Annotated in this window: 100 protein-coding genes and 2 pseudogenes (1 of these 102 cut by a window edge); 53 read left to right on the forward strand and 49 right to left on the reverse strand. The window is 65.2% G+C overall.

Annotated features, from left to right (window positions below; all coding sequences use genetic code 11):
- Nucleotides 1–157: 157 nt before the first annotated feature.
- Entirely contained in the window at nt 158–1,315 is a 1,158-nt protein-coding gene (locus CO675_RS29555; RefSeq protein WP_097675311.1) for a cysteine desulfurase family protein, read from the reverse strand.
- A 463-nt stretch (nt 1,316–1,778) separates the two neighbouring features.
- Here CO675_RS29555 and CO675_RS29560 point away from each other — a divergent pair, with 463 nt between their 5' ends.
- Entirely contained in the window at nt 1,779–2,426 is a 648-nt protein-coding gene (locus CO675_RS29560) for an alpha/beta hydrolase (RefSeq protein ID WP_016843213.1), read from the forward strand.
- Nucleotides 2,427–2,528: 102 nt separating this feature from the next.
- On the opposite strand, the gene CO675_RS29565 is transcribed toward CO675_RS29560, so the two are convergent.
- The 3 genes from CO675_RS29565 to CO675_RS29575 form a co-directional block, all read right to left on the reverse strand.
- On the reverse strand, nt 2,529–2,858 hold the full coding sequence (locus tag CO675_RS29565; protein WP_097675312.1) for a DMT family transporter: 330 nt from the start codon (nt 2,856–2,858) through the stop codon (nt 2,529–2,531).
- A gap of 3 nt (nt 2,859–2,861) precedes the next feature.
- Entirely contained in the window at nt 2,862–3,539 is a 678-nt protein-coding gene (locus CO675_RS29570) for a glutathione S-transferase family protein (RefSeq protein ID WP_097675313.1), read from the reverse strand.
- 82 nt (nt 3,540–3,621) lie between these two features.
- Nucleotides 3,622–4,725 carry an anhydro-N-acetylmuramic acid kinase gene (locus tag CO675_RS29575; protein ID WP_097675314.1) on the reverse strand — a complete coding sequence of 368 codons (1,104 nt, stop codon included), beginning with the start codon at nt 4,723–4,725 and terminating at the stop codon, nt 3,622–3,624.
- Nucleotides 4,726–4,877: 152 nt separating this feature from the next.
- Here CO675_RS29575 and tyrS point away from each other — a divergent pair, with 152 nt between their 5' ends.
- Together tyrS and CO675_RS29585 are read left to right on the forward strand one after the other, a co-directional pair.
- Complete coding sequence (tyrS, locus tag CO675_RS29580) at nt 4,878–6,131, forward strand: tyrosine--tRNA ligase (protein WP_097675315.1); 1,254 nt, start codon at nt 4,878–4,880, stop codon at nt 6,129–6,131.
- Between the two features lie 56 nt (nt 6,132–6,187).
- Nucleotides 6,188–7,435, forward strand: a complete 1,248-nt coding sequence (locus tag CO675_RS29585; RefSeq protein WP_097675316.1) for an MFS transporter — start codon at nt 6,188–6,190, stop codon at nt 7,433–7,435.
- 84 nt (nt 7,436–7,519) lie between these two features.
- Here CO675_RS29585 and CO675_RS41150 read toward each other — a convergent pair whose 3' ends face one another.
- Both CO675_RS41150 and CO675_RS29595 read right to left on the reverse strand, forming a co-directional pair.
- Nucleotides 7,520–8,512, reverse strand: a complete 993-nt coding sequence (locus CO675_RS41150; RefSeq protein ID WP_198964791.1) for a hypothetical protein — start codon at nt 8,510–8,512, stop codon at nt 7,520–7,522.
- A 983-nt stretch (nt 8,513–9,495) separates the two neighbouring features.
- Nucleotides 9,496–13,200, reverse strand: a complete 3,705-nt coding sequence (locus CO675_RS29595) for a YhdP family protein (RefSeq protein ID WP_097675317.1) — start codon at nt 13,198–13,200, stop codon at nt 9,496–9,498.
- A 213-nt stretch (nt 13,201–13,413) separates the two neighbouring features.
- On the opposite strand from CO675_RS29595, the gene CO675_RS29600 reads away from it, so the two are divergent.
- On the forward strand, nt 13,414–14,127 hold the full coding sequence (locus tag CO675_RS29600; RefSeq protein ID WP_198964792.1) for a peroxiredoxin: 714 nt from the start codon (nt 13,414–13,416) through the stop codon (nt 14,125–14,127).
- Between the two features lie 99 nt (nt 14,128–14,226).
- On the forward strand, nt 14,227–15,570 hold the full coding sequence (locus CO675_RS29605) for a M23 family metallopeptidase (RefSeq protein WP_097675318.1): 1,344 nt from the start codon (nt 14,227–14,229) through the stop codon (nt 15,568–15,570).
- Between the two features lie 70 nt (nt 15,571–15,640).
- Here the strand turns inward: CO675_RS29605 and CO675_RS29610 are convergent, their stop codons facing one another.
- Together CO675_RS29610 and CO675_RS29615 are read right to left on the reverse strand one after the other, a co-directional pair.
- Nucleotides 15,641–16,894, reverse strand: a complete 1,254-nt coding sequence (locus CO675_RS29610) for a DUF5666 domain-containing protein (RefSeq protein ID WP_097675319.1) — start codon at nt 16,892–16,894, stop codon at nt 15,641–15,643.
- The gene (locus CO675_RS29615; protein ID WP_097675320.1) at nt 16,891–17,766 is read right to left on the reverse strand and encodes a DUF6502 family protein; all 876 of its coding nucleotides are present in this window, start codon (nt 17,764–17,766) and stop codon (nt 16,891–16,893) included. The genes CO675_RS29610 and CO675_RS29615 overlap by 4 nt, the downstream gene beginning before the upstream one ends.
- A gap of 150 nt (nt 17,767–17,916) precedes the next feature.
- On the opposite strand from CO675_RS29615, the gene CO675_RS29620 reads away from it, so the two are divergent.
- From CO675_RS29620 to CO675_RS29645, 6 genes are all read left to right on the forward strand, one after another.
- Nucleotides 17,917–18,351: a hypothetical protein gene (locus tag CO675_RS29620; protein ID WP_097675321.1), complete on the forward strand. Its 435-nt coding sequence runs from the start codon at nt 17,917–17,919 to the stop codon at nt 18,349–18,351.
- A gap of 195 nt (nt 18,352–18,546) precedes the next feature.
- Complete coding sequence (locus tag CO675_RS29625; protein ID WP_097675322.1) at nt 18,547–18,777, forward strand: hypothetical protein; 231 nt, start codon at nt 18,547–18,549, stop codon at nt 18,775–18,777.
- Nucleotides 18,778–18,794: 17 nt separating this feature from the next.
- Nucleotides 18,795–20,735, forward strand: coding sequence for a glycosyltransferase (locus CO675_RS29630; RefSeq protein ID WP_245452976.1), 1,941 nt, complete (start codon nt 18,795–18,797; stop codon nt 20,733–20,735).
- Nucleotides 20,736–20,738: 3 nt separating this feature from the next.
- A complete protein-coding gene (locus CO675_RS29635) occupies nt 20,739–21,479 on the forward strand; it encodes an ABC transporter ATP-binding protein (RefSeq protein WP_097675324.1) in 741 nt (246 codons plus the stop codon).
- Nucleotides 21,476–22,891, forward strand: coding sequence for a glycosyltransferase family 4 protein (locus tag CO675_RS29640; protein WP_198964793.1), 1,416 nt, complete (start codon nt 21,476–21,478; stop codon nt 22,889–22,891). Before CO675_RS29635 ends, CO675_RS29640 begins: the two co-directional genes overlap by 4 nt.
- Before the next feature lie 7 nt (nt 22,892–22,898).
- Nucleotides 22,899–24,209, forward strand: a complete 1,311-nt coding sequence (locus CO675_RS29645; RefSeq protein WP_097675325.1) for an O-antigen ligase family protein — start codon at nt 22,899–22,901, stop codon at nt 24,207–24,209.
- 181 nt (nt 24,210–24,390) lie between these two features.
- On the opposite strand, the pseudogene CO675_RS29650 reads toward CO675_RS29645, so the two are convergent.
- Nucleotides 24,391–25,627 (reverse strand): annotated as a pseudogene (locus CO675_RS29650) (ABC transporter substrate-binding protein).
- Nucleotides 25,628–25,877: 250 nt separating this feature from the next.
- On the opposite strand from CO675_RS29650, the gene CO675_RS29655 reads away from it, so the two are divergent.
- Nucleotides 25,878–27,941 (forward strand): carbamoyltransferase C-terminal domain-containing protein, encoded by a 2,064-nt coding sequence (locus tag CO675_RS29655; RefSeq protein ID WP_245452977.1) that lies wholly within the window; start codon nt 25,878–25,880, stop codon nt 27,939–27,941.
- Here CO675_RS29655 and CO675_RS29660 read toward each other — a convergent pair.
- From CO675_RS29660 to CO675_RS29680, 5 genes are all read right to left on the reverse strand, one after another.
- Complete coding sequence (locus CO675_RS29660) at nt 27,901–28,836, reverse strand: DMT family transporter (RefSeq protein WP_097675327.1); 936 nt, start codon at nt 28,834–28,836, stop codon at nt 27,901–27,903. The genes CO675_RS29655 and CO675_RS29660 overlap by 41 nt on opposite strands.
- An 84-nt stretch (nt 28,837–28,920) precedes the next feature.
- A complete protein-coding gene (locus CO675_RS29665; protein ID WP_097675328.1) occupies nt 28,921–29,790 on the reverse strand; it encodes an NAD(P)-dependent oxidoreductase in 870 nt (289 codons plus the stop codon).
- 3 nt (nt 29,791–29,793) lie between these two features.
- Nucleotides 29,794–30,925 (reverse strand): peptide chain release factor 2 gene (prfB, locus tag CO675_RS29670; protein WP_097675329.1). Its coding sequence is split into 2 segments (ribosomal slippage): nt 29,794–30,855 and nt 30,857–30,925, totalling 1,131 coding nucleotides; the frame shifts between segments, so codons are not numbered across the junction.
- A 106-nt stretch (nt 30,926–31,031) separates the two neighbouring features.
- Entirely contained in the window at nt 31,032–33,533 is a 2,502-nt protein-coding gene (locus tag CO675_RS29675; RefSeq protein WP_097675330.1) for a penicillin-binding protein 1A, read from the reverse strand.
- A 248-nt stretch (nt 33,534–33,781) separates the two neighbouring features.
- Nucleotides 33,782–35,107 carry an N-acetylmuramoyl-L-alanine amidase gene (locus CO675_RS29680; protein WP_097675331.1) on the reverse strand — a complete coding sequence of 442 codons (1,326 nt, stop codon included), beginning with the start codon at nt 35,105–35,107 and terminating at the stop codon, nt 33,782–33,784.
- Nucleotides 35,108–35,825: 718 nt separating this feature from the next.
- On the opposite strand from CO675_RS29680, the gene CO675_RS29685 reads away from it, so the two are divergent.
- Nucleotides 35,826–39,047: an Rne/Rng family ribonuclease gene (locus CO675_RS29685; protein WP_097675332.1), complete on the forward strand. Its 3,222-nt coding sequence runs from the start codon at nt 35,826–35,828 to the stop codon at nt 39,045–39,047.
- 107 nt (nt 39,048–39,154) lie between these two features.
- A complete protein-coding gene (locus CO675_RS29690) occupies nt 39,155–40,387 on the forward strand; it encodes an NAD(P)/FAD-dependent oxidoreductase (protein ID WP_097675333.1) in 1,233 nt (410 codons plus the stop codon).
- A 14-nt stretch (nt 40,388–40,401) separates the two neighbouring features.
- On the opposite strand, the gene CO675_RS29695 is transcribed toward CO675_RS29690, so the two are convergent.
- Entirely contained in the window at nt 40,402–41,736 is a 1,335-nt protein-coding gene (locus tag CO675_RS29695; protein ID WP_097675334.1) for a dicarboxylate/amino acid:cation symporter, read from the reverse strand.
- 191 nt (nt 41,737–41,927) lie between these two features.
- On the reverse strand, nt 41,928–43,115 hold the full coding sequence (locus CO675_RS29700; RefSeq protein ID WP_097675335.1) for a pyridoxal phosphate-dependent aminotransferase: 1,188 nt from the start codon (nt 43,113–43,115) through the stop codon (nt 41,928–41,930).
- Between the two features lie 226 nt (nt 43,116–43,341).
- Here CO675_RS29700 and CO675_RS29705 point away from each other — a divergent pair, with 226 nt between their 5' ends.
- The 11 genes from CO675_RS29705 to CO675_RS29755 all read left to right on the forward strand — a co-directional run bounded on the left by CO675_RS29705 (nt 43,342) and on the right by CO675_RS29755 (nt 54,408).
- Entirely contained in the window at nt 43,342–44,763 is a 1,422-nt protein-coding gene (locus CO675_RS29705; protein ID WP_097675336.1) for a M48 family metalloprotease, read from the forward strand.
- 86 nt (nt 44,764–44,849) lie between these two features.
- Entirely contained in the window at nt 44,850–45,617 is a 768-nt protein-coding gene (locus CO675_RS29710; RefSeq protein WP_097675337.1) for a DsbA family protein, read from the forward strand.
- A gap of 134 nt (nt 45,618–45,751) precedes the next feature.
- Complete coding sequence (locus CO675_RS29715) at nt 45,752–46,699, forward strand: hypothetical protein (RefSeq protein ID WP_143279168.1); 948 nt, start codon at nt 45,752–45,754, stop codon at nt 46,697–46,699.
- Between the two features lie 125 nt (nt 46,700–46,824).
- Nucleotides 46,825–47,670 (forward strand): DUF1236 domain-containing protein, encoded by an 846-nt coding sequence (locus CO675_RS29720; RefSeq protein WP_097675424.1) that lies wholly within the window; start codon nt 46,825–46,827, stop codon nt 47,668–47,670.
- A 316-nt stretch (nt 47,671–47,986) separates the two neighbouring features.
- A complete protein-coding gene (gene aroQ, locus CO675_RS29725; protein WP_097675339.1) occupies nt 47,987–48,460 on the forward strand; it encodes a type II 3-dehydroquinate dehydratase in 474 nt (157 codons plus the stop codon).
- 52 nt (nt 48,461–48,512) lie between these two features.
- A complete protein-coding gene (gene accB, locus CO675_RS29730) occupies nt 48,513–49,022 on the forward strand; it encodes an acetyl-CoA carboxylase biotin carboxyl carrier protein (protein WP_097675340.1) in 510 nt (169 codons plus the stop codon).
- A gap of 24 nt (nt 49,023–49,046) precedes the next feature.
- Nucleotides 49,047–50,405, forward strand: coding sequence for an acetyl-CoA carboxylase biotin carboxylase subunit (gene accC, locus CO675_RS29735; RefSeq protein WP_097675341.1), 1,359 nt, complete (start codon nt 49,047–49,049; stop codon nt 50,403–50,405).
- Nucleotides 50,406–50,513: 108 nt separating this feature from the next.
- On the forward strand, nt 50,514–52,052 hold the full coding sequence (locus CO675_RS29740) for a sensor histidine kinase (protein ID WP_245452978.1): 1,539 nt from the start codon (nt 50,514–50,516) through the stop codon (nt 52,050–52,052).
- Nucleotides 52,049–52,489 carry a response regulator gene (locus CO675_RS29745; protein ID WP_097675343.1) on the forward strand — a complete coding sequence of 147 codons (441 nt, stop codon included), beginning with the start codon at nt 52,049–52,051 and terminating at the stop codon, nt 52,487–52,489. The genes CO675_RS29740 and CO675_RS29745 overlap by 4 nt, the downstream gene beginning before the upstream one ends.
- Complete coding sequence (locus CO675_RS29750; RefSeq protein ID WP_097675344.1) at nt 52,486–53,577, forward strand: sensor histidine kinase; 1,092 nt, start codon at nt 52,486–52,488, stop codon at nt 53,575–53,577. Before CO675_RS29745 ends, CO675_RS29750 begins: the two co-directional genes overlap by 4 nt.
- A gap of 153 nt (nt 53,578–53,730) precedes the next feature.
- Complete coding sequence (locus CO675_RS29755; protein ID WP_143279169.1) at nt 53,731–54,408, forward strand: hypothetical protein; 678 nt, start codon at nt 53,731–53,733, stop codon at nt 54,406–54,408.
- A 123-nt stretch (nt 54,409–54,531) separates the two neighbouring features.
- Here the strand turns inward: CO675_RS29755 and CO675_RS29760 are convergent, their stop codons facing one another.
- The 7 genes from CO675_RS29760 to CO675_RS29790 form a co-directional block, all read right to left on the reverse strand.
- Nucleotides 54,532–54,882, reverse strand: a complete 351-nt coding sequence (locus CO675_RS29760; RefSeq protein WP_245452979.1) for a BA14K family protein — start codon at nt 54,880–54,882, stop codon at nt 54,532–54,534.
- 11 nt (nt 54,883–54,893) lie between these two features.
- Complete coding sequence (locus CO675_RS29765; RefSeq protein ID WP_097675425.1) at nt 54,894–55,205, reverse strand: hypothetical protein; 312 nt, start codon at nt 55,203–55,205, stop codon at nt 54,894–54,896.
- A gap of 8 nt (nt 55,206–55,213) precedes the next feature.
- A complete protein-coding gene (locus CO675_RS29770; RefSeq protein ID WP_245452980.1) occupies nt 55,214–56,638 on the reverse strand; it encodes an efflux transporter outer membrane subunit in 1,425 nt (474 codons plus the stop codon).
- A gap of 63 nt (nt 56,639–56,701) precedes the next feature.
- On the reverse strand, nt 56,702–59,986 hold the full coding sequence (locus CO675_RS29775) for an efflux RND transporter permease subunit (RefSeq protein ID WP_097675347.1): 3,285 nt from the start codon (nt 59,984–59,986) through the stop codon (nt 56,702–56,704).
- Nucleotides 59,987–59,989: 3 nt separating this feature from the next.
- Entirely contained in the window at nt 59,990–63,097 is a 3,108-nt protein-coding gene (locus CO675_RS29780; RefSeq protein WP_097675348.1) for an MdtB/MuxB family multidrug efflux RND transporter permease subunit, read from the reverse strand.
- On the reverse strand, nt 63,094–64,422 hold the full coding sequence (locus CO675_RS29785; RefSeq protein ID WP_210203138.1) for an MdtA/MuxA family multidrug efflux RND transporter periplasmic adaptor subunit: 1,329 nt from the start codon (nt 64,420–64,422) through the stop codon (nt 63,094–63,096). The genes CO675_RS29780 and CO675_RS29785 overlap by 4 nt, the downstream gene beginning before the upstream one ends.
- Nucleotides 64,423–64,601: 179 nt before the next feature.
- On the reverse strand, nt 64,602–66,047 hold the full coding sequence (locus CO675_RS29790; protein ID WP_097675349.1) for a DASS family sodium-coupled anion symporter: 1,446 nt from the start codon (nt 66,045–66,047) through the stop codon (nt 64,602–64,604).
- A 222-nt stretch (nt 66,048–66,269) separates the two neighbouring features.
- On the opposite strand from CO675_RS29790, the gene aat reads away from it, so the two are divergent.
- Entirely contained in the window at nt 66,270–66,950 is a 681-nt protein-coding gene (gene aat, locus CO675_RS29795; protein ID WP_097675350.1) for a leucyl/phenylalanyl-tRNA--protein transferase, read from the forward strand.
- Between the two features lie 110 nt (nt 66,951–67,060).
- Here aat and CO675_RS29800 read toward each other — a convergent pair whose 3' ends face one another.
- Complete coding sequence (locus tag CO675_RS29800; RefSeq protein WP_097675351.1) at nt 67,061–68,074, reverse strand: DUF2155 domain-containing protein; 1,014 nt, start codon at nt 68,072–68,074, stop codon at nt 67,061–67,063.
- A gap of 257 nt (nt 68,075–68,331) precedes the next feature.
- On the opposite strand from CO675_RS29800, the gene CO675_RS29805 reads away from it, so the two are divergent.
- From CO675_RS29805 to CO675_RS29825, 5 genes are all read left to right on the forward strand, one after another.
- Nucleotides 68,332–69,111 carry an SDR family NAD(P)-dependent oxidoreductase gene (locus CO675_RS29805; RefSeq protein WP_097675352.1) on the forward strand — a complete coding sequence of 260 codons (780 nt, stop codon included), beginning with the start codon at nt 68,332–68,334 and terminating at the stop codon, nt 69,109–69,111.
- 124 nt (nt 69,112–69,235) lie between these two features.
- Nucleotides 69,236–70,177 carry a LipP1 family hormone-sensitive lipase gene (gene lipP1, locus CO675_RS29810; protein ID WP_097675353.1) on the forward strand — a complete coding sequence of 314 codons (942 nt, stop codon included), beginning with the start codon at nt 69,236–69,238 and terminating at the stop codon, nt 70,175–70,177.
- A gap of 2 nt (nt 70,178–70,179) precedes the next feature.
- Nucleotides 70,180–71,421, forward strand: coding sequence for a cation:proton antiporter (locus tag CO675_RS29815; RefSeq protein WP_198964794.1), 1,242 nt, complete (start codon nt 70,180–70,182; stop codon nt 71,419–71,421).
- Between the two features lie 434 nt (nt 71,422–71,855).
- On the forward strand, nt 71,856–73,235 hold the full coding sequence (nhaA, locus tag CO675_RS29820; RefSeq protein WP_097675355.1) for a Na+/H+ antiporter NhaA: 1,380 nt from the start codon (nt 71,856–71,858) through the stop codon (nt 73,233–73,235).
- Between the two features lie 206 nt (nt 73,236–73,441).
- Entirely contained in the window at nt 73,442–73,876 is a 435-nt protein-coding gene (locus tag CO675_RS29825; RefSeq protein WP_097675356.1) for a hypothetical protein, read from the forward strand.
- Between the two features lie 258 nt (nt 73,877–74,134).
- Here the strand turns inward: CO675_RS29825 and CO675_RS29830 are convergent, their stop codons facing one another.
- Both CO675_RS29830 and CO675_RS29835 read right to left on the reverse strand, forming a co-directional pair.
- Nucleotides 74,135–74,341, reverse strand: coding sequence for a hypothetical protein (locus tag CO675_RS29830; RefSeq protein ID WP_143279170.1), 207 nt, complete (start codon nt 74,339–74,341; stop codon nt 74,135–74,137).
- Between the two features lie 250 nt (nt 74,342–74,591).
- Nucleotides 74,592–75,530 carry a GlxA family transcriptional regulator gene (locus tag CO675_RS29835; RefSeq protein WP_097675358.1) on the reverse strand — a complete coding sequence of 313 codons (939 nt, stop codon included), beginning with the start codon at nt 75,528–75,530 and terminating at the stop codon, nt 74,592–74,594.
- Nucleotides 75,531–75,675: 145 nt separating this feature from the next.
- On the opposite strand from CO675_RS29835, the gene CO675_RS29840 reads away from it, so the two are divergent.
- Entirely contained in the window at nt 75,676–76,362 is a 687-nt protein-coding gene (locus tag CO675_RS29840; RefSeq protein ID WP_097675359.1) for a DJ-1/PfpI family protein, read from the forward strand.
- A gap of 376 nt (nt 76,363–76,738) precedes the next feature.
- On the opposite strand, the gene CO675_RS29845 is transcribed toward CO675_RS29840, so the two are convergent.
- The gene (locus CO675_RS29845) at nt 76,739–77,149 is read right to left on the reverse strand and encodes an NADH:ubiquinone oxidoreductase subunit NDUFA12 (protein ID WP_097675360.1); all 411 of its coding nucleotides are present in this window, start codon (nt 77,147–77,149) and stop codon (nt 76,739–76,741) included.
- Nucleotides 77,150–77,434: 285 nt separating this feature from the next.
- Here CO675_RS29845 and CO675_RS29850 point away from each other — a divergent pair, with 285 nt between their 5' ends.
- Nucleotides 77,435–77,986, forward strand: coding sequence for a BA14K family protein (locus tag CO675_RS29850; RefSeq protein ID WP_198964795.1), 552 nt, complete (start codon nt 77,435–77,437; stop codon nt 77,984–77,986).
- 52 nt (nt 77,987–78,038) lie between these two features.
- Here the strand turns inward: CO675_RS29850 and CO675_RS29855 are convergent, their stop codons facing one another.
- Entirely contained in the window at nt 78,039–78,935 is an 897-nt protein-coding gene (locus CO675_RS29855) for a DMT family transporter (RefSeq protein WP_097675362.1), read from the reverse strand.
- Between the two features lie 180 nt (nt 78,936–79,115).
- Between CO675_RS29855 and CO675_RS29860 the strand changes: the two genes are divergently transcribed.
- Both CO675_RS29860 and CO675_RS29865 read left to right on the forward strand, forming a co-directional pair.
- Entirely contained in the window at nt 79,116–79,520 is a 405-nt protein-coding gene (locus tag CO675_RS29860) for a response regulator (protein WP_097675363.1), read from the forward strand.
- A 19-nt stretch (nt 79,521–79,539) separates the two neighbouring features.
- On the forward strand, nt 79,540–81,777 hold the full coding sequence (locus CO675_RS29865; protein WP_097675364.1) for a CHASE3 domain-containing protein: 2,238 nt from the start codon (nt 79,540–79,542) through the stop codon (nt 81,775–81,777).
- 6 nt (nt 81,778–81,783) lie between these two features.
- Here CO675_RS29865 and CO675_RS29870 read toward each other — a convergent pair whose 3' ends face one another.
- Nucleotides 81,784–82,677, reverse strand: a complete 894-nt coding sequence (locus CO675_RS29870) for a DMT family transporter (protein ID WP_097675365.1) — start codon at nt 82,675–82,677, stop codon at nt 81,784–81,786.
- 815 nt (nt 82,678–83,492) lie between these two features.
- Here CO675_RS29870 and CO675_RS29875 point away from each other — a divergent pair.
- From CO675_RS29875 to CO675_RS29890, 3 genes are all read left to right on the forward strand, one after another.
- On the forward strand, nt 83,493–87,269 hold the full coding sequence (locus tag CO675_RS29875) for a vitamin B12-dependent ribonucleotide reductase (RefSeq protein WP_097675366.1): 3,777 nt from the start codon (nt 83,493–83,495) through the stop codon (nt 87,267–87,269).
- Between the two features lie 220 nt (nt 87,270–87,489).
- Nucleotides 87,490–88,326, forward strand: a complete 837-nt coding sequence (locus CO675_RS40210) for a phosphoribosyltransferase-like protein (RefSeq protein WP_143279171.1) — start codon at nt 87,490–87,492, stop codon at nt 88,324–88,326.
- Entirely contained in the window at nt 88,323–88,784 is a 462-nt protein-coding gene (locus CO675_RS29890) for a DNA adenine methylase (RefSeq protein WP_097675369.1), read from the forward strand. The genes CO675_RS40210 and CO675_RS29890 overlap by 4 nt, the downstream gene beginning before the upstream one ends.
- Nucleotides 88,785–88,918: 134 nt before the next feature.
- On the opposite strand, the gene panD is transcribed toward CO675_RS29890, so the two are convergent.
- The 6 genes from panD to CO675_RS41155 form a co-directional block, all read right to left on the reverse strand.
- The gene (gene panD / locus CO675_RS29895; RefSeq protein WP_245452981.1) at nt 88,919–89,338 is read right to left on the reverse strand and encodes an aspartate 1-decarboxylase; all 420 of its coding nucleotides are present in this window, start codon (nt 89,336–89,338) and stop codon (nt 88,919–88,921) included.
- 322 nt (nt 89,339–89,660) lie between these two features.
- Nucleotides 89,661–90,056 (reverse strand): lysozyme inhibitor LprI family protein, encoded by a 396-nt coding sequence (locus CO675_RS29900; RefSeq protein WP_097675370.1) that lies wholly within the window; start codon nt 90,054–90,056, stop codon nt 89,661–89,663.
- 81 nt (nt 90,057–90,137) lie between these two features.
- On the reverse strand, nt 90,138–91,037 hold the full coding sequence (locus CO675_RS29905; protein ID WP_097675371.1) for a DapH/DapD/GlmU-related protein: 900 nt from the start codon (nt 91,035–91,037) through the stop codon (nt 90,138–90,140).
- A 134-nt stretch (nt 91,038–91,171) separates the two neighbouring features.
- Complete coding sequence (locus CO675_RS29910) at nt 91,172–91,441, reverse strand: DUF2312 domain-containing protein (protein ID WP_097675372.1); 270 nt, start codon at nt 91,439–91,441, stop codon at nt 91,172–91,174.
- Between the two features lie 247 nt (nt 91,442–91,688).
- Nucleotides 91,689–92,813 carry a metallophosphoesterase gene (locus CO675_RS29915; RefSeq protein WP_097675428.1) on the reverse strand — a complete coding sequence of 375 codons (1,125 nt, stop codon included), beginning with the start codon at nt 92,811–92,813 and terminating at the stop codon, nt 91,689–91,691.
- Nucleotides 92,814–93,053: 240 nt separating this feature from the next.
- The gene (locus CO675_RS41155) at nt 93,054–93,695 is read right to left on the reverse strand and encodes a hypothetical protein (RefSeq protein ID WP_198964796.1); all 642 of its coding nucleotides are present in this window, start codon (nt 93,693–93,695) and stop codon (nt 93,054–93,056) included.
- A 239-nt stretch (nt 93,696–93,934) separates the two neighbouring features.
- Here CO675_RS41155 and CO675_RS29925 point away from each other — a divergent pair, with 239 nt between their 5' ends.
- Both CO675_RS29925 and CO675_RS29930 read left to right on the forward strand, forming a co-directional pair.
- The gene (locus CO675_RS29925; protein WP_097675373.1) at nt 93,935–94,777 is read left to right on the forward strand and encodes a hypothetical protein; all 843 of its coding nucleotides are present in this window, start codon (nt 93,935–93,937) and stop codon (nt 94,775–94,777) included.
- 414 nt (nt 94,778–95,191) lie between these two features.
- Nucleotides 95,192–96,187 carry an LLM class flavin-dependent oxidoreductase gene (locus tag CO675_RS29930; protein ID WP_097675374.1) on the forward strand — a complete coding sequence of 332 codons (996 nt, stop codon included), beginning with the start codon at nt 95,192–95,194 and terminating at the stop codon, nt 96,185–96,187.
- 60 nt (nt 96,188–96,247) lie between these two features.
- On the opposite strand, the pseudogene CO675_RS29935 reads toward CO675_RS29930, so the two are convergent.
- Nucleotides 96,248–96,490 (reverse strand): annotated as a pseudogene (locus CO675_RS29935) (DoxX family protein); the annotation flags it as partial.
- A gap of 131 nt (nt 96,491–96,621) precedes the next feature.
- On the opposite strand from CO675_RS29935, the gene CO675_RS29940 reads away from it, so the two are divergent.
- Complete coding sequence (locus tag CO675_RS29940) at nt 96,622–96,966, forward strand: zinc ribbon domain-containing protein YjdM (protein WP_097675375.1); 345 nt, start codon at nt 96,622–96,624, stop codon at nt 96,964–96,966.
- Nucleotides 96,967–96,988: 22 nt separating this feature from the next.
- Here the strand turns inward: CO675_RS29940 and CO675_RS29945 are convergent, their stop codons facing one another.
- The 5 genes from CO675_RS29945 to CO675_RS29965 all read right to left on the reverse strand — a co-directional run bounded on the left by CO675_RS29945 (nt 96,989) and on the right by CO675_RS29965 (nt 101,426).
- The gene (locus tag CO675_RS29945) at nt 96,989–97,300 is read right to left on the reverse strand and encodes a putative quinol monooxygenase (RefSeq protein WP_097675376.1); all 312 of its coding nucleotides are present in this window, start codon (nt 97,298–97,300) and stop codon (nt 96,989–96,991) included.
- A gap of 139 nt (nt 97,301–97,439) precedes the next feature.
- Nucleotides 97,440–98,723: a cystathionine gamma-synthase family protein gene (locus tag CO675_RS29950; RefSeq protein WP_097675377.1), complete on the reverse strand. Its 1,284-nt coding sequence runs from the start codon at nt 98,721–98,723 to the stop codon at nt 97,440–97,442.
- Between the two features lie 251 nt (nt 98,724–98,974).
- Nucleotides 98,975–99,235, reverse strand: coding sequence for a PepSY domain-containing protein (locus CO675_RS29955; protein ID WP_097675378.1), 261 nt, complete (start codon nt 99,233–99,235; stop codon nt 98,975–98,977).
- 130 nt (nt 99,236–99,365) lie between these two features.
- Complete coding sequence (locus CO675_RS29960; RefSeq protein ID WP_097675379.1) at nt 99,366–100,103, reverse strand: ROK family protein; 738 nt, start codon at nt 100,101–100,103, stop codon at nt 99,366–99,368.
- 393 nt (nt 100,104–100,496) lie between these two features.
- Nucleotides 100,497–101,426 (reverse strand): LysR family transcriptional regulator, encoded by a 930-nt coding sequence (locus tag CO675_RS29965; protein WP_097675380.1) that lies wholly within the window; start codon nt 101,424–101,426, stop codon nt 100,497–100,499.
- 115 nt (nt 101,427–101,541) lie between these two features.
- Here CO675_RS29965 and CO675_RS29970 point away from each other — a divergent pair, with 115 nt between their 5' ends.
- Nucleotides 101,542–102,342 carry an alpha/beta fold hydrolase gene (locus CO675_RS29970; protein WP_097675381.1) on the forward strand — a complete coding sequence of 267 codons (801 nt, stop codon included), beginning with the start codon at nt 101,542–101,544 and terminating at the stop codon, nt 102,340–102,342.
- A 164-nt stretch (nt 102,343–102,506) separates the two neighbouring features.
- On the opposite strand, the gene CO675_RS29975 is transcribed toward CO675_RS29970, so the two are convergent.
- Nucleotides 102,507–103,172: an FMN-binding negative transcriptional regulator gene (locus tag CO675_RS29975; RefSeq protein WP_097675382.1), complete on the reverse strand. Its 666-nt coding sequence runs from the start codon at nt 103,170–103,172 to the stop codon at nt 102,507–102,509.
- 85 nt (nt 103,173–103,257) lie between these two features.
- Complete coding sequence (locus tag CO675_RS29980; protein ID WP_097675383.1) at nt 103,258–103,500, reverse strand: hypothetical protein; 243 nt, start codon at nt 103,498–103,500, stop codon at nt 103,258–103,260.
- 342 nt (nt 103,501–103,842) lie between these two features.
- On the opposite strand from CO675_RS29980, the gene CO675_RS41160 reads away from it, so the two are divergent.
- The 8 genes from CO675_RS41160 (at nt 103,843) to CO675_RS30010 (ending at nt 108,001) form a co-directional block, all read left to right on the forward strand.
- On the forward strand, nt 103,843–104,016 hold the full coding sequence (locus CO675_RS41160; protein WP_016840760.1) for a hypothetical protein: 174 nt from the start codon (nt 103,843–103,845) through the stop codon (nt 104,014–104,016).
- Between the two features lie 10 nt (nt 104,017–104,026).
- Entirely contained in the window at nt 104,027–104,884 is an 858-nt protein-coding gene (gene pdxY / locus CO675_RS29985; protein ID WP_097675384.1) for a pyridoxal kinase PdxY, read from the forward strand.
- A gap of 17 nt (nt 104,885–104,901) precedes the next feature.
- Nucleotides 104,902–105,528, forward strand: a complete 627-nt coding sequence (locus tag CO675_RS29990; RefSeq protein WP_097675385.1) for a LysE family translocator — start codon at nt 104,902–104,904, stop codon at nt 105,526–105,528.
- Nucleotides 105,529–105,556: 28 nt separating this feature from the next.
- Nucleotides 105,557–106,540 carry a M23 family metallopeptidase gene (locus CO675_RS29995; RefSeq protein WP_097675386.1) on the forward strand — a complete coding sequence of 328 codons (984 nt, stop codon included), beginning with the start codon at nt 105,557–105,559 and terminating at the stop codon, nt 106,538–106,540.
- A 6-nt stretch (nt 106,541–106,546) separates the two neighbouring features.
- Nucleotides 106,547–106,891 (forward strand): tRNA-binding protein, encoded by a 345-nt coding sequence (locus CO675_RS30000; protein ID WP_097675387.1) that lies wholly within the window; start codon nt 106,547–106,549, stop codon nt 106,889–106,891.
- A 140-nt stretch (nt 106,892–107,031) separates the two neighbouring features.
- Nucleotides 107,032–107,262, forward strand: a complete 231-nt coding sequence (locus CO675_RS30005; RefSeq protein ID WP_097675388.1) for a DUF6894 family protein — start codon at nt 107,032–107,034, stop codon at nt 107,260–107,262.
- A gap of 9 nt (nt 107,263–107,271) precedes the next feature.
- Nucleotides 107,272–107,442 (forward strand): hypothetical protein, encoded by a 171-nt coding sequence (locus CO675_RS41165; RefSeq protein WP_198964797.1) that lies wholly within the window; start codon nt 107,272–107,274, stop codon nt 107,440–107,442.
- Nucleotides 107,443–107,764: 322 nt separating this feature from the next.
- On the forward strand, nt 107,765–108,001 hold the full coding sequence (locus CO675_RS30010; RefSeq protein ID WP_097675389.1) for a hypothetical protein: 237 nt from the start codon (nt 107,765–107,767) through the stop codon (nt 107,999–108,001).
- A 113-nt stretch (nt 108,002–108,114) separates the two neighbouring features.
- On the opposite strand, the gene CO675_RS30015 is transcribed toward CO675_RS30010, so the two are convergent.
- Together CO675_RS30015 and CO675_RS30020 are read right to left on the reverse strand one after the other, a co-directional pair.
- Nucleotides 108,115–108,636 (reverse strand): DUF1993 domain-containing protein, encoded by a 522-nt coding sequence (locus tag CO675_RS30015; protein ID WP_097675390.1) that lies wholly within the window; start codon nt 108,634–108,636, stop codon nt 108,115–108,117.
- Nucleotides 108,637–108,790: 154 nt separating this feature from the next.
- The gene (locus CO675_RS30020) at nt 108,791–108,976 is read right to left on the reverse strand and encodes a hypothetical protein (RefSeq protein ID WP_092125583.1); all 186 of its coding nucleotides are present in this window, start codon (nt 108,974–108,976) and stop codon (nt 108,791–108,793) included.
- Between the two features lie 191 nt (nt 108,977–109,167).
- Between CO675_RS30020 and CO675_RS30025 the strand changes: the two genes are divergently transcribed.
- Nucleotides 109,168–109,896 carry a class I SAM-dependent methyltransferase gene (locus CO675_RS30025; RefSeq protein ID WP_097675391.1) on the forward strand — a complete coding sequence of 243 codons (729 nt, stop codon included), beginning with the start codon at nt 109,168–109,170 and terminating at the stop codon, nt 109,894–109,896.
- Between the two features lie 2 nt (nt 109,897–109,898).
- Here the strand turns inward: CO675_RS30025 and CO675_RS30030 are convergent, their stop codons facing one another.
- Together CO675_RS30030 and CO675_RS30035 are read right to left on the reverse strand one after the other, a co-directional pair.
- The gene (locus CO675_RS30030) at nt 109,899–110,105 is read right to left on the reverse strand and encodes a hypothetical protein (protein WP_050401388.1); all 207 of its coding nucleotides are present in this window, start codon (nt 110,103–110,105) and stop codon (nt 109,899–109,901) included.
- A 399-nt stretch (nt 110,106–110,504) separates the two neighbouring features.
- Nucleotides 110,505–111,080, reverse strand: a complete 576-nt coding sequence (locus tag CO675_RS30035) for a septal ring lytic transglycosylase RlpA family protein (protein ID WP_097675392.1) — start codon at nt 111,078–111,080, stop codon at nt 110,505–110,507.
- 377 nt (nt 111,081–111,457) lie between these two features.
- Between CO675_RS30035 and CO675_RS40725 the strand changes: the two genes are divergently transcribed.
- On the forward strand, nt 111,458–112,522 hold the full coding sequence (locus CO675_RS40725; RefSeq protein ID WP_097675393.1) for a hypothetical protein: 1,065 nt from the start codon (nt 111,458–111,460) through the stop codon (nt 112,520–112,522).
- 77 nt (nt 112,523–112,599) lie between these two features.
- Here CO675_RS40725 and CO675_RS30045 read toward each other — a convergent pair whose 3' ends face one another.
- A complete protein-coding gene (locus tag CO675_RS30045) occupies nt 112,600–113,229 on the reverse strand; it encodes a L,D-transpeptidase (RefSeq protein WP_245452982.1) in 630 nt (209 codons plus the stop codon).
- A 176-nt stretch (nt 113,230–113,405) separates the two neighbouring features.
- On the opposite strand from CO675_RS30045, the gene CO675_RS30050 reads away from it, so the two are divergent.
- The gene (locus CO675_RS30050) at nt 113,406–113,786 is read left to right on the forward strand and encodes a hypothetical protein (RefSeq protein WP_097675394.1); all 381 of its coding nucleotides are present in this window, start codon (nt 113,406–113,408) and stop codon (nt 113,784–113,786) included.
- Nucleotides 113,787–113,798: 12 nt separating this feature from the next.
- Here the strand turns inward: CO675_RS30050 and CO675_RS30055 are convergent, their stop codons facing one another.
- A protein-coding gene (locus tag CO675_RS30055; RefSeq protein ID WP_097675395.1) for an SDR family NAD(P)-dependent oxidoreductase crosses the window boundary here: on the reverse strand, nt 113,799–114,484 show its 3' portion. It continues 97 nt past the right edge of the window; 686 of the gene's 783 nt are visible here — the last part of the coding sequence; its start codon lies beyond the right edge, outside the window; the stop codon is at nt 113,799–113,801.

A 114,484-nucleotide genomic window follows, 5' to 3' on the forward strand; every position in this document is an offset into this window, starting at 1 on the left:
CGATACTGGTCGACGTCGATGCGCCGGACGCGCTCGACCGTCTCTTGTACAGCAGGCATTCAATCCTCCGCTCGCGGTTTCAAGGACCGCGGTGGATCTCAAGTTCAGAAAAATCGCTTACGATGCTTTGAACACGAAATCACTGGCTTAGAACAGTTCAAGCTGTGTTTCGTCGTTCCCCCTTAACTAGGGTATCGGCGAGCTTTCGCCAAGCCTTGAGGGTGAAATCCACGTCTGTCTCCGTGGTAGACCAGCCAAGACTGAGCCGCACCGCTCCCTGGGACACCTCCGAACGGTATCCCATTGCCTCCAACACGTGAGACGGCTGGACCTTGCCCGACGAGCAGGCGGAACCCGAGGACACCGCGACCCCGGCCAGGTCGAATCCGATGACCGCCGTCTCGGCCTTCATGCCGGGTGCCGTGAACAGAACGGTATTGGGCAACCGCTTCACCTCATCGGAGAAGATCACCATGTCCGGCGTCTGGCGGAGCCCATGCTCAAGCCGGTCGCGCAGCCCCCTGACGCGGGCAGCGTCGGCCTTCAGCGCCGCCATCGCGGCCTTCGCGGCCGCACCAAAGCCTGCAATCCCCGCGACGTTCTCGGTCCCTGCCCTCCGCCCGAGCTCCTGTCCGCCGCCGCGCAGGAACGCCTCCAATCCTTCAATGCCTTCGGCAAGCACCAGTGCCCCGGCGCCCTTCGGTCCGCCGATCTTGTGCGCCGACAGCGTCACGAGGTCGGCTCCCGTCGAGGCGAGATCGAACGGGATCTTCCCGAACGCCTGGATCGCATCGACATGCAGCAGACCACCCGCCGCGTGAACGATCTCGGCGACGTCGGCCACCGGCTGGATGGCGCCGGTCTCGTTGTTCGCCAGCATCACCGAGACCAGAGCAGGCGTACCGTCAGCCAGCAGCGCACGCAGATGATCGAGATCGATCACCCCGGTGCGCGTGACATTGATCGCGGAGATCGCCTCACGCGCGAACCGCCCGCCCGCGAGCACGGACGCATGCTCGATCGCGGACACCAGGAGCCGCCCGACCGGCGCACCCGCAGCGCGGCGCAATCCCGGCGTCAATGCGAGCGCATTGGCTTCGGTTCCGCCGGAGAGAAACACGGCGTCCTGCGGCCGGCCGCCGACCGCCTTGGCCACCACATTGCGGGCATCCTCGACCAGCCGGCGCGCGCGGCGTCCCTCGCTGTGCACCGAGGACGGGTTGCCGCTCAATTCCCACGCCGCATCCATCGCCGCCTTCGCCTCCTGGCGAAGCGGCGTGGTGGCATTCCAGTCGAGATAGACGCGATCGGCCATCGAGCTTGTCCGCGGCAACCACCGTGGTTGCGGCCCTCCATTGCGACATAACGACAGTCGGGCAGCGAGACCAGATCAGAGTCACCGATGCCCGAGATTTTTCATGCTCGCCGGACGTCCCGCCGTGTTGCCAGGCAAGACATTCGCCTGCGTGCCAAGCGCGATAGCAATATGACAAAGCAAAACTTCAGGTAGCCAACGAGCAATTCGACGTACTGATCCGGATCGCCGCCGACGCGCCGGCGGCGCGCGCGTCACGGAGCGGATTGGCCTCTGCCAAGCGGCACAATTTCCTTGATTTTTGCCCCTTGCGTCATGCTAGAAGGCCCTCCAGCGTGCCGCCCGGCGGCGCCTGCGCCCGATTTCATCATGAGCCGCTCTGCTCGCGCCCGTCGCCGAAGATGGCTCCAACCGGTTGATTGATCGACGTCAATCAAGGGAACGCGTCAATCAAGGGAACACAATGCCTGAAGTCATTTTCACCGGCCCTGCTGGCCGTCTCGAAGGCCGCTACCACCCGGCCAAGCAGAAGAACGCGCCGATTGCGATGATCCTGCATCCGCATCCGCAGTTCCACGGCACGATGAACCACCAGATCGTCTATCAGTGCTACTACGCGTTCGCGCATCGCGGCTTCTCGGTGCTGCGCTTCAACTTCCGTGGCGTCGGCCGCAGCCAGGGCTCGTTCGATCACGGCACCGGCGAGTTGTCGGATGCGGCGAGCGCGCTCGACTGGGCGCAGGCGATCAATCCGGAGGCGCGCGCCTGCTGGGTCGCGGGCTTCTCGTTCGGCGCATGGATCGGCATGCAGCTCCTGATGCGCCGGCCGGAGGTCGAGGGCTTCATCTCGATCGCGCCGCCCGCCAATCTCTACGACTTCTCGTTCCTCGCGCCCTGCCCGTCGTCGGGCCTGATCGTGCACGGCGACAAGGATGCCGTGGTACCGCCCAAGGACGTCAACACGCTGGTCGAGAAGCTGAAGACGCAGAAGGGCATCGTGATCGACCAGCAGGTCATTCCCGGCGCCAACCATTTCTTCGACGGCAAGCTCGAGCCGCTGATGGAGACGGTGACCGGCTATCTCGACATGCGCCTCGCCAACGTGCGGTGAGGCTGCGGACCTTGTAGCCCGCGTGAGCGAAGCAACATGCGGGTCGCAACGGCGTAGATCCCGGATATCGCTTCGCTCATCCGGGCTACGGTCTCGACGGATTTATTCCGGCGCGAATTTCAGCGCGGCGATGCCGACCAGCACCAGCGCGATCCCGGCGACCTTCATCGGATTCAAGGCTTCGTTGAACAGCAGCACGCCCATGGTCAGCGTGCCGACCGCGCCGATGCCGGTCCATACCGTGTAGGCGACGCCGACGCCGAGCACCTGCAACGCGCGCCCGAGCAGGAACACGAACGCGGCGAGCAGCGCCAGCGAGACCAGCGTCCAGCCGAGGCGCGTATAACCTTCGGCATATTTCATCGAGATCGCCCAGCCGACGTCGAGCAGACCGGCGACGACCAGCGCGAACCAGGCAATGGAGTGCGACATGGCTTACGCGGCAAGCTTCAGCATATGCGCGCGGTGGCCGACCAGGAACGCGTGCAGCAGCGCGGGATATTCAGGCGAAACGGCGCTGCGCGCGCTCGGCCGCTGCGCCAGCGCACTGCGCCAGGCGCGAAGTTTTGGCGTGTGGGTGAAAACTGCCAGATCGGTCAGTTGGTCGAACAGATCGAAGTAGCGGAAGACCGGCGCGAACACCGCATCCACCAGGCTGAACTTCTCTCCCGCGAAGAACGGACCTGCGCCGAGCGCGGCCTCGACGCGCGCGAACTTTGCGGTGACAGCCTGCCGCTTGTTCTCGAAGATCGCGGCATCGGTCGCGGTCTCAAGCCCCCAGAGATCGCCGAGAATGGCCGAGCCGAACTCCATCCAGGCGCGATGCTCGGCGCGGGTGAGCGCATCCTGCGGATGCAACTTCGCGCCGCCCTGCGTCTCCTCGATGTATTCGCAGATCACGTTGCTCTCGAACAGCGCGACCTCCTTGCCGTCGTCGCCGGTCACCACCAGCACCGGCACCTTGCCGAGCGGCGAGATCTTCAGGAACCAGTCCGGCTTGTTGGCGAGATCGATGTCGATCCGCTCGAACGGCACGCCCTTCTCATGCAGCGCGATCACCGCGCGTTGCACATAGGGACAGAGCTTGTGGCTGATCAGCTTCAGGGCGGCCATGACGAACCTCGCGTTCAATGCAACTGCATCGAATTAAATACAGCGGCATGGAACTGTCAAGGTAGATGCATTTGCATCTAAATCACGGTCGCGCGATGATGCCCCCGGTCATCGGGATCGGCACCCCCGTGGTGGCGGGGTAGCTCAGCGGCAGCCCCTTCATGCCGCGCGCGGCAAGGAAGCCGAAGGCTTGCGCCTCGATCGCGTCCGCCGCCCAGCCGAGCGCCTCGGCGGGCTCGACGGTCGCCGGCGCCAGGCGCTCGCGCAGCATCCGCAGCATGGTGAGGTTGGAGGCGCCGCCGCCGCAGATGATCCAGCCTTTCGGCAGCTTCGGCAGCAGCGGCACCACGCGGGCGATCGCCGCCGCCGTGAATGCGGTCAATGTCGCGGCGCCATCGGCCGGCGCGACGGCACCGAGCTTGAGGCCGGCAAAGTCGTTGCGGTCGAGCGATTTCGGCGGCGGAGCTGAGAAGAACGGCAGTCTCAGGGCCTGCGCGATCCAGGCCTCGTCGGGTTTGCCCAGCGCGGCGAACTTGCCGCCGGTGTCGAACGGCTGATGCATCTGGCGGAACATGAAGTCGTCGAGCAGCGCGTTGCCGGGCCCGGTGTCGCAGGCGATCAGCGTGTCGGTTCCATCGATATAGGTGATGTTGGAGACGCCGCCGATATTGACCACGACGGTCGGCCCCTCGCGGTTCAGCGATTGCACCAGCGCGCGATGGTAGACCGGCACGAGCGGCGCACCCTGCCCGCCGGCCTCGACGTCGGCGGAACGGAAATCATGCATCACCGGAATGTGGATCGCCCTAGCGAGCGCCAGGGCATCGCCGATCTGCACCGTTAGCTTCCGCTCGGGGCGATGCAGCACGGTCTGGCCATGGAACCCGACGATGTCGATGTCCTGGGCGGAGATCCGGGTCTGCGCCGTGAAGCTGGCGACCGCCTGGGCATGAGCTGACGTGACGGCCTGCTCGGCCTGCCGCAAGATCCCCGGCCGGGCATCGCGCCGCGTCAGATGAACGGCCTCGGTCAGCGCATGGCGCAGCAAGTTCCGCTCGCTGTCGGTATAGGGGCGATAGCCCGTCGGCCCGAAGGCCTTGATCTGGCGGCCGTCGGTCTCGATCAGTGCCACGTCGACCCCGTCGAGCGAGGTGCCGCTCATCAGACCGAGTGCCGTTAACATCATTGTAGAAGCGCCCCAGCCGGGAACCCCCGGCTTGTCTCAAACAAGTACATCCTATAATGCCACTGCGCGTCCGCCTGCGGCAGCCTCAAGCGTCAAGGTTCCGCAAATAGATGCAAAAACCGTAAAACAAGAATGATCTGGCTCGCCGACAAATGACTGCATTTAAATCGGATTTCCTGAACACTTTACAGGAACGCGGCTTCGTCCACCAGTGCTCCGATTTCGAGGGCCTCGACGCGCTTGCCGCGAAGGGCGAAGCGACCGCCTATGTCGGCTACGACTGCACCGCGCCGTCGCTGCACATCGGCAACTTCCTCACTATGATGATGCTGTACTGGCTGCAACAGAGCGGCAACAAGCCGATAACGTTGATGGGCGGCGGTACCACGATGGTCGGCGACCCCTCCGGCAAGGATGAGACGCGCGCGATGCGCACCGTCGCGGAGATTGAATCCAACAAGGCGAGCATCCGCGGCGTGTTCGCCAAGGTGCTGCGCTACGGCGATGGGCCTTCCGACGCCATCATGCTCGACAACGCCGAATGGCTGACGAAGCTGAATTGGATCGAGATGCTGCGCGATATCGGCCGGCACTTCTCGGTCAACCGCATGCTCACGATGGACTCGGTGCGGCTCCGCCTCGAGCGCGAGCAGGAGATGAGCTTCATCGAATTCAACTACATGGTCTGCCAGGCCTACGACTTCGTCGAATTGTCGCGCCGCGCCGGCTGCCGGCTGCAGATGGGTGGCTCCGACCAGTGGGGCAACATCGTCAACGGCGTCGATCTCGGCCGCCGCATGGGCTCGCCGCAGCTGTTCGCGCTGACCACGCCGCTGCTGACCACCGCCTCCGGCGACAAGATGGGCAAGACCGCCAAGGGCGCGGTGTGGCTCAACGCCGACCAGTTCTCGCCGTATGACTTCTGGCAGTACTGGCGCAACGTCGAGGATGCCGACGTCGTCAAATTCCTCAAGCTGTTCACGATCCTGCCGATGAGCGAGATCAACAAGCTGGCAGCGCTTGGTGGCAGCGAGATCAACGAAGCCAAGAAGGTGCTGGCGACCGAGGCAACCGCCCTGCTCCACGGTCGCGACGCGGCCAATGAGGCCGCCGAAACCGCCCGCCGCACCTTCGAGGAAGGTGCGCTGGCCGAAACCCTGCCGACAGTGGAAATTCCGCGCGGCGAATTGGAAGCCGGCGTCGGCGTGCTCGCCGCCTTCGTCAAGGCCGAGCTCGTCGCGTCCAACGGCGAAGCGCGCCGGCAGATCAAGGGCGGCGGCCTGCGCGTCAACGACGCTGCCGTCACCGACGAGAAGATGCTGCTGACGCCAGCCAATCTGACGCCGGAAGGCGTGGTCAAACTATCGCTCGGCAAGAAGCGCCACGTCCTGCTGAAGCCTGCATAGGCGCATTCGTATTTGTCGGTTGTGGGGAGCGCCCAAAGCGCGCTCCCTCCTCTCCGATGGATCAGACCACGCCTCCGAACGACACGCTTGCAACGCCGGCGAAACAGTCGCGCGTCGCCCTGAACGTGCTCGCGCTCTGCTTCGTGCTGTCGGTGCTCGGGCGCGGTCTCAGCGACAGCTTCACAGTGTTCCTCAAACCGATCTCGGAAAATTTCGGCTGGGATCGCGCCTCCGTCGTGTCGGTCTATTCGCTGACCTGGCTCGCCAGCGGCCTCACCGCGCCCCTGGTCGGACGCCTGTTCGATCGCTCGGGTCCGCGCGTGGTCTATGCGCTCGGACTGTCGCTGCTCGGTTGCGCCTTCCTGGTCGCCTCACGCGCGCAAGCGCTCTGGCAATTCCAGCTCAGCGTCGGCCTCTGCGTCGGCTTCGGCACCGCGCTGATCGGCAACGTCTCGAACTCGATCCTGCTCGGGCGCTGGTTCGGGCCGCGACTGCCGACGGCGATGGCCGTGATGTATTCGGCGACCGGCGCCGGCCTGCTGCTGCTGCTGCCGCTGTCGCAGGTGCTGATCGACCGGATCGGTTGGCGCGAGGCCTATCAGGTGTTCGGCATCGGTGCGCTTGGCCTGCTCGTTCCGCTGGTCTTCCTGCCGTGGCGGCTGCTCGCCGGCGGATCGCCGCACATCGTCAGGAAGGCGCAAGCCGGCCTCGCCGAAGAAGGCTGGACGCTGCTCCGCGCGATGCGCCACCATGCCTTCTGGGCACTATTCTCGACCTTCTTCTTCACTGCGATTGCGATGTATGCGTTGACGGCGCAGATCGTCGCCTACCTGATCGATGTCGGCTTCCCGCCGCTGCAGGCGGCGACCGCCTGGGGGTTCTCCGGTGTCGCGTTGTTCGTCGGCATGCTCGGCGTATCCACGCTGGACGGCATCATCGGCCGCCGCCCCTCGGTGCTGTTCAGCTACGGCGTCTCGATCCTCGGCATCATCCTGCTCTGGCTGTTGCAGTGGTATCCGAACTACTGGCTGCTGACTGGTTTCGTCGTCTGCTTCGGCAGCATGATCGGCTCGCGCGGCCCGCTGATCACCGCGACCGCGCTGAAAATCTTCCGCGGCGAGCGCGTCGGCACGATCTACGGCACGATCATGATCGGCAGCGGTCTCGGCTCGGCGCTCGGCTCCTGGGGCGGCGGCCTGATCCATGACTGGACCCATAGCTACAATCCGCTGATCGCCTTCGCGCTCGTCAACGTGGTGCTCGGCCTGATCCCGTTCCTGGTGGTGCCGGCGCTGCGGCGCTGAACCGAATGCTCATGAACTCGGCTGGTCGACAGCCCCTCCCCGCAGGCACATGGGGGAGAGGCCGAAGGCTACGACGTCTTTCGCTCAGTCGATATCGCGGCAATCGTCGCCGCGGTGGTCGCGGCCGCAGGAGCCGCGGTCATGGGCTTCTTCCCGGCCATCGCCGGTGCCCGGCGTGAACGACACGCCGCGCAGCGCTTCGCCGGAGTTCGCGGTCCGCAGCGTGACGAAGCGCTCGCCGGCCGGCAGCGTGGTTGCGGAAAGCTTGTCCGTGATCATCACGAGCTTGTTCGGGTCGGCGCCCTGGTCGCCACTGCCGCTCACCGTGGAGGTGATCGCCCAGATCGACACGCTGCCGTCGCGATTGACCCGGCCGGTGATGTTGCGCAGGCCGTCGGTGGCCGGCGACCACGGCTTGCCGGTTGCGGCGTTGTTGCCGGTCGGATAGCCCTGCACCGTGTAGGGCACGCCGAGGCCAAGTCCCGCCTGCATGGTGTAGACCTGCTTCCACGCGCCGGCGGTGCTATCGAACACCCACTTCTGCAATCCGGCTGATGTCTGTGCCTTGGCAGCAGTATAGCTGTTCGATGCCGGATCGAATGTCGCGGTGCCGTTGCCTTCGTCGGCGACATAAAGTGTGTTCGCGTCGGCGAACCAAATGCCGAACGGGAACGAGGTCGTGCCCTTGAGCGCCGTCGGGAAGCCGCTCAGCACGCACATGTTGTACGGCGCGACGCCCTGCGTCGCCAATTTCGAACCATCGTAGAAGATTTGCGTCGTCGGCAGCGTCGCAGACGGAGCCGGCAGGCCGACGCCGTTCGGGCACGCCTTCGGGCTGCCGTTGGCGGCGTTGCCGGTGGTGTCGATGAAGTACACGGTGTTGATGCCGTTACCGCCGCTGCCTTTGGTCGTGTAGATCACGTTGTTGAACACGGTAAGGCCGCGGAAATTGGTGTCCTTGCCGATCTTGTCGGCCTTCTGGCCGAGTTCGGTGATGTTGAAGCTGCCGAGCGGGAAAGGTCCGCCCGGATCCGCCTGGCGAGCGAGCGGCGTGTCGGCCTCTCTCGCGATCTGCATGCCGGCACCCGTGATGACCCCGCAGGCTGCGGGTTGCCGCCATTGCCCGCGTTGCCCGCAGTGTAGAACACACCGGCGCCGTGCCGATCGTTGAACACCGCAGCGCGGCCGTTGTTGCCGCTATAGCCATTCACCTTGGTGAAGTGGAAGCGACCGTTCTCGTCGACCTTAGCGACCAGACGATAATAGGTGCCGGGCACCGGATTGGTCGGATCGATGACGTCGGGCGTATTGGAGTTCGACACGTCGATGGTGCCGATCGGAGCGAGATAACCCATGAAGGTCACGCTGCGATGATCCAGCGACAGATTGAGCGCCAGCTCGGATTTCGACGAGAAGCTGGTGACCAACTGGTCCTTGTTCTGGGAGATGCCGCGCTGGGTGCTGTTCGGCACCTCGAGCGACTGCACATGCCTGCCGTCGAGACGCAGTTCGTCGAGCAGGATCTTCGCAGTCAGGCCGAACGAGCCGTCGACGCCATCGTTGTTGAACACCGTCGGATAGGTGCCGTCAGCCGTGGCGGTCACGCAATTGGGCGACACGCAGTTCGGCGGCAATTGTGTCACGCCGGGCGTGATGGTGACGGCGTTGTTGACGAACACCGCGCGGCTCAACAACAGATGACCCGGCCGGAAATGAACGTCGTCGCCGTCGGCGTGCGCAAGACTGCTGGCGAGCGCCGTGGAGGCGAGCAGCGTCAACGCAAAAACCGGCCGAGACAGCGGAAGCCCCACAGGCGGGCGCAATCCTTTGGCGATCATTGCTTTTCTCCCAATGTAAGATTTTCTCAGAAAACGAGGGGCAGGAAGCCGCGCGCCATGTCGACGGCCGGCGCGCGCAATCTGCGGGCGGACTGTTACGGGCGTGCGACAATCGACCGCATGTCCACTGCGGCGTCACGCTCGTCACGATGCATGATTCAGTCGTCGTGCCCGGCAATCTCGTCCGGGCTTCGGCGGCCGCAGAGTGAATCGGCCGACGGGCTAATTGTTCGTGGTCGGCAGATCGTTCGGGCCGTACTGCTTGAACTCGAAGATCTTGCGCGTCAGGCCGGGCGCCAGCGCCGAGATCGGGTTGACGCGCAGCACCGGCTGGCTGGGCGTGCCGACCACTTCATAGGTCACGCCGATCAGACCTTCATTGCTGCCGGCGCCGAGGAAAATCCCGAAGAACGGGATCTGGCCGAACATGTTGTTCAAGCCGTACATCGGAATGAAGGTACCGTTCATCCGCACCTGGTTGCCGACATAGTCGATGCTGCCTTCGATGGTGGCGCCGATGCTCGGTCCCTTGACCACGCCGTTGCGGATCGACAGCTGGCCGCTCTGGCGCGTGAACTCGGCGCGCAACGCGTCGAACCCGATGCCGTTCTGGGTGCTGACCGGTCCGCCGGCGACCGCGCGGTCGAGCTGGGTTTCGCCCTTCACCGAGAAGCCGGTGATGTTGATGAGTCCTTCCCTCGGGCTCGGCTCGGGGATCGGCGGCTCCATCGCCAGCGTGAGTTGGCCGCCGACGACCTTCGAATAGGTGTCGATGAAGCGCAGGAACGCGCCGGCGTCGCCGGTCTGCAGATAGATCACCTCGCGGCCCTGCTGGCGGCCGCGCATGTCGACGCTGACGGGGGTGTCGCGGCCGACCCTGCCGCTCAGCGTGAACGCCTTGAAGAACCCGTTGCGGCGCGAGATCTTGGCATCGACGCCGCGCAGCGCCTCGCCGTTGAACCCGGCCACCGCGCCGAGCTTCAGATCGACGTCGAAATCGGTGGTCTTGGTCTTGCTCTTGGGATCGCTGTCGCGGCCGGAGATCGCCGATTTCAGGAAGCCGCGGCCATCGAACACGTCGCCGCGCATCGTCACCTTGATCACGCCGTCGGGACCGCGATCGGCTCGCAGCGAGGTCTTGTCGCCGTCCGACGGCGCATAGGTCGGGAAGTTCGCATTCATCAGGTCGCCGTTCTGGTCGACCTCGAGCGCGCCCTTGATCGAGACGCCGCTGCCTTCGATCGAGATATCCTCAAACCGCGTCGACTGCCCCTTCGGCACCACGTTGAAGGTCGCCTTGCCGCCCCTGCCCTGCGCCTTGACCCATCCGGGCAGGATGTTGTCGAGCTTGAGCTGAGTCAGATCGGCCTCGACGCCCATCTTGGTGGTGGGATTGTCGCCGCTGCCGATCTTGCCGCTCAGCTTGATCGGGATCGCGCCGGACACCGCGGGGCCGAGATCAAGCCCGAGCCGTGCGCGGCTCGCGTCGTCGAGCGTTGCCTGCAGCTTGACGTCGGCATCGCCGTCGGCCGGCTTGCGGTAGTCGAGCGAGGCCGCCTGCCCGTTGATCTTGACGTCGCCCTTGACCTGGAAGCCGGCGTTGCTCGCGATCACCTTCAGCGTGTTGGCCTCGAGCTTCTGGTTCATCACCAGCTTGTCGACGGCGACGCCGGAGATATCGGCCGTAACGGAATATTGCGTGTCGGCCTTGGTCAGCCCGCCTGTCACCGGCATGCCGAGATTGATCGTGGCCGTGACGTTGCCCTTGCTGGCGTTGGGATCGATCGGCGGACCGGAGAGATCGCTGAGCCGGTCGGATGCGAGGATCTCGGCGGCGGCCGGCACCGGACAGTCGACCCGGAACTTGACCTTCGACGGCGACGGCTTCGGCGCCATGTCCGGCACCTCGAAGCTGAAATCCGACAGCGTGATCTTGCGGCCGGCCGGCGTATCGGCAATGCCCTGGTTGATGGTCACGGTCGCGGTGCGGCCGGTCACCCTGGCCTTCAGATCCGCATCATGCACCGCGGGCATCTTGTCCACCGGACGCACCGTGACGCCCGAAGCGACGATGTTGACCGAGAGGCCGTCATCCGGGATCGGCGGTCCCTTGCGCGACAGATTATGCACCGGCGAGTTGACGCCGACATCGATGCGCTGGAGCGTGCCGCGGTCGATCCGCTCGAGCACCCATTCGCGCACCTCGGGAACGATGATGATCGGCCACATCCGCTTCAGGGCGGAGGCCGACATCGGCGTGCCGGCGAAGCCGAGCTGCAACCGCGGCTCGCCCGAATAGTCGATGCTGCCGGTGCCGGCGACGCCGATCTCGCCATTGCTGATATCGGCCTGGGTCAGCAGCACCCGCTTCTTCTCGGTGTCGAACCGGAAGCCGATGTTGATGCGATTGAAGATCAGCGGCGGTTCGTCCTTGTCGGCGCCGGCGAGCACGATGGTGCCGCCGGACAGGCCCGCCTGCCAGTCGGTGACATTGTCGTTCGGCGGCTCGAGATGGCCGAGCAGCGTGATGCGGTTGGCGCCCGAGACGATCTTGATCGGTGCCAGCAGCACCCGCCGCCCTGAATCCCACTCGACGCTCATCTCGGCCGAATCGACCGGCATCGGATAATCGGGCGTGTCGGTGTCGATGATGTTGCCGGCGCCGACATTGAGCTTGCCGCGGAAATAGGTCGGCAGGCCGTCGCGGCCGAGCTCGCCCTTCATCTCGCCCGACAGCGGCAGGTCGGCGGTGTAGGTGAGATCCTTGGTCCGCATCGCGAGCAGGATGTTGCGGGTGGAGACCTTGTCGGCCTTGATGTCGACCGAGCGCACGCCGTTCTGCTGCGGTCCAACCAGGACGCGGACCGACCAGGGCTTTGCCCCGTCCTCGCCGAAGCTGAGCGCAACGCCGCCGCCGCTCGGGCGCCGCAGGCTCAGGCTGATATTCTCAAAACTCCATTTGTTGCCGCGCTGCTGGTCGTCGACGACGAGATTGCCGTTCTTCAGGCCGATCTCGTTGAGGTTCTGGCCGTCGAGGCCGGTCATGCTGAGGCTGTCGAGCCAGTCGAGGCCGGCGAGCAGCCCGCTCTGGGCCGAATCGGGTGCGGCCGCCGCAGGCCCGGAGGCCACCGGAGGCAAGGCAACCGGCGGCGGCGGTGCAGCGGTTGGCGGCCGCGGGAATGTCGGCGGCAGCCCCGCGTCCCGCTTGGATGCAACGCCGGTGGCGAGCGGTTTTGCGGTATCGCCGGCCGACACGGTGACATTGCCGTCGGGCGTGATGCGCACCGACAGTTCCGCATCGACCAGATTGAGGCTCTCCGCCCGCAACTGGCCCATCAGCAATGCCGTTCCGGACAAGCGCACTTCGGCTTTCGGCGCGCTCGCAACGACCGCATGGTCGCGGTCGCGGACGATGATGTCACGGATGCGCACCGCGATCCTGACGCGGCCGGCGCGCTCGATCTGCGTTCCCCCGACCTCGACGGTGTTGCCGTGGCCGATGTTCTCCTCGATCGCCGCGGCAAGCCATGGCGTCGCCAAATCGAGATTGATTGGACCGGCGCCGAGCCGCCACCACAATGCGCCGAAGCAGGTCGCGAACAGCACGACCAGCACCACGAGGACCAGTCCGATGCGACGGATCCAGCGTTCGCCGTTCAGCCAGCGCTGCATGCCGGAGCAGAAGTCGGTGAAACGATGCAAGTTGGTGTTGGAACGCGCCAGCAATTGCCGCGCACGGTTGCCCGCCGCCTCATCCTGCTCGTCCCACGCGCCATCGTCTTCCCATTGCGAGAAGTCAGTCCCGGCGCGCGAATTTGGACCTTGCGGCGACGTGTTCCTTGCCATTGCCTCTCGGTGCTGACGGCGAAGCTGATTACCGCCATCGGGGCGCCCGTCGACTGTTATCGAGCGCTCCCTTGCCGGCATCGCCGCCTATCCTCGCCTAATCATGTTACTCGCCGATGGCCCCCGGAACGGACCAAACCAACCAATCGAAAGCCAATTCAGCAAGCGGACGGGTAACGCGTCGAATTCCTTGTCACCATACTCCGTGGCCATCAAACTTGCCCAGCGGCCGCTGCGAATAAGACCCGCAATACCGCAATGGTTGATCTTCGGAAAGCGACGAAAGGAAGGCGTATGTCCAAGAAAACGCGCAAGAAATCCTCCAACACAACCGGAAAGCGGGTCGCAACAAAGGTTGCGCGCGCCGCAAGCGCAAGCACTGGGAAGTCCGCGATGAAAACCCGCACGACGGTTGCGAAGAAGGCCGCTGCCAAAACCGCAAAGACCAAGAGCGCAGCGGGTGTTCAAGGCAAAGCCTCGCACAAGGCCGCATCGAAACCGTTAAAGCCGAAGGCGGCCGCGAGCGTGACCAAGCCGTCCGCCGTCACACTCACGGAGGGCGCCGCGGCGCCTGACTTCGACCTGCCGCGCGACGGCGGAGGCAGCGTTTCGCTGAGGGATTTTGCCGGCAAGAAGCTGGTGCTGTTCTTCTATCCCCGCGCCGACACCCCCGGCTGCACGCGCGAGGCGATCGACTTCACCCGGCTCAAGAACGCGTTCGCGGCTTCAGGGGCCGAAGTGGTCGGCATTTCCGCCGATACGGTTAAGGCGCAGGAGTCATTTCGAAACAAACACCAGCTGTCCGTGCCGCTGGCCTCGGACCCTGCCCATCAGATGCTGGAGGCGTATGGCGCCTGGGGCGAAAAATCCATGTATGGCAGGACCTTCATGGGAATTATTCGCACCACGGTTCTGGTCGATTCCAGTGGAAAAGTCGCCCGCATCTGGCGCCATGTGAAGGTCGACGGCCACGCCGAAGCGGTATTGGAGGCCGCCCGATCGCTCTGATGGAGAGGTTCCGTTTCCTGAAAATTAACCATGGCGAGCTCAAATCGCCCCCGCAAATTAGCCGTACGGAGCTTGGTCCGACCGGCCGCGGGAGTACCGATGTCGAGCCGGTCCGGTCATCACCAGAAACACCATCATCCTCAGGACCATGGCCGGACGCCGGCGCGCCGTCCGGTCGCTCAACAGGCAGCGGTGGCGGCCTCCGGCGAAGGCTATACGCTGGTCCATGCCGGCAAGCAGGTCCGGTTCGGGCCTGTGGTGTTCTGGATCGCGGTCGGCACCGTGGTCCTGCTCGGGATGTGGTCGGCGGCGACTGCGACCTATTTCGCGTTCCGTGACGACGTCCTGACCCGGCTGATCGCGCGCCAGGCCGAGATGCAATACGCCTATGAGGACCGCATCTCGGAGCTGCGCGCCAAGGTCGACCGCACCACCAGCCGCCAGCTGCTCGATCAGGAGCAGTTCGACCAGAAGCTCGACCAGATCATGAAGCGGCAGTCGGCGCTGGAATCACGCGCCACCGCGCTCGGCGCGATGCCTGATGTTGCGACCACCGGATCGATGAAGCCGCAGGGCCGCGCCGACGCCGCGCCGTCATCCGGCACGCCCAAGCCCTCCCCGATCAGCGACACCGTGATCTTCGTTGCACCGCCGGATCGCGAGGCGCGGCTGGAATCGCGCGCGCCGCTGATCGCCAAGGCGCAACCGAACCAGTTCGCCAAGGCCCAGGGCGTCGACAACGTCCTGGTCCGCCTGCAGACCTCGCTCGATCAGGTCGAGCGGCGCCAGGTCGCCGCGCTCTCCTCGGTCGAGGACGGCATCGAATCGCGGGTGCGTCGGATGCGCGGCGTGATCTCCGATCTCGGCCTCAACATGGCGCAGCTCGAAGCTGCGACGCCGCGCTCCGGCATGGGCGGCCCCTATGTTCCGGTGAAGCTCGCGCCCGACGCCGGCGCGTTCGAGCGCCAGCTCTACCGCATCAACATCAACCGCGCGCAGATGCAGCGCTTGAATCAGACGCTGGCGCTGGTGCCATACCGCAAGCCTGTCGTCGGCGAGGTCGAGTTCACCAGTGGCTTCGGCGTGCGCTCCGATCCGTTCCTCGGTCGTCCGGCGATGCACACCGGGCTCGACTTCCGCGCTGCGCAGGGCGATCCCGTACGGGTCACCGCCAACGGCAAGGTGGTGTCGGCGGGCTGGGCCGGCGGCTACGGCCGCATGGTCGAGGTCGATCACGGCAATGGCCTCTCGACCCGCTACGGCCATCTGTCCGAGATCGGCGTCAAGGTCGGTGAGTACGTCAAGATCGGCCAGGTGATCGGCGCCGTCGGCTCGACCGGCCGCTCCACCGGTCCGCATCTGCACTATGAGACCCGCATCGACGGCGAAGCGGTCGATCCGCAGAAATTCCTCCGCGCCGGCGTCCGGCTCAGCGCGGGCTAAAGCTTTCGAATCGCACCGCATGTTCTGAAACCGGCGCTGGCCAAGCCTGCGCCGGTTTTGTTTTGCCGGATCAGCGGCGGCCACCGCCGCCCATGCCGCCGGGCGGCCCGCCACCACCGAATCCGCCGCCGGGCCCGAATGGGCCACCGCCGCCACCACCAGGGCCGAATGGTCCGCCGGGCGAGCCGAAGCCGCCCGGACCCGGGCCGGTGGTTCCGCCATTCAGGGGATCTGGCGCAGGACCGCCACCACCTGGCGGCCCGCCGCCGGGCGGCCCGCCAGGGCTGCCACCCGGGCCGCTACCACCGGGGCCGCCACCACCAGGGGCGCCGCGCCCGCCCGGTCCGGAACCATGTCCCGGTCCGGAGCCACCGCCGCCGGAGCCGCGGCCCGGCGTGCCGGGGCTCTTCACCGACGAGCCCGGGAATCTCGTGACCGATTGCACCGACTCGACGCGCAGTTCGCGCGTCCCCGACAGTTGCGCATTGACGACCACGCGCGTATCGGCGGCCGGCGAAAAGCGCGAGTGATCGCGCGCGACGAAGCCGGAGCCGAGCTGCAGGTCATTGCCGACCCGCCGCACATAGGCCTCGATCAACAGCCGCTTCGCGCCGGTGAGATCGGAGAAGTCGTCGGCGCGGCTGCGCGAGACCTGCATCACGTCCTGCGCGACATGGCCTTCGGCCTGCACGCGCTGACCGACCAGCGCCGCATCGACGCCGCTGAGCTTGAGCTCGCCGATCCGCAAGCTACCTGCGCGGTCGCGCTCGAGCGGTCCCGCGACGCGCATCGCGGCGTCATGACGCTCCTGCACCAGACTTGCGACGACGACACCGTCGGTGCGGCGCAGCCCGAACACGGCGACATGCGCGCCGACCTTCAACCAGCTGTCGCGGCCGCTCCAGGCGACCTTCTGGCCGAGCACCGTCAGCTCGCCCGATTTCATCTGCTCGACCGGCCCGGTCACTTCGCTCGCCACATCGATCCGCTTTGTCGACAGTGTGCCGCCGGCATCGCGCTCCGCCACCACGCGCGCGAGCTGGCCGATCCGCAGCGCTTTCGCGTTCGCCGCCTCGCCGTCAATCCGGACCGGTACGTCGGCCGCATAAGCGACGCGCTCGCCGTTGACATAGATCGAGCCGAACCGCTGGATCACGCCGACGATGCCGGTGCCGCCGATGCCCTGGTCGGAGCCAGTGATCCCGGTGCCGCCGATGCCCTGATCGTTGCCGCGCTTCTTGACCTGCGCGCCCGCGAGCGAGGTTCCGGCGAACCAGAAGCCGATCAGCAGCGCGCGGCGGGAAATGACAGTCGGGCCTTTCATGCCGCACCGCCTTCATCGGCATCGTCATCGACCGGGCCGTCGGGGCCCTCGCGATAGATGTAGATGCCGAAATTCCAGCGGTAGTCGCCGCCCTTGTCCTTCGCCAAGGCGCGGTTGGCCTCGCGGTTGGCGACCTTCAGCGCCTCCATCGCCAGCTCGCGCGAACGGCCCTCGAGCCGTTTCGCCAGCTTGGCCGACAGCCCGTCGTAATGCACCGCGCGTTCGAGGAAGCGCGGTGTCGCCGACGACACGTTCATCTCGGCGGCCGCGACATGGTCGTGCAGGTTACGGCCGAGATAATGCCATTTGCGATCGTCGTCGCCATGCGGGACGAAGGCCTCCTCGACCAGCATGATCTCGTCGTCGTCATTGACGGTGACGAGCTTGCGGTCGAGCCATTCGTCGAGCACCGCACGCGGCCGCACGTCCTTGGTGATCGATTCGACCAAGGTCTCGAACGACGGCGCGCCGCCATCGGCAGTGCGCGGCAACGGCAGCGGATCGCCCTTGGCATCGGTGAATTCGGGCGCAGCCAGCCAGCGCGCGATGATCGCACTGGTGCGCGACAATGTCGCCGGCACCGCATTGACCGGCGCGCCCGCGCCGCGCAGCCGCGCAACCTCCTTGCGGTGAATGCCGGTCAGCAGGCTGACGCGGCTGTCGGTCTGCTCCTTGCCCTCGAGTGCGAAGTCGTGCTCGGCGACGTTGACATAGAGCTCGCGCAGCAGCTGGGTCAGCGCTGGAAATGTCATGCCGCCGCGGACGCAAAGCCGCACCAGCGGGCGCAGCATCCGCGCCAGCGGCGCGTGCAGCTTCGCGGCGGCGATCGGCGCAGGCGATCCCAGCTTCGACTTCGGGGACTTGGCATTCATGCCTAACTTTTAGCCGTCCGCCGCGTGGGACACAATCCCACCGTTTTGCCCACCTTACTTGACGTGTGATATTTTCCCACTTATGGGAAACAAAAGTAACCTCCGGACACGGCGCGGCCTGCGGGCGCCGATATCCCTACGGATCGCTCCATGACGCCTGCCCGATTCGACCTTGCGATCGCGGAAGCCTGCCGGATCGCCCAGGTTCCCTACGAGGAGTTCGTGTCGACGGTGATGGCGGGCGGCTATCCCTGCCTGCCGGGCGTGGCGCCCGGCTCACCGCGCCGCTTCAATGAAACCGATCTGCTCGCGCTGTACATCTATGGCCGCCTGCTCGCGTTCGGCTTCGGCGGCTTGCGCGCCGGCGAATATGCCAGCCGCGCGCATGCTGGTCTCACCGCCGAGCCGCGCGCGAACTCGATCTCGATCGCGCTGACATCGGATGGCGGCAAGCGCGTCGTCATCGAGCAGGATCTGCAGCGGCCCGCGGCCGCGATGCTGCCCGAGCGGATCCACTTCGACATCCCCGCCATCCGACGCCAGTTGCAGCCATCCGCAGCCGGCAGCACCGCCGCGCCGGCCTGACACCTCGCTAGCACGCCAGACCTGTTCGCCTCGCGCCGTCACGGCGCGATCGCGCCGGCATGCCCCCGATGCCTCCTGTCAAAAAAAGTTATCCACCGCCATACGTGGGACATAATCCCACATTTTAGTCCGGCTCCATTGACGTGTGAAATTTTCCCACGTATCCAGAATCCATTCAGCAGGGAATCCGACGCAATGTCTCTTCGTTCGGCCCACGAACCCGGTTCGTCTTCCGAACCCGGTTCGTCTCGCGAACCCGGTCGGTTCGCCGCCACCACACTCCGATTCACGCCGCAGGCGGCCTTCTGTTTCGCCCCGCAGGCGCCATGCGGCCCGATCGAGCCGGTATTTCCGGCGCTGCTGCGCTCGCTGGTGTTCGCCGCAGCGCTGGCGCTGCCGTTCGTCGTCGCCCTGTTCGTCGCATGATCCGGATCGAGCCGCCCATGATTGGTCTGAACGCGCCGGCCCGGCGTCCGTCGGTGCTGCACATCTTCAAGGTCTACTATCCCGACCTGTTCGGCGGCACGCTGACCGTGATCCGCGACATCTGCGCCTCCCTGAAGGACACGTTCGACGCCGCCGTGCTGGTCTGTTCGCGCGCAGGCGGCGAGCGGCAGATCGTGGTCAATGACGTTGCGGTCGAGCGCGTGCACTCGTTCGGCGACGTGCTGTCGCTGCCGGCGGCGCCGACCTATCCGTGGCGGCTGTGGCGCCGCATCGCCGAGCACGATCTGCTGGCGCTGCATGCACCCTTCCCGCTCGCCGACCTGGTGTTCGCATTCGGGCTCGGCCGCGCGCGTCCGCTGGTGGTGCACTGGCACGCCGACATCGTCTCGCACGCGGCCTTGCGCTTCCTGGTCGAGCCGATGATGCGGCGGACCTTGCGGCACGCCGCCGCGATCATCGTCTCCGATCCGGTGCTGATCGAAACCACGCCGCTGCTGCAGGAGTTCTCCGACAAGTGCCACGCCGTTCCGTTCGGCGTCGATGTCGAGAAATATGACCGGCCCGCCGCGCAGGCCGACGACATCAACGCCCGCGGCCGCCTCGTCCTCGCCTGCGGCCGGCTGGTGCCCTACAAGGGTTTTGACGTGCTGGTGCGCGCCGCCCACGCACGCAATTTCGAGGTCTGGATCGTCGGCGAGGGCCGCGAGCGCGACCATCTCGAGCAGCTGATCCGCGACTACGGCTTGCAGGACCGCGTCCGCCTGCTCGGCTCGGTGTCCGAGAGCGAGCGCGTCAAGCTGATGCGCATCGCCGACGTCTTCGTGATGCCGTCGGTGACCAATGCGGAGACCTTCGGGCTGGTCCAGCTCGAGGCGATGGCGGCGAGCCGTCCGATCGTCAACACCGCGCTCGACACCGGCGTTCCGCACGTCGCTCGCGACGGCCTCGAGGCCATCACGGTGCCGCCCGGCGATCCAACCGCCCTCGCCGACGCCATCGAGACGCTGATCAACGATCCCGAGCGGCGGCGCCGCATGGGCCAGGCCGCGCGGCATCGCGCGATCACGAGATACTCGACATCAGCCTTCAAGGAGGGAGTGGAGACGGTGTACCGCAAGGTTGTGACCGAAGAGGCCGCCGCAAAGGACGCAGGGTCACTAGCCCCAGCCCCGCGCCCCCGAACGGCCGGTCTCGTCGGCGCGATCCAGATCGCGGCAGCGCTGGCCTGGTCAGACGTCCGCCATCGCTACGTCCGCTCCCTCCTTGGACCCTTCTGGATGTCGATCCAGATGGCGATCATGGTGGCCGTGCTCGGCTCGGTCATCGGCCATCTCTCCAACGCCAGCGCGGTGGCGCGGCTGCCGATGCTGGCGGCGAGCCTCACCGCCTGGACCTTCCTCAACAGCGTCGTGCTCGACGCCACCACCGCGCTGCAAGGCTCGGCCAGCCTGATCAAGGATCGCGCATTGCCGCCGGTGATCTTCCTGCTGCAATGTACCTTCCGCCAGGCGCTGTTCGCGGCCCACAATGCGGTCGTGCCGCTGATCCTGTGGCTCGTGCTGACGCCACGGGATGTCGGCGGTGTGATCGCCGCCCTGCCCGGCCTCGTCCTGTTCGTCATCTCAGCGCTCGGCATCAGTCTCGTGCTCGGCGCGCTGGCGACGCGCTACCGCGACATCAAGCCGATCATCGAGTCCTCGCTGACGCTGGCCTTCCTGGCCTCGCCGATCATCTGGACGCCTGAGATGATCGATCGCGGCTCCACGGTGATGCGGCTCAATCCGCTGACGCACCTGTTCGCGGTCTGGCGCGACCCGCTGGCATCGGGCCATGTCGCGACGACGAGCGTGATCTATGTGCTGGCCTGCCTTGCCGCGCTCGCGGTCGCCGCGACCGTGACGGTCGCCCAATTGCGCAAAGCGGCGTTCTGGATCTAGCACATGGCAAGCATCGACCTCCGCGACGTCTGCCTCGATTATCCGCTGTACGGCGCCTACGACTTTTCGCTGAAGCGCCGCCTGCTCGGCCGCCTGTTCCGCCAGACCAGCGAGATGCGCACCATCCGCGCGGTCGACAACATCTCGATCGAAGCGAAGGCCGGCGCCCGCATCGGCCTCGCCGGGCCGAACGGTTCCGGCAAGTCCACTTTGCTGCGGCTGATCGCCGGCGTGTTTCCGGCAACCAGCGGCGAGGTCCGGATTTCCGGCAACATCGTGCCGCTGCTCGGCCTCGGCGCCGGCGTCAATCTCGATTTCGTCGCCGCCGACAATATCAACCTGTTGCTGCGGATCTCCGGTCGCAAGCCGACGCCGGCGATCCTGGACGAGATCTGGGCGTTCACGGAACTGGAGGAACGCATGCAGCGGCTGCCGCTGCGCATGTTCTCGTCGGGCATGCTGATGCGCGTGCTGTTCGCGACCGCGACCGCCTTTCCCGCCGACATCCTGCTGCTCGACGAATGGCTCAGCGTGGTCGACGAGAATTTCTCGGCCAAGGCCGAGCAACGGCTGCGCAAGATGGTCGAGGCCGCGGCGATCGTGATCATCGCCTCGCACGACCAGGGGCTGCTGCGCCGGACCTGCAACCGCATCATCAATCTCGATCACGGCCGCATCACCAGCACCGTTGCGCTGGATCCGCCCGTCCCGCATCACCTCGAGCTCAGAGAAATCAGCGCATGACAAAGATCCTGGTCGTCAGCGAGGCGCTCGGCGAACCCAACCACAAGCGCGGAATCTTCCATTTCACGCGCGAACTGATCCGCTCGCTGGCCGGCGACGGCCACGAGCTGACCTTGCTGGTCGAGACCACGCGCCGCTACCGCAAGCTGCGCCAGCGACAGCAGCGCACCAGGCTGCTGCCCGACGGGTCGCGCCTGATCGAGCTGCTCGCGCTCTATCGTTTCCTCGACGAGGCCGACATGAATGCGCCTGTGATGCGCAGCAGCGGCGGTCTGCGCCGCACCGTCGACTGGTTCCGCGGCAAGCTGCGCGCCGCGACCTCGCTGGAATTCGCGGTCAGCTTCCTGCGCGCAGTCCATTTGCTGCCGGCCGGCGTCAGCCTGATCGAGAACCATGCCGACGGCCTCGAATACATCCCGACCGATTTGCGCCATCTCAAGCTGTTCGGCGACTTCCTGCTCGAGCCCGGATTCTACAGCTACCAGGACACCTCGGCGCTGCTGCGGTTGCCGCCGCCGCGGATCGACGCACGCGACTACGACGTCATCCTCGTCGACACGCCGACGCGGGTCGCGATTCAGCGCCAGCGCGGCGCCAAGGTGATCTGCGTCGTGCATGACCTGCTTCCGCTGACCGACCTCAAGCTCAGCGATGTCGCGACCCGGCTGTTCCTGTCGCGGCTGTTCACCAGCCTGCAGCAGGCCGACGAGCTCGCCTTCGTCTCGAATTACAGCCTGGGCCGGTTCCGTGCCCTGCTGCCGCAGTTCGCGCATCTGCCGGCGCGGGTGGTTTATCCCCGCACCAGGTTCGATGCACAGGCGCTGCCGGCAGCTTGTGCTCCGAGCGGACGGCCGTACTTCGTCGTGATCGTCTCCGCCGAGCCGCGCAAGAACCTCGCCGCAGTCATCCGCGCCTTCCGCAAATTGCCGCAGGCCGATCTCGTCGTGATCGGCTACACCGGGGACCCCAGCCTGACCCGCAACGCACCGCCCAACGTCCGCTTCTCCGGCTATGTCGAGGAGCACGAGAAGGCGGCCCTGATCGCCGAGTCCCACGGCCTGATCATGCCGAGCCTCGCCGAGGGCTTCGGCGTCCCGATCATCGAGGCGCTGGCCGTCAACACGCCGGTGCTGTGCTCCGACATCGCCGTGTTCCGTGAGGTCGCGGGCGAGCTCGCCGATTATTTCGACCCGTTCTCGATCGACGCGATCGGCGCCTCGGTCAATCGGGTCCTGGCTGAGCAGGAGCAATGGCGGAGCAAGATCCGCGCGCAGCGGGCCGAGCTCGCCGAGCGCTTCGGCCACCACACCCAGGCGCGCGACCTGCTGTCCCATCCGGTCGTTGCGGACGCCGTGGCCGCCGTGCCGGCGCTGCCTGCCGCGATCGCCGCATTCGACGGCGCCACCGTGTAGGCTCATCATGACCACCGAATCCCACGCGTTCGGCGACGTCGCCGAGCCCGTAATGCGCTGGCGCGACCGCGTCAGTACCTGGTCCAGCTCGATCGCCTATGTCCACACGACCGACATCCTGATCGTGCTGGCAGCCGCCTCGCTGCCATGGTCGACGACGGCGCTCGCCGTCTTCATGCTGTTGTGGCTCGTCGCCCTGATCCCGGCCATCGACTGGGAGCAGTTCATTCTCGACCTCGCGCAGCCGGCCTTTGCATTGCCGGTCGCGCTGGTCGTGCTCGCCGTGATCGGCGTGGCATGGTCGGAGACCGACTGGGCCGAGCGGCTGCAGGGCATCAAGCCGCTCGGCAAGCTGCTGCTGCTGCCGTTCCTGCTCGGCTACTTCCAGCGCTCGCAGCGCGGGCTCTGGGTGTTCTCAGCTTTCCTGACGTCCTGCACGTTGCTGATGATCCTGTCCTGGATCGTGCTGGCGCTGCCGCAGCTCAAGCTCGCGCACACCGCCTCCGACGGCGTACCGGTCAAAAACTACCTCGACCAGAGCCAGGAATTCGTGCTGTGCGCCTTCGCGCTGATGCTGCCGGCGTTGACGGCGCTGCGGGCCCGGCAATGGCGCATCGCAGCCGGCGCCCTCGCGCTGATCCTGCTGTTCGTCGCCAACATGTTCTACGTCGTCTCGGCGCGGACCGCGCTGGTCACCATGCCGGTGTTGCTGGTCCTGTTCGCCTCGCTGCATCTGTCCCGCCGCGCCACGCGCCTGCTGTTCGCCGTGGTCGCGCTGGCCAGCCTGCTGGTGTGGACGACGTCCCCCTACCTGCGTCAACGCATCGCCGACGTCCGCATCGAGTATCGCGCGCACGATACCTCAGGCATCGCCTCTACCGCGCAGCGCCTGACCTATTGGCGGAAGTCGGTGAAATTCATCACCGAGGCGCCGCTCATCGGGCACGGCACCGGCGCGATCAGACACATGTTCACGCTGGATGCAGTCGGGAAAACCGGCCTGGAAGCCGAGGTGATCAACAACCCGCACAACCAGACCTTCAATGTCGCGATCCAGTGGGGACTCATCGGCATCCTGCTGCTGTATGCGATGTGGATCAGCCACATCGGCCTGTTCGCCGGCCGCGATCTCGTGAGCTGGATCGGGCTCGCGATCGTCGCGCAGAACATCACGAGCTCACTGCTCAATTCGCATCTGTCCGATTTTCACGAGGGCTGGATGTACGTCATCGGCGTCGGCGTCGCCGGCGGCATGGCGCTGCGCGCCCGCCGGCCGGAGAAGATCCTGACGGACGCTTGCGGTGGGCCGTCGCGTTAGTACGGCGCAACAGATTCAGCGTCGTCCCGGCGAAGGCCGGGACCCATAACCACCGATGCTGCTCGTCGCGCAACGCTGGAATGACGAGTCCCGTTCACAACACCCGCCGCGGCGTATGGGTCCCGGCCTTCGCCGGGACGACGATGGTGTTGCGGCGCGAGCAGCGCCTCCCAGCAACCGCCTACCTTGTCGCGTCGTGCCCGACCTCACCCGTGATGACGTCGCCGAACAGCTCCCACGCTTCGCCGTTGAATCGCATCAACTGCATCTGCTCGATCGGGTAGTAGTCGTCAGGCGAGGTGTTGACCATGATGCCCGGCAGCATCAGGTCGGAGTGGAAGTTCTTCAAATTGGCGGCCTGCTTCATGACGTTCTCGCGCGTGAGATTATCGCCGCATTGCTTCAGCACCTGCACCATGGCCTCGGCCTGCACATAGCCGTAGAGGTTGTTGGCGTTGCCCTTGTCGCCGTCGGGATAATACTTGTCCATGAAGGCGCGCCAGTTGATGACGGGCGGATCCTTGTCCCAGGTCGGATCGGTCGGGTCCTTCAGATAGGCCGTCGAGATGATGCCCTTGGAATATTCCAGTCCTGCCGGCTTCAGCACCGAGGCGACCGAGGTCGCGGTGTTGGCGAGGAAGAACTTCGGCTTCCAGCCGAGCTCACCCACTTTGCGGATCGCCTGCGCCGATCCCTTCGGCGCCGCCCAGGAGAAGAAGATGTCGGCGCCGGAATCGATGCAGCGCGACGATCTGCGAATCGATCGAGGGATCTGAGACCTCGTAGGACTTGTCGGCGATGATCATGCCCGCCTTGTCGCCGAGACCGTCCTTCAGGCCCTTGAATTGATCCTTGCCGGCGTCGTCATTCTGCCAGAACACTGCGATCTTGCTGTCGGGGAATTTGTCACGAATGTATTTCGCGTAGATGCGCCCCTCGCTCTGGTAGTTGGGCTGAAAGCCCATCGTCCAGGGAAAGTTCTTGGGGTCGCCGAATTTGGTGCCGCCGGAGGCGACGAACAATTGCGGCACCTTCTTGGCATTCATGTATTTCATGATTGCCGAATTCGACGGCGTGCCGAGCGCCTGGAAGATCAGCAGCACCTCGTCGCTCTCGACCAGCTTGCGCGCCTGCTCGATCGCCTTCGGCGGCGAATAGGCATCGTCGTAGCTGATGAAGGTGATCTTGCGGCCATTGATGCCGCCCTGCTCGTTGATCATCCTGAAGAACGCGGCCTCGGTCTTGCCGATCACGCCGTAGGACGACGCCGGGCCGCTATACGGCATGATGTTGCCGATCTTGATTTCGCCATCACTTGCGCCGGGATCGTATTTCTTCTGCGCTGTCGCCGAGGTCGTGATCAATGCGGCACTTGCGAAGGCCACGATCGCGCCAATATATCCAGAACGAGCCGGCATCGTTTTCTCCCCGATTTTTGTCGTTGGTTTTGGCGGCAAGTCTCGCAAGAGACGCATGTGCTGGCAAGCGCTGGGTTTTTCCGTTGGGCGAAACGGCATTGTTGCCTGGCGCTATTTATGATTGAAGTCGATCTGGGGATCACGAGTCGAGGCGTTCTGATTGCGTAAACCGGACATTCGTACCGGTCCGCGGCATCCGCGTATTGCGGCCGCGGGCTATAAGCTCACGCGCCGCCTCAGCGAGTCCGCGTTGGCGAAGCGTGGCCTGCACAAGGTCAATGGCGAGTTCGCGCAGCGCACCATCGCTTCGATCCGCGAAAGACTGCAGCGGGGCGAGACGGTCTACATCGCCGGCCTCGCCTGCCCCGGCACCCATAACACCGGCGTCGCACTGGTCGAGGTCACCCAGAAGGACGGACCGCGCCTGATCGTCAACAACGAGGAAGAGCGCTTTTCCGGAAACAAACACACCAACGAGTTTCCGCAACACGCGCTCGACGACATGCGCAAGGTGCTGCAGCGGATGGGCCGCGACATCGGCGACATCGCAGCCTTCGTCACCACGTGGGATTACCCGGCGCTGCTGGCGATGCTGATCCGCACCTCGCTCGAGGAAGCGCCGGCCAGCATCAAATTGCTGCGCGCGCCGATCGCGCCGGCGATCAACCTGCGTCAAATGGACCAGGTGCGGCGCATCTCGCGCAAGCTCGGCAGAATGTACGGGCTCGGCGAACAGCTGCCGCTGATCTGCATGCCGCATCACGACAATCACGCCTGGTATTCGTTCACCGCATCGCCGTTCGCCGATGTGCGCGAACCTGTCGCGATTGCGGTGCTTGACGGCACCGGCGACGTCGGCTCGATCTCGCTCTATGTCGCCGAGAACGGCGAGATGAAGCAGCTCTATTGCAACGAGAGCCTGTTCGATTCGCTCGGCGCCTTCTACACCGTGATCTCGTCGAGCCAAGGCGGCTGGACCTGGCTCTCCAGCGAGGGCCGCTACATGGGCGCCGCCGCCTGGGGCGACATGAACCGCGCCACCAATCCCTATTATCAGCGCCTGAAGGCGGTGCTGCAGCTCGGGCCCAATGGCAGCGTGCAGCTCAATCGCGCGATGGCCAATTGGTACGCCGACCCCGCCGACACCCCCTATCATCAGCCGCTGATCGACATTCTCGGTCCGCCGCTGCGGCCCGACCAGCTCTGGAATCCCGACGCCGTGCTGCGCGTCGAGGACATCAATCACCGCGCCGACACCAAGGACCGTGTCGACAAGGCCGCCGCGACGCAATTGGTGTTCGAGGACGCGATGATCCATGTCATCGATCACCTGCTGCGCATCACCGGCACCGACCGCCTGGTGCTGACCGGCGGCGTGGCGCTGAACGCGCTCGGCAACATGCGGCTGCTCGAGCACTTTGACGAAGCGTGGTTCGAACGCGTGCAGCAGCGCAGGACGCGGCTGCACATGTGGGTGCCGCCGGTGCCCGGCGATCCCGGCGTGCCGATCGGCGCGGCCTGGCTGTTTGCGCATATGGCGGGCGCTGCGCGCGGTGCGCCGCTGTCGCACGCCTTCTATTGCGGCCTGCCGCCTTCGAAAGCCGACATCACCGCGGCGCTGCGCGCCGACGACGTCGCCTCGACCGAGATCGGCAATGTCGCGACATCTGAAGGGCGCGATGCGGTTGCCGATCTGATGGCCGGTATGGTGGCGCAAGGCGGCGTGATCGCGATCTATCAAGGCGCGGCCGAAACCGGTCCGCGCGCGCTCGGCCATCGCTCGATCCTCGCCAACCCCTGCGACCCCGAAGTGCGCGAGCGGCTCAACGAGCGCGTCAAATATCGCGAGGCGATCCGGCCGCTGGCGCCGATGGCGACCTTGCAAGCCGCGCGCGACTATTTCGAGCTGGAAGACGGCGCGTCCGACGCCGACTACAACGCCTACAACTACATGGTGCTTACGGCGCATTCGAAGCCGGAGGCGCGCGCGAAGATTCCCGCCGTGGTACATGCCGACGGCACCGGCCGCATCCAGATCGTGCGCGAGGCCGACGATCCCCTCACCTACGCCTATCTGAAGGCGCTCGGCCGCCATATCGGCGTCGAGATGTCGGTCAACACGTCGTTCAACGTCGCAGGCCCGATCGCGCAGACGCCGGCGCAGGCGATGGACACGCTGCGCCGCTCCAGGGGCCTCGATGCCGTGGTGCTGGTCGCCGACGACGGTACCGCTCATGCCGCCTGGCACGGCGGCGAGCGCGACAGCGGCCGCTTCACCGGCTGGTATGCAGCGTGGAAGCAGGCGCGCGGCTGAACCAGGTCAGCACGCGCCCGTCGATCAGGAGCAGCGCGCTGGCGATCACGAGCGCGCCGATCACCTCACGCGGCGCGACCGGCTCGCCGAGCACGAGATAGCCGAGCAGCATCGCGGTGACCGGAAGCAGCAGCGTCACCAGCATCACATTGGTCGCGCCGGAGCGCTGCAGGATCTGGAAGAACACGATGTAGGCCAGCGCGGTCGACAGCGCCGCGAGCCCTAGCACGGCGAGCCACGTGGTCAGATGCGGCATCGGCAGCAGCCAGGGCCGTTCGGCCACGCCGGCGACGACCGCCATCATCACGCTGGAGGCCATCATCTGGAACGTCGCCGTGCCCAAAGGCGGCACGCGCTGCGGCAACCGCCGCCCGACCAGCGCCGCGATGCCGTAGCTGAAGGCGCCGGCGAGGCAGAGCAGGATGCCGATGCCCTGCCTGCTCTCGAAGCCGAGCGCATCACCATGCAGGATCGCGACCCCGATCAGCCCGACCACCACGCCCGCGACGCGGCGCGCCTGCAGCCGCTCCTCGCCGGCCACCGCCATCACGACCACCGCAAACAGCGGCGTCGTCGCATTGAGGATCGAGGCCAGCCCGCTCGGAATATAGGTCTGGCCGAACACGATCAGCGAGAACGGCAGCGCGTTGTTGAACAGCCCCATCGCGGCGAACGGCGCCCAGCCGGCCAGGCCGCGCGGGAACTCGATGTTCCGCGCCCGCAGCAGCGGCAGCAGGATCAGCGCGCCGAGCACGACGCGCAGCAGCACCAGGGTCAGCGGCGGCAATTCGCGCAGGATGACGCCGTTGAAGAAGAACGAGCCGCCCCACAGCACCGACAGAAAGAGAAGCAGCCCCCAGTCGCGGCGATCGATCCTGTTGTCGGCGGAAGGCATGGCGGGCACTCATCTGCGCTGGCGCAGATGCCTAGCCGGGCGCGGCGGTGATGGCCACCCGATTTCCGTGAATGGCGGCTCTGCCTATTTCGGCCGCGACACGATCTCGATCATCTGACCCTCGTCGCCGTCAGGCGCATGGGCCTTGGCCTTCTCGTAGGCAGCGAGTGCGGCGCGGCTGACGGGCACACCGGCTAGCAATGTCTCTGCGAGCCGCACGGCATAGTCGGCATCCTTGTGGCGCAATGCCGCAGTGAAGGAGGCGCCGGTGAAGTTGCGCTCGATCATCCGCTTGCTGTGGCGGATCACCTGCGGGCTTGCGATCGCGCCGGTCCCCAGTGCTTCGGCGACCAGTTTCATGTCGAGGCCGGCCTGCTCGGCGATCGCAACGCCCTCGGCGAGGCTTGCGATCTGCACCGCACCGATCAGATTGTTGATCAGCTTGAACACGGTGCCGGTGCCGACCGCGCCGAAATGGCGAATCGTGCTGCCGATCGGGGCGAGGAACGGCTGCGCCCGTTCGAGATCGGCCGGGTCAGCGCCCACCAGCAGCGTCAGCTTGCCGGCAGCTGCCGCCTCCGGCAGACCGGTGACGGGACAATCGATGTAGATCAGGCCGCGGCTCTGCAGCTCGCGCGCCATGTCCAGCGTATGCTGATACGAGACCGTGGAGCACTCGATCGCGAGCGTCCCGGCCTTCATGGTGGCGGCGGCGCCGTCTTTGGTCAGCCAGACCGCGCGCGATGCCTCGTCGTCGGCGACCATGGTCACGACGGCATCGGCGTCGATCGCGGCGTCCTCCGGCGAGGTCGCCCACAGCGCGCCACGCGCAATCAGATCCTCGGCCTTGGCCTTGCTCCGGTTCCACACCGCAACGGTGAAGCCGGCATCGAGATAACGGCCTGCCATGCCGTGGCCCATGCGTCCCAATCCGATGAAAGCGACGCGCGTCATGGGCTAATCCACATCCTCGACGGAGCCGGGCCCGGTGCCGAACGCACGCTGCGCCAAGGTCGCCGCCATGAATTCATCGAGATCGCCGTCGAGCACCCCCGAAGTGTCGGAGGTCTGCACGCCGGTGCGCAAATCCTTCACCATCTGGTACGGCTGCAAGACGTACGAGCGGATCTGGTGACCCCAGCCGATATCGGTCTTGGCGGCCTGATCGGCAGCGGCCTGCTCCTCGCGCTTCTTCAGCTCGATCTCGTAAAGCCGCGCGCGCAACATGTCCCAGGCCTGGGCCCGGTTCTTGTGCTGGGAGCGACCGGCCTGGCAGACCACCGCGATGCCGGTCGGGATGTGCGTCAGGCGCACCGCCGACTCGGTCTTGTTGACGTGCTGACCGCCGGCACCGCCCGAGCGCATCGTGTCGGTGCGGACATCGGACTCCTTGATCTCGATCTTGATCGAGTCGTCGATCACCGGGAAAATCTGCACCGACGAGAACGAGGTGTGCCGCCGCGCGTTGGAATCGAACGGCGAGATGCGCACCAGACGATGCACGCCGGCCTCGGTCTTCAGCCAGCCATAGGCATTGTGGCCGGAGATCTGGATGGTGGCCGACTTGATGCCGGCCTCTTCACCCTGCTGCTCCTCGAGGAACTCGATCTTGAAGCCGTGCTTCTCCGCCCAGCGCGTGTACATGCGCAGCAGCATCTGCGCCCAGTCCTGGCTCTCGGTGCCACCGGCGCCGGCATGGACTTCGAGGTAGGAATCGAACTTGTCGGCCTCGCCCGAGAGCAGCGCTTCCAGCTCGCGCCGGGCGACCTCCTTCTTGAGGTCCTTGAGCGCCTTCTCGGCCTCGGCGACCACGGCCGCATCGTTCTCGGCCTCGCCGAGCTCGATCATGCCGATATTGTCTTCGAGCTCGCGCTCGACCTTGCCGATGCCCGACAGCGCGTCCTCCAGCGAGGTGCGCTCCTGCATCAGCCGCTGGGCCTTCTGGGGATCGTTCCAGAGATTGGGGTCTTCAGCGAGCTTGTTCAGCTCAGCGAGGCGTGCCGTCGATTGTTCGACGTCAAAGATGCCTCCTCAGCAGCCCGACTGACTGCTTGATCTCTTCAACAAGGCGTTCGATTTCCGCGCGCATGGTCTTTCAGGTGTTGGTGAAAAAGCTTGCCGGGGATGTAACGACCGGCGCGGCAAAGCGCAATCGGCTTGGCCGCGCTATCCCGGCGATTCGGCCGAAACGATCGCTAGTACAGCCCCCCGGTTCCCGGCCGCATGAAGAAGCCGCCATCCGGCTGTCCGCCACTCTGCGACGGCTGCGGACCGGGCGCAGGGCTGCGGCCGTCGGCATCGGCGACACCGATCACCGAGTAATTGTCCGGCGGCGCGGTGCCCGGCTTGAAGGCTTCGAGGATGGTGTTGCCGCCATCGCCCGGGCCGGCCCGCATGCCGGTCTTGGCATCGACGCGGATCAGCTTGATGCCGGCCGGCACCTTGAACGGGGTCGGCGGCTTGTCGGCGAGCGCAAGCTTGAGGAAGTCGCGGGCAATGGGCGCCGCCACGTGACCGCCGGTGGCGGTGCGGCCGAGATTGCGCGGCTTGTCGTATCCCATGTAGACGCCGACCGCGAGGTCCGGCGAGAAGCCGACGAACCAGACATCCTTCTCGTCGTTGGTGGTGCCGGTCTTGCCGGCGATCGGCTTGCCGACCTCCTTGACGACGGTCGCGGTGCCGCGCTGAACCACGCCTTCCATCATCTCGGTGATCTGGTAGGCGGTCATCGGATCGAGCACTTGCTCGCGGCGATCGACGAGCTGCGGCTCCGGCTGGCTCTTCCAGCCGCCCGGCGCGTCGCAGCCGCGGCATTCGCGGGTGTCATGCTTGAAGATGGTGTGGCCGTAGCGGTCCTGGATGCGATCGATCAGCGTCGGCTTCACCCGGCGGCCGCCATTGGCGAACATCGAATAGGCCGTGACCATACGCATGACGGTGGTTTCGCCGGCACCCAGCGCATACGACAAATAGTTCGGCAGTTCGTCATAGACGCCGAAGCGCTTTGCATACTCGCCGACCAAGGGCATGCCGATGTCCTGCGCGAGCCGCACCGTCACGGTGTTGAGCGAGCGCTGCAGCGCGTTGCGCAGCGTGGTCGGGCCGTAATACTTGCCGGTCGAATAGTTCTCCGGACGCCACACGCCGGCGCCCTGCCCCTGATCGATCTCGATCGGCGCGTCGATCACGGTGGTCGACGGCGTATAGCCATTGTCCAGCGCCGACGAGTACACGATCGGCTTGAACGACGATCCGGGCTGCCGGTAGGCCTGCGTCGCGCGGTTGAACTGGCTCTGGTCGAACGAGAAGCCGCCGACCATCGCGAGCACGCGGCCGGTCCACGGATCCATCGCCACCATCGCGCCGGAGACCTCAGGCAATTGCCGCAGGCGATACTGGCCCTCGACCGCAGTGCCCTCCTTGGTCACCAGCGGGTCGGCATAGATCACATCGCCCGGCTGCAGCACCTGCGAGACCGCCGTCGGCGCCTTGCCCTTGGTCTTGGCCCAGCGCACGCCGTCCATCGTGATGATGCCGGTCTGCCGCTCCTTGCTGACCGCGCCGCCGAGCTCGCGGCCCGGCTGGAAGCCGATCCGCGCCGACTGATCGCTGGTCTCCAGCACCACCGCCATCCGCCACGGCGAGATGTCGGAGAGCGATTTGACGTCGGCAAGCTTGACGCCCCAATCGCCGGAGACATCGAGCTTGTGGACTGGGCCGCGCCAGCCCTGCGCTTCGTCGTAATTGACGAGACCCGCGACCATGGTCTTGCGTGCCATCACCTGGATCTTGGGATCCAGCGTGGTGCGGACCGACAGGCCGCCCTCGTAGAGCTTCTTTTCGCCGTAGCGCTCGAAGATGTCGCGGCGGACTTCCTCGGCGAAATATTCGCCGGCGAAGATGTGCGCGCCGTTCGAGCGGCTGGTGACGTTGAGCGGGTCCTTGCGCGCCTTGTCGGCGTCGGCCTGCTTGATCCAGCCGTTCTCCAGCAGACGGTCGATCACATAGTTGCGACGCTCGATCGCGCGGTCACGGTTGCGCACCGGATGCAGCGCGGCCGGCGCCTTCGGCAAGGAGGCGAGATAGGACGCTTCCGCGATCGTCAGCTCGTTGACCGACTTGTCGAAATAGACCAGCGACGCCGCCGCGATGCCGTAGGCGCCGAGCCCGAGATAGATTTCGTTGAGGTAGAGCTCGAGGATGCGGTCCTTGGAATAGGCGCGCTCGATGCGCATCGCCAGCAAGGCTTCCTTGATCTTGCGCGCGAACGAGACCTCGTTGGTCAGCAGGAAGTTCTTGGCGACCTGCTGGGTGATGGTCGAGGCACCCTGCGGGCGACGGTTGGAGCCGTAGTTCTGCGCGTAGAGGATCGCAGCGCGCGCCATGCCCTGATAGTCGATGCCACCGTGCTCGTAGAAGTTCTTGTCTTCGGCAGCGAGGAACGCGTTGATCACGAGCTTCGGCACCGCCTGGATCGGCAGATAAAGCCGGCGCTCCTTGGAGTACTCGCCGAGCAGCGCGCCGTCGGCGGCGTGCACGCGGGTCATCACCGGTGGCTCATAGTCCTGGAGCTGCGAGTAGTCGGGCAGATCCTTGGAGAAATGCCAGATGGCGCCGGCGACGGCGGCGACACCGACCAGGAACACGACCGTTCCGGCGGCGAACAAGAAACCCATGAACCGCACGAGCAGGCGCATTATCGACGTTCCGTTCCTACCCTCCGGCGCTCAATCGTCAGAAGCGCCTGTCCAAAAGTGCGAGCCTCACACAACGAGGTATTTACATCGAGGCCTTGGCCCAGCGAGCCGCCTTGCGCACGCGAATAAACAAAAGCCGCCGGACAATATGGTCGATTCTGCGGACCTGCGGTCCCTGTCTATAGCGTCGCCGCTGTGGCCAAACTAGGGCTTCCGGGCAACGGCCCCGGCTTTTCAGGCGGCCAATTTCACTTTGCCGGTCCGGCAGTTGCCAGCCGTTTGGCGAAGAACGTGTCGATCGCCTGGACCATCGATCCGACAGCCTTGTTCCGCCAGTTCTCGGAGACCAGATGCTCGAGGTCGCCCTTGTTGGAGACGTAGCCGATCTCGACCAGAACGGACGGCACGTCGGGTGCCTTCAGCACCCGGAAGCCGGCCGATTTCAGCGGGTGCTTGTGCATCCGCACCGTGGTCTTCATCTCGTCCATCAGCAGCCGGGCGAAGCGGTTGGAGAAGGTCTTGGTCTCGCGCTGCGCGAGATCGATCAGGATGTCGGCGACGTCGGTCGGCTCGTCGGTCAGGTTCACGCCGGCGATCGCGTCGGCCTTGTTTTCCGCTTCCGCCAGCCGCTCGGCCTCGGCGTCGGAAGCCTTGTCCGACACCGTGTAGATCGTGGCGCCCTGGGCGTCGCCCTCGCGGCGCGGCAAGGCATCGGCGTGGATCGAGACGAACAGCGCCGCGGATTGCGAGCGGGCGATCTTCACCCGGTCGTTGAGCGGGATGAACGTGTCGTCGGACCGGGTCATGACCACGCGATACTTGCCCGACTTCTCGATCCGGTCGCGCAAAGCGAGGCCGAAGCCCAGCACCAGGTTCTTCTCGGTCTGGTCGCCGGACTGGGTGCCGTTGTCGATGCCGCCGTGACCGGGATCGATCACGATCAGCGGACGCGGGTCGGTGGTCGTAACCGGCGGCAGTGCCGCCGTGGTGACGGCGGGGATGCTTGCCGTGTTGCCTTCGGAGATCGCGGGCTTCAGTTCGGGCCGGCCCTCCGGCGCGAGCGACTGCACGAAGCTGGTGCGATCGACCTGCTCGAAATCCAGCACCAGCCGCGGCGGCTGGCCGTTGGCGGCATCGAGCACATAGGAATTGGCGATCTTCACCGGGCCGGTCATGTCGAACACGATCCGGGAGCCACCGGGCATGACCAGGCCATAGCGAAACGCCTTCACCAATCCCCGCGCCGCCGAGCCGGTGCCGGCAGCGAGCTGGAAATTGACCTGCGGGATATCGACCACGACGCGGTAGGGGTCGGCCAACGGGAAGGCGCGAAACTCGATCTTGCGGTCGAGATCGAGGATGAATCGGGTCTGCTTGTCGTCGCCGGCGAGCCTGGCACCGGATGCGACCGGGAAATTCGGAGCGCCGGCGGCAGGAGCATTGGCGGCCGGTGACGACTGACCGTCCGATGGTCCCTCGGCCGCGCTCGGGGCGCTGGCCACGCCAAGCGTCAATGCTGCAGCGCACAACAGCCCGCATCCCAAGAAAACAAGGTGTTTTGCGCGGTTCTCCACCCGATTCGGAGCCTCCCAGCTGCTTCTTACCGCATTAGAACCGCACGGTTAATCGCAGCCTAATGACGCGACGGTGAAAAGAACCGAGTGTTGCGGCGGCGTGACGCTTCCCTTGCACGCGGCGGGCAATCCACGTATGTACGGAGTGCTGACGGCTAGTACTCCCGGTTGTGTCGCGTTCAGCCTCTCGGTGCAGCGGTGGAACCTTCCAAGTCGAAGATCCCGCCGTGTTTTTCCGGTCCCTCCCCAGCCAGCGCCGCGCGCGGCTGACACGGAGAGGCGGATTCAAGCCCGAGCGGCGTCCGGTCCCAGACACACTCCCTCGCCAGAGGGACGGTTTGAGACACGGCGTAACCGATTATCCGGCCCCTTGGTGGATTCCTTGGGGCTCTCGATATGCGATGGCCGGCAGGCGCTTCGGCGCCAGGCGGGGCCTTCAGCAAAAGATACGGCGGTCAATTTCGCCGCCAACATGTTTAGACGGGCCGACGCTTAATGCGCCAGACTGCATTGCCGACCAGGATCCCCCGAATGATCGCGCTGACGCGAGGTGAAAGCTTCGCCCGTCGCATCAACCCGGTGGGTTCCCGTCCGGCGCTGCGCCGCGAGACGCGTTTTGGCCTTCCCCTCACCCCCGAATCAGGTGGACCGTCGCGTCACCGGGCGGCGCAGTTTGCGCGCGCCATGATCCGCGCCCGCCGCCGTCAAGAGCTCCAAAATGCCCAACAAGATGTTGATCGATGCCACCCACCCGGAAGAGACCCGGGTCGTCGTGGTCCGTGGCAATCGTGTCGAAGAGTTTGATTTCGAGACCGCCCAGCGCAAGCAACTGCGCGGCAACATTTACCTCGCCAAGGTCACGCGCGTAGAGCCGTCGCTGCAGGCTGCCTTCATCGAATATGGCGGCAACCGGCACGGCTTCCTGGCCTTCAGCGAAATCCATCCCGACTACTACCAGATCCCGGTCGCCGACCGTCAGGCGCTGATCGAGGCCGACGAGCGCGCCCATCGCGAGGCCGAGGAAGAGCACGAGAACCGCGGCCATCGCCGCCGGTCGCGCCATCGCAATGCCCGCCGCCGCGGCCATGGCGACCGTGTCCAGAGCGAGGTGATCGAGGGTGCCGCCGACGCGCAGACGCAGCCGGCGGCCGAGGCTCACGAGCACCCGGTCGATGCCGAGCATCATGAACATGATGCCGGGCATCACGAGCACGGCGTGGCCGCCTATGAGGGTCACGAGCATGAGGCGCATGACCATGCGCATCACGACGACCATCACCACGATCATGAGCATCACCATGACCATGGTCACGACGATCATGGCCACGATGATCACGATCATCACCTCCACGACCACGATCATACGCACGATCACGACCACGCCGCCGTCGTGAGCCAGGCGCCGGCCGCCGACGCCGCGTCCGACCCCGTCGCTGCGGTGGTCGAAGCCTCCGTTGCGTCAGCCGCGCCGGAATTCGTCGAGACCGCCGAGGTCAATCATGAGCCCGAGCGGACCCATGAGGAGCAGGTCGCGGAAAACGCCGCGCATGCCGACGACGCGCCGCACGGGACTGCCGACGACGTTCACGCCGTGGCCGACGAGCACGGCGTCGCCGAATACGCGACGCTTGCGGACGCAGCCGCGCCCGAGGCCCGGCATGGCGACGATGCCGGCGAAGACGATGATGAGGACGACGGCGAGGAAGGCGAGGAAGAGGATGTCGTCGAGTCCGTCGGCGGCGACGACGTGCTCGAGGAGGTTCCGGAGCGCGCGTTCCGCCCGCGCCGCCAGTACAAGATCCAGGAAGTGATCAAGCGCCGGCAGGTGATGCTGGTGCAGGTCGTCAAGGAAGAGCGCGGCAACAAGGGCGCCGCGCTGACCACGTATCTGTCGCTCGCCGGCCGTTATGCCGTGCTGATGCCCAACACCGCGCGCGGCGGCGGCATCAGCCGCAAGATCACCTCCGCCCAGGACCGCTCGCGGCTGAAGGAAGTGGTGCAGGACCTCGACGTGCCCGAGGGCATGGGGATCATCCTGCGTACCGCTGGCGCCTCCCGCAGCAAGCCGGAGATCAAGCGCGACTTCGAGTACCTGATCCGGATGTGGGAGACGGTGCGCGACCTGACGCTGAAGTCGCAGGCGCCGACCCTGGTCTATGAGGAAGGCTCGCTGATCAAGCGCTCGCTGCGCGACCTCTACAACAAGGAGATCGACGAAATTCAGGTGGCGGGCGAAGCCGGCTACCGTGAAGCGCGCGACTTCATGAAGATGCTGATGCCGGCCAATGTGCGCGCGGTGAAGCAATATCGCGACGGCCAGCCGCTGTTCTCCCGCATGGGCGTCGAAAGCCAGCTCGACGCGATGTTCTCGCCGACCGTGCAGTTGCGCTCCGGCGGCTACATCGTGATCAACCAGACCGAGGCGCTGGTCTCGATCGACGTCAACTCCGGTCGCGCCACGCGCGAGCACCATATCGAGGACACCGCGCTCAAGACCAATCTGGAAGCCGCGGAAGAAGTCGCGCGTCAATTGCGTCTACGCGACCTCGCAGGCCTGATCGTCATCGACTTCATCGACATGGACGAGAAGCGCAACAACCGCGCGGTCGAGCGCAAGCTCTCGGACTGCCTGCGCCAGGACCGCGCGCGGATCCAGGTCGGCCGCATCTCGCATTTCGGTCTCCTGGAAATGTCGCGCCAGCGCATCCGCGCCAGCGTGCTGGAGAGTTCGACCGAGCCCTGCCCGCAATGCGGCGGAAGCGGTCACGTCCGCTCGGTCTCGTCGGTGGCGCTGCAGCTGCTGCGCGGCATCGAAGAAATCCTGATGAAGGGCGCGACTCACAATCTGGTGGTCCGCACCCGCACCGACGTCGCGCTCTACGTGCTCAACCACAAGCGCGGCCATCTGCGCGACCTCGAGGACTCCTTCCGCGTCTCGCTGTCGATCGTGGCCGACGCCACGGTACACGGTCAGCAATCCTACATCATCGATCGCGGCGAGCAGGTGCACACGCTCGAAGCCGCCAAGGCGCTGCTTGCTGCGCAAGCTGCCGCTGCGCCGGCGCAGGTCGATGAGCCGGATGACGAGGAAGAACTGTTCGAGTACGAGGCCGAGATCGAGACCGACGAGACCGAAGGGCTCGTCGACGACCGGACGGCCGGCGAGGAAACGGGCGCCGCCGAGGGTGAAGGCGACGGTCAGCGCCGCAAGCGCCGCCGTCGGCGCCGCGGCCGTGGTGGCGCCAACGAGCCGCGTGACGGCGTCCAGCAGCCGCGCGAGGACGGCGATCTGATGCATGTCCTGCCCGATGGCACCGAGGCGGTTGCCGCGGGCGAAACCGAGGGCGATGAGGACGAAGGCGACGATGCGCAGGGCGCTGCCCGCGACGACCAGGCCGGCAATGGCGATCGCCGCCCGCGGCGCCGTGGACGCCGCGGCGGCCGTCGCCGGCGCGGCAGTGGCGGACCGGAAGACGGTCTCGCCGGATCGATCTCCGATGAGCTGAGCCCGGCGGCAGCACCTGAAGCCACCGACGCGGTCGCCGATTTCGACAACCGCGACGCGGAGCCGGCTCCCTCGCTGGCGCAGCCCGAGTTGTTTGCCCAGCCGACGGAATGGCAGCCGATCGAGGCCGCGCCGGTTGAGGCGATTGCGGCCGCGGCACCCGAGCCCGAAGCCGTTACAGCGCCTGCGGCCGAGGACACGGCGGACGCCGACCGCTCGCAGCGGCGGCGCTCGACGGTGCGCGAAAAGGTCAGCTTCGCGTCGAGCCCGCAACCCGAGACAACACCGGCGCTGGCTCAAAGCCCGGCGGAGGAAGCTGCCCCCGCCCCTGAACCCGCAGCCGCTGCCCCGCAGCCCGCACCGGAGGCCGCCACGGCCGAAGCTCCCGCGCGCAAGGGCTGGTGGTCGCGCCGCTTCGGCGGCGGCGGCAACTAGCGCCACCTGGAAGTTCAAAACGCCCGGTTCACGCCGGGCGTTTTTATTGGACAGGCCATCCGTTCGTCAGGCGCCGGCGTGACGGAGCCTGACGGAGACGGATCCCAATGCAAAGCGCGATCGTTCTTGGCGGCGGCATGGTGGGCGTCAGCACGGCGCTTCACCTGCAACGCCGCGGCTGGTCGGTGACGCTCGTCGACCGCAAGGAACCAGGCCGCGAGACCAGCTACGGCAATGCCGGCATCATCCAGAGCGAGGCGGTGCGGCCCTATCCGATGCCGCGCGATCCGGCCACGCTCGCGAGGATCGCGATGGGGCGCACCAACGACGTGCGCTATCGCCTGGCCTCGTTGCCGCGGCACGCCGGTCCGCTGCTGCGCTATTGGTGGAACTCGACACCCGAGCGGCACCGCGAAGCCACCATCGCCTGGGCACGCCTGATCGCCCACGCCACGGCGGAGCACGACACGCTGATCCGCGATGCGCATGCCGACAATCTGATCCGTCGCGCCGGCTATCGCCTGCTGCATCGCGACCCGGCTGCACTGGAGCAGGCGATCGCCGTCGCCGAGCAGAACCAGCGTGACTTCGGCGTGCAGTTTCGCGTGCTTGACGGCAGCGAGCTCGCCAGGGCCGAGCCGTTGCTGCGCGACGACCTGCCCGGCGCGATCCACTGGCTTGGGCCATGGACCGTGTCGGACCCCGGCGGCCTGGTCTCGGCCTATGCCGGATTGTTCGAGCGTCTCGGCGGCACGCTGCTGCGCGGCGACGCGCAGACATTGACCGAGACCGCAACCGGCTGGTCGGTCGACACGACAGGCGGCCGGATCGATGCCGCCCACGTCGTGGTCACGCTCGGGCCATGGTCACCGCAATTGCTGCGCAAGTTCGGCTACCGGATCCCGCTGGTGCGCAAGCGCGGCTACCATATGCATTACCAGGGCGGCCGCTCGCTCGACCTGCCGCTGGTCGACACCGCGAATGGCTATGCGATGGCGCCGATGGCCAAGGGCATCCGCATCACCACCGGCGCGGAGCTGACCAGCCCCGACGCGCCGGCGACGCCGATCCAGCTTGGCTTCGCCGAAGCGGCCGCACGCGAGCTGATCGAGATCGGCAGCCGCGTCGAGCCCGAGCCCTGGTTCGGCACCCGCCCCTGCACCACCGACATGCTGCCGGTGCTCGGGCCGGCGCCGCGCCATCGCGGGCTATGGGTGAATTTCGGTCACGGCCATCAGGGCTTCACGCTCGGCCCGGCGACGGCGCGGGTGCTGGCCGAAACGATGAACGGCGAGGCATCCTCGGTGGACACCTCGCCGTATCGGCTGGATCGCTTCTGACCGCTGAGGCGGATTTAGTCCGTCGTCAGCGCGGTCTCCATGTCGGTCGGGTCGATCTGCCGGGCGAGATTGGCATTGAGCTTGTCGCGATCGAGCTCGCCCTCCCACCAGGCGACGATCACGCAGGCGACGCCGTTGCCGCACAGATTGGTCAGTGCGCGGCACTCGCTCATGAACTTGTCGATGCCGAGCACGATCGCCATGCCCGGCACGAGCCGCGGATCGACCACCGCAAGCGTTGCCGCCAGCGTGATGAAGCCGGCGCCGGTGATCCCGGAGGCACCCTTCGAGGTCAGCATCGCCACCACCAGGATCGTGAGCTGCTGGCTGAACGAGAGGTCGTAGCCCAGCGCCTGCGCGATGAACAACGTCGCCAGCGTCATGTAGATATTGGTGCCGTCGAGGTTGAACGAATAGCCTGTGGGGACCACGAGGCCGACCACCGACTTCGAGCAGCCGAGACGTTCGAGCTTCTCCATCAATGACGGCAGCGCGCTCTCGGAGGACGAGGTGCCGAGCACGATCAACAGCTCGTCCTTGATGTAGGCCAGGAACCTGAAGATCGAGAACCCCGCGATCCGCGCGATGATGCCGAGCACCACGAGGACGAACAGGGCTGCGGTCAGATAGAACGTCGCGATCAGCCCCATCAGATTGAGGATCGCGCCGGTGCCGAACTTGCCGATGGTGAAGGCCATCGCGCCGAACGCACCGATCGGCGCTGCCCGCATCACGATCGAGATCACGCCGAACACCGCATGCGCGGCGTCGTCGATGAACGAGCGGATGGTGTGGCCGCGCTCGCCGAGGCCCATGATCGCAAAGCCGAACAGCACCGAGAACAGCAGCACCTGCAGGATCTCGCCCTGCGCGAAGGCGCCGACGACGGTGTCCGGAATGATGTGCAGCACGAAGTCGACGCTCTTCTGCGCCTCGGCCTGCTTGGCATAGCCGGCAACAGCTTGGGCGTTCGCCGCCGCATTGCCGAAGCCGGCGCCCGGCTTCACGATGTTGCCGATGAGCAAGCCGATCACCAGCGCAAAGGTCGAGACCACCTCGAAATAGACCAGCGCCTTGACGCCGATGCGGCCGACCTTCTTGGCATCCTGAATATGGGCGATGCCCGACACCACGGTGCAGAAGATGATCGGCGCGATCACCATCTTGATCAGCTTGATGAAGCCGTCGCCGAGCGCCTTGATCCAGTCGTTGGTGGCAATGCCGGGCCACAGCCAGCCGACCAATGCACCGAGCACGATCGCGATCAGAACCTGGACGTAGAGAATCTTGTACCACGGCTTGCTACCGGCAGACGCCGGTGAAGCCGTGGCAACGGTTGCCGCTGCCATGTGTCACTCCCCCTCAGAAATGGCGGAAATAGCCAAGATCAACTTGGCGGTTCAAGTCAAATGGAACTGTGTGGGCCCTGCCGCTTATCCGCGGCGATCTGTCGCGTGCCGCTCCGCCGAAACCAGGCATCGCGCTGCGAAACCCGATCTGGCCGACAAGACGTACCTGGAAGGCTCTTGAAGTTTTCCGGCTATTTAAGCCAATGCGCGATCCGCGCAACTGCTTCCTGCATCTCCGCCGCCGAACGCGCATAGGAAAATCGGATGAAGGCGCGGCCGTGGATCGGATCGAAATCGACGCCCGGGGTCGCTGCGACATGCGCCTTCTCGAGCATCTCGCTGGCGAAGGCGAAGCTGTCGGAGGTGAAGTCGGAGACGTCGGCGTAGAGATAGAACGCGCCATCGGCCGGCAGGAACTTGGTCAGCCCGGCCTTCGGCAGGCCTTCGATCAGGATGCGGCGGTTCTCCTGATAGCCGCGCTTGATCGCTTCCATCTCCTCGCGGCCCTCGAAGGCCGCTTCGGCGGCGATCTGCGACAAGGTCGGAACCGAGATCGACAGGTTCTGCTGCAGCCGCTCGATCGGCCGCACCAGCACGTCGGGCACTACCATCCAGCCGACGCGCCAGCCGGTCATGCAGAAGTACTTCGAGAACGAGTTGATGACGAGCGTGTTCGGCGACAGCTCGGCCGCCGTCACCGCAGGAAACGCGTAGTCGAGGCCGTGATAGATCTCGTCGGAGATGAAGCGGATGCCGGCACTGTCGGCGGCCGCCATCAAGTTCGACAGCGCCTCGCGCGACATCATCGTTCCGGTCGGGTTCGCAGGGCTGCCGACCAGCACGCCCTTCAGCGGTGCCTTGCGATGGGCGGCCAGCAGCGCCTCGCCTGTCAGCGCATGGCGGGTGTCGCCGGAGGTTTCGATCAGCACAGGCTCGCAGCCGAGCGCGGTCAGGATGTGCCGGTAAGGCGGATAGCCCGGCACGGTGACGGCGACCCGGTCGCCCGGCTCGAACATCGCAAGAAACGCCAGGATGAACCCGCCCGACGAGCCCGTGGTGACGATGATGCGCTCCGCATCGACTGCGCAGCCATACGTGTCGCGGTAATGCCGGGCGATGCGCGCGCGCAGACTGGGAATGCCGAGCGCCGAGGTGTAGTCGATCCGCCCGCCGGCCAGCGCGGCCTGCGCAGCGGCAATCGCCGGCTTCGGCGCGCCTTCGGCAGGCTGCCCCACCTCCATGTGGATGACATGGCCGCCGGCGGCCTCGATTCGCGCCGCGGCGGCCATCACGTCCATCACCATGAACGGCGGAACATCGCTCCGGCCGGACGCTGTCAACAGGCTGTTCAGTCGGTCTCTCGGTATCGATTCACGCATGGATTTCTGCTATTGCACGGCCGCTGCCGAATTCGGGTTCCGATACCGGCTACCGCCCCAGACTGGCCGCATTCGGTGGCTCCTTATAACGCTTTCAGACCAAGTGCATACCCGGTTCGCGTGAAGAAGAACTGCAAAAACAACAGACTGTGCCACGCGTCTGATCCGGTCGGATCGGGAACCGGACGTTGCCGCGGCGCGGCCAGCCATCGCCGATAGATCGCCCATGCTGTTCCGCCTCACGCTTCGCACCCGAACCCCCAAGCTGACCGGGTTCAAGCTGACCGCATTGCTGACCGCGGTTGCGCTCGCCGTTGGTCCCGTGGTCCCGGCGCGTGCCCAGCAGAAAGGCCCGCCGGTGCTGCGCGACACCGAGTCCGAGCAGCTGCTGCGCGAATATACCCGGCCGATCCTGCGCGCCGCGGGTCTCGAGAAGCAGAACATCCAGATCGTGATCATCAACGACGGCTCGTTCAACGCCTTCGTCGCCGACGGCCGCCGCATCTTCGTCAATTACGGCGCGCTTCTGCAATCGGAGACGCCAAACCAGATCATCGGCGTGCTGGCGCATGAGACCGGCCATCTGGCCGGCGGCCATCTCGCCAAGATGCGCGAGCAGCTGGCGCAGGCGCAGACCCAGATGATCATCGCGATGCTGCTCGGCGTCGGTGCGCTGGCCGCTGGCGCTGCCGGTGGCGGCGTTGGCAACGGCCTCTCCAGCGCCGGTGCCGCCGCGATCTCGGCGCCGCAGTCGGTCATTCAGCGCACGCTGCTGTCTTACCAGCGCCAGCAGGAGGAAAACGCCGACCGCGCCGGCGTCAAGTTCCTGAACGCGACCGGCCAGTCCGCCAAGGGCATGTACGAGACGTTCAAGCGCTTCACCGACGAGAGCCTGTTCGCCGCGCGCGGTGCCGACCCCTATCTGCAATCGCACCCGATGCCGGTCGATCGCGTTTCCGCGCTGGAGGAGCTGGCGCGCTCGAGCCCCTATTGGGACAAGAAGGACGATCCGGCGCTGCAGCTGCGTCACGACATGATGCGCGCCAAGATCTCGGGCTTCATGGAGCGGCAGGACACGGTCTACCGCCGCTATCCGCTGTCCAACACCAGCATGCCGGCGCGCTATGCACGTGCGATCACCACCTATCTGCACGGCGACCTGCGTTCGGCGATCGCGCAGATCGACGGCCTGATCCAGGCCCAGCCCAACAATCCCTATTTCTACGAATTGCGCGGCCAGGCGCTGCTCGAAGGCGGCCGGCCGGCGGAGGCCATCGCGCCGCTGCGCCGCGCGGTGCAGCTCTCCGGCAGCTCACCGCTGATCGAGATGCTGCTCGGCCAGGCGCTGGTCGCCTCCGACAACAAGGCCTACACCGACGATGCGATCAACATGCTGCGCGCCGCCGTTGCGCGCGAGCCGGAGGCGCCGCTCGGCTATACCCAGCTCGCGATGGCCTATGGCCGCAAGGGCGACTATGCCCAGGCCGACCTTGCCTCGGCGCAGGCCGCCTATCTGCGGGGCGACAACAAGACCGCCCGCGAACTTGCCTCGCGCGCCAAGACGCGGTTCGCGATCGGCACGCCCGGCTGGGTCAAAGCTGACGACATTGTGAGCGCCAAGCCCATGCCGGGTCAGAAAAACAACTAGAAATAAACCGTAGTTCCATACAACGATCACCGAAACCGGCCCGCGGCCCTGCCGTATTTCGGGCCACCTCGAACAAGGATTTTGCCATGCCAGCGCTTCGTTTTCTCGCCCCTGCCTTGCTCGCGCTCGGCATTTGCGCCGCGCCGCTCACTGCGTCCGCGCAGAGCTTCAACGACACCCAGCGCGGCGACATCGAGACCATCGTGCGCAACTACCTGATCGCGCATCCCGAGGTGCTCGAAGAGGCGATGAACGAGCTCAGCAAGCGGCAGGCTGCCGCCGAAGCCGAGAAGCATGAGCAGAGCGTCGCCAAGAACGCCGACACGATCTTCAACTCGCCGCGCGGCGTCATGCTCGGCAACAAGGATGGCGACGTCACCTTCGTCGAGTTCTTCGATTACAACTGCGGCTACTGCAAGCGCGCGATGTCCGACATGCTCGACCTGATGAAGTCGGATCCGAAGCTGAAGGTCGTGCTGAAGGAATTCCCGGTGCTGAGCCAGGGTTCGGTCGAGGCGGCGCAAGTCGCGGTCGCCGTGCGCATGCAGGATCCGACCGGCAAGAAGTATCTCGAGTTTCACCAGAAGCTGCTGGGCGGCCGCGGCGCCGCCGACAAGGCGCGCGCGCTGGCGGTCGCCAAGGACGTCGGTCTCGACATGACCAAGCTCGAGAAGGACATGGCAAGCCCCGAAGTGAAGGCGACTATCGAGGAGAACTTCCGCCTCGCCGAATCCATGGGCATGAACGGCACGCCGAGCTACGTGATCGGCAAGCAGGTCGTGATCGGCGCCGTCGGCGTCGACGGTCTCAAGGAGAAGATCGGCATTGCCCGCTGCGGCAAGGCGACCTGCTGATCGTCGCTTCGACAGCGCTCATCCATCCAAGCAAGATCCGGCTGCCAGGCAGCCGGATTTTTTGTTTGCGGCACCGAACCGCTTCCGCGCTGGGCGCAACCAAGGGGCATCACCAACAACGGAAGTCGCGCGCCGTGCCCCTGGCCCTGCCAACCCTTGTCCCGCCAACTCTTGGCTACGATCTCACACTCCTGAAGACCGCTCCGCAACGTGGCACCGACCGCGATCATGGCTGGTGCTACGGCCTGCCACCGGGCATTCGCGCCGAGCAATGGCCGCTCAGTCCCCATGACGGCTTTCCGATGCAGCACTGCTTCACGCTGCGCGTCCCGACGCAGTACCGCGCCAAGGGTGACGCCTATGTCGCGCTCGCCATGTTCGCCGATCAGCAATATGACGAACCCGACGAGATCGACGCGGTCGCGCAATATCTCGCGGCAGAGACCATCGCGCGTCCATCCGATCCCAATCTGCTCCCCTACTTCGCCTATCGAAAGAACCGTCATCCGATGGAGTTTCGGATGAAGGACATCATCGACCACAATTTTGCGGCGATCTGGCTCACCGAGATCGAGTTCGCAGGGCCGTTCTGCCGGCCGCCGGAGCTTGTCGGCAATCCGTTGCTGGAAAACAATCCGCCTCCGCGCTGGCTCGTGAAGGGCGCGGCGCGCACCGCGTTCGACGTCAATGTCGGCCGCTCCCGGCGCATCGACGAGCTGGAGAAGACATACTGGTACCGCCTGTTCGGCGGCATCCCTGAGACCGGGCACCACGCCTACGGCATCGCCCTTGCGCCGCGCGACGACGATCCCAATGTCGGCAAGCCGCCGCGCGATCATCTGCTGCACAAGGGCGAGCTCGGCGACTACATCGCGCCTTACGACGAGCAAGGCAGAGCACGCGGTCTCGAGCGGTTGCACGGCCGCAACCATCTCGGCGGCACGATGTTTCCGAACCAGTGGACGCCGAAATACAGCGCGACCTATCTCGAGATCGAGGAACATTTCGGTGGTTTCAATTTCGGCGGCGGCAACGGCCAGCTCGATCTTGCGAGTATGGAGTTCGACTGGGCCTGCGGTTGAAGCGCGAATTGTTCATCGCGCATTCACACAGGAAACAAACCGCGGGGAACCGCAAATCAACAGGAACATCGCACATCCTCTCCCGTTGTCGGCGCGGGCAATGCTGAAGAACGAGGAGGAATATGATGTCTAAACGCTTTCTTATTTCGGTCGCTGCGGCGGCGCTGATCGCCGGTACCGGTTTCGCGAATGCACAGAGCGCCGGCGGCGCCAACAAGGAGACCGGGGCCGGTGGTGGCGCGACCGTGCAGCACAGTGCGCCATCCGGTGGCGCATCGTCGGGCACCATGCAGCGCGATACGGGCGGCATGAAGGGTTCGGAGCACTCCACGACCGGCGAGTCGTCTTCAGGGATGAAGAGTGACCCGTCGGGCATGAAGGGGGCCGAGTCCGAAAAGTCCGGCGCCGCCACCAAGGGCGCGCAGGAGAACACGCAGAAGTCGAAGGGCATGAGCTCGGAGAACGATGCGACCAAGGGCTCCAAGGACAGCTCGAAGGACATGAAGGCCGAAGGCCGCGACAAGAGCGGCAACATGAAGGCCGAGGAGCACGACAAGAGCGGCAAGATGAACAACGCCGCCGAGAGCCGTGACAAGAGCGGCGCCACCACCAACCAGAACGCTCAGACCAAGAGCCCGACCGACACCAACCGCGCCCAGAGCAACGACACCAGCCGCAGCCAGACGACCACCGGCAACGCGGCGACGTCGGCCACCGCGGCGCCGCCGGCCGAGAAGCGCACCCAGATCTCGACCGCGATCAAGTCGGAGCACGTCACTGAAGTCACCAACGTTAACTTCAACGTGTCGGTCGGCACCCGCGTCCCGGCAGACGTGCATTTCTACCCGGTGCCGGAACGCGTCGTGACGATCTATCCGCAGTGGCGCGGCTACGAGTTCATCCTGGTCCACGGCCGCTACATCATCGTGCAGCCGGAGACCCACGAGATCGTCTACATCATCGAGGGCTGACCTCGGCCTCGGCGCGAGCGGTGCCATGACGGGCCCTCGCCTCGATCTCAACCCCGCCCCCTCAGGGGCGGGGTTTTTGCATGCGGCCGCAGAGCGCAGGCGCCGGTGGATGGCTGGCGGGAGCGCAGCCGACAGGCTGCCCACCTCCGGGTTTGGTTAATCAGCGATTTCCGCAGGTTATGGCAGCTATCTAACAGGGTGGAGGAAGCTGTTGAAGACGTTCCGATTTCACCTAAAGACTTCCCCTGCGGCCGGTTGTTACCTATAACCCGGCCCACTTTCCCCTCCGCCGGAACCTTTGGCAGGAATCTCTGGAATGGCTGCTGCCGCAACGATCTATGTGCTGAACGGCCCGAACCTCAACTTGTTGGGGACGCGCGAGCCGGAGACCTACGGCCATGCCACCCTCGCCGACGTCGAGAAGCTGTGCGCGGACACCGCGCGCCAGTTCGGCTTGACCGCCGACTGTCGGCAGTCCAACCGCGAGGGCGAACTGATCGACTTCATCCATGAGGCCCACGGCAAGAAGGCGGTCGGCATCATCATCAACGCCGGCGGCTACTCTCATACCTCGATCGCGCTGCATGACGCGCTGGTTGCGGTCAAGATCCCGGCTGTCGAGGTCCATGTCAGCAACATCCACGCCCGCGAGAGCTTCCGGGACCATTCGTTCACTGCTAAAGCCGCCTTCGCGTCACTCTGCGGCTTCGGCATCGACGGCTACCGGCTTGCGATCATCGGCCTCGCCACCAGGATCGGTGCGAAGACCGATGCCAAGCCAAAGACTTAATCGTCAATCCTGACGTTCCCCGTCACCAGACAGAGATTTCGGATCAAACAACATGGCGCGCCAGCCAGACGACAAATCAGCCGCAAAGTCCAAGAACGACTCCAAGAACGACGCCCGGAGCGACGACAGCGTCCTCATCCGCGAGCTCGCGCTGCTGCTTGCTGAGACCAACCTCACCGAGATCGAGATCGAACGCGCCGGCCTGCGCGTCCGGGTCGCACGCAACATCAGCATCGCCGCATCCGTTCCGTCAGCCGCGCATGCGGTTGCCGCGCCGGTGGCAGTGCCGGCTGTCGCGGTTGCGGCCGCCACCGATATGGCAAAGCACCCGGGTGTCGTGCCCTCGCCGATGGTCGGCACCGCCTATTGGGCTCCGGAACCCGGCGCCAAGCCGTTCATTGAAGTCGGCACCAAGGTCACGGCAGGCCAGACGCTTCTGATCATCGAGGCGATGAAGACGATGAACCAGATCCCGTCGCCGCGCGCGGGCACCGTGACGCAGATCCTCGTCGAAGACGGCCAGCCGGTCGAATTCGGCGAGCCGCTCGTCATCATTGAATAGCTTCCGTCAACGTCAGGCGCTGCGATGTTCGACAAGATCCTCATAGCCAATCGCGGCGAGATCGCGCTTCGCGTGCTCCGGGCCTGCAAGGAGCTCGGCATCTCAACCGTCGCGGTGCATTCCACCGCCGACGCTGACGCCATGCATGTACGGCTCGCCGACGAGAGCGTCTGCATCGGCCCGCCGCCGTCGAAGGATTCCTACCTCAACATCCCGGCCCTGCTGGCCGCCTGCGAGATCACCGGCGCCGACGCCGTGCATCCCGGCTACGGCTTCCTGTCCGAGAATGCGCGCTTCGCCGAGATCCTCGCCGATCACAATCTGGGCTTCATCGGACCGAAGGCCGAGCACATCCGCCTGATGGGCGACAAGATCGAGGCCAAGAAGACTGCCAAGCGCCTCGGCATTCCCGTGGTGCCCGGCTCGGACGGCGCAGTGACGGCGGACGACGACGCCATGGCGATCGCCAAGGAGATCGGCTTCCCGGTGCTGGTGAAGGCGGCGGCCGGTGGCGGCGGCCGCGGCATGAAGGTCGCCCACACCGAGGCGGACCTTGCGCTGGCGCTCACGACCGCGGCCAACGAGGCCAAGTCGGCATTCGGCGACGCCTCGGTCTATCTGGAGAAATACCTGCAGAAGCCGCGCCACATCGAGATCCAGATTCTCGGAGACGGCCGCGGCGGCGCCATCCATCTCGGCGAGCGCGACTGCTCGCTACAGCGCCGTCACCAGAAGGTCTGGGAGGAAGGCCCCTCGCCCGTGCTTGCGGCAGCGGCACGCGCCAGGATCGGCGAGACCTGCGCCAAGGCGATGCGGGACATGAAGTATCTCGGCGTCGGCACCATCGAATTCCTCTACGAGGACGGCGAGTTCTATTTCATCGAAATGAACACGCGCATCCAGGTCGAGCATCCCGTCACCGAAAGCATCACCGACATCGATCTGGTGCTGGAGCAGATCCGGATCGCCGCCGGCGGCGAGCTTCCGGCCAAGCAGAGCGACATCGCGATCATCGGCCACGCCATCGAGTGCCGCATCAATGCGGAGAACCCGCAGACCTTCCGCCCCTCGCCCGGACGGATCACGCAATTCCATGCGCCGGGCGGCCTGGGCGTGCGGATCGATTCCGCCGTCTATCAGGGCTACGTGATTCCGCCCTATTACGACTCGCTGGTCGGCAAGTTGATCGTACACGGCAAGACCCGCAGCGAATGCCTGATGCGGCTGCGCCGGGCGCTGGACGAGATGGTGGTCGACGGCATCGAGACGACGCTGCCGCTGTTCCGCGCGCTGGTGCGCGAGCCCGACATCATCGAGGGCGACTATCACATCCACTGGCTGGAGCAGTATCTTGCCGGCCAGCCATCCGACGCCCCGAAATAGTTTGGAACTTTGTGGAACCCAGCGCCCTGCTCAAACGTACTAACGTATTGAAGGGTTATTGGCTTTCCACGGGGACGCATTGAATCCCACTCCCGCGAAGAGATCGTCGTGACACAAGTTTCACGACGCCGGTCCACGTTGCAGACCCTGCTGCTTTCGGCGGGATTTTTCGTGCTGGTCGCGGTCAGCGTGGCGTCTGTCCTGCTGGTCAACAAGGCGCGTGAAGACAACGCCCTGGTGGTCCATACGGTCGAGGTCGAGAGCCAGGTTGCCAGCCTGCTGGTCGACATCAGGCGCGCCGAAAGCGCGACCAGGGCCTATCTGCTGACGTCAGCACCACAATACCTGTCCGAGTACCGATCGGCCGCGGCAGCGCTCCCAGCCGCGCTCGGCCATCTCCAGATGATGACCGTCGACAATCCGGCGCAGGTCGCCAACGCCGCGAAGCTGAGAGCCGCCGTCGAGCAGCGGCTGGCCGAGTTCGCCCTCAGCATCGAACGCGTCAACAACAACGACACCGCGACCAGCGTCGACGTCCTGCGCAAGAGCACATCGACCGACGCGCTGGAAGCGATCGCCCGGATCGGCCGCGACATGCGCACCGAGGAGGACCGCCTGCTGGCGGCGCGCACCGCAACCGCGGACAGGACCCAGGTGCTCGCCTCCTCCGTCACCATCGCCGGCTCCTGCATGGTCCTGGCGCTCGCCGCCATCTCGCTCGTGCTGCTGCGGCAATCGTCGCGGGCGCGCGACGACGCCGAGGCCAAGCTGCGCGACAGCAACGTCAATCTCGAGACCATCGTCGACGAACGAACCGCCGACCTGCGCGAGGCCAACGAGGAAATCCAGCGCTTCGCCTACATTGTCAGCCACGACCTGCGCTCGCCGCTGGTCAACATCATGGGCTTCACCAGCGAGCTGGAGGAGTTGCGTGGCGACATCTTCAGACGCATCGCCACGCTCAATCGCACCGCATCGCTGGCCCCGGCGATGGAAGACGCGACCGATGCGGCCGAGCCCGAGCTCGAAGGCTCCGACAAGCAGCTATCCGACGAATTCAACGAATCGCTCGGCTTCATCAAATCGTCGATCGCCAAGATGGACCGCCTGATCAGCGCCATCCTCAATCTCACCCGTGAGGGCCGCCGCGAGTTCAAGCCGGAGCGGATCGATCTGCGCGAGCTGATCGACGGCATCGTCAAGACGGTCGCGCATCAGGCGGCCGAGGCCAATGCGACCGTCGAGATCGGCGCTTTGCCTGATATCGTCAGCGACCGCCTCGCGCTGGAGCAGATCTTCTCCAACCTGATCGACAATGCGCTCAAATACCTCAAGAGCGGCGTCCCCGGCGCGATCGCGATCGAGGGCCGCACCAAGCTGGGCTTTGCGATCTTCGAGGTCACGGACAATGGCCGCGGCATCGATCCGAAGGACCACCAGCGCATCTTCGATCTGTTCCGCCGTGCCGGAACCCAGGACAAGCCCGGTCAGGGCATCGGGCTTGCCCATGTCCGCGCACTTGTGCGCAGACTAGGCGGCACCATGTCGGTAGCATCGGAACTTCACAACGGCAGCACATTCACGATCACGCTGCCCATCAAATGGTCAGGCAAGAACGCAGGCAGGAACCGGGATAAGGAATCATGAGCGATCCAGTCACCATCATCATGATCGAGGACGACGAGGGCCATGCCCGCCTGATTGAGCGGAATATCCGGCGCTCAGGTGTCAACAATGAGATCATCCCGTTCACCAACGGTACAGAGGCCGTGACCTACCTGTTCGGCAAGGATGGCAGCGCGGTCGAGCGCAAGGGCCAGGCCCTGCTCATCCTGCTTGATCTCAATCTGCCTGACATGACCGGCATCGATATTCTGAAGCGGGTCAAGGAGAACAAGCATCTCAAGGCGACGCCGGTGGTCGTGCTGACCACGACCGACGACTCCCAGGAGATCAAGCGTTGCTACGAACTCGGCTGCAACGTCTACATCACCAAGCCGGTGAACTACGAAAGCTTTGCCAACGCCATTCGCCAGCTTGGCCTGTTCTTTTCCGTGATCCAGGTGCCGCCAGCTTCCCTATGACCAGCGCAACACCGACACTGCTCTATATCGACGACGACCCGGCGCTGGCGCGCCTGGTCGAACGCGGGCTGACGCGCGCGGGCTACAAGGTCGTGCACGCCGCAAGCGGCCAGGACGGCCTCGACCGGCTCGCCCAGGGCGGCATCGACGTCGTCGCGCTCGACCAGTACATGCCCGGCCTCGACGGGCTGGAGACCCTGGAGCAGATCCTCAAGATTGCGGACGCACCGCCGGTGGTGTTCGTGACCGCCTCGCAGGATTCGGCGATCGCGGTCACCGCGCTGAAGGCCGGCGCGGCGGACTATCTGGTCAAGGACGTCAGGGGCGAATTCATCCCCCTGCTCCAGGTCGCGGTGAACGGCGCGATCCGGCGCGCCGCGATCCAGAAGGCGCGCGACGAGGCCGAGGCCGAGGTGCACGCCTCGCGCGACCGCTACGCCGCGCTCGCCGCCGAGCGCGAGGTTCTGCTGCGCGAGGTCAACCATCGCGTCGGCAATTCGTTGCAGATCATTGCCTCGCTGCTGCATCTGCAAGCCAATTCCGCCAGCGAGCAGGACGTCAAGGCGGCGCTCACCAATGCGATGGGCCGTGTCGCCGCCGTCGCGCAGGTGCATCGCCGCCTCTACACCTCGCACGACTTCAAGACCGTGATGCTCAACCAGTATCTCGAGGCGCTGCTCGAAGATCTCAGGCGATCGGCCGAAGGCAACAAGATGTCGCGGCTGACGCTGAAGGCCGACCCGGTCGAGATCGATCCGGACCGTGCGGTCGCGATCGGGATCATCGTCAACGAACTGGTGATGAACGCCGTGAAATACGCCTATCCCGACGGCGCCGGCCCGATCCATGTCGAGCTGAAGCCGAACGCGGACGAATTGCAGCTTGCGATCAGCGATGAAGGCGTCGGCTTCGCCGACAAGGCCGATCCACGCGGCACCGGCATGGGCCAGCGCATCGTCGCGGCGATGGCCGTCAAGCTCGACGCCAGCGTCGAGCGCGACCCCAGCCAGAAGGGCACCCGCTTCGTGGTGCGGTTCGCCCGCGTCACCCCCGCGCCGGCGAAATCGACAAGCATCGCCGCCAGTTAGGCCGCTGATGGTGGCGGATTGATCGAATTTTCGTGTCGGCGTTAACGGTCGCGTCACCGCGTTGTTCGATCGCAGCCGCCTGCCCTGACCGGGTTAAGACAAATCTGGGCATTGCTTGCCATGCTTTTCCCCCAGCTTGGCAGGAACGGCACGATGTTCGAGCGCAGGGTGGTTTTTGGAAAGAAGCAGGCGACCGCGGGCGACCCTGGGGAGCCCTTGCGTCCGGCACCGGGTGCCGACAGCGCGGCACCCGCCTTTCACAAGAGGCAGTGGGAAGATCCGCGGATCGGGCCGATGCTGCGCGATGCGGGGTTCGTGCCCGACGACGCAGCCAGCGTCGTGCCTGCGGCGGACAATCGCCTCGCCGTGTTCGCTGCGGCCAACCAACGTCTGCAGGAGCGCACCGAGAGTTTCAACCGTGACATGACGGCGCGCCACGGCTACTGCCGTGCGTTGCCGTTCCTGGTCATCGACCACAAGATCTGGGACGGGCCGCACGGCGCGTTTCTCTACGCGCAGCTGGATCTGATCGGCTACGACGAGTGGAACGTGATCATGCTGGCGGAGGATCCGCAGACCACGGAGACATGCGGCCTGGCTGGCCATCCCGGCTTCCTTCCGGCGGTGACGCAGCTCATGACCGAGCATGTGATCGCGTGGGAGGCGCGGCACAACGCCCTGCTCCAGGAATTCGGAATGACCGCGAGCGGCGGCCACCGCGTCCCGCACGAGCAATATGAAATGGAAAAGGACGCGCTGCGCCGGGAGATCATCGACAAGGCCGGCCGGATGAAGCTGCGCATCATCGACGACCTTCTGAGCAAGGGCTAGAGCGTTTTCGAGCGAAGTGGACACCGGTTCGCGTGAAGAAAACGCATCAAAGCAGAATCTAGAGCTTCGGTTCTGATTCAATCAGAACAGAAGCTCTAGAAGCGCCTTCTGCTCCCGAGCACCTCAATCGTGCGCGTCGCGGTGCCGCCGCGTGCGATGCGGACGGCAATCCTGGCATGGCGCGCCGAAGATCACCTGCGACGGATAGGGCCGCGCGGAGTGATACGGCGTCGAGCCGAACAGGCCCGCCGCGCCGAAGCCCGCGCTGAAGGGATCGGCGGCGAAGCTGCCCGGAAACGAGCCGTTGCTGCGGAAGTCGCGATCGTCGTTCCTGCCGTCGAAATACGCACCGCCGGTGCTGCCGTAACGCAGCGGCCGTTGCGGTGCCAAGTCATGAGACAGGTTCTGGGCCGAGGCAGCGGCCGTGCCGAGCGCGATGGCAGCGCAGGCGATCAGTGCTCTGATGGCGGTCATGGCCAGGGCCCTCATTGCGGAATGGTGCCCCAATCGCCCTTCCAGGCGATCAGGCGTCCCTTGCCGAACTGCAGATAGAGCCCGTCGCTGCGCCGCGACAGCACACTGCCCCTGATGTTCGGTAGCGCGACGAACAATTCATTGCCCGGCGTGCCGCGAACGTAGTTCAGGGGGACGCCGAGCGACTGGCTGGCCTGGTCGGCGCTCATGCCGAAGGCGAGCGGAACGCTGCTCGGTGGCCGTTGCTGCGCGCGGGCCGCGCCGGCCGGCGCGCCGAGCGCGATGACGAGAGTAACGACGAAGAGTGCGGAAAACCGCTGCATGACCGACCTCATGGCACTGCCGCCGCGAGCGTACCGGCCGGCGTCCAGCCGCCGCCGAGCGCCTGGAACAGGCTGCTCGCCGCCAGCAGCTTGTTGAGCCGCACCGACACCAGATTGAGTTCGGCCGTGAACAGCGTCTGCTGGGTCTGCAGCACCGTGATGAGATTGACGGTGCCGCCGCGCAGCTGCGTCTCGGAGACCTCGAACGCCTTGCGCGAGCTCGCCACCACGTCGGACTGCAAGCGCTCCTGCAGCGTATACTTCTGCAACGCGATCAGCGCCTTCTCGACATCGGCAAAGGCCGACAGCACCGCCTTGCGATAGGCCTGCAGGTTTTGCAATTGCTGGCCCTTGGCGAGCTTGAACTGGCTCTCCAGCAGGAAGCCGTCGAACAGCGGCTGGGTCAGCCCTGCGGCGAGCGTGTAGTACCAGGCGCCCGGCGCGAACAGCGAGGCGAGCGCCGCGCTCTGGAAGCCTGTGGTGCCGGTCAGCTGGATTTGCGGGAAGAACGCCGCGCGCGCCGCATCGACGCTGAAATTGGAGGCCGCGAGCTGCGCCTCGGCCTGCCGCACGTCAGGCCGCTGGTAGAGCAATTCCGACGGCATCCCCGGCGTGATGCGCGGCACCGAGATCTGCGTGGTGCTGCCGCCGCGCACCGAAAAATCGGCCGGCGCGCGCGCCACCAGCAGCGCGAGCGCCGCAGTGTTCTGTCCCAGCGTCACCTCGAGCGGCGGGATCGCCGCGCGCTGCGTGGCGACCAGCGCCTCCTGCTGCGACAGATCAAGCTGCGAGGCGGTGCCGCCGGCAAATTGCGACTTGATCAAGGCCAGGATGCGCTCGGCCGCGGCCAGATTGCGCCGGGTGGCCTTGATCTGGTCCTGCGCCGCCAGCACCTGGAAATAGGTGTTGGCCACCGTCGCCATCGTGGTCAGTGCGACCACCTCGCGATTGTAGCGGGCGACCGTCGCGCTCTCTTCCGACGCCGACAGCGTCGCGCGATTCTTGCCCCAGAAGTCGACGATATAGCTCGCGCTCAGCCCCAGACTGTACTGCGAGAACGTCCCGCTGCTCCCGCCGAGCAATGAACTCGATCCCGTCGCGACCTTCTGACGCTCGGCATTCGCCGATCCCGAGATCGACGGCAGCAGCGCCGCGCCGGACACCCCGGCCTGCGCGTCGGCCTGCACGATCTGGGCGATCGCCACCGCGATATCGAGATTGTATTGCTGCGCGGATTCCATCAGCCCGGTCAGCTCGGGCGAGCGGAAGCCGCGCCACCAGGCGAGCGCCGGGACGGCGGCGTCGGCATCGCCCTTGGCGGCGGCGCGATAGCTCGCCGGCACTTCGAGGCTCAGCTCGGGCTTCTCCACCCCGGGAATGCAGCCCGTCAGGCCAAGGCTCAGACCAAGGCCAAGGCCGCCGAACGCGGCCATGCGCCGAAACCGGACCGGTTTCCGCAAGATTCGAAAACTATGCAACGCTGCACCTGTCGGCATTTACTCGCCCGGTTGAAGTGAGGAGCCCGGCATCGGCATGGCGCTGCCGCGGCGGACGCGCTGGGCCCACAAGCGGAACCGGTCGAGATAGAGGTAGATGACCGGCGTCGTGTAGAGCGTCAGGACCTGGCTCAGGATCAGGCCGCCGACGATGGCGATGCCGAGCGGCTGCCGCAGCTCGCCGCCGTCGCCCATCCCGACGGCGAGCGGCACGGCGCCGAACAGCGCGGCCATCGTCGTCATCATGATGGGACGGAAGCGCAGCAGGCATGCCTCCTTGATCGCCTCGATCGGCTCCAGCCGGCGCCTGCGTTCCGCGTCCAGCGCAAAGTCGATCATCATGATGGCGTTCTTCTTCACAATGCCGATCAGCAGGATGACGCCGATCAGCGCCATGATACTGAACTCGGTCTTGAATGCCATCAGCGCCAGCAAGGCACCCACACCTGCGGAGGGCAGTGTGGACAAGATGGTCAGCGGATGGACGTAGCTCTCATAGAGCACGCCCAGCACGATGTAGATCGTGACAATTGCCGCCAGGATCAGGAACGGCTGGTTGCTCAGCGAGTCCTGGAACGCTTTTGCGGAGCCCTGGAAGGTGCCGCGGATCGTGGCCGGGACGCCGATCCGGTTCATGGTCGCCTCGATGCTGCCGACCGCAGTGCTCAGCGACACGTTCGGCGGCAGGTTGAACGAGATGGTGTTGGCGACGAGGAGGCCCTGGTGATTGACCGCGAGCGGCGTCGCGCCCTGCTTGAACGCCGCCACCGCCGACAGCGGGATCATGGTCTCGCTGTTGGTCGAAACCGCCGATCCGGTCGAGGCCACGCCCTTGCCGGTCGAACCGATCGAGTTGGTAGCCTGGTTGCGCGCGGCCTGGGCATTGGCCGAACTGGCCGCGCTCGAGGTTCCCGGCGCCACCACGGTGCCAGCCACCGCGTTGGTCGATTGCGAGCCGCCGACCGATCCGCCCGACGTGCTGATGTAGACGTCCTTCAGCGTCTCGGGGTTCTGCCAGTAGCGCGGCGCGACCTCCATGATGACATGGTACTGGTTGCGCGCGACATAGATCGTCGACACCTGACGCTGGCCGAAGGCGTCGTAGAGGGTGTTGTCGATCTGGCTCACCGTGATGCCGAGCCGGGCCGCCGCGTCGCGGTCGATCACGAGGTCGGATTCCAGGCCCTTGTTCTGCTGGTCGCTGTTGACGTCGGCGAGGTTCGGATCGCGCTGCAGGGCCGCCGCGATCTTCGGCGTCCAGTCATTGAGCTCCTCCAGCGTCGAACCCTGTAGCGTGTACTGATACTGCGCGTTCGAGGCCCTGCCCCCGACCCTGATGTCCTGCACCGCCTGCAGGAACAGGCTCGCGCCGGGCACCACCGCCATCTCGCGGCGCAACCGTGAAATCACGCCGTCGGCGCCGATCTTGCGCTGGTCAAGCGGACGCAGCGAGACGAACACGAAGCCGGAATTGGTCTGACCGCCGCCGGTGAAGCCGACCACCGTCTCCACCGCCGGGTCCTTCTGGATGATGCCGACGAACTGCGCGAGCTTCTGCTGCATCAGCTGGAACGACACGCTCTGGTCGGCCTGGATCGAGCCGACCAGCCGGCCGGTATCCTGCTGCGGAAAGAAACCCTTCGGAATCACATCGTAGAGATAGAAGTTGAGGCCGAACACCGCCGCCAGGATCAGCATCACCGAGAGCGGATGCCGCAGCGCCGCGGTCAGCGTCCTGCGGTAGAAATTGAGCATCGTCTCGAAGAAGCGCTCGCTGGCCCAATAGAGCCGGCCGTGGCCGCCGCGATCCGGCTTGAGCAGCACGGCGCACATCATCGGCGTGGTCGCCAGCGACACCGCAAGCGAGATCAGGATCGAGATCGAGATCGTCATCGCGAATTCGCGGAACAGCCGCCCGACGATGCCGGCCATCAAGAGGATCGGGATGAACACCGCGATCAGCGAGATGCTCATCGACAGCACGGTGAAGCCGACCTCGTTGGCGCCCTTCAGCGCCGCCTCCAGCGGGCTCAGGCCCTCCTCGATATAGCGGGTGACGTTCTCCAGCACCACGATGGCATCGTCGACCACGAAGCCGGTCGCGACCGTCAGCGCCATCAGCGACAGATTGTCGAGGCTGTAGCCGATCAGGTACATCGCCCCGAAGGTCGCCACCAGCGACACCGAGACCGCCACGACAGGGATGAAGGTGGCGCGCAAATTGCGCAGGAACGCGAACACCACGATGATGACCAGCATCACCGCCAGCACCAGCGTCCGTTCGACGTCGCGGAGCGAGGTGCGGATGGTCGTCGAGCGGTCAACCGCCAAGCCGATGTCGATCGCCGGCGAAATCGATGCCTGCAATTGCGGCATCAGCCCCTTCACCAGGTCGACGGTCGAGATGATGTTGGCGTTCGGCTGGCGGTAGAGGATGAGCAGCACCGCGGGCTTGCCGTTGGCGAGCCCGGCATTGCGCAGGTTCTCGACGCCGTCGGCCACCTCGCCGACATCGGAGAGGTGAACCGGCGCGCCGTTGCGATAGGCCACGATCAGCGATCTGTAGTCGTCGGCCTTGTTGGCCTGGTCGTTGGCGTAGACCTGGTAGCGCTGGTCGCCGACATCGATGCCGCCCTTGGGGCTGTGGGCGTTGGCGCTCGACAGCGCCGCGCGGACGTCTTCCAGACCGATGCCGTATTTGTAGAGCGCCTGCGGGATCAGATCGACGCGCACGGCGGGCAGCGAGCTGCCGCCAACCACGACCTCACCGATGCCCTCGACCTGCGACAGCTTCTGCGCCAGCACCGTGGAGGCGGCGTCGTAGAGAGCGCCGCGAGTCAGCGTGTCCGACGTCAGCGTCAGAATCAGGATCGGCGCGTCGGCCGGGTTGACTTTGCGATAGGTCGGATTGCTGCGCAGGCTGGTCGGCAGATCGGCCCGCGCCGCGTTGATCGCGGCCTGCACGTCCCGCGCTGCGCCGTTGATGTCGCGGTTGAGACCAAACTGCAGCGTGATCCGGGTCGAGCCGACCGAGCTCGACGACGTCATTTCAGTCACATCGGCGATCTGGCCGAGATGCCGCTCAAGCGGGCTGGCGACCGTGGTGGCGACGTCCTGCGGGCTGGCACCGGGCAGCGTCGCCTGCACCGAGATGGTCGGGAAATCCACCTGCGGCAGCGGCGACACCGGCAGCTTGAAGAACGCGACAAGGCCCGCCGCCGCAAGCCCGAACGTCAACAGCGTGGTTGCGACCCGCCGGCGGATGAAGGGCGTTGACGGATCCATGGCTCAACGCGACCCGCTCGCCTCGCCGACCTCGTCCGCCCGCCCGGCAAACCGCAGCGCCAGGCGATCGAACCAGAGATAGATCACCGGCGTCGTGAACAGGGTCAGCAGCTGGCTCACCAAGAGGCCGCCGACGATCGAGATACCGAGCGGATGCCGCAGCTCGGAGCCGGCGCCGCTGCCGAGCATCAGCGGCAGCGCGCCGAGCACGGCTGCCATCGTCGTCATGATGATCGGCCGGAACCGCAACAGGCAGGCCTGGTAGATCGCCTCCCGCGGCGGCTTGCCCTCGTTGCGCTCGGCATCAAGCGCGAAGTCGATCATCATGATCGCGTTCTTCTTCACGATGCCGATCAGGAGGATGATGCCGATGATCGCGATGATGGTGAGGTCCTGGCCCGCCATCATCAGCGCCAGCAGCGCGCCGATGCCGGCGGAAGGCAGCGTCGACAGGATCGTCAGCGGATGGATGAAGCTCTCATAGAGCACGCCCAGCACGATATAGACCGTGATGATCGCAGCCAGGATCAGGAACAGCTGGTTGGACAGCGAGGATTGGAACGCCAGGGCCGCGCCCTGGAAGCTCGTGATCATGCCGAGCGGCTGGTTGATCTCGGCCTGCGCCTGCTTGATCGCGGTCACCGCGCCGCCGAGCGAGGCGCCCGGCGCCAGGTTGAACGAGACGGTTGCCGACGGGAACTGGCCGAGATGCGAGACCTGCAACGGCGCGGTCTCGACCCGCATCCTGGCCATCACGGACAGCGGCACCGGCGTCGAGCCTACCGATGACGGCAGATAGATCGACGACAGCGAATCCAGCGAATTCTGCAGCGACGGATCGGCCTCGAGGATGACACGGTACTGGTTCGAATTGGTGAAGACCGTGGAGACGATGCGCTGGCCGTAGGAATCGTACAGCGCATTGTCGATCGTCGCCGGCGTGATGCCGAACCGCGCCGCCTGGTCGCGGTCGATGTCCACGAACACCGAAAGTCCCTGCGCCGAGATGTCGCTGGTGACGTCGCTGAGCTCCGGCAATTCCCTGAGCTTGTCGACCAGCTTCGGCGTCCATTCCGCGAGTTCGTTCGGGTCGGCGTCCTGCAGGATGAACTGATACTGCGTCCGGCTCACCGTGCCTTCGATGGTGAGGTCCTGGACCGGCTGCATGTAGAGCGTGATGCCGGTCAGCGCGGCGGTGCTCGCCTTGATCCGGTCCATGACAGTCGAGACGCCGGCCTTGCGCTGCTCATGCGGCTTCAAATTGATCAGGATGCGGCCGCTGTTGAGCGTGGTGTTGGTGCCGTCGACGCCGATGAAGGACGACAGGCTCTCGACATCGGGGTCCTTCAGGATCGCGCTGGCGAGCCGCTGCTGCCGCTCGGCCATCGCCGCATAGGACACCGATTGCGGCGCCTCGGAAATCGCCTGGATCACGCCGGTGTCCTGCACCGGAAAGAAGCCCTTGGGAATGATGACGTAGAGCAGCGCCGTGAGCCCGAACGTGGCGAGCGCGATCAGCAGAACGAACGTCTGGCGATCCAGCACCCAGTTCAGCATCCGGGCGTAGATCGCGATGACGGCGTCGAAACCTTCCCGGCTGAGCCGCTGGAAGGTGTTCTCGCGCGTCATGCTCTCCGGCTTCAGGAGTTTTGCGCAGGCCATCGGCACCAGCGTCAACGACACCACGGCGGAGATCAGGATCGTCACCGACAGCGTGATGGCGAATTCGCGGAACAGGCGGCCGACGACATCGCCCATGAACAGCAGCGGGATCAGCACCGCGATCAGCGACACCGTCAGCGAGATGATGGTGAAGCCGATCTGCTCGGAGCCGCGCAGCGCCGCCTCGAGTGGAGAGTCGCCCTCCTCGATGTAGCGCGAGATGTTCTCGATCACGACAATGGCGTCGTCGACCACGAAGCCGGTCGCGATCGTCAGCGCCATCAGCGACAGATTGTTGAGGCTGAAGCCGAACAGATACATCGCGCCCAGCGTACCGACCAGCGACAGCGGCACCGACAGGCTCGGGATCAGCGTGGCGCGGGTCGAGCGCAGGAACACGAAGATCACGAGCACGACCAGGATCACCGCAAGCGCCAGCTCGTATTCGACGTCGCGCACCGAAGCCCGGATCGTCACGGTCCGGTCGGTCAGGATGTTGAGATCGATCGCGGCCGGCAGCGTCGCCTGCAGCTGCGGCAACAGGTCCTTGATGCCCTGGACCACCGAGATCACGTTGGCGCCGGGCTGGCGCTGGATGTTGAGGATGATCGCCTGCGTCTCGTTCATCCAGGCGCCGAGCTTGTCGTTCTGCGCACCGTCGACGACGTTGCCGACGTCGCTGAGACGAACCGGCGAGCCGTTCTTGTAGGCGATGATCAGCGAGCGGTAATCGCTGGCATTGCGGATCTGGTCGTTGGCATTGATGGTGTAGGCGCGCATCGCGCCGTCGAAATTGCCCTTCGGCGTGTTGACGTTGGCGTTGCCGAGCGTGGTGCGGAGATCGTCGATGTTGAGGCCATAGGCCGCGAGCTTGCGGATGTCGGCCTGGATGCGCACCGCGGGCCGCTGGCCGCCGCTGATGCTGACGAGGCCGACGCCGGGCAGTTGCGAGATCTTCTGTGCGAGGCGCGTGTCAACGAAGTCCTGCACCTGCGTCAGGGGCATGGTCTTCGAGGTCAGGCCGAGAGTGAGGATCGGCGCGTCAGCCGGATTGACCTTGGCGTAGATCGGCGGCGCCGGCAGGTCCGACGGCAGCAGATTGCCGGCGGCGTTGATCGCGGCCTGCACCTCCTGCTCGGCGACGTCGAGCGAGATCGACAGGCCGAACTGCAGCGTGATGACGGACGAGCCGGCCGAGCTCACCGAGCTCATCTGGTTCAAATTCGGCATCTGGCCGAACTGCACCTCGAGCGGCGCCGTTACCGACGACGTCATCACGTCGGGGCTGGCGCCCGGATAGAAGGTCTGCACCTGGATGGTCGGATAATCGACCTCCGGCAGCGCCGCGACCGGCAGGAATCTGAACGCCAGCATGCCCGACAGCATGATGGCGATCATCATCAGGGTCGTCGCCACCGGCCGCAGGATGAATGGCCGCGACGGGTTCATTTCTTCTGCCCGTCCGCGGAACCCTTATGGTCGCCGCCTCCCCCCTTGTCGGGAGCACCGCCGCCCTTGCTATCTGGCTTGTCGCCTCCCTTCGCAGCTCCGTTCGCCGTCCCCTTGGCTGCACCGGCCGGGTTCGCGGCATCGGCGGCGGAGCGCACCACCACCTTGGCGCCTTCGCGCAGCTTGTCGGCGCCGTCGATCACGATGCGGTCGCCGGGCACAAGCCCCGAGAGCACCTCGACGCGGTCGCCGTCGGTGACGCCGATCTTCACCGGCCGCACCGAGACCGTGCTGTCAGCGTTGACGAGATAGACGAAGGTGCCGGGGACGCCGCGCTGGATGCCGGCGGTCGGCATCGTCGTGGCATCCTTATGGGTGTCGAGCAGCAGGCGGATGTTGACGAACTGGTTCGGATACAGCGTGCGCTTGTCGTTCTCGAACTGAGCGCGCAGCTTGATCGTGCCGGTGGTCGCATCGATCTGGCTGTCGAAGGTCTGCAGCGATCCCTCAGCGAGCTTGTTGGCGCCGCTGCGGTCATAGGCCGCCGTCGGCAGCACCGCGCCGTCCTTCAACCGCTTCGCGACCGCCTGCAGATTGTCCTCCGGCAGCGTGAACAGCACGCTGATCGGCTCGAGCTGCGTGATCACGACAAGGCCGTTGGTGTCGCCCGGCGTGACGTAGTTGCCGAGGTCGACCTGGCGCAGTCCGACCCGCCCGTTGATCGGCGAGACGATGTGACAATATTGCAAATTCACTTCGGCCGATTTCACCGACGCGCGGTCGGCCTCGACCGTACCCTGATACTGCGCGACCAGCGCGACCTGGGTATCGAGCGTCTGATGCGGCACGGCGTTCTGCGTGGCGAGGTTCTGATAGCGGGTGAGATCGACCTGGGCGCCCTTCAGCTGCGCCTCGTCGCGCGCCAGCGTGCCCTTGGCCTGCGCCAGCGTCGCCTCATAGGGACGCGAATCGATCTCGGCGATCAGGTCGCCCTTCTTGACCTCGTCGCCCTCCTTGAAATCGATCTTCATCAGGTAGCCGCTGATCTGGCTCCGGATCGTCACGGTCGCGAGCGACGTCACGGTGCCGAGCGCATTCAGGCTGACACCGATATCGCCCTTGCCGACGGTCTCCGGCACGATCGACATCGGCCCGGCGTTGCGCCCGCCACCGGCCTGTGGCGGCGCGGCCTGCTGCCGCGTCCACCACACGATGCCGGCGAGCACCGCCAGCACGACACATCCTGTCAGAAAGCCTCGCCAGCGCGACGGCCGCCCGACTTGCTCGGGCGCCACAATCGACGGGTTCTTGATATGCTGGTCCATAAACTTGCCCACGAAGAAACACGAACGAGCTCGCGCCGCTCTATGTGTCCCTTGAAGTCCGCGCGCGCCACATCCGAGGAAGCATTTTGAACGCTTCGGTCTGACAAAGCGCGTTAAGAATCGGAAAGGAAAGTCCTCCTTCCCGGTCGGGCGCTATTTCTCGCTGGATTGTGGCTATTTTACCCGATCATCTGTAGCCAGGGCAACACGATCAGCAACAATCCGGCAAAGTAGATTACGCCGAAGATCAACCCGAACTTCCAGAAGTCGCCTTTGCCGATATAGCCGCTGCCGTAATACATCGGCGCCGGTCCGGTGGCGTAGGGCGAGATCACCCCCATCAGCCCGAGCGAATAGACGCACAGCAGCATCAGGGTTTGCACCGACAGGCCGGGAATGCTGGAGCCGACGGCGAGCACCACCGGCAACACGGCGGCGGTATGCGAGGTGATGCTCGAGAAGAAATAGTGGATCCAGAAGAAGAACGTGACGAGCAGGATCATCCCGACCAGCGGCGAGGTGCCGGAGAGCGGCTTCGCATAACCCTCGGCCACCCATTTGATGAAGCCGATCTCGTTGAGACCTGACGACAGCGTGAGCAGCGAAGTGAAATAGAAGAATACCTCCCAGGCGCTCTTCTCCGCGACGATGTCCTCGAACGCGATCACGCCTGTGAGCAGCATCAAGGAGATCACGACGAACACCACTGTGGTCGCGTTGATGAAGTTCGAGCCGAGCAGCGGCACGCTGATATTGGGATTGGAGCCGCAGATCCACAAGAACATCGCGAGCAGCACCAGCACCGCCATGATCCATTCGTGGCGCGACGGCGGCCCCATCTTGGCGAGCTCGCCCTCGCTCCAGGTCACGATCTCCGGGCTCTCCTTGATCTCCGGCCGGCAGATCACGTAGCTCAGCAGCGGCACCAGCAGCAGCAGGAGGATACCCAGCGGCGCGAAGCCGATGAACCATTGCGACCAGCCGACCTCGATATTGACGAGCTTCTTGGCGATCGAGAGCGCGGCGGCGTTCGGCGCCAGCGCGGTCAGAAACAGCGAGCTGGTGACGGCGGTGGTCGCGAACGCCGTCCACATCACGAAGGTGCCGATCTTGCCCGCGGTCGGACCGGGCTCGGAGCCGTAGATGCGCGGGATGTTGCTGACGATCGGATAAATGGTGCCGCCCGAACGCGCGGTGTTGGACGGCGTCGCCGGCGCCAGCACCAGATCGGAGAACGCCACCGCGTAGCCGAGCCCGATGGTGCGGCGGCCGAGCCCGCGCACCAGGAGCAGCGCCAGCCGGCGGCCGAGCCCGCTCTTGCGGTAGCCGATCGAGAACACGAAGGCGCCGACGATCAGCCACACCGTGCTCTCGGAGAAGCCACTGAGCATCCAGCGCAGCGACTTGTTCGGGTCGGGCTCGACATAGCCGCCGACCCCGGCGACCGTGAGGCCGATCAGGCCGACCGCGCCGACCGGCATCGATTCGAGGATCAGCCCGGTGATCACAGCGGCGAACACCGCAAAATAGTGCCACTGATTGGCGTTCAGCCCTGATGGCACCGGGACCAGATAGATCACCAGCCAGACCAGCAACGGCGCAAACGTCCGCCATGACGATTTCATGCAGCGTCCCCCTCACCCGTGTTGATTGTCGGCGCGCGAGCCGCCATGTCCCGGGCGGCGGCGCCATCTTTTGTGGCAATGTAGCATGGCCGCGCAGTCCGTCTCGGGAAACTGCGGCGGAATGGCGCGGCTTGTGGAGGAACCGGCGCGCTTCGTCAACACGTCGCGACCCCGCAGCCGGCCCCATCGCAAGACCGTCCGCGCTTTGCTATCCTCAGCAGCATGACCGCACGCGACTCCGCCTCCTCCGAGATCACGCCCGAGGTGCTGCTGCGCGCCTATGCCTGCGGCATCTTCCCGATGGCGGAGAGCGCCGACGATCCGACCCTGTTCTGGGTCGAGCCCGAATTGCGCGGCGTGATTCCATTCGACGGCTTCCGTGTCGCCTCACGCCTCGCGCGCACCGTGCGCTCGGATCAGTTCACCGTCACTGTCGATACCGCGTTCAAGGCCGTGATCGCCGGCTGCGCGGCGCCGCAGCCCGGCCGCGACGACACCTGGATCAACAAGCGCATCCGCGATCTCTATCTCGGGCTGCACGCGTCGGGCCATTGCCACAGCGTCGAGGTCTGGCAGGACGACAATCTGGTCGGCGGCCTCTACGGCGTCAGCCTCGGCCGCGCCTTCTTCGGCGAAAGCATGTTTCACACCACGCGCGATGCGTCGAAGGTAGCGCTGGTGCATCTGGTGGCCCGGCTGATCGCAGGCGGCTTCGAGCTGCTCGACACGCAATATGTCACCGAGCATCTGAAGACGTTCGGCGCGGTGGAGATTTCGCGCCGCCGCTATCGCGCGCTGCTCGACAAGGCGATCGCAGGCGCACCGGCGGATTTCCGCAAGCTCGACACCACGCAGCCGGTCAAGGGGGCCGACGCGCTGGCGATCATCGCCGCGCGCAATTGACTGCGTCGATCATGTAGCCCGGATGAAGCGACGCGTAATCCGGGGCCGCATTGTCCGCGCAGAAAGAACCCGGATCTCGCTAACGCTCCATCCGGGCTACGCAGTGCCGATCAATTCCCGAACAACCCGCCGAACAGCCCGCCCGGCCGCTGCTGCTGGGGCGGCGGAGGTGGCGGCTGCTGCTGGTATTGCGGCAGCGGTTGCGGCGGCGGACGCGGCGCAGCCTGCTTTGGTGGCGCGCGCTTCTGGGCCGGCGGCGGAGGCGGCGTCGGCGCCTTCGGCGGATCGGGCGCGGCGGTCACGATGGTCTGGTCCGGCCCTTTGCAGTCGGTCAGCCAGATGTCGTAGATCGGATGCTCGACGCCATGCAGGCCTGGGCTCGCCGCGAACATCCAGCCCGAGAAGATCCGCTTCACCTCGCCCTGCAGTGTGATCTCGTCGACCTCGACGAAGGCGTCGGTGTTGGCGGCTTCCGTCGACGGCCTGGTGTAGCAGGCGTCGGTCTTCACCCGCAGCGCGCCGAACTGCACGGTCTCGCCGATGTCCTCGTCGAAATTGATAATGCGTCCAGTGATCTTGTCGAGGCCGGAGAAGCTCGCCTTCTTGTTGGTGATCTTGGTCGACGGCGGCTCCTGCACGACCTCATCGCCCGGCTGCAACGCGGCAGGTGTCTGCGGCGGGGTAGCCTGTGGGGTGCCCTGCGGCGTCCCTCTGGGCTGACGCTGCCCCGGCGGCAGGCCCGGCAGCGGATTGGCGCCTGGCGGCGTGTTGGCAACGGCGGGCCCGCCGGGCTGCGGCGGCTGTACGGCAACGCCGGGCGGCGCGACCGTGCTGCCTGGCGGCGGCGCCAAGGGCTGCGACTGCACGCTGCCGGGCGGCGGCACCGCCTGGCCGGGCGGCAACGCCCGCGGCTGGGTCGGCAGCAGGCGGCCGCGCGGCAATTCCGGCACTTCCTCGTCGTCGTCGCTGGGCGGCGCCACCTGGCCACGCGGAATCGAGCCGGGCGGACGCGGCGCCGGATCGGAGAAAATCGTTCCGATCTGCGCGCGCGCGGGCGGCGCAAGCGAGATGGTTGAGGCGGCAACCAAGGCCGCAAAGCCAGTCAGGGCAATGGTTCGAAGCATCTCGCGGGCTTTAAAGGGCGAATCGGGCTCGCGACAGTCTACCTTGATATCGGCCGCTCGCAGGCCACCGGTTAACACGCCGAATACGGCGGGGAAAGGGCGCGCGGACGCCCGTCCCCGGCCCCCGGCCAAGCCCGGTTCAGCCTCTGGTCACCCCTGGGAACACGTGTGATAGTCCTCACGCTGAAGCCACGCGGCACCGCGTGAAAACCAGAGAAAATCCGGATCGAACCGGACCAGCCAGAGGAAACCCAAACATGCCAGATCGCATCAGGCTCGACGGCCGGGTCGCCGTCGTCACCGGGGCTGCCGGCGTCATCGGAACCGCGACGCTCCGGCTGCTCGCCGAACGCGGGGCGCGGATTGTCGCGGTCGACCGCAAGGGGGCCGATCTTGCGGCCGCCATCAAGGACCTGCCCGCCTCGGCCGAGGCCTTCGCGATCACTGCCGACGTCACCGATGAGGACGAGGTCAGGGACTATGTCCGCGCCGCCGTCGACCGCTTCGGCACCATCGACGCCTTCTACAACAACGCCGGCATCGAGGGCGACATCAGGCCGATCCCGGAATATTCGCTGGAGAGCTTTCGCCGGGTGCTCGACGTCAATGTCGTCGGCGTCTTCCTCGGCATGAAGCATGTGCTGCCGGTCATGCTGAAGCAGAACAAGGGCAGCATCATCAACACCGCCTCGATCGCCGGCCTGATGGGATCGCCGATGATCGCGGTCTACAGCGCCAGCAAGCACGCAGTGATCGGCCTGACCAAGAGCGCGGCCTGGGAATGCTCAGGCACCGGCGTGCGCGTCAATTGCGTCTGCCCCGGCATGATCGAGAGCCGGATGCTGAGCACCATTTTGCAGGGACGTTCCGGCGGCAACGCGCCGCCGCCGGTCGAGAAGATCGTCGACCGCATCCCGGCCCGGCGACTCGGCCTCGCAAGCGAGGTCGCATCGATCGTCGCTTTCCTGGCCTCCGACGAGGCGAGCTACGTCTCCGGCTCCGCCTACACCGTCGATGGCGGCCGCACCGCCGCCTGACACACCCGTCATTCCGGGGCGATGCGTAGCATCGAACCCGGAATCTCGAGATTCCGGGTTCGGTCCTGCGGACCGCCCCGGAATGACATCAATGAAAAACCAACATCAATAGGTCACAATCAATATGCCCGTCGTTCTCGATCCCGATGCCGCCGCTGTCTACAAGGCTTTCCAGGAGGCCGGCCGCCCCGCCTATGAATCGCTCACCGCACCGGAAGCGCGGGACTATTATCGGGCCGCCCGCATCGTCTCTAATCCCGAGCCGCCGGCGCTCGAATCGAGCAAGGCGCTTGCGATCCCGGCGCCGCACGGCGCGATCCCGGCCCGCATCTACACGCCGAAGCCGCTGCGCAGGACAAACGGGCTCGCGCCCTGCCTGGTGTTCTTCCATGGCGGCGGCTGGGTGATCGGCGATCTCGACACCCATGAGGTGGTTTGCCAGAAGCTCGCCCATGAAGGCGAGCTGATCGTGATCTCGGTCGACTACCGCCTCGCGCCCGAGCATCGCTTCCCGGCCGCGGTGGACGACGCCGTCACCGCGACCAAATGGGTCGCCGCCAACGCCGGGGATCTCGGCATCGACGCTTCGCGCCTGATCGTCGGCGGCGACAGCGCCGGCGGCAATCTGGCGGCGGTGGTTGCCCTCACCGCCCGCGACGGCGGACCGAAGCTCGCCGCCCAGCTGCTGGTCTATCCCGCGACCGATTTCTCGCGGAAGCATCCCTCGCATCGCGAGCCCGAGACCAGCATCCTGTTGACGCATTCGGTGATCGGCTGGTTCGGCGACCATTATCTCGGCGACGCAGACAACAGCGACTGGCGCGCCTCGCCAGCGCGCGCGAAGAGCTTTGCCGGATTGCCGCCGGCCTATGTGCTGACCGCCGGCGCCGATCCGCTGCGCGACGAAGGTGACGAGTACGCGAAATTCCTCAAGGACGCCGGCGTGCCGGTGACCTACCGGCATTTCCCCGGCCAGTTCCATGGCTTCTTCACCATGGGCAAGCTGCTCAACCAGGCCAATGTCGCGGTGACCGAGATCAGCGCCTGGCTGAAGACGCTGGGCTGAGCGTGTCGCCCTCGATCGAGATCGCCAGGCACACGCTGCTCTCATGCGGCCTGATCCTGGCGATCGGCACGATCGCCGCGCTGATCGCGCAGAAAACCAGGATTCCCGACGTCGCGGTGTTCCTGCTCACCGGCATCGCGATCGGGCCGCACGCGCTCGGGCTCGTGCATATTGGTGCGGATTCCGCACTGAACCAGATCATCCTGCTGTTCGGTGCGAGCTATATCCTGTTCGACGGCGGGGCAACGCTGCGGCTTGGTGTGCTCAAGCAGGTTTGGATCACCATCGTCGTGATCGCAACCTTGGGCGTGATCATCACCGCGGCGATAACGGGTCTCGCCGCGCAATTCATACTCGGCGTTCCCCCGATCGTGGCGTTCCTGCTCGCCGCGACGCTGGCCTCGACCGATCCAGCAACGCTGGTGCCGATCTTCCGCCAGGTCCCGATCCGTGACCGCGTCGCCCAGACCGTGATGAGCGAATCCGCCTTCAACGATGCGATGGGCGCGATCGTCACGCTTACCCTGCTCGGCCTTGCGACCGGCAGCACGTTCTCCTTCTGGGCCTCGCTGAGCCAATTGATCGAGCATTCCATCATCGGCATCATTGCCGGCATTGTGCTGGGCTATCTCGCAGCGATGTTCATCGCTCACGAGAAATGGGCCTTCCTCGCCGAATATGCTCCTGTGGTCACCGTCGTCGCGGTGATCGCCGCCTATTTCGCCGCCGAGGGCCTGCATGCCTCCGGCTTCATGGCCGTATTCGTGTTCGGCATCATGCTCGGCAACAAGGAGGCTTTCGGCTTCGCGATGGAACCGGACGAATCCCAAAAGCTCGGCGAGTTCGTCCTGACCACCGCCTTCATCCTCCGGCTCTTCATCTTCATCCTGCTCGGTGCCCAGGTGGATTTTGCACTGATGCACCAATACTGGCTTGCCGGCGTCGCGGTCACGCTGGTGCTGATGTTCGTGGCCCGCCCCATCACCGTGTTCCTGTGCGCGGCGCCGGATCGCCGCGCGCGTTGGAGTCTTGCAGAACTGCTGTTCATGTGCTGGACCCGCGAAACCGGCGTCATTCCCGCTGCGCTCGCCGGGCTGCTGCTGGGCATGAAGGCACCGGGCGCACAGATGATCGCCTCCGTCACGTTCGTCGCGATCCTGACCACGATCCTGGTCCAGGCCTCCACCACGCGCTGGCTTGCAGCGAGGCTCGGGTTGCTGGAAGCCGGCGAGCGCCAGAGCTGACACTTATTCCGCGCCTATAACTCGCCTGCACCGTTCGCCTCGCATTCCTATGCGCTCGCCTCGATATTCGACGAGGAAATCAGCGCGCTTTCGTACCCTTGGGAATCCCTCCCGGTTTGGTGCCGCCATGTCGCAAGAGAACGATCGGAACCCCTACTCGCTGCCGGCGTGCATTGCGGTTCTGCTGGTCTTTGGTGCTGCAACCCAGTTCAACGCGCTGGTCGGCTGGCTCTGACGGCGCGCCGACGGCAGGTCCGCGAAAAAGCGGCTCGCTTCGGAATCGGGCATCGGACGCTATGCCAAACGGTCGCAGTGCGACCGAACAGGGTTGCCCTATACCGGTTGCTGTGCAAAACCCCTCGCGGGTGTCAACTGCAGGGCGCAGTGACAGGTGTAGCGATGGGTCGGGCCGCCACGCGGAAAGCGCGCGCCCGATGGATCATCGATTACCCACCCAGGACCTCCCGCGAGTTCAACGACTTGCCGAGCGGGCGTTCACGACGCTCCAGCGCTTCCTGCACGTCGAAGCTGTGGGCGGCGGCGTGCTGTTGGCCGCAGCGGCGGCGGCGTTGATCTGGGCCAACTCTGCCTTCGCCGACAGCTACCACGCGCTCTGGCATCAGCACGTCTCGATCGGGTTCGGCGGCTTCGTGATCTCGAGGTCGCTGCATTTCTGGATCAACGAAGGGCTGATGACGATCTTCTTCCTCGTCGTCGGCATGGAGATTCGGCGCGAAATCCATGAGGGCGCGCTGAGCAGATTCGACCAGGCAATCCTGCCCGTGATCGCCGCGGCCGGCGGCGTCATCGTCCCTGCCCTGATTTACTCTGGCCTGAACCTCGATCCTGTGCGCGGTCGGGGCTGGGCGGTCCCCACGGCAACGGACATCGCTTTTGCAGTAGGGGCGCTCGCGCTGCTGGGTCGATCGATCCCGGTCAATTTAAGAGTGTTCCTGCTCGCACTCGCGATCATCGACGACGTCATCGCGGTGCTGATCATCGCCCTTGTCTACAGCGGCGGACTGGCGCCGGCTGGATTTGTTGTGGCGGCGCTGGGCATGCTGATGGTGTTCGGGCTGCAACGGATCGGCATCGGCTCCGCCCTCGCCTACGTTCCGCCGGGCGCGTTGGTCTGGACCGGGCTTCTGATGACCGGGGCGCATCCGACCCTTGCCGGCGTCGTGCTCGGTCTGATGACCCCAGTGCGCTCAATGCCGCTGCGGGAGTCGCCGCTGCAAATGGTCTCGCGCGTGGTTGCCGAGTTGCGCGACAACGATGCGGCATGGAAGGACACCCATCGCCTCAGGTCGCGGCGCCGTGCGCTCCATATCGCGCGCCGCGAGATGTTGCCGCCCGTCGTGCGCGTGCAAACGGCGCTGCATGGCTGGGTCGCCTTCGGCATCATGCCCCTGTTCGCGTTGGCGAACGCCGGCATCACCCTGACAACGACCGATCTCACCGCCGGAGCCCAGTCTGTGATGATGGGCGTCGGGCTTGCACTTGTCCTGGGAAAACCGGTCGGTGTGATCGGCGCGACTTGGCTTGCGGTCAAATTGGGGCGCTGTCGGCTGGCACCCGGCCTCTCATGGAGCGGCGTCTGCCTCATCGGCCTGCTTGCCGGAATCGGTTTCACGATGTCGATCTTCATCGCCATGCTGGCTTTCACGGACGAAGCACTGCTGAACGCGGCCAAGCTCGGCGTGCTCCTCGGCTCGCTCGCCGCCGCCATGCTCGGGCTCGGCTGGGGCGCCGTATACGTTCGACGTCTGCCTGGAAAGCGTCAGTCGGACCTCGCGAAGGGCGAGCAGGCGTGATGCACATCGCCTGATCCTCTTCCCGCCGCTCGCACGGCGGCGGTGGCCCGGCCGAAGGCGCAGATGTCCATGAACCAGCTCCCGGAAAAGTGGAATCTGCGTTGCTGCAACGCACAAACAACCTTGCCTCAAACTTGTGGAAAAGCGAGACAAATCCGTTGACATTGCTAAACTCCATTCGCCGTAACAACTTATGGAGCGTTCGCATGAGTGTTAGTGCAGAAGTCCTCGCCCGCGCCCCGTTGGAAACCACGGAGGGCGACATCGACACGATCGGTTCGCATCGGCCACGCGGCAACGTTCGGCCGCTCTCAGCGATGCCGGACTATGTCGAGCACCGCAACGGCGTCAACGAGGTGGGCAAACTGTCTGCCGAGGCGGTCGTGCGCGAATACGAAGCAGCGGTGAAAGAGATCGAGGCCCTTGGATCTGAATTGCAATTGGCTGCCAAGAACTGCGAGGTCATGGTGGCGGGTGTCCATGACATGATCGCGGAAATCAAGGAGTTCGCCGCGGGTTACCGTGATCAGGGCAAGCGTTTCTTCCTCCAGATCGAAGCCGTCTCGTTGATGACCACGGAGGTCAGGAATACCTGCGAGGCACTCAAGAAGAAGATCGCGACCGACACATTGAGCAACTGATGTTTCGGCTCGGGCACCTTTTGTGCTCAGCCATCCGTGGATATTCAGCGTTCGTCCTGGTCGTTTGTAAGGTGAATGGCTGCGCTAGTCCGGCGCGGCGGAACCGTTAGTTCTATTCAAGACCAAGTCGTTTGAGATCAAGTCGTTCAAAGATCAGGTCGTTCAACATCCTGCCCCGCGTCCGCGGGACGTTTGTGCTGCGCTAATCTCTGCGCGCGGCGCGTCCGCGAACGGGCCGGACCTGCGTCGATGAGCCGTTTAGCGCGCGTCAGGCGCACGCTCGGCTGGAGCCAAGGCTGAAATCGGGGACCAGCGGTCGCTAAAGTCCTTGGCCGGGAGCGCATCCGTGTCGGAGACGACGACGCCTTCGGTCCGCGGCGCGTGCGACCTCATGGTCGCAGCGGTTGCCGTGACAGCCAGCAGGGCGACGGCGACGAACCCGGTAATCGTTCGATGCTTTGTCATGTGGAACCTCCTCGGGTCCTCAACGCCCCACCTAACGTGGGTCACAGGAACCTTCGCGCCGGTTCATCGGTGCAACGACGGCATGGATCGTGTGAGATCGGACAACGAGCTTGTCCCAAACCCAAATTGCCTCTGCCGGCAACGCCGGCGAATTTGGCGACGGTCCCTGGTCGGCGGCTGTGTTCGCTTCGCCGTCGGAATGATCGCCCTTCTCGCCAACAGCGCGCCGGAGTTTCCGCAAGTCGACAGCCTACCCCGCGCGCGATGCCCGGCGCAGCGATTGCGGCGGCTGGCCGAAGGCACGGATGAAGGCGCGGCGCATCCGCTCCGGATCGCGGAAGCCGGTGATCTCGGCGACGCGCTCGATCGCCTCGCCCGACGACTGCACGCGCTGCCGCGCCACTTCGATCCTCAATCGCTCCACCGCTTTCGATGGTGTGGTGCCGGTCTCTGCGATGAAGGCGCGGGTGAAATGCCGCGAGCTCATCCCGGCCTTGTCGGCGAGGTCCTCGACCGTCAGCGGCGCGTCGAGATGTTCGCGCGCCCACGCGAGCAGCGGCCCGAACCGGCCGTTCGGCGCCTTCAATTCCAGCAGCGAGGAAAACTGCGACTGCCCGCCGCTGCGCCGATGGTACAGCACGAGCTGCCGCGCGGTGTTCTGCGCGACCTCGTCGCCGTAGTCTTCGGTGATCATGGCGAGCGCGAGATCGATGCCCGCGGTGATGCCGGCCGAGCTCCAGATGTTGCCGTCGCGGACGAAGATCTGGTCCGGCTCGAGCTTGACCTTCGGATAGGTCTTCACGAAATGCGGCGTGCGCTGCCAATGCGTGGTGGCGCGGCGGCCGTCGAGCAGGCCGGCCTCGGCCAGCACATAGGCGCCCGAGCAGACGCTGGCGACACGGATGCCGCGGCTCGCCATCCGCCGCACGAATGACAGCGTGACAGGACACGTCGCCGGCGTGCGCACACCGTTGCCGCCCGCGATGATCAGCGTCGTAATCGCCGCCGACGGCTTGAAGCCGCGCGCCAGCATCTCGACGCCGGACGACGAGCGCACCGGTCCCGCCTTCAGCGCGATCGTCTTGATATCAGGCGGGTTGTTGGCGAAGCGCGCCGCGATCTCGAACGCCGCGATCGGGCCGGCCGCGTCGAGCAGCTGGAAGTCGGGAAAGATCAGGATGCCGATCATCTGCCAAATCCTCGCAATGCCGAATACCGGGAGATGGCATTACGTTGCTAGCGACGCCACGTCCGAAAATGAGGGAATTACGCCATTTTGGACAGGAGGCCATCATGGCATCGTGGTTCCGTCAAGCGCTATTTGGAGAGCTCCGATGTCCGAACCCCTGCAGATTGGATTGCTCGTCTTTCCGAAGGTGACCCAGCTCGACCTGACCGGCCCGCTGCAGGTGTTCTCCTCGGTCCCCGGCGCCAAGGTGCATCTGATCTGGAAACGCATCGAACCCGTTCAGACCGACTCCGTCATGGTCCTGACGCCGACCACGACCTTTGCCGACTGTCCGCAGCTCGACGTGATCTGCGTGCCCGGTGGGTTCGGCACCGACGACATGGTCGGCGACGAGGAGATGCTCGCCTTCCTGCGCAAGCAGGCCGAGGGAGCGAAGTACGTTACGTCGGTCTGTACCGGCTCGCTGGTGCTTGGCGCCGCCGGTCTGCTGAAGGGCTATCGCGCCACCACGCATTGGAGTGCGATCGATTTCCTGTCGGGTTTCGGAGCCATCCCGACCAAGACGCGCGTCTGCGTCGACCGCAACCGCTTCACCGGCGGTGGCGTCACCGCCGGCATCGATTTCGCGCTGACGCTGGTGTCCGAGCTCGTCGATCGCAAGACCGCCGAAGCAATCCAGCTCAGGCTCGAATACAACCCGGCCCCGCCGTTCAACGCCGGCTCGCCCGATACCGCGCCGGCCGAGATCCTCGCCTTCATGAAGGAGCGGATGGGACCGGCACACGCGCGCCGGGGCGAATTGATGAGCCGCGCCGCGGCACGGCTATCCTGACCCGATCGTGAGACAAAGAAAAAGGCCGCCCGGTTTCCCGAGCGGCCCTTCCTGTCTCACGGCAGCCTCACATTTGCGGGCGATTTCCGGACGTCTGCACCGGGGGCCTATCTCCCGGCCGCATCCAACTCGGAGGCCGCTGCTCATCGGGACAGTCGCGATCTGGAGCCCGATCCGACGCGATGGTTTCCCATCTCCGTAAGATGGCTTCATTGAGCCGCGAAGGCGCGCTCAGCGCAAGCGGACAGCATCGGATGTGGCCCACCTGTCCCCGCTGTTACCGTTGTCCACAGGCACGCACTCCCGTTGCAACGGGCGCGTGCGCTGCACGCGCGGCGTTACGCACGCGCGCGGCAGAAACAACAATGCGTGAAGCTCAGCTCCCCGGCGTCCAGGCGTGATAGTCGCCGGTCGCCTTGGGGCGGCGGCCGCTCGCCAGCGTCGAGCCGGACGGACGGTAGGCCTGCGCGGTGCCGGTCATGTTCGGCAGATGCGGCTTTTCCCATTCCCGCGGCGCGTACTTGTCCTCGGTCGGGGGCACATCAACCGTGTGATGCAGCCAGCCGTGCCAGCCGGCCGGGATCCGGGACGCTTCGGCATAGCCGTTGTAGATCACCCAGCGGCGCTCGAAATGCAGCGTCGGGTCGATCTCGCCGCCCTTGGTCCGGTAGTAGCGATTGCCCTGCTCGTCCTCGCCGACCAGCTCGCCGTAGCGCGAGGTCCAGAATTGCGTGCCAAAGGTCTGGCCGTTCCACCAGGTGAAGAATTTCAGCAGGAATTGTTTCATGCGTGGGCCGGTCGTCGGTTCGAGGCAGTTCGGCTCTGATGCCACCTGAATCTCCAAATGTCCAGCCGCCGCCAAGGTAGCCCGACACTCCCGAAGAGACCGGCTTGCAGGCCCTTTGGCGACCAAATGACGCGGTCACGAGGAGTTTTGTTCACCTGCCATACATGCGCCGCCGGTCAAGCAAAGATGACGGACAATCAATGTGGAACGCGGGAACGTCCGACCGCAGAGTTGGTTAGACACCGCAGAGTTGGTTAGACATTGTCCGTTTTGATGGAGTCCAAAATGATCAATATGAAGGTTCTGAGCACCGCCGCGGCGCTGGCGCTTGCGCTGCCGTTGGCTGTGGCGCCGACCGTCTCGTTCGCCCAGTCTGCCGCACAGATGGGCGCGATGGGCGGTGGCGGTGGTGCGCGCGGCGGCGGTGGCGGCGGTGGCCATGTCGGCGGCGGCGGTGCCATGGGCGGTGGCGGCGGCTGGCATGGCGGTGGTGGTGGCGGCGGCGGCCACTGGGCCGGTGGTGGCGGCGGCGGTGGTTGGCGCGGCGGTGGCGGCGGCTGGCATGGCGGCTATCACCGTGGCGGCGGCTTCTGGCCGGGCGCGGTTGCCGGTGCAGTCGTCGGCGGAGCGCTCGCCTCGGGCGCGTATTACGGCGGCTATGGCCCCGGATACGGCTACTATGACGACAGCTACGGCTATTACGACGACAGCGCGCCTGTCGCCGTCGAGGCCGCGCCGGGCGGCGATGCGAGCTACTGCGCGCAGCGCTACAGGTCCTACGATCCGGCCTCGGGCACCTATCTCGGCTTTGACGGCCTGCGGCACCCCTGCCCGTAATCACGGGTTGAATGCTTGAGCTTGCGAAGGGCGGCGGCAACGCCGCCCTTTTTCATGTCCGGAGCGCCACCGCGACGGCCGCGAACGTCACCACCAGCGCGGCGATATCACTCGTGCTGAGCGGCTCGCGCAGCATGGCGGCGGCCGCCAGCACGCCGACCACAGGCACCAGCAGCGTGCCGATCGACGCGGTCGCCGCCGGCAGCCGCTCCAGCGCCGCGAACCAGCAGACATAGCAAAGGCAGAACTGGATCAGCGTCATGTAGACCATCGACGCCCAGCCGAGTTGCGATAGCGCGGCAAGCTGCGGCTGCTCGATCAGGACGCCGGCGATTGCGATCGGCACGCAGCCGATCGCGAGCTGCCAGGCGGCGAGCGACAGCGGCGGCATTGCGAGCTTGAAGAACTTTGTGAGCACCGTGCCAAGCCCGACGCAGAGCGCGCCCGCGAGTGCGAACAGCAGACCCGGCAACTTGCCGAGGCTCGCGTCGAGACCGCCACCGCCGATCAGCGCGGCGATCCCGACCAGCGCCACCGCAAGCGCGAGCGCACGCGGCAACGACACGCGCTCGCCGAGCACCGGCCAGGCCACCAGCGCGACCCACACCGGGATCGAGATCCCGAGCACGGCCGCCTCGCTGGCCCGCAGCCAGATCAGCGCCAGGCCCATCGACGCGACCCAGCCGCCGATCGACAGCGTCGACACCAGGGCAAGCCGCAACCACATGCCGTCAGGGACGCGCAGCGTCTGCCCGCGTGCGACCGCCACCAGAGCAAGCGCGATCGCGCCGACCACGCCGCAGAGCCCGCGCGACGACAGCGGCGGCCACTCGGTGAGCAGGAACTTCATGATCGGGAAATTGAGACCCCAGCCGGTCGATGCGACCACCAGGAATGCGAGACCGAGCGGTGACAGCGGGGCGCGGCCGGCGACTGGAACTACGGTCATGGACCCGTCGTAATGTAGGCGGACAAATACAAGTGATGGTGTCAGGGCTAGCTGGAAATCTGCTTGTCAGCAAACAGCATATGCATTCTATGATACAGACTTTCCGTCTAGGTTCCGCCTTAATCGGCAGACGGGCCAAGCGAGTCGCCGGCACGCGAGGCCGCAGATAGAGGATGCATCGTGCCGAGCGTTCTCGTGGTCGATGACGACCCGATGGTGTGCGTTGCCATCGAGGTGTGTTTGCAGCGCCAGGGCTTCGACGTCACCGTCGCGGATGGCGGTGAAGCGGGCATGCGCGCGCTGGACAAGGCGTCGTTCGACGTCATGCTGGTCGACGTCTTCATGCCGCATATGCGCGGTTTCGAGGCGATCCGCATCTTCCACGAGCGCGCGCCCCATATTCCCGTGATCGCGATGTCCGGCTATGCCTTCGCCAACGCCGACCGGGCGCCGGATTTCCTGCGGATGACGATCGAGCTCGGCGCGTCGGCCTGCCTGCGCAAGCCGTTTACCCCGCAGGCGCTGGTTGCCGCCGTTAACGAATGTCTTGCGAAGTCCGCTCCTTCTGCTCGTCTTTCCAAATAATTGCTCGTACTAATCGTCGATGGCTTCCCAGCGTCTCATCCTCGGCAGCGGCCTTGCGATCCTCCTCGTCATCAGCGCGGCGTCGATCGGGCTGGACGTCAAGTCGCGCAGCGAGATTGATTCGGTCGATCACGCACTCGCCATCCTCAAGCGCATTTCGGATGCGCGTTCGCTGCCGCGCGGCGTCGAGAGCGCGGCGCGCGGGTTCGCGCTGACCGGCGACGCCTCCTTCGCCGAAGAGTTTCGCCAGCAGAGCACGGCCCTCACCGCCGCCTTCGACGATTTGATGGCTGCGGTGAAGTCGGCCCCGGAGGAAGCGCGGCTGATCACGGGCACCAGGGTAGACGTCGCGCGCGCCATTGCGCTCGGTGCCGAACTGATCAGGTTGCGCACGGCGGGCGACACCGCCGGCGCGGCGGCGCTGATCTCCGCGGGCGAGAGCCGCGCGCTGATGGACGAGGTCGGTGCGGCGCTCGACCGCCTGGTCACTGAAGAGCGCCGCCTGCTCGGGATTCGCACCGAACAGTCGAAGACCAATGGCCGGCTGTTGCTGGCGGTCGACCTTGCCGGCGTGGTGATGATCCTGCTGCTCGCGGTCGCGCTGACGCTGGCGGCCCGGCGCGCCAGCCGCGAACTGCAGGGCGCGCTCAGCGCGACCAAGGCGACCAATCTGTCGCTCGAGGGCAAGGTGGCCGAGCGCACCAAGGATCTCGGCACCGCGCTCGAAGAGCTCCGCCGTTCCACCTCGGTGATGGAAACCACCTTCCGCAGCATGGCGGAGGCGGTGCTGGTGATCGACGGCGGAGGCACCGTGCTGCTCTCAAACCCGGCCGCCGAGAAGATGCTGCGCTACAAGCCGGGCATGACGGTCCGGCAGCTGCGCGCCATGAGCAACGTGTTCCAGGCCGACGGCGTCACGCCGATGCAGGCCAATGACATGCCCTCGGCCAAGGCGTTGCGCGGCGAGGAATTCGACGGGCTGGAATTCGTCGCCCGGCCGGTGCGCGGCGCGCCGGAGATTCACCTCGTGGTGTCGGGCCGGCCGCTGCGCGACGGCGACAACGCCATCACCGGCGCGGCGCTGATCTATCACGACATCACCGCCTCGCGCGAAACCGAGCACAAGCTGCAGCAGGCGCAGAAGCTCGACGCCATCGGCAAGCTGACCGGCGGCGTCGCGCACGACTTCAACAACATGCTGACGGTCATCACCGGCACCACCGAGACGCTGGTCGACAGCCTGCGTTCGCAGCCGAAGCTTGTGCAAACCGCCGAGCTGATCGACCGCGCCGCCGAGCGCTGCCGCGAGCTGATCCAGCATCTGCTCGCCTTTGCCCGCCGCCAGCCGCTGGAGCCGCGCACCGTCGACATCAACGGCACCGTGGTCGATATCGCCAAGCTGCTGCGACCGACGCTCGGCGAGCAGATCGAGATCGATCAGGTGCTCGCGCCCGATGTCGCCAGCGTCCACATCGATCCGTCGCAGCTTGCCAACTCGCTGCTCAACATGGCGATCAACGCCCGCGACGCGATGCCGAACGGCGGCAAGCTGCTGTTCGAGACCAGCAACATCGTGCTCGACGACGCTTATGCGGCCGTCAATCCCGACATCACGCCAGGCCGCTACGTGCTGCTCGCGGTCAGCGACACCGGCACCGGCATGTCGCACGCGGTGCAGGACAAGGTGTTCGAGCCGTTCTTCACCACCAAGGAGGTCGGCAAGGGCTCCGGCCTCGGCATGAGCATGGTGTACGGCTTCGTCAAGCAGTCCGGCGGCCACATCAAGATCTACAGCGAGGAAGGCCACGGCACCACGATCAAGCTCTATTTGCCCCCTGCCCGCGGCCAGGTCGAGGTCGAGGCGCCTGCGCCGGAGCCGCCGCGGCGCGGCAGCGAAGTCATCCTGGTCGTGGAAGACGACCAGCTGGTGCGCAACTACGTGGTCACGCAACTTGGCGCGCTCGGCTACAAGACCATCGCCGTGCCCGATGCCCGCGCCGCGCTGGCGCTGGTCGACAAGGGCGAGAAGTTCGACCTCCTGTTCACCGACGTCATCATGCCCGGCGGCATGAACGGCCGCCAGCTCGCCGACGAGGTGGCCAAGCGGCGCCCCGGCATGAAGGTGCTCTACACCTCGGGCTATACCGAGAACGCGATCGTGCATCACGGCCGCCTCGACGAAGGCGTGCTGCTGCTGGCAAAACCCTATCGCAAGGCGCAGCTCGCCAGCATGCTGCAGCAGGCGCTCGGCGAGTGATGTGAGCTACCGCGTCGCCAAGGCGACGCCGGCGAGCGTGAACAGCAGCGCTGTGATCTGGGTCGGCCCGAGCGGCTCGTGCAGCGCGACGGCGGAGGCGATCACGCCGATCACGGGCACCGCCATGGTGCCGATCGCCGCCACCGAGGCCGGCAGGCGGGCAAGCGCGGCGAACCATGCGACATAGGCGACGCAGAACTGGATCAGCGTCGAATAGACCAAGAGCCACCAGCCGACCGTCGTGACGCGGTCGAGATGCGTGGTCTCGATCATGAGGCCGATGATCGCGATCGGCACGCAGCCGAGACCGATCTGCCAGGCCGCGGCCGGGATCGGCGGCATCACCAGCGGGTATTTCTTCGCCAGCACCGTGCCGAGCGCAAAGCCGAACGCGCCGCCGAGCGCCATGATGATTCCCGGCAGCTTGTCCTTGCTCGCGGAAATGCCGTTGCCGCCCATGATCGCGGCAAGCCCGGCGAACGCCATCACCAGCGCAATGGTCCGCAGCCACGTCGGCCGCTCGCCGAGCACCGGCCAGGCCAACAGCGAGGCCCATACCGGCATGGTGTAGGCAATCAACGCGGTCTCGCTCGCCGGCAGCCAGAGCAGCGCGAGCCCCATCAGCACCATCCAGCCGGAGACGTTGAGCGCCGCATAGAGCACGAGGCGCGGCCACAGCCTTGCCTCGACATGCAGGCTCTGGGCGCGGAGCAGCGCCAGCGCCGCCAGCAGCACGGCGCCGATCACGCCGGTGATGCCGCGCAGGGTCAGCGGCGGCAGCTCGCTGAGCAGGAACTTGGTGGATGGCCAGTTGAATCCCCAGCCCACCGAGGTGATGGCGAGGAACATCAGGCCGGCGGGCGCAAGGCGCGTCCGCCCGGAAGGCTTCGGATCTGTCATGGAACCCGGCAAGGGTGTGAAGAGGAGTGAGTCGGCCACAGCTTGCCCGCGATTTTGTCGCCCGACCATCACGGCTCTGACATGCCTGATCCGTAGTTTGCCCGTAGGGTTACGTGAGTCCCCAAAATTCAATCCGCCACGGCGAATAAATACTTCGCCTGTGAACAGCGGGGCGAAACTCCAATCCACAGGGACCAGGAATTTTTTTGGCTTGGGAATCCCTGAGGACTCACCGATAGTTGGCTCGATCACAGGCGCGGCACCGACCCCTGTTATCCCCCTCCGTCCACCATATTTAGTGTTTGATTCAGAAACTCGCACTAGTCCTTGACGGGCGCAACGGACATGGCCTAGCTTTCAACCTGTTCGGCGCGAGTGTGTTTGGGTCCCCGCCGGTCGCTCCCACAAGGGTTCCAAAATGACCACTCCGCCAGGCCTTCGGGCCGCGGGTGAAGGGCTTGTCTGCCCTGATTTTGGGCCACCGTCGGGACGACGAACGGGCCGAGAAGGACCCGGAAACAGAGGCCGTAACCGGCCCGCAAGAAGCGTACGCGTGACGTGTCGCGTGAGCGTTTGGGGCGTTGAATGCATGACCCGGAGGACCCGACCAGTCGGGCGCCGCCGCGGGACCATGCCGCCGCTGGACCGGGTCAAACCGGGCCCTCGCGGACGAGAGAAAACAGGCCGGATCCACCGGCTGAGCTGCGGATGACGGGGAGGCGTGCCCACACGTGTCCCGATGTCCGCGAACAGATAACATTCCGGCAACCTGCGAATAACGTGGGGCCGGGCAGAAGAAGAGACGGGGCTCGACCATGCGAATCGAACGACGCAACACCACCAGCGGACAGTCTCCCTATGCCGGGATCAATTTCCGCCTGACCACATCTGAGATCCGCAACCCGGACGGCTCGGTCGTGTTCCGCGCCGAGAACGTCGAGGTTCCGGAGTTCTGGTCGCAGGTCGCCTCCGACGTGCTGGCGCAGAAGTATTTCCGTAAAGCCGGCGTCGCCGCGCGCCTGAAGAAGGTCGAGGAAGAGACCGTGCCGTCGTGGCTGTGGCGTTCGGTGCCGGACACCGAGGCGCTCGCTGCCCTGCCCGAGAACGAGCGCATCGTCGGCGAGACCAGCGCCAAGCAGGTGTTCGACCGCCTCGCCGGCTGCTGGACCTATTGGGGCTGGAAGGGCGGCTACTTCTCGACGGAAGAAGACGCCCTCGCCTTCTTCGACGAGCTGCGTTTCCAGCTCGCCAAGCAGATGGTCGCGCCGAACTCGCCGCAGTGGTTCAACACCGGCCTGCACTGGGCCTACGGCGTCGATGGTCCCGGCCAGGGCCACTACTATGTCGACTGGAAGACCGGCAAACTTACAAAATCGAAGTCGGCCTATGAGCATCCGCAGCCGCATGCCTGCTTCATCCAGGGCGTCGGCGACGACCTCGTCAACGAGGGCGGCATCATGGACCTCTGGGTGCGCGAGGCGCGCCTGTTCAAGTACGGCTCCGGCACCGGCTCCAACTTCTCCAGCCTGCGCGGCGAAGGCGAAAAGCTGTCCGGCGGCGGCCGCTCGTCCGGCCTGATGAGCTTCCTCAAGATCGGCGACCGCGCCGCGGGCGCGATCAAGTCGGGCGGCACCACGCGCCGCGCCGCCAAGATGGTCGTGGTCGATGCCGACCATCCGGATATCGAGACCTATATCGACTGGAAGGTGAAGGAGGAGCAGAAGGTTGCGGCGCTCGTCACCGGCTCCAAGATCAACCAGAAGCACCTCAAGGCCGTGATGAAGGCCTGCGTCAACTGCGAAGGTTCTGGCGACGACTGCTTCGATCCCGAGAAGAACCCGGCGCTGCGCCGCGAGATCAAGCTCGCCCGCCGCAACCTGGTGCCGGATAATTACATCAAGCGCGTCATCCAGTTCGCCAAGCAGGGCTACAAGGACATCCAGTTCGACATCTACGACACCGACTGGGATTCCGAGGCGTATCTCACCGTCTCCGGCCAGAACTCCAACAACTCGGTGTCGCTGAAGGATGACTTCCTCCGCGCGGTGGAAACCGACGGCGACTGGAATCTGGTCGGCCGCACCACCAAGAAGGTGACGAAGACGCTGAAGGCGCGCGACCTCTGGGAGAAGATCGGTTACGCCGCCTGGGCCTCCGCCGATCCCGGCCTGCACTTCAACACCACGATGAACGACTGGCACACCTGTAAGGCGTCCGGCGACATCCGCGCCTCCAATCCGTGCTCGGAATACATGTTCCTGGACGACACGGCGTGCAACCTCGCCTCGGCCAACCTGCTGACGTTCTACAGCACCACCACCAAGCGGTTCGACATCGAGTCCTACGAGCACCTCTGCCGGCTCTGGACCATCGTGCTCGAAATCTCCGTCATGATGGCCCAGTTCCCGTCGAAGGCGATTGCCGAACTCTCCTACGAGTTCCGCACCCTCGGCCTCGGCTTTGCCAACATCGGCGGCCTCTTGATGACCATGGGCCTGCCCTATGACAGCAAGGAAGGCCGTTCGCTGTGCGGCGCGCTGACCGCTGTGATGACCGGCATCTCCTACAAGACCTCGGCCGAGATGGCGGCCGAGCTCGGCACCTTCCCGGGCTACAAAAAGAACGCCGCGCACATGCTGCGCGTGATCCGCAACCACCGCCGCGCCGCCCACGGCAACGCCGGTGGCTACGAGGCGCTCGCGGTGAATCCCGTGCCGCTCGATCACGCCTCCTGCCCGCAGGCCGACATCGTCGCGCATGCCAAGCTGGCCTGGGACGACGCCCTCGCCCTCGGCGAGGTCAACGGCTATCGCAACGCGCAAGTTACGGTCGTGGCGCCGACCGGCACCATTGGCCTGGTGATGGATTGCGACACCACCGGCATCGAGCCTGATTTCGCGCTGGTGAAGTTCAAGAAGCTCGCTGGTGGCGGCTACTTCAAGATCATCAACCAGGCGGTGCCGTCGGCCTTGCGCGCGCTCGGCTATCGCGAGAGCGAGATTGCGGAGATCGAGGCCTACGCCGTCGGCCACGGTTCGCTGTCGAATGCGCCTGGTATCAACGCCTCCACCCTCAAGGCCAAGGGCTTCACCGACGAAGCGATCGCAAAGGTCGAGAAGGCGCTGCCGACCGCGTTCGACATCAAGTTCGCCTTCAACAAGTGGACCTTCGGCGAAGACTTCATCCGCGACCAGCTCGGCATCGGCGCGGAAGCCATTGCCGTCCCCGGCTTCGACCTGCTCCAGGCCGTCGGCTTCACCAAGCGTGAGATCGAGGCTGCCAACGTCCACATCTGCGGCGCGATGACGGTCGAAGGCGCCCCGCATCTGAAGGCCGAGCACTATCCCGTGTTCGACTGCGCCAACCCCTGCGGCAAGATCGGCAAGCGTTATTTGTCGGTCGAGAGCCACATCCGGATGATGGCGGCCTCGCAGCCGTTCATCTCGGGCGCGATCTCGAAAACCATCAACATGCCGAACGACGCCACGGTGGAGGACTGCAAGTCCGCTTACCTCTTGTCGTGGAAGCTGGCGCTCAAGGCCAACGCGCTGTACCGCGATGGCTCAAAACTGTCGCAGCCGCTCAACTCGCAGCTCATCTCCGACGATGAGGACGAGGACGATGCGGTGGAAGCGCTCTACGAGAAGCCGATGGCCGCGCGTGCCGCCCAGGTCTCGGAGAAGATCGTCGAGAAGCTGGTCGAGCGCATCGTCGTGATGCGCGAGCGCGAGAAGATGCCGGATCGCCGCAAGGGTTACACCCAGAAGGCTGTGGTCGGCGGCCACAAGGTTTACTTGCGCACCGGCGAATATGACGACGGCCGGCTCGGCGAGATCTTCATCGACATGCACAAGGAAGGCGCGGCGCTGCGCTCCTTCATCAACAATTTTGCGATCGCAGTGTCGCTCGGTCTGCAATACGGCGTGCCGCTGGAAGAATATGTCGACGCCTTCACCTTCACCCGCTTCGAGCCCGCAGGCCCGGTGCAGGGCAACGACTCCATCAAGTACGCGACCTCGATCCTCGACTACGTCTTCCGCGAGCTCGCGGTGAGCTACATGAGCCGCTTCGATCTGGCCCATGTCGATCCGAACGAGTCTGGCTTCGACGCGCTCGGCAAGGGCGTCGAGGAAGGCAAGGAGCCGGATGAGGCGCCCGCCCAGCACCAGGCCACCAAATATCTGTCGAAGGGCCTGACCCGTTCGCGCACCGACAACCTCGTCGTCATGCGCGGCGGCTCGACTGCTGTCAGCGGCAACGCCGACAACGCCCCCGCCGGCGGCAGCCGCGTTACGGCGATGGCCCCGCACGGCGCCACCGCCCGCGGCGTCTCCGACACCATCGAAGGCGCCGTCGCCCTGAAGCAGGAGGTCAGCCACGACCTCTCGCCGACCGAGAAGCTCGAGGCCCTGAACTGGAGCAAGCCCGGCACCGCCGCAGCAGCCGCCCCAAGCAAGGCGGAGCGTCGCGCCGAAGCCAAGGCCAAGGGCTACGAGGGCGAGATGTGCTCGGAGTGCGGCAACTTCACGCTGGTGCGGAATGGCACCTGCATGAAGTGCGATACTTGCGGCAGCACGACGGGGTGTTCGTGAGGGGCTGACGGCGGCCAGTTACCGTTCGTTTCCAAACAAACAACGACTTCAGCTCCCTGAAGTCGTTGTTTTTGCTTGCCGTATCCGGAACCCCTTGTATTCGCGAGGATTTCCCTTTTAGGTACAACCATAAGGTGACTGAGCACGACTCAGGCTGGAGCGAAGTATGGCTACTCATTCAAACACGAAAGATTTTGGCTGCTGCTGATAGGCGTCCGCGATGAGAGCTCCACTTCGTCGCGGAGCTGCCATCGACAATTCAAGAAGAGACGACTGGTTAGACAGGTTTCGGTTCTACCGGCATCCGCCGAACCGCGCAGCAATAAACGCATGGCTACAACGCTTCACCGACGACGATCGCGATATCGCGGCTCGCGTTCTTGACTGCGTAGAGGTCGTATCGGAGATACAAATTCACGAAGGTTACCGACGCGCCCTGAAGGCACTTCCCGGGTGGCATACGAACAAGCAGGAAAGAGATGGCAACTGGTATTTTGTTGGCTTCGGGGATGCTGGTGAAAGCGGTCAATCCATGGTGCGCATATTCAGAGAGGCAAATAATCTGACTTCAGAAAAGTACAACTATCTCTTCTGCAATTTGATTGATCTTCCGAAAAAGAAAGCAACTGCGGCCGACACAATCGTCTTCATCGACGATTTTTCCGGCACGGGCAAGCAAGTCTGCCGAAAGTGGCCGATCGTCTTCGAACTGGTCGCTAGCGATGCGCAATTCTTTCTCGTTCTTACGGCAGCAACCGAGCCCGCCATCAACAAGATAGAATCTGAAACCATGCTGTCCGTCCGTGCAAAAATCCGTATCCAGCGAAACGAAAATATCTTTTCACCATCGTGCCAGAGGTTCACTGCTGCGGAGAGAGAGACGCTTCTCTCGTATTGCGAACGCGCCGACTCACAACAACCTAAGGGATACGGGGACTGCGGTCTTCTGTACGTTTTGAGTCACAAGACTCCCAACAATTCCATCCCAATTCTTCACGTTAACAAATCGCGTTGGCGCGGCCTTTTCCCGCGCTATCTACAGGACGCCGAAGAATGAGCATGCAGCCCTTGTTCACCTATACGCTCCTTGCTCAATTGAAGCGAGACATCGAACGTCCGGCCGTCATATATGCCGATCCGCCATATACCGCCGATCACTACTCACGGTATTATCATCTGTGGGAAACATTGCTGCGTTATGATTATCCCGAGCCTGTTGGAAAGGGGCTCTATAGATCAGACCGCTTCACATCAAAATTTTCTGTGAAGTCAGAGGTTCACCGTCAATTTGAGCAACTCATTGAGCGCACCGCTGAGCTAGGCGTCGAACTAGTGCTCAACTATCCGAGGGACGGCCTAATGGAGGCTCCTGAGACGAACTTACTTGCGATGTTGACGAGCCACTTCTCACACGCAGAGGTTGCCGCCGCGATACCGCACGTACATTCAACAATGGGAGCTTCTAAAGGCGTGGAGCGAGAATCAGTTACCGAGTTGATTTTCTATGCGCATTAAGCTTCCGCAGCTCCTACGATGGCCACCTTGCATGGTGGACTAGCCCTAGCGCAATGCTTCGCCAACTCGCGCTGTCAGCAAGGATAGGGCGGGTTGGCGGAGGGCACAATCCGCCGTTCCTTGCAACCGACAGATCACGCTAACTCATCTACGCTGTCGAACGACGCGGCTTCCGCCAACACCCCTGCCGACGAAACCTCACCCGCCTCCACCCGCCGGTTCTTTTCGTCCACCATCACCACGCGCGGCCGGAACCTGCGCGCCTCCTCGGCATCGAAGCCGGCATAGGCGACGATGATGACCTTGTCGCCGGCCATCGCGAGGCGCGCGGCGGCGCCGTTGAGGCCGATGGCGCCGGAGCCTGCGGGCGCCTCGATCACGTAGGTCGAGAACCGCGCACCGGTGTCGATGTTGTAGATGTCGACGCGCTCGTTGATCAGGAAGCCGGCGGCCTCGATCAGATTGCGGTCGATCGAGATCGAGCCCTCGTAGTGCAAGTCCGCTTCGGTGACACGCGCGCGATGAATCTTGCCCTTCATCAAAGTCACTTGCATCGAGCCCATCCCGTATCGTTGCATCGGAATTTTCCGAGGCCGCCAATACGGACCGCGCGGCGCGCGGTCAATACGCGTCGCACGACCGGCACGTCGCGGTGTTTCCGCCCGTCGACAGGTTCGTTCTGAGATCGCGGATTGATTTGGTCGGAATGGCCTGCAGGTCGCGACAACCTCGGAATAATCGCGCTGCAATTCGCCATATCGGGAGCATGGCTTTTTTTGCCATCGATCAGCGAGCGTAGGGCGGATTAGCCGTAGGCGTAATCCGCCGTTCTTCGCACCAATCGGCGGGTTACGCTTCGCTAACCCGCCCTACTGGCTACTGGCCGGCACGCTTTTCAAGAAGCAGCGTGCGGTCGGAGATGTCCTGCAATTCGAACGCCTGGGAGTCGAGGAACGCGACGGATCCGTTGTCGGGGTCCGCGGCGAGGCGATGGGTTTCACCCAGATGATGTTTCAGCCAGGCCCGCTGCTCGGTCTGCAATTGCGCGTGCGCCGCGCCCTTCGACCTTGCGAGCAGCGCCTGATAGGCGGCGTTGAGCCTGACGTCCCACTGCGCGATGGCGGACTTGCCGCAATCGAGCATCTTGGTTGACACCCCTTCGGCCTTGTCCATGCACGCATCGTACTCGGTGCTCTGCTGAGCGCGCACCGGCAAGGTCGCGAGCACGAGCGTAGCTGCAACAATGACAAGCCTTCGCGAAAGCATGACCATGTCCAAATCACTCCACCCGCTTATCCGCAGCAAGCATAGGGCGGCCCGGTGGCTTAGCCCGCCCTACGAGCTACGAACTGATCAGTCGTTTGTGTGCAACGCCGTGTTGAGGCCGCCCCAACGCGAGGAATCGGTCGGCAGGACTTCGACCGCCCCGCTCTGGCTGTTGCGCCGAAACAGCAGGCCCGACCGGCCGGACAGCTCGCGTGCCGACACCACCTTGCCATCAGGCAGTTTCACCTTGGTGCCCGCCGTCACGTACAGCCCCGCCTCGACGATGCACTCGTCGCCGAGCGAGATCCCGATGCCGGCGTTCGCGCCGAGAAGGCTGCGCTCCCCGATCGCGTTCTTGGTCTTGCCTCCGCCCGACAGGGTCCCCATGATCGACGAGCCCGCCCCGACATCGGAATTCCTGCCGACGATCACGCCAGGCGTGACACGACCTTCGACCATCGCTTCGCCCAGGGTGCCGGCGTTGAAGTTGACGAAACCCTCATGCATCACGGTCGTGCCCGAACCGAGATGCGCACCGAGCCGCACGCGGTCCGCATCGCCAACGCGCACGCCGGACGGCACCACGAAGTCCACCATCCGCGGAAACTTGTCGATCGAGTAGACGATCAGATGGTGCCAATCGGCTGCCACCTTGGTGCGCAGATCATCGACCTTGCCGGGAAGCACCGGCCCGGCGGATGTCCAGGCGACGTTGGTGAGCAGGTCGAAGATGCCGTCGAGGTTGAGGCCGTTCGGCTTGACGCTTCGCTCGGACAGTAGGTGCAGGCGAAACCAGGCGTCCTCGGTCGACGCCGGACGATCGTCGAGATGCCGGATCGTAACCTCGACGTGGTCACCTTCGATCAGACCGTGCTTCTCGGCCAGGCAGTGGCGCACCACCGCTGCGTCCCGCTTCGGGAACCAAGTGTCGAGCGTGACGCCGGTCTCCACATCCCTGTATCGGTGTCCTCGCCTGTGTAGCTCCATGACGTCCTCCCGGTGCACGCAGCGCCACGCTATCGCTGATCATGGGCGCCGAGCAAGCGTAGGGCGGATTGGCCAATCGGGTCCGCCCTACTCGCTGCATGCCTACGGCATCACGCGAACGCGCCTCTCCGGCCTCACGCCGCCTTCGCTTCCTTCTCCGCCGGCGCGGTTTCCATGGCGCGCATGTAGAGATCGAGCAGGGATTCACGCTCGTCGCGCTCGTCCTGGTCCTGCTTGCGCAGCTTGATGATCTCCTTGAGGATCTTCACGTCGAAACCTTCGCCCTTCGCCTCCGAAAAGACTTCCTTCTTCTGCTCGCTCAGTTCCGCCATTTCAGTGTCAAGGTTCTCGATCCGCTCGACGAAGGAACGAATTTTTCCGCCGGGAATGGTGATGTCAGACATGGTGCCTCTTTGCTGAATGAGGTCGTGAAAATGAAAGCAAAGAGATGACCAATGTCTTAAGCCGCGCGAGCACCGCGGCGCGTTCATCGCTGAGGTATTTTTGTGACGACGGCGCGCATCATCGCAAGCAGCGTAGTCGCGTAGGATGGGTAGAGCGCAGCGAAACCCATCGATTATTATTCGCGGCGCTAATGATGGGTTTCGCTTCGCTCTACCCATCCTACGAATCTGGAGAGATGCTCGTCACTCAGGCATCGCCCACCACCCGCAGCGTGATCCGCGTCAATTCGGACGGGCGGCCGAGCCGCAAGGCAAAGCCCGGCCAGAGCGCGGTGCCGTTGTTGACGTAGAGCGTCATGCCGTCGACGTCGTAGCGGCCCGAGACGAAGCCGGCATTGGCGGGCGCGGCCAGGCGGTCGATCCCCCAGATCAATCCGCCATGGGTGTGTCCGGAGAGTTGCAGCGCGACGCCGAGCGCAGCCGAGTTGCGTGCGTCGCTCGGCTGGTGATCGAGCAGGACGACGGGCGCGCCGTTGGGGACGCCTTCGAGCACCGCGGCAAGATCGCGGACGGGTTGCTTCCTGCGGCGCGACGCGCGGTCGGTAATCCCTGCGATCACCAGCCGGCCATCGCCGCGTTCGAGCACGATGTGCCTGTTCTCGAGCGAGCGCAGGCCGAGCGCTTCGTAGTGCGCCATCCAGGCGTCATAGCCGAAGATATATTCGTGATTGCCCGAGATCACGTAGACGCCATCGGCGGCCACAAGATCCTGCAACGACGCGATGTCCTTGCGCCGCGCATCGATGGTGCCGTCGATCAGGTCGCCCGTGATCGCGATCAGGTCCACGCCGAGCTTGTTCGATCGTGCCACGACCTCGCGCGCCCACGGCGCTGGAAACAGCCGGCTGATGTGCAGATCGGTCAGTTGCAGGATGGTGTAGCCGTCGAACTGGCGCGGAAGCCCGCGGATCTCGACCTCAATATCCTTCAGCGGTGGAATGCGCATCGCCTGATGGACGCCGATCGCGGCGGCTGCGGCCGCGAGCGCTGCAAGTGCGTAGCGAACGCCGTCAGGCGCGCCGACGAAGCCGCCATGGATCAGCGCTGCGACCAACAGTCCCGCATCGAGCGCCAGTTGCAGCAGCGCCAGCAGGATGACCGCGCCGAACGCCCAGTTGAACAGCACGACCACCGGACGCGGAAACTCCGGCGAGAACTCCGATCCCGACGACCATCGGTTCCAGCGGTGAAACTGCAAGGCGGCCAGCACCAGCAACGCTGCGACGATCTTTGCCGGCAGCGGCCAGTCGAGCGGCCAGATGAAGCGGGCCAGGATCAAGAGGCTGGTCAGGCCGAAAATGAGTTGGGGAATAGGTTCGCTCCGGATCGGATCGGTCAAGGCTCTGCGGCAAGCGCTCAGCGAAGGTAGGGTCGATCGGCCACCGGCGTAAGGCGCCGATCAGCACATTTTCGGCAGATTGCGCGGCGCTGAAACGCCCTGCGCGGCCCCCAACCGACCCCGCATATCGCGGAGCCTGTCATCTGGCGCGCGTTCGCGCGACCCGTTGGCTCCTGCGGGCGACCGGCCGACCTTCCCGGCACAGCCGCCCGATCAATCTTCGATATCGGCAATTCGCCTGAGGACGATCACGACGGCGAGGACCAGGCCAAACAGGCCGCCGGCGACTCCGGCCAGACCCGAACCAAAGACGCCACTGACATCCCGGTCGGATAGAGCGAACGTGGCCATTTCAGCTGCAAGGGCCATCCCGACCGTCATTGCAATGACGATCGCAACGGATTTGGAAAGTTCGACCACAAATCGAAATGCCATATCTTCCAAAGCGCGGAGCGCGCGGGTCGCGCGATTATCCGGACGCGGGGCAACCTGGCCAAGTGCGCTCCGACGCCTTCCGATTGAGGCACCGGAGGAGGCATTGCCGATCAACCGGTTCGCGCGGGGATTGTCGTTGGGGTCATCCAGAGCCTCGATGTCCAGTCTGAATTCTCGCCGCAGAAGCAGCGTCGGAACCAGCGCACAACATAAGAGTGCGGCCAGTCCTGCGTAGATGCTGATGCTACCTGCGAAAAAGATCAGAAGAATGCCGAGCCACCCGAGGGCCTCGCCACAAAATTGAACCGCTGCGATCCGGGCAATGTCGGCCCAGGATTGTCTTCGCCATGACTGATTTCGCCATGACTGATTTCTCTTGGGGACGAAATCCGCGAACCTCATCGGTTTGCCCTTCGACAATCCGCCTTCTGCACCATCAGCCGATCAATCTCCTGAGATGTGGACGTTGCTCGTCGGACGCAATCCTTCCGTCGCAACGCCGACGGCAATCACAAGGGCAGCGCAACGAGCGGCCTTTGCTCGCAACTCGGCGGAGCGCACCTCCCCGTGGACGGTGATCAAGACTCAAAAATAGAACTTGAACATTGCTCATTTTCATGGTCAATTATTGAACATTGTTCATTTTGTTGGAGCCGGCGATGCAAACGACCTTCCGGATGGACGGACTGACCGGGTCCGCGCGGCCCGCGAAACCATGGGTGAAAGTCGCCCCGACAATCGTCACGATCGGCATCATTGCGGCATTCGCGCTGCACGGACGCATCGCGCAGCCGGCCAATTACAACGAATTCGCCGACCACTCGGCCCTCCTGGGCATCCCCCACGCCGCCGACGTGTTGTCGAACGCGGGCTTCGCGCTGGTCGCGATCTGGGGCTGGCTGGCGCTGCGCCCTCACCGCGACAGCGACCGGCTGCGCGCCGGATGGCCCGGCTATCGCCTGTTCCTGATCGGCCTGTTCCTGACCGCATTCGGGTCCGCCTTCTTTCACCTCGCCCCCGGCAACGACCGGCTGACCTGGGACATGCTGCCGATCGCGCTCGCCGGCGCCGGCCTGCTGGTCGGCGTCCGCGGCGACACCCGGCCGTTGTCGACGACGAACCCGGGATCGACAGCGAACATCGAAGCGATCGTGCTCGCCCTCTACGCCACCGCCGGCGTCGCGTGGTGGGTTTATACCGACCGACACGGCGCGGGCGACCTGCGGCCGTATCTGTTGTTGCAGGTGCTGCCGCTCATCCTGATCCCGCTCTGGCAGGCGATCTATCGCGCGCCGCGCACGGAGCGCATCGCGTTCGCCACCGCGATGGGGTTGTACGTGCTGGCCAAGATCGCCGAGGTGCTCGACCATCAGATCGCAGACACGCTTGGCTTCGTCAGCGGACACACCTTGAAGCATCTGCTCGCGACGGCCGCCACGGCCGCGATCGTCTGGGGGCTCACGCGACGATTCTCGGGCGGCGGCGGTCGATCAGGGCCGTAGGATGGGTAGAGCGCAGCGAAACCCATCAACTTAATGTCCGCGCGGAGACATGATGGGTTTCGCTGCGCTCTACCGATCCTACACGGCTGCCCTCGCACTCGGGCGGCCGGCGGGCGCTCGCACAATTTCGGAATAATGGAAAAGTACTGCTGAGTTGCCCGACGCGTCAAGTCACTTTTCCGAGTCCCCGGCTGCAACCCGCTACTGTGCATGGGGTTGTTTTCGATATTTTGCGGCGGGCAGCCTTGCCGCTTCAGCGCACCTCGGTCGGATCAGGCGGATTGACCCGCGTGGCGACCGTATCCATATGCATCTGCATGAAACGGCAGCCCTGCCGCTTCGCACCCACCGTGGACACAGCCCGATACCACCGGCCTCGTCCCTTGCGCACCCTCCTCTCATTCCGGAGCTCCCGTGGCCGCCCTCTCCATTCTCGATCTCGTCCGCGTCACCGAAGAGACCGACGCGCGCGGCGCGCTGTACAATGCGCGCGATGTCGCTCGCCATGCCGAGGCGCTCGGCTATCGCCGGATCTGGGTGGCGGAGCACCACAACATGGCCGGCATCGCGAGCGCCGCGACGTCTGTCGTGATCGGGCACATTGCGGCGGGCACCAAGACCATCCGGGTCGGCGCCGGCGGCATCATGCTGCCGAACCACGCGCCTTACGTGATTGCCGAACAGTTCGGCACGCTGGCGCGGCTGTTCCCTGACCGGATCGACCTCGGGCTCGGCCGTGCGCCGGGCACCGATCAGCTCACCTTGCGTGCGCTGCGCCGCACGCCCGAATCCGCCGAGAATTTTCCGCAGGACGTGCTTGAGGTGCAGGCCTTCCTCGCCGCCGCCGGTCCCAACCAGCGCATCCAGGCGGTGCCGGCCGCGGGCACCGACGTGCCGCTGTGGATTTTGGGATCGAGCAATTTCGGCGCGATGCTGGCCGGCGAACTCGGCCTGCCCTACGCCTTCGCCTCGCACTTCGCCCCCGAGCTGCTGATCCAGGCGCTCGGGATCTATCGCGCGCGCTTCAAGCCGTCGGAGCAGCTCCAGCAGCCCTACACCATGGTGGGCGTCAACATCATCGCCGCCGACACCGACGCGGAAGCGCGGCGGCTCGCCACCACGCAGCAGATGTCGTTCACCAACATCTTCCGCGGCGCGCGCGGCCTCAGCCAGCCGCCGATCGACGACATCGAGACCTACTGGTCGCCATCTGAAAAGGTCCAGGCGATGCGGATGCTCGCCCGCAGCATCATCGGCTCGCCCGCGACGGTGCGCGCCGGCATCGATGCGCTGGTCGCGGAGACCGGCGCCGACGAATTGATGATCGTGTCCGACGTCTACGATCACCAGAAGCGGCTGCACTCGTTCGAACTGATCGCCGAGGCCGGCGGCATCAAGCCGCAAGCGTAGCGTCACGCAGCCAACCGCTGCCGCTTTTTGCGCGGCAGCGGTCGCTGGTTCGCATTCGGCTCAATGCGCAGCGACGGCCTGCGGCACGGCATGCCTGGCGCGGTTGTCGAGGCTGAGCGCGCCGGCGCCGAACGCTGCGATCTGCAGCAGTCCGCCTGCCATCATCACGTTCTTCAGGAAGTGGATCATCTGGTTCTGGTCGGCGAAATTGCTGTGGAACGCGACCGCGGTTGCGATCGAGAACACCGCTAGTGTCAGCCCCACGGCGCGGGCCTGATAGCCGGCAATCAGCAGCAGGCCGCCCGGATTTAGCTCAAGTCTGGCTGGTCCGCCCTGCGCGCTCGCCGCTCAGCCGCATACGCGACGGTTTTTTCTTGCTTTGCCCGCGTGCACCTCTACGGTGCCGCCCGTCACGACGGAGACGGATCTCAACGATGGACGCGGCCATGAACTGCCCGAAATGCAATTCCGAGCATGCCTATCAGGACGCGGCTCTCTGGGTCTGCCCGGAATGCGCCTATGAATGGAGCGGCGACGCGATCACGGTAGCCTCGCACGAAGCAGGCGTGCGTGATGCGCACGGCAATCCGCTGGCGGACGGCGACAGCGTCATCGTGATCAAGGATCTCAAGGTCAAGGGCTCGTCATCGGTCGTCAAGGGCGGCACCAAGGTCAAGAACATCCGGCTCACTGAGGGGAGCGATGGACACAACATCGCTTGCAAGATCGACGGCATCGGCGCGATGAACCTGAAATCCGAGTTCGTGAAGAAGGCCTAGCGAGCGCAACACCGAGAGCGGATCAGCCGACCATCCGCCCTACGCTCGCAATCTCGTTCGCCGACGCCAATATCACATCGCCGTCGAGGATAGGCTTCGCCACATCGAAGAACTTCGCCACGGCCGGTGAATTGTTGTGCCGGTCCATGGCCGCCTGATCAAGGTATCGCTCGTAGATCGCGAATATGCGGGGATCCGATGCATCTTGCGACACGTAGTAGCCGACAGTAGATGGTTCGTTGGCCCGGACATGCTCGACAACGTCGAGCAATGCCTGCCGCATCGTCGCTTCGTGTCCCCTCTTCGCCCGGATGAGCGCCGTGATCGCCAACATGTGTCTCTCCAAAAATAACGGGTGGATTAGCCGACTACGTCCGTGGCAGCTCAACGAGCGAAGGCGGAAGGCGTCGTCCGCTGCTCTTTCCGGACAATCGGCGGATTACACTTGCGCGAAACCCGCCCTGCGCATTTGCTCACACCTTGCTCAACGCCTGCGCGATGTCGGCGACGAGGTCCGATGGATGCTCGATCCCGATCGAGAGCCGGATCGTCGTATCGAGCACGCCGATCTTCTTCCTGATGTCGGCCGGCACGCCGGAATGAGTCATCGTCGCCGGCAGGCTCGCGAGCGACTCGGTGCCGCCGAGGCTCACCGCGAGCTTGAATATCTGCAAGTTGTTGAGGAATTTTTCCGCCGCCTGCTGCCCGCCGACGATATCGAACGAGAAGGTCGAGCCGGCGCCGCTGCTCTGGCTTGCGAACACACGCCCCGCCGGCGACGCCGCGTCGTGGTGGCCGAGATAATGTACCTGCGCCACCTTGGGATGGTCGCGCAAATAGTCGGCGACGATGCGCGCATTGCGGTCGGCCTTCTCCATGCGCAGGCTGAGCGTTTCCAGCGAGCGGCTGATCATCCAGCAGGAATGCGGATCGAGCTGGGTGCCGATCGCGCCGCGCAGCGCCTTGACGTCCTTCATCAGCTTCTTCGAGCCGAGCGCCGCGCCCGCGATCAGGTCGGAGTGGCCGCCGACATATTTGGTCAGCGAATACAGCGAGAGGTCGGCGCCGTGCTCGATCGGCCGCTGAAACACCGGCCCGAGCAGCGTGTTGTCGCAGGCGATGATCGGGGTAAAGCCCTGCGCCTTGCCGATCGCGTCAGCGACGCGTCTTGTGAGCGCGATGTCGACCTGGCCGTTGGTCGGATTGGCCGGCGTCTCGATGAAGATCATCGCGACGCGGCCCTTCTTCATGGCCTCGTCGGCAGCGGCGCGGACCACATGCTCGTCGAGGCCGTCGGCGAAGCCCACCGCGCTAATCGAGAACCCCGCCAGCGTCCTGGTGAACAGCGTCTCCGTGCCGCCATAGAGCGGCTGCGAATGCAGGATGACGTCGCCGGGCCGCGCGAAGGCCAGCACGGTGGTCGAGATCGCCGACATGCCGGAGGAGAACAGCGCGCAGCTCTCGGTGCGCTCATAGATCGCAAGCCGGTCCTCGACAATCTCGCTGTTCGGATGATTGAAGCGCGAATAGACCAGCCCCGCTCCCATGCCTTCCGGAGGCTCGCGCCGGCCCGCGACGAAATCGAAAAAGTCCTTGCCGTCCTCGGCAGTCCTGAACACGAAGGTCGAGGTCAGGAAGACCGGCGGCTTGACGGCGCCCTCCGACAGCTGCGGATCGTAGCCGTAGTTGAGCATCTGGGTTTCCGGATGCAGCAGGTGGTTGCCGATGTGGGTTCTGGACGGAAACGGTTTGACCACGGCCAGTCTCCTTATCTCGAGGGATCACCGCGTGGGCTGATCCATAAGAATCTGCCGTAAGCATACTCCACCTTTGTGCCATTCCGCCAAAACACTGCATCGAACACTCTGGATAACGAACGGCCGGCGTGCACCCTGCGCCGCCGGCCGTCCGAAAACCGCAGCTCGCATCGTGCGTGCGTGATGTCACCCAGCTGACGACATCAGGACCGATCGCCGACGCGGCTGCTCACGCTGCGGTGAATACGCCGCTACCAGCCGCGGTCCACATTGCGCACCTCGCCGGTGCGCGCGTCGACATCGACCTGCATCCAGCGGCCGAGCCGGTCGCGGCCCTCGACTTCCCACTCGTCGCCGAGGAACTGGGTGTTGGACACCGTGACGACGCCGATACTTGTCGCGACGTCGAGGGCTGCCTCCATCGAGATCTGGCTGCCGGAATCATAGGCCATCGCCGGCGTCGCTGCGCCGATCGCCAACGCCGCAATGGCCGGAATAATCAAGCTTCGCATCAGTCACTCCTCATGGAACGGGATGTCATGCCGTATAAAACGAGCGGCGCACCCGATCAGTTCCAGGAACAGCGGCCACGGAGCAGCGCGGAACTTCAGCAGTTAAGGCAATTTGGTGGCAGTTCTGGTTTCACCGACGCGCGCCGCGCGGCTTGCGCATTGCCTTCTTCCACATCCGGAATCCGCCCTCGAAGGCATTGGCGTTGTCGCCGAACCTCACTTTCGCTGGCGGGTTGTCGACCTTGTCGGCATTGCCGCCGCCGAGCACGATGTAGTCGGGCTCCAACGCCGCCGACAGCCGCGCGATGATGTCATCGACGCTTCTGCGCCATTTCTTCCGGCCGCGCCGTTCGAGGCCGGCAGCGCCGACATAGTCCTCGAACGTCCCATCCTTACGGTAGGGCAAGTGACCGAGCTCCATCGGCTCGTAAACGCCCTCCACGATCATCGCCGAGCCGAGCCCGGTGCCGAGACCGAGAAACAGCATCCGCCCGCCCTGATAGCTGCCGATCGCCTGCATCAGCGCATCGTTGACGACCTTCACCGGCCGGCCGAACGCGCTGTGAAAATCGAAGCCGGCCCAGCCGCGGCCAAGATTATGCGGCTCGGCCAGCGGACGGTTGTGAACCACGGGTCCGGGATAGCCGATCGAGATCACGTCATAGGACCAGTCCCTGGTCAGCGCCTTGACCTGCCGCACCATCTCGGTGGCGGACAGCGCTGGACCTGACTCGAATTCGCGCTTGATGCGCTCCCCGTCGGTCATGACCTTCACATGCGTGCCGCCGATGTCGATCGCCAGCACCGTCCGTCGCGACGCGGGCTTTGCCGTCTTCCTGCTTGTCTTCTTAGCTGTCTTCCTGGCCATCGGCGCGGTCTCTCTTGTGCGCACCGAGTGGAGCAGAGAAACACATCGCGCGCCACAGCTCCGTTCTGCATCTGACTCCAATTTGTTCGCGAAGAACGAATCGGAATCGGTAAAATCAGCGCGACTCAAGCATTAACAGGACGTATGCATCCGACGCATCTGAGGAGCCGATGTTGTACCGGGACGGGATAATCGCTCCCGGCGCGGAATATCTCGGCGCATTTCGCGTGCATTGCGTTCGATTGCTTCAGCAATCAGGCGACGACTCGCATCACAATCACGTTCCCCATTCGACTCCAGTTTGTTCGCGGGGAACGAATCGGAATCGAAAAATCAGCGCGAAGCGTTTCTTAACAAGACGTTTGCGCGAGGCTTGCGGTCACACGAAGACTGTCATCGCCCGTGCTTTGCGCGGCGCCGTTTGCTGCCCCGCCCTGCGCGCCGCCAATCTTCGAGATGAAGCCAAAGTGCTTCCGCGACCGGTCCGTGCGCATGCTGCCGATGGCGGATTGCCGCCAGATGTTCCTCGCGGCCAGGAAAATTCGGTCCCGCGATGCTGATCAGTCGGCCATCCCTGAGCTCATCCTCGATCAGCCACGCCGGCAGATGGCCCCACGCCAGACGATGCAGGATCAGCTCCTTCTTCATCATCTGATCCGGCACGGTACAGCGATGGGCGCCGTCGATCAGGAAGAAGCTTTCCGACGACGATCGCCGCGCCGTGTCACGGATCACGCACTGCGTGAAGGGGCGCATCTGCTCCGGCGTGACCCGCTTGGTCCACGCGAACGGCAGAAAGCCGGGAGCGACAACCGGCACCATGGCCGTGGTTGAGAGCTCGATCTGCTCGAAGCGCGGATCGGACCGGTCCGCGCGATGAAACACGAGGTCGGCGTCACCATCGATCAAGCGCTCGAGCGGTCCCGCAACGGCCTCATATTCCAGATGCAGGCGCGTGTTGGGATATCTGGCAAAGAACCCCGAGAGCATTTGCAGGATGGGCGGACGTGGACAGAGGTCGCCGATGACGACACGCAGCACAACCTCTTCCCCGCTGACAAGCTGGTCCGCATAGGTTTGCAGCAGATCGAGCTCGCGCAGCGTCAGCCGCGTGCGCTCGTGAAACGTCTGCCCTGCATCCGTCAGCCCGACGCGGTATCCGCTGCGATCGAGCAGGGTGAGGCCGAGCTGCTGCTCGAGGCGAGCGACCGCCGCGAACACCGACGGGTGCGAGCGGTTCAGGTCGGCGCCGGCAGCCTGGAAGCTGCCCTTGGTCGCGACCGCGTCGAAGCAGCGCAGGTCGTGGAGCTTGATCCGATCCATTGTCCAGAAATCCTACAGAGATTGATCGATCTTAGTAATTTTCCCTGCCGAGCGCGAGCCCTAGCCTGGGGCGACGCGAAGCCGTGGGCTTCCAGCAGCAGAAGGAATTGACGAAATGGGCGGCGACCAACACTTCACCACACGGGACGGCTGCCGGATTGCGTACCGGATCGACGGTCCCGACGATCGGCCGGTGCTCGTGCTGTCGAACTCGATCGCCACCAGCCTGCACATGTGGGACCGCTCAGTGCCAGCTCTCAGTCGGTCCTTTCGCCTGCTCCGCTACGACACCCGCGGTCACGGCGGTTCAGACGCGCCTGCGGGCGCGTATTCGATGGACCGGCTTGGCCGCGATGTGGTCGAACTGCTCGACGCCCTCGCGATCGATCGCGCACATTTCCTCGGCCTGTCGCTCGGCGGATTCATCGGGCAATGGCTCGGCATCTTCGCGCCTGAGCGCATCGATCGCCTGATCCTCTCGAACACCGCGTCCTATCTGGCCTCGGAGCTGCCGTTCGACGACCAGATCCGCGCCGTGCTGGCTGTCAGCGACATGGACGGAATCGCCGATACCTTCATGCGCAACTGGTTTCCCGCAACGATGCTGGCTGCGCCGGACCAGATTGTCGACGAATTCCGCAACATGGTGCACACCACCCCGCCGCGCGGCCTCGCCGGCTGTTACGCCGCCCTGCGCGATGTCGATCTTCGTCGCATCATCTCGCTGATCGCAGCGCCGACCTTGGTCATCGGAGGCGAGAGCGACACCGTCACGCGGGCCAGTCACAGCGAAGAGATCGCAGCGACCATCACCAATGCAAAGCTCGTTCTGCTGCCCGGCGTTCACATTCTCAATGTCGAACAGGCGGACCGATTCAACGATGAAGTCGCGAGCTTCCTGCAGGGCGCACCCTAACCGTTCTCGATACGACTCCATTTTGTTCGCAAAGAACGAATCGGAATCGAACAAATCAGCGCGGCGCAAATCTTAACAACAGGTTTGCGATCTCCACACCAATCGAATTTGTAGGGCGGATTGGCGCAAGCGTAATCCGCCGTCCACAAAACGAAGATGGCGGGTTACGCTTCGCTAACCCGCCCTACGCGATCACCCTCATACGCAAGCCCAGGTCGCAGTGCGCGCATCTTCTCCGCAAGCCTGTGGCTTGAGGTGTCCTCCGCATGTGCGAGCCGGTTGACGAGCGCAACATAATCCGCATCGCTCTTGTGCTGGTTGAGCTTGGACTGGCCCTCGATCTCGTCGACGACGAGATCGATCACCCTGATCCCCGCCAGCATCGCCTCGCGCTTGCCGGGCTCCATCTGCGTGAGGTCCCAGGGTTGCTTCGACAACCGCGCCTCAGAAGCCGCGAGCAGCGCGTCGCCGTGGCCGCGGTTCTCGCCGTGATCGCGCAAATGCGCGACGCCGGACAAATGCACCGCCTCGTAGAGCCAGGTGGAGACGTTATCGCGCGAGACGTACCAGTCGTTCGAGATGTAGGCGTCGTCGCCGGAGACGATCAGCAGGAAACGCCTGACGCCGTCGGCAAGCTCGACCAGCGGATTCTTCGCGGTGAGATGGATCTGCACGATCACGCGACCGTCGCGCCGCTCGATCACGAACGGCACATGGGACGCCCGCGGGCTGCGCGCATCGGCGGCGACGATGGCGCCGAAGCCGCGCGCCGCCGCAAAGTCCAGCGCGCGGTCGTCCTCGATGCGGAATTGGGGACGGAGGATGTGCATGGCGGCGGCGCTCGCGGCTGGAGGGAGACGACCCAGCGAAGCTAGCGCAACTTTTGCCGGAGATCACCGCCATGCACCGTCCGGCTCAGCAGATCATGGCATTGTCGCCATGATCGCAGACGCCGCCGGGCTGATCCCGGGGCAGCGTTTCGAACTCCCCGTAGCGCGGCACGACCATGCGTGGCGGCCCGCCGCCCCAGCGGCCGGCGGCCGCGGCATGTCCCTTCACCAACGCGGATGGGCCGGACGGGACTTCGCGCGCCATGGCCGATGTCGTCAGCACGGTCAGGGCGAGCAAACCCGCCGCGACGTGTTTGATCGTGATCATCGAGCGTCTCCTGCTGGATTCAACAGGATGGGGCCATCTCGCCGGCCTGCTGAAGCGCTTTCGCTGAAACCATGACGAGCGGCGCGGCCCGATTATTCCGCGACGACGCAGCGAATTTGCCTGTCCGGCGGCTTGGTTCGACACATTCGATTGATCGGAGCGTGACCGCCGGGACCGAGGGCCCGAGCGGCCGCAGCTCCGCTGTCGTCCCGGCGAATGGAGATAGATGCGCACTCCAACTCCATCACCGTCATAGCCTCGATATCCCAATCCACCGTTGAACTCGCGCCAACTCGCGGGTTACGCTGTCACTGATCGCGCCCTCTCGCTGGAAGGACCTCCATGAACGGCAATCGATATTATGGCGTCCGCGTCGAGGGCGCGAAATACGGCGTGGGGTTCGGCTCGGCGCTGGCGATTGCGATCTCCTACACCAAGAACCATTCGATCCTGTGGGCGATCATCCACGGTATCCTGGGCTGGCTCTACGTGATCTACGCCGCGCTGTTCGGGTGATGCGCACGACATGACCGTCATCTCGATCCAGTCACAGGTCGCCTGGGGCCATGTCGGCAACAGCGCGGCCACCTTTCCGATCCAGCTGCACGGCATCGACGTCGTCGCCGTGCCGACCACGCTGCTCAGCAACCGGCCGGGCTATCCGACCATCCGCGGACGGGTGCTCGATGTGCAGCTGGTCGCCGACCTCTTGCGCGGCGTCGAGGAGCGCGGCGCGGTCGAAAGTGCCCGGATGATCCTGTCGGGCTATCTCGGCTCGGCCGACATCGCGATGGAGGTCGCCGACTTCGTCGCCCGCGCGAAAGCGGAGAACCCGGCCCTGCTCTATTGCTGCGATCCCGTGCTCGGCGACCGCGACCGCGGCATGTTCGTGCGATCGGACATCCCGCCGCTGGTGCGCGACCAGCTCTGTCCGCTGGCCGACATCATCACGCCCAACCATTTCGAGTTCGAATTCCTCTGCGGCACGCGCGTGACGACGACCGATGCCGTCATCGCGCAAGCCCGCGCGCTGATGGCGCGGGGGCCTGCGATCATCGTCATCACCAGTGCCGAGCTCGACGGCACGCCCCACAGTGAGATCGAGACGCTGGCGATCGAGCGCGCGGGAGCGTGGCGGGTGCGCACCCCGCGCGTGCCGATCAGCCCGTCCGGCACCGGCGACCTGTTCGCCGCGCTGTTCGTCGCCGCCCGCGTGCGTGGCCTGGCGACGCCGGAGGCGCTGAGCCAGGCCGCCTCTGGCATCCACGGCGTGCTGGTGCGCACGGCGGAGCGAGGAACCGAAGAAATGCGCATTGTCGAAAGCGCTGAGCTGATGCTTGATCCGAAGCCGCGCTTCGCCGCGGTCGCGATCCCTGCAGCCTGACATCCGGGACACATCTCATGATCGACATCACCACCCTCCTCACCTACGCCGCCGTCGTGCTCGGCCTGTTCCTGATTCCGGGGCCGGCCGTGCTGCTCGTGCTTGCGCGTTCGGTCACCGGCGGACCGCGCGTCGGCGTCGCGACCGGGTTCGGCATCGCGCTCGGCGACCTCGTCCACACCGCGATGGCGACGTTCGGCCTGTCGGCCGTGCTGATGACCTCGGCGCTCGCGTTCTCGATCGTCAAATATGCCGGCGTGATCTACCTGATCGTGCTCGGCATCCGCGCTCTGTTCGAGAAGAATGACGACCTGCATCTGCCGGCGCCGCAGCCGATCGATCCCAGGCGCGCATTCCGGCAGGCGATCTGGGCCGAGATGCTCAATCCGAAGACCGCGCTGTTCTTCCTCGCTTTCCTGCCGCAGTTCGTGCATCCCGGCCACGGCTCGGCGGTGGCGCAGTTCGCGACGCTGGGCCTGATGTTCGTCGCGATGAGCGCGGCCTACACCTCGCTGCTCGCGCTCGCCGCCGGCCAGATCAGCCCATGGATCCGGCGGAATCGCCGCATCGGGCAGTGGCAGGGCCGCGTGGTCGGTACGATCTACATCGCGCTCGGCATCCGCCTCGCGTTTCAGGAGCGCTGAGCCGCGCGGGGCTTGACGGGGGCGTAACATGATCGGGGCTGGTCCGAAGACTTCTATTGCGGCCATCTGCATCGCCGGGCTCGCGGCTCTGCTCACAGCCCCCGCGCTGGCGTTCGACTACGCCCGCTACAAGACCGCCGACCTCGACGAGTTGCTGGCGCAGCCGCGGCCCAAGACTGGTGTCGACCTCAACGGCGCGAAGCCGTACCGGCTCGAGGTCACGCTGGTCTCCTATGAGGAAACCTGCGCCGTGCAGTCGGTCGCGACGACCATGCGGATGCTGGGGTTCAAGCCTGATCAGATCGACGGCGTGCAGGCCTCGCGCTGCATCAAGGTGCGCTCGGCGAAGGGGGCGGAGGCGCTCGTCTTCATCCAGGATGTGGTGCGCGCATTTCTACCGCGCGAAGTGCCGCTCGGCAGCGGCCTGACGCTGTTCGTGATCCATCTGTACACCGGCCAACAAGGACCAGGGCTGCTGGTCAATGAATTCCAGACCCCCGAGGCCGCTCCCGCCACGGCTGCCAAGGAGCCGCCCTGCGGATGCGGCACGGCGGAGTTTCATCCAGGCGTCGACATGACGTCGGACGCGGAAGGCGCTCCGGTGACCGCGATGGATGATGGCGTCGTGATCCGGGTCGAGCAGGATGACCAGGCCTCGGTCGATGCTTTCAACATCGGCCACTGCGGGCGTTATGTCGTGGTCAAGCACGTCTATCCCAATGGCCACGTCGTCTTCAGCCGCTATGCCCAGCTCGGCCGCATCGTCGGCGCCAACGGCCGGCCGGTTGCGATCGGCACCAAGATCAGGAAGCAGGACAAGATCGGCGAGGTCGGCCCGCGCAAAATGCTGCATTTCGAGATTCGCCCCGCCGTCGTCGGGGCGCTCAGGACGGATACGGCGTGGCAGGCACGCTACGGCAGCGACCCGTCGATGGACTGGTCGCGCTACGATCCGGTCAATCCCCAGACCTTCGATGCGGACGTGTTCGCCGGCCGTCCGCGGAAACCGTGAGGGCAGATGTCTCCGCTGAAGCCGCAAGCCACGTATGACGACTTCGCCCGCCTCGATATCAGGATCGGCAAGGTGGTCGAGGTGCAGCCGTTTCCGCGCGCCAGGAACCCGTCTTACAAGGTCGGCGTCGACGTCGGCGCCGGGCGGATCATGTGGTCGAGCGCGCAGATCACGAATTATGAGCCGGCAGCGCTGGTCGGCTCGCTGGTCGTCTGCGTCTGCAATTTCGGACCGAAGAACATCGCCGGTTTCACCTCGGAACTGCTGATCCTCGGCGCCAAGGATGCCGGCGGCAAGGTCATCGTGCTCGGACCGCGCAGCGAGGTTGCGGTCGGCGAGCCGATCTACTGACGTCGCCCACGATCACGGCCGCGTGATTCAAATCGTCTGGATTCCCCGTAGTTTACCGATGGGGGATCACCCGGATTCTAACTGCCGGCCTGCGCTGCTATTCCAGCGCACGAGAATCGCTTCGGCATGGGAATCGGAAGATGTCTGCAGTTTACTTTCACTGCTCCGACGACAAGCACGTCATCCTGGATCGCATCGGCGCCGCGATGGATTTTTCCGAGGTGCGGGTGCATGCGGAGCAGCTGGCGCGCAGCTTTGTCATGACACCGAGCGTGGAGGACTGGCGCAACTGGGCGGTCCACGTCACCGACGATATCGGGACCGAGATCTTCGAGCTGCCGTTCACCGCCATCCTCGGCGAATTGCACTAAGGGCGTGCCATGACGATGGAACGCGCCCTGCAGCCCTTGCGCCGCCACTTCGCCCAAGTCGTTGCGCGCTGCGTCGCGCTGATCGAGGGCGTCATCAACCCCTATCGCCCCGAGCTGTACTACATGCGCGGGCCCGGTCCGAAATGCCGCGCCAGGCGACAGGCCACGCTGCGCGACTAATTTGAGGGCTCGATCGACGAGAAAAGGCCGATGGGCGTTACGCCACCGGCCTTCTCCTGCGGCTGCCGGTTCCCGGAGTCCGGTTCCGCCGCAATTCCACCTGGTCCCAAGCTTGCGACGACAGTTTTAATCAAATCTTAACGGCACCGCGGTGAGCTGGATGACAGGACTCCTTCGCCGTGCCGCGCTGCATAATCGTTCTCGTGCGTGGAGCGTTGCACATCGTTTTTGCGCCGATCGCCCGACGATTGTGCGCGATGCATCTTAGGGAACGCACGACTCAGTGTTACCCTGTGATGCAAACCGAAACGGAGAACTTCGGATGCCGTACTACACCTTCGATCTCGTGGTGGGGGACGAGTTCCGGAATCAAGGAACGATCATCCTCGAAAACATCAGCCTCGCCTCCGATCGCGCCGATCAGCTCGCCAACGAGCTGTCGCAGGTCAAGCCGGAGTTGAAGGCGCGCGGCTGCGCCGTGCGCGTCACCGACATCGACCGGCGCGAGCTGTACCGGACGCCGCTCGATCCCGTGCCACACTGGCGCAGGGCGGGCTAGCGTCCGTAGGCTCCGGGTTCAACTGATCGCGCCTGTCCGCGCGCGATCGTGGTCCTGCTGCGCATAGCGGCTGAAGTTGCCGCCTCAGCAAGACCAGGCGGCGCGCGCCCCGATCACTTCTTCATGTTCAATCGGCCGATGAAGTCACGCTTGCCGAGCGGCGCGCCCTTGTGGCGAAGGATGTCGTAGGCCGTGGTCGAGTGAAAGAAGAAGTTCGGCAGCGAGAACGACATCAGGAAGCCCTCGGCCGTGAACGGCATCGATCGCTCGCCGAGCTTGAACATCACTTCGCGCCCGAGCAACGCGTTGACCGCGTCCGGCGTCAGCGTCGACAATTCGCTGTGCGCGTCCTTCACCAGCGCCTGCAGTGCGGCGTAGTCCAGGTCGGGCTTGCCGGACGGCGGGACGAACACGCCGGTCCTGGCAGCTTCCATCGCGCCGCGGGAATGGTGCGCGAGCGAGACCACCTGAAAGCGGAACGGCAACATGTCCGGAAACAACCGGGTCTCGACGATCTCGGCCGGATCGATGCCGCTCGCCTTGAAATGCGCGAGGCTCTTGTCAAGAAAGCCCGAGGCGGCGCCGAGGATCTGCAGATAGTTGGCAACGGTCGCGTCGTAGAGTGAAAAGCTCATGGCGAATTCCCCCAGATAGAAAATTTTGCTTGCTGCTTGTCCTGGACACAGTTCCCGGAAACTCCGGCGAAGGCAAGCGGCATCGGGGGCGCAAATCAGATAGATCCGGCGCACGGCGCCAGAGCACTCCGGCAGGGGTCGCGCGCTACCGCGGTCAGCTCTGGTGCGGTCCGCGCATCATCTTCATGGCGTCCTCGATATGACGCCACTCGCGAGCCTCTTCGGTCTCGCCCTTGCTCTCGCAGGCGATGGCGTTCTGGGCCGCCTCGGCGATCGCCTGCAGGCCGTGCTTCTCCAGCATCTGCCGCGCGATGGTGTGGATCTGCATCTCGGCTATCATGGCGCTCTCCTCTGCTGTCCGGCGCCGCAGGGACAGGCGTGATCGCGCGTTCCAGCGGACTGACTTCAAAACGGCCGAACGCCGTGTCTGGTTCCAGCATCCCGGCCGGCGCGACACAATCAGCGGTTTCCACGCGCCGCAGCGGCGTTTACAGAGAGGCGAACCCCGCTCCCTCGCGAGTTGCCGGACCCATGGCGCAGAACATCTATGACGATCCCGGCTTCTTCGCCGGCTACAGCCAGCTGCCGCGGCAGGTCCGCGGGCTGCTCGGGGCCCCCGAATGGCCCGCCATCCGCGCCATGCTGCCCGACATCACCGGCAAGCACGTCGTCGATCTCGGCTGCGGCTTCGGCTGGGCGTCGCGCTGGATGCGCGAGCAAGGCGCCTCGGGCGTGCTCGGCGTCGACCTCTCGCAGAACATGATCGCGCGCGCCACGGCGATGACGCAGGATCCGGCCGTCGCTTATGAGATCGCCGACCTTGAAACGCTGGAGCTGCCGAAGGCCACGTTCGACCTCGCCTACAGCGCCCTCACCTTCCACTACATCAGGGACTTCGATCGCCTGGCGCGGATGCTGTATCGCACGCTCGTCCCGGAAGGGCATCTGGTCTTCACCATCGAGCATCCGATCTACATGGCCGCCACCCATCCCGACTGGGGACAGGACCAGGACGGCCGCAAGACCTGGCCCGTCAACCGCTACTTCATCGAGGGCGAACGCCGGACCGACTGGTATGTGAAGGGCGTGCTGAAATATCACCGCACCATCGGCACCACGCTCAACGCGTTGATCGGCGCCGGCTTCATGCTTCGCCATGTCGAGGAATTCTCCCCGACACGGGAGCAGATCAAGGCTGTGCCCGAACTGGCTGACGAGCTGGAACGGCCCATGATGATGCTGGTATCAGCGCAGCGCTAGCATTACGCCGCGAGCAGCTTGTCGAATTCCTCCGGCGGGTATGATTTTCCGTCCTTGTCGGTGATCACCACCTGCCATCCCTCGCTCGCCCAGACCTTGGCCTTGGCGATGATGATGAAGGTGCTTTCCCGCTCGATCCTGACCGTTTCGTTCTCGCGTTCTGCGATCATCTTGTAGGCCAATGCTTGTCCCTCGCCGACATCATCCATTCGGCGGTGTGTTGGCAGCGGCGTTGGGCCGCAATTCGCCGGGAGCATGACAATTTGGTGGAAGCACAGGCGCCGGATACGACAGAGCGCAATATACGGTCGCCGCTAGATCAACTTTCCCATCGAGGTCGGCAGATCCAGCATATGCAAGGCGTTGCCGCGGCCGGCAGCGCACGCGACGCGCATGCCGCAACGAAAAACCCCGCCTCGGTGGGACGCCAAGGCGGGGAAGGTTCATTGGGTAGAAATCCACGCGCCTGAAAAACGCGAGCGCGGGGAAGTAGCGGCGACAATTCTATTTGCGGCTGGCGTCCGGACAACAGGATTAAAGCGCGCGCAAAGCCGGGACTTTTTCCCGATCCGTCCGGCAAAATTCCCGAACCCGGCTGACGGTGCAGCTCACTGCACGACGTCGAGCCGGACATTCGCGACGCCCTTGCCGATCATGCCGAGCGACTGTGCGGCAGAATACGAGACGTCGACGATGCGCCCGGGAACGTAAGGCCCGCGGTCATTGACGCGCACAGTGACCGAGCGGCCGGTCTTGACGTCGGTGACGCGCAGCTTGGTGCCGAACGGCAAGGTCGGATGCGCGGCGGTTAGTTCGTGCGCGTTGAACTTCTCGCCGCTCGCGGTCTCCTGCCCCTCGCTGTAGAAGCTCGCGACGCCCTGCGACGCGATCCTGGTGTCGCCGCCTTTGCGCGCCGCATAAGGCGTGTGCTTGCGCGCGGCTGCGACATGTATGCGCGGCGCCGATGACGCAGCGCGGATCGGCTCGGCCGATACCGGCCGGCTCGCGAGCGCCTGCGAGCGCTGGCTGACCGCGGAGGACTGCGCACAGGCGGCAAGCGACGCGGCGCCGATCACGATGGCGCAGAGCCGCAGCGGCTTTCGCGCACGAGCCAACGAAATTGCGGCCCCGCGTGCGCTGCGTTTGACGTCGACGTACGAAATGACTGCATCGTCGCGTGACATGTTGCATCCCCAACTCGCGCCCCAGCCCAAGCCGAAAATCCAACACCCGCATGGCCGAATCCAATCGGGGCGGAACGGTGGCAGAGCGCGGTCTGACATGCTGCAGGCGCCCCGATTTCCCCTCGGGTGTGGTGGATGCGCCACACAACCAGGGAGGTTCACCCGGAAATGCCACCCCGGCGCTTCCGCACGCGCGTGGCCGGCACCAGCCCCCTCAGCTCCCTGTGTGGTTCCCGAAACTCCCCAACCTCTCCACCCTCTCGCCTTGCTTTGGTCAAACCGGACTGGAGTCGTGGGGACAGGGCCAGGGGTCGATACAGAGCTCAAATTGCCGGCCGCCCATTTGCGGTTGACCTTGGACTGAAACGGGGACCGCCATGCAATCGACACTGAAAGACGCAGATCCGCACGATATTTTCGCGATCGAACCTAGCTTCACTGCAACCCGCACCGACAATGCCGCCACCGCGCCGGCGCCTACCGCAAAGGCAGCGTCGGGGCAACGCGAGCCGTGGTTCGGCCCGAGCCTTGCGCCCTCTTCCACGCCGCAGATCGCGCCGGTCGCCTCGGTGCCGCCGGTGACGCCGATCCCAGTTACGGCGCCGCCGGCCGCGCCGGAATACAGCGCCGCAAGCCATGACGGCAGACTGGACGACATCAGACTGGAGCGCGCGCCGCGTCCGACCAACAAATGGGCGATCCGTGCCTTCTGGTTCGTGTTCGCGATCGTCGGCGCGATGGGCACCGCGGCGTGGCAACACTACGGGCATCGCGTCAAGCAGGTGGTGGCGGAGTACGTGCCGCAGGTCGAGGCCCTGACCTCGCTGCTGCCAGGCAAGGCCACTCCCGCTGTCGACCAGGCGAGCCCGCCCGCGCAGGCGGCGGCTGCCGCCGATCAGCCGGCTGCGGCTGCTCCGGCTGCTGCACCGCAGGACGTGGCAACGGCCGCGCCTGCTCCGGCCGCAGCAGCAGTGGCGCCGGTCGCGCCCGCCGCGTCGGCGGCGCCAGCCGCACCTGACCAAACGCAGTTGCTGCAGTCGATGGCGCGCGATCTCGCGTCGATGGGACAGCAGATCGAGCAGCTCAAGACCAGCATCGATCAGCTGAAGGCGAGCCAGGATCAGTTGACGCAGCGGGTCGCACGGACGACCGAGACCAGGGCCGTCGAACCGCGGCCGGTCGCGCCGCGCCCGCGTGCCTCGATCGCACCGCCCCCGACCGCGCCACGTACGGCCGTTGCTTCACCGCCAGTGCGCCGGTCATACCCGCCGGCACAGGCCTACATCCCACCGCCACCGGCTGCATCAGCGGCCCCGCTGCCGGCGCCCGTTGCGGCCGCACCGCAGACGGTAGCACCGCGGCCGGTGCAACCACAGCAGTCCTCTGTTGTCGACGCGGATGATGGCGGCCCGGTGGTTCGGCCGCCGATGCCGCTGCGCTGACGGCCAGCTAACGGTTGAACGTAAAACGGCGCCGATCGCGATAACGCGATCGGCGCCCTTGCCTCTCAATAGGCGAATTACGCGCTCTGTCCCGGCGGCAGCACGACCACGGTCGCGCCCGGCTTGACGTGCTGGTAGAGGTCGATGACGTCTGCGTTGTTCATGCGGATGCAGCCCGACGAGATCGCCTGCCCGATATATTCGGGCTGGTTGGTGCCGTGGATGCGGTACAGCGTGTCCTTGTTGCCCTGGTAGAGATAGATGCCGCGGGCACCGAGCGGATTGGCCGGTCCGCCGGCGACACGCGCCGGATACGGCCCGAGCCGCTCCTGGATGTCCTTGGTCGGAACCCAGTCCGGCCATTCGGCGAGACGGCCGACCGTGGCGACGCCGGAGAACGCCATGGCCTCCTCGCCGACGGCGACGCCGTAGCGGATCGCCTTGCCGCCGGGCAGCACGTAATAGAGGTAGCGCGCGTCGGTATCGACCAGGATCGAGCCCGGCTGCTCCTTGCGCGTGTAATCGACAATGTGGCGCTGGAACTGATCCGGAATCTTGGCGTCCGCATAGGGCGGATGCGCCAGCAATTGCCGGTCGCGCGGCGTCATCGCGGCATCCGTCACCGGCGACAGCGTCGCCTGCATGCAGCCGCCAAGTGCGAGCGAACCCATCAGCACCGCAGCAAGCCCCAACTTCGACACGATCATTCTCCCCTGCGTCAAGTTGTGGCACTTGCTGCCGAAATCGTGCTGAAATCGTGGCAGCCCAGACCGGAACACGGCTGTTTGATCGGTTCCATCAGCAAGTGTGTCCTTACGGTTGCAGTCGGTTCCCGCGGACGCTAGCCTTGCGACAAAATGTCTAAAACATCGGGAGGAATTCGATGCGTTACGCTCTGCTGATCGGCGGCCTGATTGTCGCGGCAACACCGGCCCACGCCGATCCGCGCGCGGCCTATGTCACCATGGTGCTGCAAGCCTTTGCCGCCAAGGTCGAGTGCCCGGGCACCGATCTGGTCTATCAGGACCTCGTGCAGCGCGCGCAGGACATGCACCTGCCCGACGGCACCACCGAGCAGGTGCGCAAGGCGATCGCCTTCATGCATACCGGCGGCAAGATGGGCGAGAAGCAGGCCGACGACCTGATGACCGAAGTCGCGATCGCGACCCAGAGCACCGACCTCGACCAGCGCCGCGCCGGCAGCATGACGACCTGGTGCCAGGACCAGAAGTCGCGGCTCGCGGGCTACATCAGGACCAAGTAGCAAACTCCGATCTCAATCGAGCTCCGGCGGGGCGAACCAGTTGGTCAGCGACAAGCCGCCATCGACCACGATCGATGCGCCGGTGACGTAGCCGGAGATCTTGTGCGAGAGCACGGCAAGCGCCATCGGCGCGAGATCGTCCGCCTGACCAAGCCGGCCGAGCGGAATGTGCCTGGCCAGCGCGGGATCGGCGACGAAGCCGCCGGCTGCGATCGCGCCAGGCACCAGCGCATTGACGCGGATGCCATAGCGGCCCCAACTCTTGGCCAGCTCCTTCACCAGCATTGCCATGCCGGCCTTCGCCGTCGAGTAATGCGGCAGGTTGCGTGGCGTACCCGCATGCAGCGAGGTGAGCAGCAGGAACGAACCCGGCGTCTGCGCCGCGATCAGCTTGCGCGCCAGTTCACGCGACAGATGAAAACCGGCATCGAGATTGACCGCGTGCATCTGCCGCCAGGTCTCTTCATCGACCGCCATCGCATGATCGGCCTCGCGGCGCGGCGGCGACGCGCTGTGGACGAAGTGCGTCACCTGCCCGACCGTTTGTTGTGCATGCGCCAGCAGGGCGTCGCACGCCGCACGCTGCGCAAGATCGCCGATCCAGGGCACAGCAAGTTCGGGATGTGGCGCAGCCTCGATCGCGGCCAGCACCTTGTCCTCATGCAGGTCGGCGAACACCGTGCGCACACCTTCGCCGA

It is taken from the genome of Bradyrhizobium sp. C9 (assembly GCF_002532045.1).
GTDB lineage: Bacteria > Pseudomonadota > Alphaproteobacteria > Rhizobiales > Xanthobacteraceae > Bradyrhizobium.

What these genes read in the sequence shown, in the direction of transcription:
- CO675_RS30020 (WP_092125583.1), bottom strand. Translation starts at nt 108,976, where the DNA reads ATGATAGCCGAGATGCAGATCCACACCATCGCGCGGCAGATGCTGGAG.
- CO675_RS29610 (WP_097675319.1), bottom strand. Translation starts at nt 16,894, where the DNA reads ATGAAAGGCCCGACTGTCATTTCCCGCCGCGCGCTGCTGATCGGCTTC.
- CO675_RS29975 (WP_097675382.1), bottom strand. Translation starts at nt 103,172, where the DNA reads ATGCACATCCTCCGTCCCCAATTCCGCATCGAGGACGACCGCGCGCTG.
- CO675_RS30035 (WP_097675392.1), bottom strand. Translation starts at nt 111,080, where the DNA reads ATGTCACGCGACGATGCAGTCATTTCGTACGTCGACGTCAAACGCAGC.
- accB (WP_097675340.1), top strand. Translation starts at nt 48,513, where the DNA reads ATGGCGCGCCAGCCAGACGACAAATCAGCCGCAAAGTCCAAGAACGAC.
- CO675_RS41150 (WP_198964791.1), bottom strand. Translation starts at nt 8,512, where the DNA reads ATGCAGATCGCGAGAGAGGCCGACACGCCGCTCGCTCGCCAGGCGGAT.
- CO675_RS29575 (WP_097675314.1), bottom strand. Translation starts at nt 4,725, where the DNA reads ATGATGTTAACGGCACTCGGTCTGATGAGCGGCACCTCGCTCGACGGG.
- CO675_RS29845 (WP_097675360.1), bottom strand. Translation starts at nt 77,149, where the DNA reads ATGAAACAATTCCTGCTGAAATTCTTCACCTGGTGGAACGGCCAGACC.
- CO675_RS29960 (WP_097675379.1), bottom strand. Translation starts at nt 100,103, where the DNA reads ATGGCCAGGAAGACAGCTAAGAAGACAAGCAGGAAGACGGCAAAGCCC.
- CO675_RS29955 (WP_097675378.1), bottom strand. Translation starts at nt 99,235, where the DNA reads ATGCGAAGCTTGATTATTCCGGCCATTGCGGCGTTGGCGATCGGCGCA.
- CO675_RS29940 (WP_097675375.1), top strand. Translation starts at nt 96,622, where the DNA reads ATGGACGCGGCCATGAACTGCCCGAAATGCAATTCCGAGCATGCCTAT.
- CO675_RS29640 (WP_198964793.1), top strand. Translation starts at nt 21,476, where the DNA reads ATGACAAAGATCCTGGTCGTCAGCGAGGCGCTCGGCGAACCCAACCAC.
- CO675_RS29830 (WP_143279170.1), bottom strand. Translation starts at nt 74,341, where the DNA reads ATGACAAAGCATCGAACGATTACCGGGTTCGTCGCCGTCGCCCTGCTG.
- CO675_RS29855 (WP_097675362.1), bottom strand. Translation starts at nt 78,935, where the DNA reads ATGACCGTAGTTCCAGTCGCCGGCCGCGCCCCGCTGTCACCGCTCGGT.
- tyrS (WP_097675315.1), top strand. Translation starts at nt 4,878, where the DNA reads ATGACTGCATTTAAATCGGATTTCCTGAACACTTTACAGGAACGCGGC.
- CO675_RS29560 (WP_016843213.1), top strand. Translation starts at nt 1,779, where the DNA reads ATGCCTGAAGTCATTTTCACCGGCCCTGCTGGCCGTCTCGAAGGCCGC.
- CO675_RS29595 (WP_097675317.1), bottom strand. Translation starts at nt 13,200, where the DNA reads ATGCCGGCAAGGGAGCGCTCGATAACAGTCGACGGGCGCCCCGATGGC.
- CO675_RS29605 (WP_097675318.1), top strand. Translation starts at nt 14,227, where the DNA reads ATGTCGAGCCGGTCCGGTCATCACCAGAAACACCATCATCCTCAGGAC.
- CO675_RS29910 (WP_097675372.1), bottom strand. Translation starts at nt 91,441, where the DNA reads ATGTCTGACATCACCATTCCCGGCGGAAAAATTCGTTCCTTCGTCGAG.
- CO675_RS29765 (WP_097675425.1), bottom strand. Translation starts at nt 55,205, where the DNA reads ATGCAGCGGTTTTCCGCACTCTTCGTCGTTACTCTCGTCATCGCGCTC.
- CO675_RS29900 (WP_097675370.1), bottom strand. Translation starts at nt 90,056, where the DNA reads ATGGTCATGCTTTCGCGAAGGCTTGTCATTGTTGCAGCTACGCTCGTG.
- CO675_RS29970 (WP_097675381.1), top strand. Translation starts at nt 101,542, where the DNA reads ATGGGCGGCGACCAACACTTCACCACACGGGACGGCTGCCGGATTGCG.
- CO675_RS29995 (WP_097675386.1), top strand. Translation starts at nt 105,557, where the DNA reads ATGATCGGGGCTGGTCCGAAGACTTCTATTGCGGCCATCTGCATCGCC.
- CO675_RS30025 (WP_097675391.1), top strand. Translation starts at nt 109,168, where the DNA reads ATGGCGCAGAACATCTATGACGATCCCGGCTTCTTCGCCGGCTACAGC.
- CO675_RS29990 (WP_097675385.1), top strand. Translation starts at nt 104,902, where the DNA reads ATGATCGACATCACCACCCTCCTCACCTACGCCGCCGTCGTGCTCGGC.
- CO675_RS30005 (WP_097675388.1), top strand. Translation starts at nt 107,032, where the DNA reads ATGTCTGCAGTTTACTTTCACTGCTCCGACGACAAGCACGTCATCCTG.
- CO675_RS29745 (WP_097675343.1), top strand. Translation starts at nt 52,049, where the DNA reads ATGAGCGATCCAGTCACCATCATCATGATCGAGGACGACGAGGGCCAT.
- CO675_RS40210 (WP_143279171.1), top strand. Translation starts at nt 87,490, where the DNA reads ATGAGAGCTCCACTTCGTCGCGGAGCTGCCATCGACAATTCAAGAAGA.
- CO675_RS29805 (WP_097675352.1), top strand. Translation starts at nt 68,332, where the DNA reads ATGCCAGATCGCATCAGGCTCGACGGCCGGGTCGCCGTCGTCACCGGG.
- CO675_RS29660 (WP_097675327.1), bottom strand. Translation starts at nt 28,836, where the DNA reads ATGCCTTCCGCCGACAACAGGATCGATCGCCGCGACTGGGGGCTGCTT.
- CO675_RS29675 (WP_097675330.1), bottom strand. Translation starts at nt 33,533, where the DNA reads ATGCGCCTGCTCGTGCGGTTCATGGGTTTCTTGTTCGCCGCCGGAACG.
- CO675_RS30010 (WP_097675389.1), top strand. Translation starts at nt 107,765, where the DNA reads ATGCCGTACTACACCTTCGATCTCGTGGTGGGGGACGAGTTCCGGAAT.
- CO675_RS29770 (WP_245452980.1), bottom strand. Translation starts at nt 56,638, where the DNA reads ATGGCCGCGTTCGGCGGCCTTGGCCTTGGTCTGAGCCTTGGCCTGACG.
- CO675_RS30015 (WP_097675390.1), bottom strand. Translation starts at nt 108,636, where the DNA reads ATGAGCTTTTCACTCTACGACGCGACCGTTGCCAACTATCTGCAGATC.
- CO675_RS29790 (WP_097675349.1), bottom strand. Translation starts at nt 66,047, where the DNA reads ATGAAATCGTCATGGCGGACGTTTGCGCCGTTGCTGGTCTGGCTGGTG.
- CO675_RS29835 (WP_097675358.1), bottom strand. Translation starts at nt 75,530, where the DNA reads ATGATCGGCATCCTGATCTTTCCCGACTTCCAGCTGCTCGACGCGGCC.
- CO675_RS29870 (WP_097675365.1), bottom strand. Translation starts at nt 82,677, where the DNA reads ATGACAGATCCGAAGCCTTCCGGGCGGACGCGCCTTGCGCCCGCCGGC.
- CO675_RS29720 (WP_097675424.1), top strand. Translation starts at nt 46,825, where the DNA reads ATGTCTAAACGCTTTCTTATTTCGGTCGCTGCGGCGGCGCTGATCGCC.
- CO675_RS29750 (WP_097675344.1), top strand. Translation starts at nt 52,486, where the DNA reads ATGACCAGCGCAACACCGACACTGCTCTATATCGACGACGACCCGGCG.
- CO675_RS29875 (WP_097675366.1), top strand. Translation starts at nt 83,493, where the DNA reads ATGCGAATCGAACGACGCAACACCACCAGCGGACAGTCTCCCTATGCC.
- CO675_RS29620 (WP_097675321.1), top strand. Translation starts at nt 17,917, where the DNA reads ATGACGCCTGCCCGATTCGACCTTGCGATCGCGGAAGCCTGCCGGATC.
- CO675_RS29925 (WP_097675373.1), top strand. Translation starts at nt 93,935, where the DNA reads ATGCAAACGACCTTCCGGATGGACGGACTGACCGGGTCCGCGCGGCCC.
- CO675_RS30045 (WP_245452982.1), bottom strand. Translation starts at nt 113,229, where the DNA reads ATGATCGTGTCGAAGTTGGGGCTTGCTGCGGTGCTGATGGGTTCGCTC.
- CO675_RS29685 (WP_097675332.1), top strand. Translation starts at nt 35,826, where the DNA reads ATGCCCAACAAGATGTTGATCGATGCCACCCACCCGGAAGAGACCCGG.
- CO675_RS29585 (WP_097675316.1), top strand. Translation starts at nt 6,188, where the DNA reads ATGGATCAGACCACGCCTCCGAACGACACGCTTGCAACGCCGGCGAAA.
- nhaA (WP_097675355.1), top strand. Translation starts at nt 71,856, where the DNA reads ATGGATCATCGATTACCCACCCAGGACCTCCCGCGAGTTCAACGACTT.
- CO675_RS29570 (WP_097675313.1), bottom strand. Translation starts at nt 3,539, where the DNA reads ATGGCCGCCCTGAAGCTGATCAGCCACAAGCTCTGTCCCTATGTGCAA.
- CO675_RS29780 (WP_097675348.1), bottom strand. Translation starts at nt 63,097, where the DNA reads ATGAACCCGTCGCGGCCATTCATCCTGCGGCCGGTGGCGACGACCCTG.
- CO675_RS29625 (WP_097675322.1), top strand. Translation starts at nt 18,547, where the DNA reads ATGTCTCTTCGTTCGGCCCACGAACCCGGTTCGTCTTCCGAACCCGGT.
- CO675_RS29890 (WP_097675369.1), top strand. Translation starts at nt 88,323, where the DNA reads ATGAGCATGCAGCCCTTGTTCACCTATACGCTCCTTGCTCAATTGAAG.
- CO675_RS29865 (WP_097675364.1), top strand. Translation starts at nt 79,540, where the DNA reads ATGGCTTCCCAGCGTCTCATCCTCGGCAGCGGCCTTGCGATCCTCCTC.
- aat (WP_097675350.1), top strand. Translation starts at nt 66,270, where the DNA reads ATGACCGCACGCGACTCCGCCTCCTCCGAGATCACGCCCGAGGTGCTG.
- CO675_RS41165 (WP_198964797.1), top strand. Translation starts at nt 107,272, where the DNA reads ATGACGATGGAACGCGCCCTGCAGCCCTTGCGCCGCCACTTCGCCCAA.
- CO675_RS29775 (WP_097675347.1), bottom strand. Translation starts at nt 59,986, where the DNA reads ATGGATCCGTCAACGCCCTTCATCCGCCGGCGGGTCGCAACCACGCTG.
- CO675_RS29965 (WP_097675380.1), bottom strand. Translation starts at nt 101,426, where the DNA reads ATGGATCGGATCAAGCTCCACGACCTGCGCTGCTTCGACGCGGTCGCG.
- accC (WP_097675341.1), top strand. Translation starts at nt 49,047, where the DNA reads ATGTTCGACAAGATCCTCATAGCCAATCGCGGCGAGATCGCGCTTCGC.
- CO675_RS29690 (WP_097675333.1), top strand. Translation starts at nt 39,155, where the DNA reads ATGCAAAGCGCGATCGTTCTTGGCGGCGGCATGGTGGGCGTCAGCACG.
- CO675_RS29800 (WP_097675351.1), bottom strand. Translation starts at nt 68,074, where the DNA reads ATGCTTCGAACCATTGCCCTGACTGGCTTTGCGGCCTTGGTTGCCGCC.
- CO675_RS29825 (WP_097675356.1), top strand. Translation starts at nt 73,442, where the DNA reads ATGAGTGTTAGTGCAGAAGTCCTCGCCCGCGCCCCGTTGGAAACCACG.
- CO675_RS41160 (WP_016840760.1), top strand. Translation starts at nt 103,843, where the DNA reads ATGAACGGCAATCGATATTATGGCGTCCGCGTCGAGGGCGCGAAATAC.
- CO675_RS29555 (WP_097675311.1), bottom strand. Translation starts at nt 1,315, where the DNA reads ATGGCCGATCGCGTCTATCTCGACTGGAATGCCACCACGCCGCTTCGC.
- lipP1 (WP_097675353.1), top strand. Translation starts at nt 69,236, where the DNA reads ATGCCCGTCGTTCTCGATCCCGATGCCGCCGCTGTCTACAAGGCTTTC.
- pdxY (WP_097675384.1), top strand. Translation starts at nt 104,027, where the DNA reads ATGACCGTCATCTCGATCCAGTCACAGGTCGCCTGGGGCCATGTCGGC.
- CO675_RS30000 (WP_097675387.1), top strand. Translation starts at nt 106,547, where the DNA reads ATGTCTCCGCTGAAGCCGCAAGCCACGTATGACGACTTCGCCCGCCTC.
- CO675_RS29700 (WP_097675335.1), bottom strand. Translation starts at nt 43,115, where the DNA reads ATGCGTGAATCGATACCGAGAGACCGACTGAACAGCCTGTTGACAGCG.
- CO675_RS29840 (WP_097675359.1), top strand. Translation starts at nt 75,676, where the DNA reads ATGTCCGAACCCCTGCAGATTGGATTGCTCGTCTTTCCGAAGGTGACC.
- CO675_RS30030 (WP_050401388.1), bottom strand. Translation starts at nt 110,105, where the DNA reads ATGGATGATGTCGGCGAGGGACAAGCATTGGCCTACAAGATGATCGCA.
- CO675_RS29760 (WP_245452979.1), bottom strand. Translation starts at nt 54,882, where the DNA reads ATGACCGCCATCAGAGCACTGATCGCCTGCGCTGCCATCGCGCTCGGC.
- CO675_RS29645 (WP_097675325.1), top strand. Translation starts at nt 22,899, where the DNA reads ATGACCACCGAATCCCACGCGTTCGGCGACGTCGCCGAGCCCGTAATG.
- aroQ (WP_097675339.1), top strand. Translation starts at nt 47,987, where the DNA reads ATGGCTGCTGCCGCAACGATCTATGTGCTGAACGGCCCGAACCTCAAC.
- CO675_RS29850 (WP_198964795.1), top strand. Translation starts at nt 77,435, where the DNA reads ATGATCAATATGAAGGTTCTGAGCACCGCCGCGGCGCTGGCGCTTGCG.
- CO675_RS29705 (WP_097675336.1), top strand. Translation starts at nt 43,342, where the DNA reads ATGCTGTTCCGCCTCACGCTTCGCACCCGAACCCCCAAGCTGACCGGG.
- CO675_RS29600 (WP_198964792.1), top strand. Translation starts at nt 13,414, where the DNA reads ATGTCCAAGAAAACGCGCAAGAAATCCTCCAACACAACCGGAAAGCGG.
- CO675_RS29630 (WP_245452976.1), top strand. Translation starts at nt 18,795, where the DNA reads ATGATTGGTCTGAACGCGCCGGCCCGGCGTCCGTCGGTGCTGCACATC.
- panD (WP_245452981.1), bottom strand. Translation starts at nt 89,338, where the DNA reads ATGCAAGTGACTTTGATGAAGGGCAAGATTCATCGCGCGCGTGTCACC.
- CO675_RS40725 (WP_097675393.1), top strand. Translation starts at nt 111,458, where the DNA reads ATGCAATCGACACTGAAAGACGCAGATCCGCACGATATTTTCGCGATC.
- CO675_RS29615 (WP_097675320.1), bottom strand. Translation starts at nt 17,766, where the DNA reads ATGAATGCCAAGTCCCCGAAGTCGAAGCTGGGATCGCCTGCGCCGATC.
- CO675_RS29565 (WP_097675312.1), bottom strand. Translation starts at nt 2,858, where the DNA reads ATGTCGCACTCCATTGCCTGGTTCGCGCTGGTCGTCGCCGGTCTGCTC.
- CO675_RS29695 (WP_097675334.1), bottom strand. Translation starts at nt 41,736, where the DNA reads ATGGCAGCGGCAACCGTTGCCACGGCTTCACCGGCGTCTGCCGGTAGC.
- CO675_RS29905 (WP_097675371.1), bottom strand. Translation starts at nt 91,037, where the DNA reads ATGGAGCTACACAGGCGAGGACACCGATACAGGGATGTGGAGACCGGC.
- CO675_RS29945 (WP_097675376.1), bottom strand. Translation starts at nt 97,300, where the DNA reads ATGTTGGCGATCACGGCGCTCATCCGGGCGAAGAGGGGACACGAAGCG.
- CO675_RS29755 (WP_143279169.1), top strand. Translation starts at nt 53,731, where the DNA reads ATGTTCGAGCGCAGGGTGGTTTTTGGAAAGAAGCAGGCGACCGCGGGC.
- CO675_RS29665 (WP_097675328.1), bottom strand. Translation starts at nt 29,790, where the DNA reads ATGACGCGCGTCGCTTTCATCGGATTGGGACGCATGGGCCACGGCATG.
- CO675_RS30050 (WP_097675394.1), top strand. Translation starts at nt 113,406, where the DNA reads ATGCGTTACGCTCTGCTGATCGGCGGCCTGATTGTCGCGGCAACACCG.
- CO675_RS29635 (WP_097675324.1), top strand. Translation starts at nt 20,739, where the DNA reads ATGGCAAGCATCGACCTCCGCGACGTCTGCCTCGATTATCCGCTGTAC.
- CO675_RS29785 (WP_210203138.1), bottom strand. Translation starts at nt 64,422, where the DNA reads ATGGACCAGCATATCAAGAACCCGTCGATTGTGGCGCCCGAGCAAGTC.
- CO675_RS29980 (WP_097675383.1), bottom strand. Translation starts at nt 103,500, where the DNA reads ATGATCACGATCAAACACGTCGCGGCGGGTTTGCTCGCCCTGACCGTG.
- CO675_RS29710 (WP_097675337.1), top strand. Translation starts at nt 44,850, where the DNA reads ATGCCAGCGCTTCGTTTTCTCGCCCCTGCCTTGCTCGCGCTCGGCATT.